General features: G+C 61.0%; 127 protein-coding genes and 1 pseudogene (1 of these 128 only partly in view). 95 read left to right on the top strand and 33 right to left on the bottom strand.

Going from position 1 to position 107,667, the window contains the following annotated elements:
* The 16 genes and pseudogenes from IAE33_RS01465 to IAE33_RS01390 form a co-directional block, all read right to left on the bottom strand.
* Window positions 1–370 carry the beginning of a hypothetical protein gene (locus IAE33_RS01465; protein ID WP_201161813.1) on the bottom strand. 383 nt of this gene lie to the left of the window's left edge, so only the first 370 of its 753 coding nucleotides appear in the window; the start codon lies at window positions 368–370; the stop codon falls past the left edge of the window.
* A gap of 86 nt (window positions 371–456) precedes the next feature.
* Window positions 457–681, bottom strand: a complete 225-nt coding sequence (locus IAE33_RS01460) for a hypothetical protein (RefSeq protein WP_201161812.1) — start codon at window positions 679–681, stop codon at window positions 457–459.
* A complete protein-coding gene (locus IAE33_RS01455) occupies window positions 678–1,229 on the bottom strand; it encodes a hypothetical protein (protein WP_201161811.1) in 552 nt (183 codons plus the stop codon). Before IAE33_RS01455 ends, IAE33_RS01460 begins: the two co-directional genes overlap by 4 nt.
* Before the next feature lie 9 nt (window positions 1,230–1,238).
* Window positions 1,239–2,745: pseudogene (locus IAE33_RS24855) on the bottom strand (DNA cytosine methyltransferase).
* A gap of 67 nt (window positions 2,746–2,812) precedes the next feature.
* Window positions 2,813–3,370: a hypothetical protein gene (locus tag IAE33_RS01445; RefSeq protein WP_201161809.1), complete on the bottom strand. Its 558-nt coding sequence runs from the start codon at window positions 3,368–3,370 to the stop codon at window positions 2,813–2,815.
* 55 nt (window positions 3,371–3,425) lie between these two features.
* On the bottom strand, window positions 3,426–4,583 hold the full coding sequence (locus IAE33_RS01440; RefSeq protein WP_201161808.1) for an RNA-directed DNA polymerase: 1,158 nt from the start codon (window positions 4,581–4,583) through the stop codon (window positions 3,426–3,428).
* A 198-nt stretch (window positions 4,584–4,781) separates the two neighbouring features.
* Entirely contained in the window at window positions 4,782–5,135 is a 354-nt protein-coding gene (locus tag IAE33_RS01435) for a four helix bundle protein (RefSeq protein WP_201161807.1), read from the bottom strand.
* Window positions 5,136–5,186: 51 nt separating this feature from the next.
* A complete protein-coding gene (locus IAE33_RS01430; protein ID WP_236405936.1) occupies window positions 5,187–5,783 on the bottom strand; it encodes a DUF1566 domain-containing protein in 597 nt (198 codons plus the stop codon).
* Between the two features lie 117 nt (window positions 5,784–5,900).
* Window positions 5,901–6,377: a hypothetical protein gene (locus IAE33_RS01425; protein ID WP_201161806.1), complete on the bottom strand. Its 477-nt coding sequence runs from the start codon at window positions 6,375–6,377 to the stop codon at window positions 5,901–5,903.
* Between the two features lie 65 nt (window positions 6,378–6,442).
* Window positions 6,443–6,631, bottom strand: a complete 189-nt coding sequence (locus tag IAE33_RS01420; RefSeq protein ID WP_201161805.1) for a hypothetical protein — start codon at window positions 6,629–6,631, stop codon at window positions 6,443–6,445.
* Window positions 6,632–6,891: 260 nt separating this feature from the next.
* On the bottom strand, window positions 6,892–7,389 hold the full coding sequence (locus IAE33_RS01415; protein ID WP_201161804.1) for a single-stranded DNA-binding protein: 498 nt from the start codon (window positions 7,387–7,389) through the stop codon (window positions 6,892–6,894).
* Window positions 7,386–7,718 carry a hypothetical protein gene (locus IAE33_RS01410; protein ID WP_201161803.1) on the bottom strand — a complete coding sequence of 111 codons (333 nt, stop codon included), beginning with the start codon at window positions 7,716–7,718 and terminating at the stop codon, window positions 7,386–7,388. Before IAE33_RS01410 ends, IAE33_RS01415 begins: the two co-directional genes overlap by 4 nt.
* A 16-nt stretch (window positions 7,719–7,734) precedes the next feature.
* Entirely contained in the window at window positions 7,735–8,118 is a 384-nt protein-coding gene (locus IAE33_RS01405) for a response regulator transcription factor (RefSeq protein WP_201161802.1), read from the bottom strand.
* Window positions 8,119–8,439: 321 nt separating this feature from the next.
* Window positions 8,440–8,664: a hypothetical protein gene (locus IAE33_RS01400; protein WP_201161801.1), complete on the bottom strand. Its 225-nt coding sequence runs from the start codon at window positions 8,662–8,664 to the stop codon at window positions 8,440–8,442.
* A gap of 64 nt (window positions 8,665–8,728) precedes the next feature.
* Entirely contained in the window at window positions 8,729–8,926 is a 198-nt protein-coding gene (locus IAE33_RS01395) for a hypothetical protein (protein ID WP_201161800.1), read from the bottom strand.
* 65 nt (window positions 8,927–8,991) lie between these two features.
* Window positions 8,992–9,201 carry a hypothetical protein gene (locus IAE33_RS01390; RefSeq protein ID WP_201161799.1) on the bottom strand — a complete coding sequence of 70 codons (210 nt, stop codon included), beginning with the start codon at window positions 9,199–9,201 and terminating at the stop codon, window positions 8,992–8,994.
* Window positions 9,202–9,440: 239 nt separating this feature from the next.
* Between IAE33_RS01390 and IAE33_RS01385 the strand changes: the two genes are divergently transcribed.
* The gene (locus tag IAE33_RS01385; RefSeq protein WP_201161798.1) at window positions 9,441–9,887 is read left to right on the top strand and encodes a hypothetical protein; all 447 of its coding nucleotides are present in this window, start codon (window positions 9,441–9,443) and stop codon (window positions 9,885–9,887) included.
* 501 nt (window positions 9,888–10,388) lie between these two features.
* Here the strand turns inward: IAE33_RS01385 and IAE33_RS01380 are convergent.
* Window positions 10,389–11,099, bottom strand: a complete 711-nt coding sequence (locus tag IAE33_RS01380; RefSeq protein WP_201161797.1) for a hypothetical protein — start codon at window positions 11,097–11,099, stop codon at window positions 10,389–10,391.
* A gap of 85 nt (window positions 11,100–11,184) precedes the next feature.
* Window positions 11,185–11,847: a S24 family peptidase gene (locus IAE33_RS01375; protein ID WP_272867587.1), complete on the bottom strand. Its 663-nt coding sequence runs from the start codon at window positions 11,845–11,847 to the stop codon at window positions 11,185–11,187.
* Window positions 11,848–11,978: 131 nt separating this feature from the next.
* Here IAE33_RS01375 and IAE33_RS01370 point away from each other — a divergent pair, with 131 nt between their 5' ends.
* From IAE33_RS01370 to IAE33_RS01175, 42 genes are all read left to right on the top strand, one after another.
* Complete coding sequence (locus tag IAE33_RS01370) at window positions 11,979–12,185, top strand: transcriptional regulator (RefSeq protein ID WP_328804761.1); 207 nt, start codon at window positions 11,979–11,981, stop codon at window positions 12,183–12,185.
* A gap of 212 nt (window positions 12,186–12,397) precedes the next feature.
* On the top strand, window positions 12,398–13,078 hold the full coding sequence (locus tag IAE33_RS01365) for a Rha family transcriptional regulator (protein ID WP_201161878.1): 681 nt from the start codon (window positions 12,398–12,400) through the stop codon (window positions 13,076–13,078).
* A 1-nt stretch (window position 13,079) separates the two neighbouring features.
* Window positions 13,080–14,045 carry a phage replication protein gene (locus IAE33_RS01360; protein WP_201161796.1) on the top strand — a complete coding sequence of 322 codons (966 nt, stop codon included), beginning with the start codon at window positions 13,080–13,082 and terminating at the stop codon, window positions 14,043–14,045.
* The gene (locus IAE33_RS01355) at window positions 14,035–14,838 is read left to right on the top strand and encodes a hypothetical protein (protein WP_201161795.1); all 804 of its coding nucleotides are present in this window, start codon (window positions 14,035–14,037) and stop codon (window positions 14,836–14,838) included. The genes IAE33_RS01360 and IAE33_RS01355 overlap by 11 nt, the downstream gene beginning before the upstream one ends.
* Window positions 14,839–14,861: 23 nt before the next feature.
* The gene (locus IAE33_RS01350) at window positions 14,862–15,344 is read left to right on the top strand and encodes a hypothetical protein (protein WP_201161794.1); all 483 of its coding nucleotides are present in this window, start codon (window positions 14,862–14,864) and stop codon (window positions 15,342–15,344) included.
* Window positions 15,344–15,655, top strand: a complete 312-nt coding sequence (locus IAE33_RS01345; protein ID WP_201161793.1) for a hypothetical protein — start codon at window positions 15,344–15,346, stop codon at window positions 15,653–15,655. The genes IAE33_RS01350 and IAE33_RS01345 overlap by 1 nt, the downstream gene beginning before the upstream one ends.
* On the top strand, window positions 15,652–15,783 hold the full coding sequence (locus tag IAE33_RS24705) for a hypothetical protein (RefSeq protein WP_256217567.1): 132 nt from the start codon (window positions 15,652–15,654) through the stop codon (window positions 15,781–15,783). The genes IAE33_RS01345 and IAE33_RS24705 overlap by 4 nt, the downstream gene beginning before the upstream one ends.
* Window positions 15,780–16,076, top strand: coding sequence for a DUF1364 domain-containing protein (locus IAE33_RS01340; protein ID WP_201161792.1), 297 nt, complete (start codon window positions 15,780–15,782; stop codon window positions 16,074–16,076). Before IAE33_RS24705 ends, IAE33_RS01340 begins: the two co-directional genes overlap by 4 nt.
* A complete protein-coding gene (locus IAE33_RS01335) occupies window positions 16,073–16,501 on the top strand; it encodes a VRR-NUC domain-containing protein (protein WP_201161791.1) in 429 nt (142 codons plus the stop codon). Before IAE33_RS01340 ends, IAE33_RS01335 begins: the two co-directional genes overlap by 4 nt.
* Complete coding sequence (locus IAE33_RS01330; protein ID WP_201161790.1) at window positions 16,498–17,796, top strand: tyrosine-type recombinase/integrase; 1,299 nt, start codon at window positions 16,498–16,500, stop codon at window positions 17,794–17,796. The genes IAE33_RS01335 and IAE33_RS01330 overlap by 4 nt, the downstream gene beginning before the upstream one ends.
* The gene (locus IAE33_RS01325; RefSeq protein WP_201161789.1) at window positions 17,793–18,083 is read left to right on the top strand and encodes a hypothetical protein; all 291 of its coding nucleotides are present in this window, start codon (window positions 17,793–17,795) and stop codon (window positions 18,081–18,083) included. Before IAE33_RS01330 ends, IAE33_RS01325 begins: the two co-directional genes overlap by 4 nt.
* The gene (locus tag IAE33_RS01320; protein ID WP_201161788.1) at window positions 18,080–18,397 is read left to right on the top strand and encodes a hypothetical protein; all 318 of its coding nucleotides are present in this window, start codon (window positions 18,080–18,082) and stop codon (window positions 18,395–18,397) included. The genes IAE33_RS01325 and IAE33_RS01320 overlap by 4 nt, the downstream gene beginning before the upstream one ends.
* Window positions 18,398–18,408: 11 nt before the next feature.
* Entirely contained in the window at window positions 18,409–18,987 is a 579-nt protein-coding gene (locus IAE33_RS01315) for a hypothetical protein (RefSeq protein ID WP_201161787.1), read from the top strand.
* Between the two features lie 262 nt (window positions 18,988–19,249).
* A complete protein-coding gene (locus tag IAE33_RS01310; protein WP_028634947.1) occupies window positions 19,250–19,621 on the top strand; it encodes a hypothetical protein in 372 nt (123 codons plus the stop codon).
* Entirely contained in the window at window positions 19,621–19,959 is a 339-nt protein-coding gene (locus IAE33_RS01305; RefSeq protein ID WP_049696621.1) for a hypothetical protein, read from the top strand. The genes IAE33_RS01310 and IAE33_RS01305 overlap by 1 nt, the downstream gene beginning before the upstream one ends.
* Window positions 19,960–20,009: 50 nt before the next feature.
* A complete protein-coding gene (locus IAE33_RS01300; protein WP_201161786.1) occupies window positions 20,010–20,255 on the top strand; it encodes a hypothetical protein in 246 nt (81 codons plus the stop codon).
* The gene (locus IAE33_RS01295; RefSeq protein WP_201161785.1) at window positions 20,224–20,454 is read left to right on the top strand and encodes a hypothetical protein; all 231 of its coding nucleotides are present in this window, start codon (window positions 20,224–20,226) and stop codon (window positions 20,452–20,454) included. Before IAE33_RS01300 ends, IAE33_RS01295 begins: the two co-directional genes overlap by 32 nt.
* A gap of 15 nt (window positions 20,455–20,469) precedes the next feature.
* A complete protein-coding gene (locus IAE33_RS24490; protein WP_236405934.1) occupies window positions 20,470–20,700 on the top strand; it encodes a hypothetical protein in 231 nt (76 codons plus the stop codon).
* 12 nt (window positions 20,701–20,712) lie between these two features.
* Entirely contained in the window at window positions 20,713–20,871 is a 159-nt protein-coding gene (locus IAE33_RS01290) for a hypothetical protein (RefSeq protein WP_181074789.1), read from the top strand.
* Window positions 20,871–21,209: an HNH endonuclease gene (locus tag IAE33_RS01285; protein WP_201161784.1), complete on the top strand. Its 339-nt coding sequence runs from the start codon at window positions 20,871–20,873 to the stop codon at window positions 21,207–21,209. Before IAE33_RS01290 ends, IAE33_RS01285 begins: the two co-directional genes overlap by 1 nt.
* A gap of 155 nt (window positions 21,210–21,364) precedes the next feature.
* Window positions 21,365–21,910, top strand: a complete 546-nt coding sequence (locus IAE33_RS01280) for a terminase small subunit (RefSeq protein WP_201161783.1) — start codon at window positions 21,365–21,367, stop codon at window positions 21,908–21,910.
* Window positions 21,910–23,595 (top strand): terminase large subunit, encoded by a 1,686-nt coding sequence (locus IAE33_RS01275; protein WP_196136530.1) that lies wholly within the window; start codon window positions 21,910–21,912, stop codon window positions 23,593–23,595. The genes IAE33_RS01280 and IAE33_RS01275 overlap by 1 nt, the downstream gene beginning before the upstream one ends.
* Window positions 23,592–23,753 (top strand): hypothetical protein, encoded by a 162-nt coding sequence (locus IAE33_RS01270; protein ID WP_177331194.1) that lies wholly within the window; start codon window positions 23,592–23,594, stop codon window positions 23,751–23,753. The genes IAE33_RS01275 and IAE33_RS01270 overlap by 4 nt, the downstream gene beginning before the upstream one ends.
* Window positions 23,746–25,047, top strand: a complete 1,302-nt coding sequence (locus tag IAE33_RS01265) for a phage portal protein (protein ID WP_201161782.1) — start codon at window positions 23,746–23,748, stop codon at window positions 25,045–25,047. Before IAE33_RS01270 ends, IAE33_RS01265 begins: the two co-directional genes overlap by 8 nt.
* A gap of 3 nt (window positions 25,048–25,050) precedes the next feature.
* The gene (locus IAE33_RS01260) at window positions 25,051–25,908 is read left to right on the top strand and encodes a head maturation protease, ClpP-related (protein ID WP_201161781.1); all 858 of its coding nucleotides are present in this window, start codon (window positions 25,051–25,053) and stop codon (window positions 25,906–25,908) included.
* A gap of 2 nt (window positions 25,909–25,910) precedes the next feature.
* On the top strand, window positions 25,911–27,101 hold the full coding sequence (locus IAE33_RS01255) for a phage major capsid protein (protein ID WP_201161780.1): 1,191 nt from the start codon (window positions 25,911–25,913) through the stop codon (window positions 27,099–27,101).
* Between the two features lie 48 nt (window positions 27,102–27,149).
* Window positions 27,150–27,638 carry a hypothetical protein gene (locus IAE33_RS01250; RefSeq protein WP_201161779.1) on the top strand — a complete coding sequence of 163 codons (489 nt, stop codon included), beginning with the start codon at window positions 27,150–27,152 and terminating at the stop codon, window positions 27,636–27,638.
* A gap of 3 nt (window positions 27,639–27,641) precedes the next feature.
* A complete protein-coding gene (locus IAE33_RS01245) occupies window positions 27,642–27,983 on the top strand; it encodes a head-tail connector protein (RefSeq protein WP_196141862.1) in 342 nt (113 codons plus the stop codon).
* Window positions 27,980–28,306 carry a phage head closure protein gene (locus IAE33_RS01240; protein WP_028634958.1) on the top strand — a complete coding sequence of 109 codons (327 nt, stop codon included), beginning with the start codon at window positions 27,980–27,982 and terminating at the stop codon, window positions 28,304–28,306. Before IAE33_RS01245 ends, IAE33_RS01240 begins: the two co-directional genes overlap by 4 nt.
* A 10-nt stretch (window positions 28,307–28,316) precedes the next feature.
* A complete protein-coding gene (locus IAE33_RS01235; protein ID WP_201161778.1) occupies window positions 28,317–28,499 on the top strand; it encodes a hypothetical protein in 183 nt (60 codons plus the stop codon).
* Window position 28,500: 1 nt separating this feature from the next.
* On the top strand, window positions 28,501–28,992 hold the full coding sequence (locus IAE33_RS01230) for an HK97-gp10 family putative phage morphogenesis protein (protein WP_201161777.1): 492 nt from the start codon (window positions 28,501–28,503) through the stop codon (window positions 28,990–28,992).
* Window position 28,993: 1 nt separating this feature from the next.
* Entirely contained in the window at window positions 28,994–29,377 is a 384-nt protein-coding gene (locus IAE33_RS01225; RefSeq protein ID WP_201161776.1) for a DUF3168 domain-containing protein, read from the top strand.
* A gap of 55 nt (window positions 29,378–29,432) precedes the next feature.
* Window positions 29,433–29,906: a phage tail tube protein gene (locus IAE33_RS01220; RefSeq protein ID WP_201161775.1), complete on the top strand. Its 474-nt coding sequence runs from the start codon at window positions 29,433–29,435 to the stop codon at window positions 29,904–29,906.
* Window positions 29,907–29,974: 68 nt separating this feature from the next.
* Window positions 29,975–30,364, top strand: coding sequence for a hypothetical protein (locus tag IAE33_RS01215; protein ID WP_042141505.1), 390 nt, complete (start codon window positions 29,975–29,977; stop codon window positions 30,362–30,364).
* A 47-nt stretch (window positions 30,365–30,411) separates the two neighbouring features.
* On the top strand, window positions 30,412–30,573 hold the full coding sequence (locus tag IAE33_RS01210) for a hypothetical protein (protein WP_328804747.1): 162 nt from the start codon (window positions 30,412–30,414) through the stop codon (window positions 30,571–30,573).
* A 37-nt stretch (window positions 30,574–30,610) separates the two neighbouring features.
* Complete coding sequence (locus tag IAE33_RS01205) at window positions 30,611–36,244, top strand: tape measure protein (protein WP_236405923.1); 5,634 nt, start codon at window positions 30,611–30,613, stop codon at window positions 36,242–36,244.
* Window positions 36,241–37,212 (top strand): hypothetical protein, encoded by a 972-nt coding sequence (locus IAE33_RS01200; RefSeq protein ID WP_201161774.1) that lies wholly within the window; start codon window positions 36,241–36,243, stop codon window positions 37,210–37,212. Before IAE33_RS01205 ends, IAE33_RS01200 begins: the two co-directional genes overlap by 4 nt.
* Window positions 37,212–37,940: a hypothetical protein gene (locus IAE33_RS01195; protein WP_201161773.1), complete on the top strand. Its 729-nt coding sequence runs from the start codon at window positions 37,212–37,214 to the stop codon at window positions 37,938–37,940. The genes IAE33_RS01200 and IAE33_RS01195 overlap by 1 nt, the downstream gene beginning before the upstream one ends.
* Complete coding sequence (locus IAE33_RS01190) at window positions 37,937–38,557, top strand: hypothetical protein (RefSeq protein WP_201161772.1); 621 nt, start codon at window positions 37,937–37,939, stop codon at window positions 38,555–38,557. The genes IAE33_RS01195 and IAE33_RS01190 overlap by 4 nt, the downstream gene beginning before the upstream one ends.
* Window positions 38,558–38,616: 59 nt before the next feature.
* Window positions 38,617–40,665: a hypothetical protein gene (locus IAE33_RS01185; protein ID WP_201161771.1), complete on the top strand. Its 2,049-nt coding sequence runs from the start codon at window positions 38,617–38,619 to the stop codon at window positions 40,663–40,665.
* A 15-nt stretch (window positions 40,666–40,680) separates the two neighbouring features.
* On the top strand, window positions 40,681–41,424 hold the full coding sequence (locus IAE33_RS01180; RefSeq protein WP_201161770.1) for a hypothetical protein: 744 nt from the start codon (window positions 40,681–40,683) through the stop codon (window positions 41,422–41,424).
* Window positions 41,425–41,444: 20 nt separating this feature from the next.
* Complete coding sequence (locus tag IAE33_RS01175) at window positions 41,445–41,924, top strand: DUF1566 domain-containing protein (protein ID WP_201161769.1); 480 nt, start codon at window positions 41,445–41,447, stop codon at window positions 41,922–41,924.
* 191 nt (window positions 41,925–42,115) lie between these two features.
* On the opposite strand, the gene IAE33_RS01170 is transcribed toward IAE33_RS01175, so the two are convergent.
* The gene (locus IAE33_RS01170; protein WP_201161768.1) at window positions 42,116–42,943 is read right to left on the bottom strand and encodes a hypothetical protein; all 828 of its coding nucleotides are present in this window, start codon (window positions 42,941–42,943) and stop codon (window positions 42,116–42,118) included.
* A 61-nt stretch (window positions 42,944–43,004) separates the two neighbouring features.
* Here IAE33_RS01170 and IAE33_RS01165 point away from each other — a divergent pair, with 61 nt between their 5' ends.
* The 6 genes from IAE33_RS01165 (at window position 43,005) to IAE33_RS24850 (ending at window position 44,932) form a co-directional block, all read left to right on the top strand.
* Window positions 43,005–43,493: a glycoside hydrolase family 24 protein gene (locus IAE33_RS01165; RefSeq protein ID WP_201161767.1), complete on the top strand. Its 489-nt coding sequence runs from the start codon at window positions 43,005–43,007 to the stop codon at window positions 43,491–43,493.
* Window positions 43,490–43,867 (top strand): hypothetical protein, encoded by a 378-nt coding sequence (locus IAE33_RS24485; RefSeq protein WP_236405921.1) that lies wholly within the window; start codon window positions 43,490–43,492, stop codon window positions 43,865–43,867. The genes IAE33_RS01165 and IAE33_RS24485 overlap by 4 nt, the downstream gene beginning before the upstream one ends.
* A gap of 26 nt (window positions 43,868–43,893) precedes the next feature.
* The gene (locus IAE33_RS24480) at window positions 43,894–44,148 is read left to right on the top strand and encodes a hypothetical protein (RefSeq protein ID WP_236405949.1); all 255 of its coding nucleotides are present in this window, start codon (window positions 43,894–43,896) and stop codon (window positions 44,146–44,148) included.
* Between the two features lie 85 nt (window positions 44,149–44,233).
* A complete protein-coding gene (locus IAE33_RS01155; protein WP_060482734.1) occupies window positions 44,234–44,422 on the top strand; it encodes a hypothetical protein in 189 nt (62 codons plus the stop codon).
* Window positions 44,423–44,491: 69 nt separating this feature from the next.
* Window positions 44,492–44,704 carry a hypothetical protein gene (locus IAE33_RS01150; RefSeq protein WP_201161766.1) on the top strand — a complete coding sequence of 71 codons (213 nt, stop codon included), beginning with the start codon at window positions 44,492–44,494 and terminating at the stop codon, window positions 44,702–44,704.
* A gap of 21 nt (window positions 44,705–44,725) precedes the next feature.
* On the top strand, window positions 44,726–44,932 hold the full coding sequence (locus IAE33_RS24850) for a hypothetical protein (RefSeq protein WP_442967327.1): 207 nt from the start codon (window positions 44,726–44,728) through the stop codon (window positions 44,930–44,932).
* Here IAE33_RS24850 and IAE33_RS01145 read toward each other — a convergent pair.
* Window positions 44,895–45,614 carry an SOS response-associated peptidase family protein gene (locus IAE33_RS01145; protein WP_201161875.1) on the bottom strand — a complete coding sequence of 240 codons (720 nt, stop codon included), beginning with the start codon at window positions 45,612–45,614 and terminating at the stop codon, window positions 44,895–44,897. The two genes, IAE33_RS24850 and IAE33_RS01145, sit on opposite strands and share 38 nt — an antisense overlap.
* A 102-nt stretch (window positions 45,615–45,716) precedes the next feature.
* Here IAE33_RS01145 and IAE33_RS01140 point away from each other — a divergent pair, with 102 nt between their 5' ends.
* From IAE33_RS01140 to IAE33_RS01120, 5 genes are all read left to right on the top strand, one after another.
* Complete coding sequence (locus IAE33_RS01140; RefSeq protein ID WP_201161765.1) at window positions 45,717–46,145, top strand: LexA family protein; 429 nt, start codon at window positions 45,717–45,719, stop codon at window positions 46,143–46,145.
* Window positions 46,135–47,409 carry a Y-family DNA polymerase gene (locus tag IAE33_RS01135; RefSeq protein ID WP_201161764.1) on the top strand — a complete coding sequence of 425 codons (1,275 nt, stop codon included), beginning with the start codon at window positions 46,135–46,137 and terminating at the stop codon, window positions 47,407–47,409. The genes IAE33_RS01140 and IAE33_RS01135 overlap by 11 nt, the downstream gene beginning before the upstream one ends.
* A gap of 8 nt (window positions 47,410–47,417) precedes the next feature.
* On the top strand, window positions 47,418–47,612 hold the full coding sequence (locus IAE33_RS01130) for a hypothetical protein (RefSeq protein WP_236405919.1): 195 nt from the start codon (window positions 47,418–47,420) through the stop codon (window positions 47,610–47,612).
* 470 nt (window positions 47,613–48,082) lie between these two features.
* Window positions 48,083–48,631, top strand: coding sequence for a DUF4760 domain-containing protein (locus IAE33_RS01125; protein ID WP_201161762.1), 549 nt, complete (start codon window positions 48,083–48,085; stop codon window positions 48,629–48,631).
* 673 nt (window positions 48,632–49,304) lie between these two features.
* Complete coding sequence (locus IAE33_RS01120) at window positions 49,305–50,951, top strand: Na+/H+ antiporter (RefSeq protein ID WP_201161761.1); 1,647 nt, start codon at window positions 49,305–49,307, stop codon at window positions 50,949–50,951.
* 9 nt (window positions 50,952–50,960) lie between these two features.
* On the opposite strand, the gene IAE33_RS01115 is transcribed toward IAE33_RS01120, so the two are convergent.
* The 5 genes from IAE33_RS01115 to map all read right to left on the bottom strand — a co-directional run bounded on the left by IAE33_RS01115 (window position 50,961) and on the right by map (window position 57,348).
* Window positions 50,961–51,518 carry a hypothetical protein gene (locus IAE33_RS01115; protein ID WP_201161760.1) on the bottom strand — a complete coding sequence of 186 codons (558 nt, stop codon included), beginning with the start codon at window positions 51,516–51,518 and terminating at the stop codon, window positions 50,961–50,963.
* 269 nt (window positions 51,519–51,787) lie between these two features.
* Window positions 51,788–52,531: a peptidase M12 gene (locus IAE33_RS01110; RefSeq protein ID WP_201161759.1), complete on the bottom strand. Its 744-nt coding sequence runs from the start codon at window positions 52,529–52,531 to the stop codon at window positions 51,788–51,790.
* Between the two features lie 76 nt (window positions 52,532–52,607).
* Entirely contained in the window at window positions 52,608–53,801 is a 1,194-nt protein-coding gene (gene dapC / locus IAE33_RS01105) for a succinyldiaminopimelate transaminase (protein WP_201161758.1), read from the bottom strand.
* A gap of 30 nt (window positions 53,802–53,831) precedes the next feature.
* A complete protein-coding gene (locus IAE33_RS01100) occupies window positions 53,832–56,531 on the bottom strand; it encodes a [protein-PII] uridylyltransferase (protein ID WP_201161757.1) in 2,700 nt (899 codons plus the stop codon).
* Between the two features lie 34 nt (window positions 56,532–56,565).
* Window positions 56,566–57,348 (bottom strand): type I methionyl aminopeptidase, encoded by a 783-nt coding sequence (gene map, locus IAE33_RS01095; protein WP_201161756.1) that lies wholly within the window; start codon window positions 57,346–57,348, stop codon window positions 56,566–56,568.
* A 299-nt stretch (window positions 57,349–57,647) separates the two neighbouring features.
* On the opposite strand from map, the gene rpsB reads away from it, so the two are divergent.
* The 23 genes from rpsB (at window position 57,648) to ispD (ending at window position 83,609) form a co-directional block, all read left to right on the top strand.
* The gene (rpsB, locus tag IAE33_RS01090) at window positions 57,648–58,385 is read left to right on the top strand and encodes a 30S ribosomal protein S2 (protein ID WP_028634979.1); all 738 of its coding nucleotides are present in this window, start codon (window positions 57,648–57,650) and stop codon (window positions 58,383–58,385) included.
* A gap of 183 nt (window positions 58,386–58,568) precedes the next feature.
* Window positions 58,569–59,432, top strand: a complete 864-nt coding sequence (gene tsf, locus IAE33_RS01085) for a translation elongation factor Ts (protein WP_028634980.1) — start codon at window positions 58,569–58,571, stop codon at window positions 59,430–59,432.
* Between the two features lie 180 nt (window positions 59,433–59,612).
* Window positions 59,613–60,356: a UMP kinase gene (pyrH, locus tag IAE33_RS01080; RefSeq protein ID WP_028634981.1), complete on the top strand. Its 744-nt coding sequence runs from the start codon at window positions 59,613–59,615 to the stop codon at window positions 60,354–60,356.
* Complete coding sequence (frr, locus tag IAE33_RS01075) at window positions 60,353–60,910, top strand: ribosome recycling factor (RefSeq protein WP_028634982.1); 558 nt, start codon at window positions 60,353–60,355, stop codon at window positions 60,908–60,910. Before pyrH ends, frr begins: the two co-directional genes overlap by 4 nt.
* A gap of 16 nt (window positions 60,911–60,926) precedes the next feature.
* Window positions 60,927–61,682 (top strand): polyprenyl diphosphate synthase, encoded by a 756-nt coding sequence (uppS, locus tag IAE33_RS01070; protein WP_201161755.1) that lies wholly within the window; start codon window positions 60,927–60,929, stop codon window positions 61,680–61,682.
* The gene (locus tag IAE33_RS01065) at window positions 61,682–62,497 is read left to right on the top strand and encodes a phosphatidate cytidylyltransferase (RefSeq protein WP_201161754.1); all 816 of its coding nucleotides are present in this window, start codon (window positions 61,682–61,684) and stop codon (window positions 62,495–62,497) included. The genes uppS and IAE33_RS01065 overlap by 1 nt, the downstream gene beginning before the upstream one ends.
* Entirely contained in the window at window positions 62,494–63,684 is a 1,191-nt protein-coding gene (ispC, locus tag IAE33_RS01060; protein ID WP_201161753.1) for a 1-deoxy-D-xylulose-5-phosphate reductoisomerase, read from the top strand. Before IAE33_RS01065 ends, ispC begins: the two co-directional genes overlap by 4 nt.
* Before the next feature lie 67 nt (window positions 63,685–63,751).
* A complete protein-coding gene (rseP, locus tag IAE33_RS01055; RefSeq protein ID WP_201161752.1) occupies window positions 63,752–65,104 on the top strand; it encodes an RIP metalloprotease RseP in 1,353 nt (450 codons plus the stop codon).
* Between the two features lie 74 nt (window positions 65,105–65,178).
* Window positions 65,179–67,524 (top strand): outer membrane protein assembly factor BamA, encoded by a 2,346-nt coding sequence (bamA, locus tag IAE33_RS01050; protein WP_201161751.1) that lies wholly within the window; start codon window positions 65,179–65,181, stop codon window positions 67,522–67,524.
* A gap of 44 nt (window positions 67,525–67,568) precedes the next feature.
* Window positions 67,569–68,072 carry an OmpH family outer membrane protein gene (locus IAE33_RS01045; protein WP_028634988.1) on the top strand — a complete coding sequence of 168 codons (504 nt, stop codon included), beginning with the start codon at window positions 67,569–67,571 and terminating at the stop codon, window positions 68,070–68,072.
* A gap of 1 nt (window position 68,073) precedes the next feature.
* Window positions 68,074–69,129 carry a UDP-3-O-(3-hydroxymyristoyl)glucosamine N-acyltransferase gene (gene lpxD, locus IAE33_RS01040; RefSeq protein WP_201161750.1) on the top strand — a complete coding sequence of 352 codons (1,056 nt, stop codon included), beginning with the start codon at window positions 68,074–68,076 and terminating at the stop codon, window positions 69,127–69,129.
* A gap of 113 nt (window positions 69,130–69,242) precedes the next feature.
* Window positions 69,243–69,683: a 3-hydroxyacyl-ACP dehydratase FabZ gene (fabZ, locus tag IAE33_RS01035; protein WP_056796416.1), complete on the top strand. Its 441-nt coding sequence runs from the start codon at window positions 69,243–69,245 to the stop codon at window positions 69,681–69,683.
* Window positions 69,680–70,456 (top strand): acyl-ACP--UDP-N-acetylglucosamine O-acyltransferase, encoded by a 777-nt coding sequence (lpxA, locus tag IAE33_RS01030; RefSeq protein ID WP_028634991.1) that lies wholly within the window; start codon window positions 69,680–69,682, stop codon window positions 70,454–70,456. Before fabZ ends, lpxA begins: the two co-directional genes overlap by 4 nt.
* Before the next feature lies 1 nt (window position 70,457).
* Window positions 70,458–71,585 carry a lipid-A-disaccharide synthase gene (lpxB, locus tag IAE33_RS01025; RefSeq protein ID WP_201161749.1) on the top strand — a complete coding sequence of 376 codons (1,128 nt, stop codon included), beginning with the start codon at window positions 70,458–70,460 and terminating at the stop codon, window positions 71,583–71,585.
* Between the two features lies 1 nt (window position 71,586).
* On the top strand, window positions 71,587–72,210 hold the full coding sequence (gene rnhB / locus IAE33_RS01020; protein WP_201161748.1) for a ribonuclease HII: 624 nt from the start codon (window positions 71,587–71,589) through the stop codon (window positions 72,208–72,210).
* Window positions 72,211–72,296: 86 nt separating this feature from the next.
* The gene (gene dnaE, locus IAE33_RS01015) at window positions 72,297–75,821 is read left to right on the top strand and encodes a DNA polymerase III subunit alpha (protein WP_201161747.1); all 3,525 of its coding nucleotides are present in this window, start codon (window positions 72,297–72,299) and stop codon (window positions 75,819–75,821) included.
* Window positions 75,822–75,926: 105 nt separating this feature from the next.
* Window positions 75,927–76,874: an acetyl-CoA carboxylase carboxyltransferase subunit alpha gene (locus IAE33_RS01010; protein WP_201161746.1), complete on the top strand. Its 948-nt coding sequence runs from the start codon at window positions 75,927–75,929 to the stop codon at window positions 76,872–76,874.
* Window positions 76,875–76,992: 118 nt separating this feature from the next.
* A complete protein-coding gene (gene tilS / locus IAE33_RS01005; protein ID WP_201161745.1) occupies window positions 76,993–78,276 on the top strand; it encodes a tRNA lysidine(34) synthetase TilS in 1,284 nt (427 codons plus the stop codon).
* A gap of 270 nt (window positions 78,277–78,546) precedes the next feature.
* Window positions 78,547–80,175, top strand: a complete 1,629-nt coding sequence (locus IAE33_RS01000) for a CTP synthase (protein WP_028634997.1) — start codon at window positions 78,547–78,549, stop codon at window positions 80,173–80,175.
* 3 nt (window positions 80,176–80,178) lie between these two features.
* Window positions 80,179–81,024 (top strand): 3-deoxy-8-phosphooctulonate synthase, encoded by an 846-nt coding sequence (kdsA, locus tag IAE33_RS00995; protein WP_028634998.1) that lies wholly within the window; start codon window positions 80,179–80,181, stop codon window positions 81,022–81,024.
* 152 nt (window positions 81,025–81,176) lie between these two features.
* Entirely contained in the window at window positions 81,177–82,466 is a 1,290-nt protein-coding gene (eno, locus tag IAE33_RS00990) for a phosphopyruvate hydratase (RefSeq protein WP_028634999.1), read from the top strand.
* 157 nt (window positions 82,467–82,623) lie between these two features.
* Window positions 82,624–82,905, top strand: a complete 282-nt coding sequence (gene ftsB / locus IAE33_RS00985; protein ID WP_028635000.1) for a cell division protein FtsB — start codon at window positions 82,624–82,626, stop codon at window positions 82,903–82,905.
* Window positions 82,902–83,609 (top strand): 2-C-methyl-D-erythritol 4-phosphate cytidylyltransferase, encoded by a 708-nt coding sequence (gene ispD / locus IAE33_RS00980; protein WP_201161744.1) that lies wholly within the window; start codon window positions 82,902–82,904, stop codon window positions 83,607–83,609. Before ftsB ends, ispD begins: the two co-directional genes overlap by 4 nt.
* A 163-nt stretch (window positions 83,610–83,772) precedes the next feature.
* Here the strand turns inward: ispD and IAE33_RS00975 are convergent, their stop codons facing one another.
* The gene (locus tag IAE33_RS00975; protein WP_060481753.1) at window positions 83,773–84,669 is read right to left on the bottom strand and encodes a LysR substrate-binding domain-containing protein; all 897 of its coding nucleotides are present in this window, start codon (window positions 84,667–84,669) and stop codon (window positions 83,773–83,775) included.
* Window positions 84,670–84,776: 107 nt separating this feature from the next.
* On the opposite strand from IAE33_RS00975, the gene IAE33_RS00970 reads away from it, so the two are divergent.
* The 8 genes from IAE33_RS00970 (at window position 84,777) to rpoS (ending at window position 91,921) form a co-directional block, all read left to right on the top strand.
* On the top strand, window positions 84,777–85,889 hold the full coding sequence (locus IAE33_RS00970; protein WP_060481752.1) for an S-(hydroxymethyl)glutathione dehydrogenase/class III alcohol dehydrogenase: 1,113 nt from the start codon (window positions 84,777–84,779) through the stop codon (window positions 85,887–85,889).
* A gap of 8 nt (window positions 85,890–85,897) precedes the next feature.
* On the top strand, window positions 85,898–86,749 hold the full coding sequence (fghA, locus tag IAE33_RS00965; protein ID WP_201161743.1) for an S-formylglutathione hydrolase: 852 nt from the start codon (window positions 85,898–85,900) through the stop codon (window positions 86,747–86,749).
* Between the two features lie 50 nt (window positions 86,750–86,799).
* The gene (ispF, locus tag IAE33_RS00960) at window positions 86,800–87,273 is read left to right on the top strand and encodes a 2-C-methyl-D-erythritol 2,4-cyclodiphosphate synthase (protein WP_060481750.1); all 474 of its coding nucleotides are present in this window, start codon (window positions 86,800–86,802) and stop codon (window positions 87,271–87,273) included.
* A complete protein-coding gene (gene truD / locus IAE33_RS00955; protein WP_201161742.1) occupies window positions 87,270–88,328 on the top strand; it encodes a tRNA pseudouridine(13) synthase TruD in 1,059 nt (352 codons plus the stop codon). Before ispF ends, truD begins: the two co-directional genes overlap by 4 nt.
* On the top strand, window positions 88,316–89,065 hold the full coding sequence (surE, locus tag IAE33_RS00950; RefSeq protein ID WP_201161741.1) for a 5'/3'-nucleotidase SurE: 750 nt from the start codon (window positions 88,316–88,318) through the stop codon (window positions 89,063–89,065). The genes truD and surE overlap by 13 nt, the downstream gene beginning before the upstream one ends.
* Window positions 89,066–89,100: 35 nt before the next feature.
* Window positions 89,101–89,739, top strand: a complete 639-nt coding sequence (locus IAE33_RS00945) for a protein-L-isoaspartate(D-aspartate) O-methyltransferase (RefSeq protein WP_161629595.1) — start codon at window positions 89,101–89,103, stop codon at window positions 89,737–89,739.
* 217 nt (window positions 89,740–89,956) lie between these two features.
* A complete protein-coding gene (locus tag IAE33_RS00940) occupies window positions 89,957–90,805 on the top strand; it encodes a peptidoglycan DD-metalloendopeptidase family protein (protein ID WP_028635009.1) in 849 nt (282 codons plus the stop codon).
* A gap of 108 nt (window positions 90,806–90,913) precedes the next feature.
* Window positions 90,914–91,921 (top strand): RNA polymerase sigma factor RpoS, encoded by a 1,008-nt coding sequence (rpoS, locus tag IAE33_RS00935; protein ID WP_028635010.1) that lies wholly within the window; start codon window positions 90,914–90,916, stop codon window positions 91,919–91,921.
* A gap of 504 nt (window positions 91,922–92,425) precedes the next feature.
* Here the strand turns inward: rpoS and fdxA are convergent.
* Both fdxA and mutS read right to left on the bottom strand, forming a co-directional pair.
* Window positions 92,426–92,749: a ferredoxin FdxA gene (gene fdxA, locus IAE33_RS00930; RefSeq protein ID WP_028635011.1), complete on the bottom strand. Its 324-nt coding sequence runs from the start codon at window positions 92,747–92,749 to the stop codon at window positions 92,426–92,428.
* 140 nt (window positions 92,750–92,889) lie between these two features.
* On the bottom strand, window positions 92,890–95,463 hold the full coding sequence (mutS, locus tag IAE33_RS00925; RefSeq protein WP_201161740.1) for a DNA mismatch repair protein MutS: 2,574 nt from the start codon (window positions 95,461–95,463) through the stop codon (window positions 92,890–92,892).
* Between the two features lie 181 nt (window positions 95,464–95,644).
* On the opposite strand from mutS, the gene IAE33_RS00920 reads away from it, so the two are divergent.
* From IAE33_RS00920 to recX, 4 genes are all read left to right on the top strand, one after another.
* Window positions 95,645–96,709 carry a hypothetical protein gene (locus IAE33_RS00920; RefSeq protein WP_201161874.1) on the top strand — a complete coding sequence of 355 codons (1,065 nt, stop codon included), beginning with the start codon at window positions 95,645–95,647 and terminating at the stop codon, window positions 96,707–96,709.
* A 57-nt stretch (window positions 96,710–96,766) separates the two neighbouring features.
* Window positions 96,767–97,249 carry a CinA family protein gene (locus tag IAE33_RS00915; RefSeq protein ID WP_201161739.1) on the top strand — a complete coding sequence of 161 codons (483 nt, stop codon included), beginning with the start codon at window positions 96,767–96,769 and terminating at the stop codon, window positions 97,247–97,249.
* A 103-nt stretch (window positions 97,250–97,352) separates the two neighbouring features.
* Complete coding sequence (gene recA, locus IAE33_RS00910; protein WP_028635015.1) at window positions 97,353–98,429, top strand: recombinase RecA; 1,077 nt, start codon at window positions 97,353–97,355, stop codon at window positions 98,427–98,429.
* A gap of 21 nt (window positions 98,430–98,450) precedes the next feature.
* Complete coding sequence (gene recX, locus IAE33_RS00905) at window positions 98,451–98,918, top strand: recombination regulator RecX (protein ID WP_201161738.1); 468 nt, start codon at window positions 98,451–98,453, stop codon at window positions 98,916–98,918.
* 4 nt (window positions 98,919–98,922) lie between these two features.
* On the opposite strand, the gene IAE33_RS00900 is transcribed toward recX, so the two are convergent.
* Both IAE33_RS00900 and IAE33_RS00895 read right to left on the bottom strand, forming a co-directional pair.
* Window positions 98,923–99,990 (bottom strand): LOG family protein, encoded by a 1,068-nt coding sequence (locus IAE33_RS00900; protein WP_201161737.1) that lies wholly within the window; start codon window positions 99,988–99,990, stop codon window positions 98,923–98,925.
* Between the two features lie 122 nt (window positions 99,991–100,112).
* Window positions 100,113–100,532 (bottom strand): quorum-sensing-regulated virulence factor family protein, encoded by a 420-nt coding sequence (locus IAE33_RS00895; RefSeq protein ID WP_201161736.1) that lies wholly within the window; start codon window positions 100,530–100,532, stop codon window positions 100,113–100,115.
* 213 nt (window positions 100,533–100,745) lie between these two features.
* On the opposite strand from IAE33_RS00895, the gene IAE33_RS00890 reads away from it, so the two are divergent.
* The 3 genes from IAE33_RS00890 (at window position 100,746) to IAE33_RS00880 (ending at window position 102,729) form a co-directional block, all read left to right on the top strand.
* On the top strand, window positions 100,746–101,456 hold the full coding sequence (locus IAE33_RS00890; RefSeq protein WP_201161735.1) for a tRNA-uridine aminocarboxypropyltransferase: 711 nt from the start codon (window positions 100,746–100,748) through the stop codon (window positions 101,454–101,456).
* Between the two features lie 180 nt (window positions 101,457–101,636).
* Window positions 101,637–102,287: a response regulator transcription factor ErdR gene (erdR, locus tag IAE33_RS00885; protein ID WP_028635019.1), complete on the top strand. Its 651-nt coding sequence runs from the start codon at window positions 101,637–101,639 to the stop codon at window positions 102,285–102,287.
* Window positions 102,288–102,360: 73 nt separating this feature from the next.
* Window positions 102,361–102,729: a diacylglycerol kinase gene (locus IAE33_RS00880; protein ID WP_201161734.1), complete on the top strand. Its 369-nt coding sequence runs from the start codon at window positions 102,361–102,363 to the stop codon at window positions 102,727–102,729.
* On the opposite strand, the gene IAE33_RS00875 is transcribed toward IAE33_RS00880, so the two are convergent.
* Window positions 102,726–103,652 carry a LysR family transcriptional regulator gene (locus IAE33_RS00875; protein WP_060481742.1) on the bottom strand — a complete coding sequence of 309 codons (927 nt, stop codon included), beginning with the start codon at window positions 103,650–103,652 and terminating at the stop codon, window positions 102,726–102,728. The genes IAE33_RS00880 and IAE33_RS00875 overlap by 4 nt on opposite strands.
* A 119-nt stretch (window positions 103,653–103,771) precedes the next feature.
* Between IAE33_RS00875 and fpr the strand changes: the two genes are divergently transcribed.
* Entirely contained in the window at window positions 103,772–104,551 is a 780-nt protein-coding gene (gene fpr, locus IAE33_RS00870; RefSeq protein WP_028635022.1) for a ferredoxin-NADP reductase, read from the top strand.
* A 96-nt stretch (window positions 104,552–104,647) separates the two neighbouring features.
* On the opposite strand, the gene IAE33_RS00865 is transcribed toward fpr, so the two are convergent.
* Together IAE33_RS00865 and IAE33_RS00860 are read right to left on the bottom strand one after the other, a co-directional pair.
* Window positions 104,648–105,169: a SprT family zinc-dependent metalloprotease gene (locus tag IAE33_RS00865; protein ID WP_268933234.1), complete on the bottom strand. Its 522-nt coding sequence runs from the start codon at window positions 105,167–105,169 to the stop codon at window positions 104,648–104,650.
* A 78-nt stretch (window positions 105,170–105,247) separates the two neighbouring features.
* Complete coding sequence (locus IAE33_RS00860; protein ID WP_201161732.1) at window positions 105,248–105,847, bottom strand: Yip1 family protein; 600 nt, start codon at window positions 105,845–105,847, stop codon at window positions 105,248–105,250.
* Window positions 105,848–106,105: 258 nt separating this feature from the next.
* Here IAE33_RS00860 and ttcA point away from each other — a divergent pair, with 258 nt between their 5' ends.
* The gene (ttcA, locus tag IAE33_RS00855; protein ID WP_028635025.1) at window positions 106,106–106,930 is read left to right on the top strand and encodes a tRNA 2-thiocytidine(32) synthetase TtcA; all 825 of its coding nucleotides are present in this window, start codon (window positions 106,106–106,108) and stop codon (window positions 106,928–106,930) included.
* Between the two features lie 4 nt (window positions 106,931–106,934).
* Window positions 106,935–107,606: a DNA-3-methyladenine glycosylase I gene (locus IAE33_RS00850; protein WP_201161731.1), complete on the top strand. Its 672-nt coding sequence runs from the start codon at window positions 106,935–106,937 to the stop codon at window positions 107,604–107,606.
* Window positions 107,607–107,667 lie beyond the last annotated feature (61 nt).

Raw genomic sequence — 107,667 nt, 5'->3', positions numbered from 1 at the left:
CAATGTGGCCTGAGTAATAGCCGCGCCCGAACCGCATTTCGCGGATAGCCTTCGCAGGGCGATCGGGCTCCCAATCGGCCGCATTTCCCTGCTGGTCGAAGTCGTGACTGATGACGCCCCATGTCTCGCGCACCCACAGTCGGTCACCTGGTCGGCCGTATGGGCACTCGCGCACCTGTTCGTACCAAGGCTCGCCCGACTGCAATGCTGGCATCCATACATGCGGCGCGCCCGCGTAGGGGAACACCTCGGTGACTGAAGACGGGAAGCCTGGCTTCACCGGGCGTCGTGTGGCTTTCTTCCGTCCTTCCAAGATGGCGCGGACCATCGGTCCGCTGAACAGGATCGGGCGTTCCTTTGCTTGAGACATAGCTTCGCCTTTGCCGCCATATCGCGGCAGTGAATAGAGGGGAGAGGGGTTACAGCGGGGTGAGGTACAGATGTGCTCTTGGGCGGTTACGCTTGAGCTCGCATGAATGCCGCCATGTTGCCCATCTGCTCGACGATGAAGCGCTCTTCATCAGCGGCGGCTGTGATGATCCTGACCTTGCGTTTCTGGCAGAGCAGGCAGTCGACTTTGGCCCAGTCGCCTGACAGCTCAGGGGATTCGCCCAGCCAGGTACCGCATGGGGCCTGTCCGATATCTTCCAGGTCGGTGAATGGCGCGAAGTGAGTTTTCACCACTTCACCTGTGGTTCTGCGCTGGCAGATAGAAACTCGTCAAGTTCCGCACGGCTCAAGCCTCTTCCAGATGCCAGCGTTTTAAGAATCCCTATCGCCTTGGATAAATCGGCATGCAGCCGCTCAACCTCGGCAGGGTCGGCGTGGGTGTAGGCCAGCTCAAGACTTGCAAAGCTGGCGGGTTGTCCGCATAGGTCAACCATGGCCTCTGGTGGCGCGCCATCTATCCATTCGGTAACGATATCGCCGAGCTCGTTTATGCCGCGCCAAGCCACCGGCTCGCCCTGGTGGTGCTGGGATGCCTTGGCCATCGCCTGAATGATACCAAGCAGATCATCCCGGCCGAGTTCATCGCAGTCGCCCAGGCACAGGCGATCGCCGATGTCGCGTGTGCACTGGGCATCGTCCTCGGTCAATTCTTCGGAGCTGCCAACCCAACCGCAACGGCGGCATTGGGCGGGGTAGTAAAGTCCAACCAGCGGCTCCAGGCCAATGTATGGCGGCACGCTTACCATCTCTGTGTTGCTGGATCGGTTTTCTGTGGGCATGGGGATACCTCAAGCGAGACGTTCAAGTTGTTGTTGGATGCGTCGGCCGATCCAGCGGACGACGAACACGGCCTTGCTGTTTCCGATCGCCTTGTAGCGCGGCCCGTCCGGGCATTCCTCGGCTGGCTTGCCGCGATAGGGGATTCGGGTGTGGTCGCCGGAGAAGCCCTGGAGCCATTCGCACTCGCGCGCGGTGAGCCTGCGAACGGCCTGGCCATGCTGTATGGAAGGCGCGCCTTGTCCTGGTTTGCCCCCCCCCTGCACTGAGTGTTCCGGCGATCGAGCCGTCTCCGGCCTCGTATCGGAGTTCCGCGCGAGAGTTTTCAGCGAACGCAGCAATCACATGGCCACCGCAGGCTCCGTCTGTTCCAGGAAACCCTCCACCCTGTGTTCTGGCGTCCAAGGTGGCAACCGTCTCAAACCCGGGACTGGGTTCGACCAGGATCGCGTTTTCTTGACCGTTGTTTCTTCCCAGAGGGTGGCTCAGGCCATTCAATACATCGGGATCTTGAGTTCCGTGCACAACCAGGTGGCCATGGCCATGATTCGCATCCTGGCCGCTGCAGCCCTGTAGTCGGCCGAAGCTCGCGTCGAGCGTGGGTGCCACGCAGAATGTCTCGCTTTCCATATCAAGGCGTGTGTCCTTGGCCGTAAGCGTAGCGGCCTGACTGACATCGCTCTGAAGGCTGTGGCCGCCGTAGGCAGGAACTCCGGCAAGCACCTCAACCGCGGGCCCTTCGTCACCCTCGCAGTTCGGGCAGCCGTACTGGCCCAGGTCTAAACCGAAGACGTATCCGCATCCGCACTGGAGCGCAGGGCCGAATGGAGCTCGTCCGGCAAGGTCTTGCCCCTCGCCTCGGCGCGGCGGAGTATCCCGGCGCAGGCCTTCGCGCTCAAAAAGTACTTCGAGGGGATCGAACCCTGCTCGAGCACTTGCGACAACGAACACACGGCGGCGTCGTTGGGCCAGGCCGAAATATTGGGCATCCAGAACCCGCCATGCGACTGTTCGCGTGGGTCCATACACACAACCAGCGTCCTTCCATTTGCCCCCTGGCGGCTTGAGCTCTGCGGATTCGCCCACCAGGGCGCCGAGGAAGCAGCCAAACGCGTTACCCTTGTCGGAGAGGACGCCGGGGACGTTTTCCCAGACACAGGCGGCCTCGGGGTCGCCGCGCTTTGTTCGAACATGGTCAATTGCATCGAGCAGCTCCACGTATTTGATGGTGAGGGCGCCGCGGGGATCGGCCAGACCTTCGCGCATGCCGGCCACACTGAAGGCCTGGCAGGGCGTGCCGCCGACAAGCACGTCGGGCACCGGGATCTTGTCGGACAGCACCAGGGCAGCCAGACGGGTCATGTCGCCGTGGTTCGGTGTGTCCGGATAGTGATGAGCCAGCACTGCGCAGGGGAATGGCTCGATCTCGGCGTACCAAGACGCTTTCCACCCGAGCGGCTCCCAGGCTACGGTCGCAGCTTCAATGCCGCTGCAGACGCTTCCATAGGTGATGGGCATGGTTGTTCCTCGCCGGGCAGGCGTTATCGTTGAATAGGGGAAGGCGCTGGCGGGCAGCGCGTAACGATCAGAGGTCGTAGTAGGCGTCGCGGTAGGCGCGAAATTCGGCTTCGCTGTCCCAGCGCCGGTATGGCTTCGGCGCCTTCTTCAGCGCTTCCTTGTAGCTGGCCTTGGCCGCCTTCACGGTCGGCGCCCAGTCGCCGGTGACGCTGGCGCGGGCAAGATGGTCGAGCGCGTGCGTCGTGCGGTACATGCGAAACTCGCGCGGCACCTGGTGGAAGCCTCCGTCACGCCATTCTCTACACCCGCCACGCATCTCAACCTCTGGCTTGATGATGCAGAGGAACTCGTGGAAGTAGCAGTCGATGTCCTCGTTCTGGAACTTGTCGTAGTTGCTGCTGCGAGCCGGCTTGGGCAGCTTCTCGACCATGTCGCCGTACTCGATTCCGTCAACTGGGTGGTAGCGGCCGGCGCGGCGCTTCGCGCTCTCGTCAAGCGTTATGCCGATGTAGTGGCCGTGGTCCTCTGTGATGGTGCCTGGCTTGCCGTAGGCGAGCACGCGACGGCCGATGCATGCCGGCACTTGGTAGTGCCGCTGTATGTAGTGGCAGGGTGTGCCGATCATGGCTATCTCCATGCATGCGCCGCCTTCCGTGGCCGGATGCGGCATAAGTGTTGATTTATCGTTTCGGATAGGTCTGCGTCAGTGCGCTATTGACCACATGCCCGCGCCTGAGCACTAGATTGGCCAGTGCCGCACGGTCTTTCTGGCTATGACTGGCTTGACCAAGCAGGCCGAAATAGCTGTTTGCCGTCTCTCGTAGGTTCTCTGCGGACGCTGCAGCGGTGCGCTTTATGGCCTGGGCGACCGACTTCTTGCGAGTGGTGCGCCTCCAAGGCTTGATCACATGCCCGACGAAGTCCAGGCCGCGATCAATCGGCTGAAGGATGGTCTTCGACGGGTTGAGCCTGACGCCCAGGCTGGGCAGGAAGTCTTCGATCTGCCGAAGCCAATCGTTCAGCTGCTGGGGCGACTCATGCAGTAGCACGAAGTCGTCGACGTATCGGATGTAATGCCTGGCCTTGAGGGTGTGCTTGCAGAACTTGTCCAGGGCGTCGAGGTAGACGTTGGCGAAGAACTGCGACGAGAGGTTGCCTATGGGCAGGCCAAGGTAAGCCGGCTGCGCGGTTAGGCGTTTGTGCTGCGGTACCCGGTTAAACAGGTGCGCCGCGCTCCGCTCGACGTAGTTCTCACGCGGGTCGTGCATGAGCACCTGCAGGGCCAGGTTTCTGAACCATAGGTCTTGGATGCGGCTGGCAAGCTGCCTGCCCAGCACGCGCTTATCGATAGACACGAAGAAGTTGGCCAGGTCGCACTTGAGGTAGAAGCCAGGCCGTGACCAGTTGTGGGTTTGGCTGCGGATCTTCGCCTCCATGCGTTTGCCGGCGTACAGCGTGCCGCGCCCGGGGATACAGGCGCAGCTGTCCGCTATGAAGCTGCGCTCGATAGCGGGGCCGATGCGGTTGTACAACAGGTGATGCACGATGCGGTCGCGGAAGTCGGCGGCCCAGACCTCGCGGGCCTTTGGCCTGGTGACCACAAAGCAGATTGAGCGGCCAGGTCGATAGATTCCGGCCTGGAGCTCGTCGAATAGGTCGAGGAGATTTGCTTCCATGTCCACTTCGAAGCGTCGGGCGCTCGCGGTGTTCCGCTTGTGCCGCCGGCAATCGTAGTAGGCCTGGGCCAATTCCTCGAAGGTGAAGCTCGCAACGGGCGAATCTGCGGACGGGGCGGACGAGACGCTCGTTGTTCTTGTCGTTGTTGTTGAGCCAGCCATCCTCAAAGTCCATGTTGTAGGCGTTGTTGGCGGAGAACTGCGACCTATCGTGCTATCTACGTCGCCAGGACGATTCCTCAGCTTGACGACTGCGCCGGACCCACCAGCACCTGCTGGCGGTATCCGTGGTGCGCATGGCGGTGATCACAGATCAGCGGCACGACCAGATTCAGCGTGCAGGCAGGAGGGCCTTAACCCTCAAGCAACGGACGCGGTTGCGGATTTCTTCCAGGCGTTTGCCTGGCGGCCAACGGAGGCCGTGAGTTTCATTGCCTTGGCATGCTGCCCTTTGCTGATGAGCCCCTTGTTGGTGAGGGCGCGCAGCAGGTAGTTCAGCATCCAGATGCTTTCGAGCAGGAGGTTCAGGTGCGGGAGCTTGTCCCGCGCCATGTTTGCGCGGCCTATCAGCACCAGAGCTTGCAGGCATTCGTCCCGGATTTTCGAGCCGACGACCTGCTTGAGGTCGCGGGGGATGTTTCGAACCAGGTCGAGCGAAAGGCTGAGTAGTTCCTCGGCCACCTTGTGGATCTCAAGCTCTGTGTGCAGGGCCATCCTGGCCTCCTAAAAGCGAGGGCGCCTGGCGCCCAGAAATGAATAAACGAATTATTGAAGGAATCTGCGGACGGGGCGGACGAGACGCTCGCCGTCCTTGCCGCCGAGGCTGAGCCAGCCATCCTCAAAGCCCATGTAGTAGGCGCTGTTGGCGGAGAACTGCGAACTCGATACGTACCAGGCCTTCTCGAACGCCTGAGGCAGGTACTGGTACCCGTGATACAGCTCGCCAGAGGCTGGCAGGTAGAAGTCGCTGTGCCCGTCGGCGGTGTAACCAGCTGCCGCGATGGCTGCTGGATGCTTGCCTTCACGTTCGAGCAGGATGGCGGTATTGGCGCGACCATCTACCTGGTTGGTGCCTTCGATCTCGGTGCCGTAGTCGCCAAAGGCATGTTTACCTACGTCAGAGGCGGCAAAGATCACGTGACACATGCCTTCGGGGTAAAGGCGCAGGCCTCCGTAGATGCCGCCTTGGCCCGGCCAGTATTCGCCAATGGCTGGTGGTGTTGGCTTGAGGCCTTCTTGAGCGGCGGGCGCTTCGTGACCGCGCTCCCTGAGCAGGGCGCCGACCAGGGCAGATGCCAGCGGACTCAAAGCAGGGGCTGAGATGTTGAAATTGAGCGTACCGATCAATGGTGCGTTTTCCATGAGGTCGTACCTGATGAAGGTGGGGGCAGGCGGCCGGCGCTTCCCGGCGCGCTTCTGGTCTGATCGCCGTCCTGACGAACCCGGAATCGCCTGCAGAGAAAGGAATGAATGGGTGAATTACTGAAGGATGAGGCTGCGGACGGGGCGGACGAGACGCTCGATGAACTTGACGTGGTTGTTGAGCCAGCCATCCTCAAAGTCCACGATGTAGGCGTAGTTGGCGGAGAACTGCGAGCTCAGCCAGTGGAATCGATCCTCGCGCAAGGTCACCAGGCCATCAGCCTTGGCCGCCATTACCAGCTGTCCCTCCAAACAGGATGGGATGAACGCTCCCAGCTCAAGTGCCTTGACGGCGATCTCGCTGCCGGCCTCGGCCATGTCGCGTGTATTGGCCTCGCCGTCGCTGTAGCTGCTGGCTCCTTTGATCTCGACGCCGTACTCGCCCCACTTGCCGCTCAGTTCGTCCGGCAGCAGCACCAGGGCACGTTCTTGGCCATTCAGCCAGTAGCGGGTGACGAAGATGCCGCCCGCCAGTGGCTGCCCCCGCTCTGGTAGGTCGGCGGCGGCGATGGATTGCAGTGCAGATTGGGTCATGACTTTCTCCAGGGTGTGAGCCGCCCTCCATGACTGGTGGCGGTTAATTTATCGTTCGGTGGGCGTTACTTCAGGATGGCCTTGGCACAGGCCTGAATTTCTATCCAGAGGGCAGAAGATGGGCGGGCTTCGTACTTGACCAAGGCTTTGGCGATTCGAAGGGCCAGATCTTCTCGGCTTCCTTCAGGTGCTGGTGGTGACTGGTGGGCAACCTGTATCGGCAGGTCGAATTGGCCAGGAAGGTCGATTCTCATGCGGTGCAACTCCTCGATCTTCGGTGAGCCCGCTTGGCGGCAGGTTCAGGTGCTGCTGGCGCCGGCGATGCTGGGTTAACTTTCGAATAGGCCTCAAGGGTTGCAGGTCTCGATTGGTGTTTTGTTTGTCGATTCCGCAGGCATCACAAGCAACAGCCGCTTGTTGCCTCGGTAAACTCCCCAGGGCTTGCCAGTAGACCTGGCCATGGCGGCCGCGTACTTCACGGCTGCCACGGCCTGGGACATGGTTGCGATCATGGCTAGGCACCAGCCAGGTAGTGGAGAGGCGCGAAAGGTATATCGTCGTCGAAGCTGTCGTTTTCCGGTGGCGCGGACTGCTGGTTTTGCTGCTGACGCGCCGGGCGCTGCTGTGGCGGCTGCCGATCGGGTGCCTGACCAGACTGCTGGCCCTGCGGTCTGCCACCGAGCAGCTGCATGGTGCCGCGCATATCGACGTGCACCTCGGTCGTGTAGCGTTTGATGCCATCCTTTTCCCACTCGCGGGTTTGCAGCTTGCCCTCGATGTAAAGCTGGGAGCCCTTACGGGCGTACTCCCCGGCGATTTCCGCCACCTTCCCGAACAGCACGACACGGTGCCATTCGGTGCGCTCTACCCTCTGGCCTGATTGCTTGTCCGTCCACTGCTCGCTGGTGGCCATGCTGAGGTTGGTCACAGCGTTGCCGTTGGGCAGATAGCGGACGTCGGGGTCTTGGCCAAGCGTGCCGACCAGGATGACCTTGTTAACGCCGCGGCTCATGACGAGAACGCTCCACCCATGACGATCAGCACCAGGGCCCACAGAGCGGTCCAGCGGGTGCGAACCTCATCCGACGGTGTGACGGTGATGACCGGTGCCGACTTGGCGTTGACTTTGCGCTCGAGGCTCTCGGCGTAGGTCACCGCGTCGAAGTAGCGCCGGCGCTGGCCATACAAGCGGTTGTCGGTGGCGCCGACCACTGCCCAGCTGTTACCGCTTGCAGGTTGGACGTAGAAGCGGGAGTTGCTGCGGAAGCGCGCGGATGCGGCCAATGCCTCCTGCTGAACCTGCTCGTACTGCTTACGGCTGTTGCGGATGGATGCGTTCATGGTGGGGCTCCTTGTTTCAGGCGTGAAGTTCCAGGCTTTCAGCCCGGCGAAGGATTCGAACTTGAGCGGTGCGGCGCTCCGGTGCACGGCGGTCGCGGCGCATGGGGTCGTTGTCGTTGAAGGTCGAGTGCATGGCGATGAGGCTGGCCAGCACGATGCAGAGCGGGCTGATGATTTTCTGATCCCAGGCTTTCATCACTGCGTCCATGCGACGCTTCGCCTTGAGTTTGTGGATGACCCTTTCGATCCCGTTGGCCACAGTCCCTGGAGTTACCTCCATTAGGCGAGCGATCTCTTTGGTCGTGAGGTCTTGTGCAACCCAAAGCAGGGCCTCTAGTTCTCTGGGCGCTAAAAGCATTCCGAGGTGGCCCCTCCATTTGCCGCGTGTGATCGTCTCCATGATTGTCCTCAGCAACCGCATTGGTCAGACGCCAGGCGCAGTGACCAAACTGGGCGTGAAAAGCCAGCCTGGCGCCTGCCAATGCGGTCGTATGTGAAGAGAAGGGGATGCTGCTAATACTCAGCTGGGAGCGCTTTACGATTTATAAGGCTTGCGTTGATGCGCTTTACGATGTGTCTGCATCGGGGTGTGATCTGCATGACGTTTGCCGCCCATTGCTCTCGCGCTGGGAGACGGTACTCAGATCACACCCCGATGCAGCCTGCGATGGGGCGCAGGGCATCGGGCAGTTAACGTCAGGGCTGACGTGGCGCTGGTTGTCTACGGAAGAGGTTTCGCAAGGGCCAGGCGATCGAAGTACTGGGCGCGATATTTGTCCCACTGCGCACGGATGCTCGGGCGATCGGCGTATCCCTTCGATAGGCCGAACAGCTCGCGCTGCTCTTGAATCCAGCTCTGAATGTTCACGCAGACGCCGCGAGCGCGACGGGAACGGAACTGCTCTGTGGTTTCACCTGGCTTGCGGAACTGGTTGATGTTGCGCATCTGTTTGCCCTCCAGGGCGGTTGTTTTCCCGTCTGGCCCTGTCGCCAAGGCCAGCCAGTGAAATCTAGGCGGGGCAGTTTTCTACGGCTGCTTTCACGATCGCGTCCAGAGCTCTGGCGACTGCCATCCCACACTCGTATTGGCGATCCACGGCCTTTGCTAGCTCTTCCTCGAGGCGGCCAACTTCGCCTGTGGCGGCGATCTGTTCTTGCTTTGCCGTTTTGAGTGCCTCAAACAGTTCGTCCTGGTTGCTCGTGGTCATTTCCGGTCATCTCCAGTGGATTCCCCCTGATGCGCCCCGCTTGAGGCGCACCGGGGAATCGTCTGCTACTTCCAGCCGTCCCGGTTGAACCAGTCTTTTGCTACCCGCAACCAGGCGTCGATGCTCCAGATCAGAAGGACAATAAACGAGCCGATCATTGAAGGAATGGCAAGGAAGAACCAAGGCCCACCGAGGAGCCACGAATACCAAGCGCAGGAGGCAACGAATACCGCCAGCGGTAGCAAAGTCTTTTTCTGTTTCGAGGTGATCATCACGGTGCAGCTCCTGTTTGATTCCACTGATGCAGCCTGTCGCCAAGCTGCATCAGTGGAATCATTCATCTCTCAGGCCCCGGTCGCTCACCCGGTATCGCGCTTCCTGCATCTGTCGAGGCATGCGCGCCGCTTGGATGCCGCTCTATTGCGGCACACCTGATCGCACCAGAGCCCTGCGGGGATGGTGGTGGCAATTTGCTGCTGGTAATCTCGGGCGATGCGATCAGGAGGCGAATGCCATGGAGCTGAAAGAGTCGAAACACCCAAAACCTCCATCGGATGAGGATCATCTGACGGTGGAACTCAGGAACGAATTCAAGCTGCTGAACAGGATCTTGGAGCTTCGCGAGATAGCCAAAGACAGCAGCAAAAAGAAGCTGAATCGTAAGGCGGTCAACGCAGCCATCAAGAAATCCAAAAAGAGCGGAAAGAAGCCGAACAGCGCACAGAATCGCGCGTCGTTGTCGGCTAGCCCTGCGGATGGACATTGGATAGAACGGGTTTGTTGGCGCTGCAGCTCGAAGTTCGCTATCCATTCAAAGTGGGATAACCCACCAAGCATGTGCAAGGCATGCGCCAAAGATTTGGATGAGACCTATCTTCAAACCGGCCCAGATCGCTCAACCCCTTTCGCGAAAGTGCACTTCGTAAGAGGAGGCGCCCCCAGCCTTGGTAAGCGCCGATGATTGCTATCTCTTTGCTCTCCGCGTGGTCCTGGAGTAGGGCCACCTGGAGAGCATCCGGCCCACACGCGGCGGACCGGTAATTCCTTCTCCTTGCACAGGCCAACGGTCGCTTTCCCGTTAGTGGCTTTCAGCACGACACGGGATCATGGTCCCAAGGCCAAACGCTTACTCGCTACCACGCAGCCTCTCCAGCTACGCCCTCCGAATGAGGTCTCCTGTGCCCAGCGCCGACATGAGGTCGAATCGCTGCGTACCGTTGCGCGGTACGTCCGCTGGCTATGCATCGGCCAGCTCGGCGTTCATCTGGTTTTTAAAGAGCTCAGGGTGGGGACCCTGTTGGATCGCTTCAGCGACTCAATAAGCTCAGTAAACAATACGTTTATAAACAAGTCAACACAAAATGTTTATAGATAGCCAGTGCCTGGCTACCCTTCGATGCTGGCCCTTTTCTTCAGGCACGAAAAAGCCCGCTCGGCGGCGGGCTTGAAGAGCGTATCGGCTTTAGTCAATGTCGTCGCACATGCTCATAGATGAGGCGCGAAGCGTCGGGTCAGATATTTTCCCGACCCTGCGCATGCACTGATCATAAGCCTGGTTTGCAGGGGCTTTCGGGGCGGGGGTAGCGGATTGCTTAGCGGGTGATGAAGGGGAAAGCGCACCGATAATCTCTTCAGAATTGACTACAGTGCTCAAAGCATCGGATCCGGCTGATATCAAATCAGCCACTGGCCCGCTGCTCTTGGCGCTCTTGGTCGCGACTTCTCGGCCGTTCTCGTCGATTACCAAACCTGAAATATCGTAATCGAATCTGACCTTCATATAGGCGTCCATTTTCCACTCCCGGACCTTCAACACCAGAAGCCTCTGGCCGGGGGCAGATCTGGATGGAGAGTATGCATCCGAGCTGCGAATAGACGCTCGATCAAAGGCTCTGCGAAGGGCTTCTTGAATGTCAGATGACAGAGGCTTCCCGGACACCGTGTTGACGTTGAAAGGGTTGTAGTAGAGACCTCTGATCCTGCCTACGAAGGTTGGACTCTTGCTTGCGCTCAGGATATATGGTCGTTCATCGATAACCGATATCTCAACGGTAGCATCCGATTTGGCGAATATGTAAGGGCTTGATTCTCGGTAGTCAATTTTTTGACCGAATGCACATCCGCCTAGGGCGGAGAGCGCAAGAAGTAGGGCAAGGGCGCGGACGACTAGCATGAGGAAAAATCCGTTTCGTTTTGGAAACCATGATTCTACGCTGCCACTAGTATGCAATCTAAAAAAAAGAGCACTACTGCTGAAGCTACCAGAGCACAGATGACCAGAAGACCTTGCCCAGAATGGTTATCTCTTGGTCTAGCATCTCTTGGGCTGTGTACTCCTCATCGCCATGCTCCTCACGGTTGAAGCTGCGCATCCGAATACCGCCACCTGGAAGGCGATAAAGCATTTTCACACGCAGCTGACCGCCATGATCTAAAGCGTACATCTTGCCGTCGACCACCGAGGTGCTCCCTTTGTTAATGCCTACGACGCTTCCGTCAGGCAAAACGGGCTCCATGCTGTTGCCGCTGACGCCGACACAGACAGCCTCACTAGGCTGCACGTTCTGCCGCCGCAGAGTCAGCTTCCCAAATCTGAGCTTTCTGTTCGGCGACTCTGCAACGATGGTGCGGCCCTGTCCTGCCGATAGCTCTACTTCCTTGAGGAACGGCACATAAACCTCATCATCATCAAGTGGTGTGCCGTCGTCCCAGGCATCGATTGGCCCCAGATATGTGGCGTTCGACTTCACACCATATTGCTCAGCATCTCGTGGCCCGGTGCCAGCGCTGAGCCACTCAGGCCTAACCTTTAGATGCTGAGCTACAGCCAGGAGCTGGCGAGAGGGGATCCCCCGGCTGAACCAGTTGTTTAGATTTTGAGTTGTCACCCCGAAGGATCGAGCGGCCTCGGTCGGGGTCATCTGGACTTCGTCCAGCAGTTTTCGCAGGCGATCGCCTGAATTCTCAGTAGTCATAAACACAAAGTTTACCGGGGTTGCACCGTTTATTAAATAAACGTATTGTTGACTTACGTTTATCTGTCGGCGTCAGAATGTTTATGGAACCTACTCCGCTCGAACGCGCGATCCAAGCAGTCGGATCCGGCAAGGCGCTAGCTCAAATTTTGGGTGTGACACCAATGTCCGTATCCCACTGGAAGGTCAGGGGCATACCGGCTCGTAAGGTTATCCAGATTGAAAGGGCAACTGGCGTTGCTCGTCACGACCTTCGCCCAGACCTCTATCCCCTCAACTCCTAGCGTGCCCATATTTTCGCCTGCATGGCGAACCGCCAGTAGATGACCGAAACACCTGCTGATCCATCCAGTACCTGAATCGCAGGCATAAAAAAACCGGGTGGCAGCCCGGCTTCTTCAACAAAACATCGAGGTCGATTATGCCCAGTGCAGTCGATACACGCAACACCCAGCCCGGCGCGTTTGGCTTCCCTTCACACGCTGTCGACCACGTGATGTCCTCGCGCGAGATCGCGCAGCTCACGGGAAGCACGCACGACAATGTTCTCAAGACGGTACGCCAGCTGGTGAAAAGGGGTGTCGTTTCATCAAACGAGACCCCCTACACCCATCATCAGAACGGCCAGCGGTACACCGAGTTCCTGCTCACCTATCGGGACACTCTGGTGGTTGTGTCGGGCTATAGCGTCGAGCTGCGCGCGAAGATCATCGACCGCTGGCAGGAGCTAGAGGCGCGCGTGATTGCCCAGGTCCAGATCCCAACCAACTTTGCGGAGGCCCTTCGCCTCGCTGCTGACAAGGCCGAAGAGAACCAACGTCTTCAGGACGCTTTGGCAAAGCAGGCTCCGAAGGTCGCAGCCATCAACCGGTTGGCCGGCGCCGGTGGGGCAATCTGCATCACCGATGCGGCGAAGCAGCTGCAGCTGGCGCCATCGATGCTGTTCGCCTGGATGGAGCAGAACCGGTGGATCTACCGGCGCGCGGGCTCGACACGCTGGGTCGCCTTTCAGCCCCGCATCACCGCGGGCCTGCTCAAGCACAAGGTCACATCGCTCAAGCCAGATCCGGAGTCAGGCGTCGACCGTGCGGCCTTCAGCGTGCTGGTAACTACCAAAGGTCTTGCTCGGTTAGCCGAAGAAGAAATCGCCAAGCCGCGTACTCAGGAGCGTACCTGACATGCAATTCACCCTGACCATCAACCAGGTCAAGGCCTTGGAATGGGGGCTGAACTCCCAGCAGGCGCTCCTGTTCGCGTTCGTCTACGGCTGCCCTAGCTGGGCCAAGGCTACGACGACCGACAACGGTGTCTTTTTCGTGCTGAGCAAGGCCAAGATCATCGAAGAGTTACCGCTGCTGACTGACAAGCCGGACACGGCTTATCGCATGCTGAAGGCGTTGCAGGACGTTGGTCTGATCGAGCTTTCGAGCACTTCGAATGTCACGCTTTTCCGGCTGACCGATAAGGCGGCGCAGTGGAACAAAAAAGAGGATGGGTCGGAAAAATATCCGACCTTGAAGGCAGTCAAAGAGGGTCGGAAAAAAATCCGATCTACCTCGGAAAAAAATCCGAGCAAGGTCGGAAATAAATCCGAGCCAGGGTCGGAAAAATCTCCGACAAATCAAGATACCAGTAATCAGGATACCAATCAGGATACCAGTCACAGTTCGCAGGGTGCCCCGGCTGCGCCGTCTCAGCCTGCGATGCTGGCGCTGGTTCCAGCCACTGTCCCACGCTGCGAAATTCCCGAGGACATGCCAGGACCAAAAGACCAGTCCTGCAAGACCTTCAAGGCTTGGGCGAACTACGCCATGGCCTACCGCAGCCGCCACGGCGCATGGCCGGTGTGGAACGCGAAGGCCGGCGGGCAGATTGGTCAGTTGATCGACCGGCTGGGTGTCGATGTTGCCCACCACGTCGCCGCGTATTTTGTCCGGATCAATGACAGCAAGCTGGTCAACCGCATGCACAGCCTGGGCGACCTGCTCCAGAACGCTGAGGCATACCACACCCAGTGGGTCACCAATCGCCAGATGACTGGCACCACTGCCCGCCAGATCGAGCAAACCCAAGCCAATTTCAGCGCCGCCGAGCAGGCGTTGCAAGCGCAGCGAGCCAAGAGGGCTGCAAGCCATGCTGAGTGAAGACCAGCAAGACCAACTGCTGCTGTCCCTGTTCGCCACCGCGGAGGTGATGGGTCAGCAACTCACCCAGGGCGCTGCGCTCCTGATGGTCGAGGACCTGCGTGATTACAGCGAGCCCGTCCTGAGCGGTGCGCTGCGCAACTGTCGCCGTGAAGGTGGTCGGCTAACCGTGGCCGCGATCCTGAAGCACGCCCAAGCGGCTGATGGCCATCCAGGCAAGGACGAGGCTTGGGCCATCGCCCTGTCGGCTAGCGATGAAAGCGAAACCGTTGTGATGACCCGGGAGATTCGCCAGGCAATGACTGCTTCTGGGCCCGTCTTGGAGGCTGGCGACAAGGTCGGCGCTCGCATGGCCTTCATGAGTGCCTACGAACGCCTAGTGGCCGCCGCAAGGGCTGAGGCGGCTCCTGCAAAGTGGGAGGTTTCTCTGGGTTATGACTCTGCACGCCGCGTTACCGCGATCGAATCCGCTGTGCGCTCGAAACTCATCAGCCAAGAGGCTGGCGCGAAGCATCTGGCTCACCTACAGATTGCACCGCCCAGCGAGGACGGATTAGCCATTGCCGGGCTGATCACTGGGCAGGTTCGGGCGAAGGCCAGCCCCGAAGTGCGGCAAAAGCTCGCCGAGGTCCGCTGCATCATCGAGGCCGCCCAGGCGAAGAAAGACCGCCAGCGCGTCAAGGATGCACAGCGCCGCCGAGTTGAAACCTATCTGCGCAAGCGGCAGACGCGTGCCGCCATCGCTCAGTTGAACATCAAGCGCGCCGGGCAGCCGGCCGGGGAGGGGGTGTGACTCCAGCCAAGAAAGAAATCCTCATGCAGGGCCAAACCGGCGTGGCCAAAAAGGTTTACGAGTGCGTGCCCATGAACGAGCCGTGGACTTCGGTCCAGGTCATGACAGCCATGCGGAACTTGACCGGCAGCACTCCGGACAACCGGATCGTTTCGGGCTGCTTGGTCAGCCTGGTTGATTCCGGGCTCATCAAGAAATCGGGTCGCGACCACTTCCAACGCACCCCTGTAGACGCCAAGCAGAAGACTCAGGAGCCAGTCATGGCCAAGCAGCAGCCGAAACTCGAAGTAGTTGCCGACCAGAAAGCCCAGGGCACCCCGCTGGAAATGCTGAGCGAGCTGGCCGGTGAAATCGCAACCATGGCCAGCAACCTGAAGCGCCTGGCCGGCCGGGTCGAGGATGTTGCGTTGGCCGTGGAGCAGGAGCGCGAATCCAGCGCCAAGTCGATGGAGAAATACCGCCAGCTCAAGACGCTGCTGCAGAGCCTGCAAGGCGAGGAGTCGTGATGGACACCAACAAGATGCGCGAAATGCGTGAAGCCTTCGAGCGCACCAACTCCCGCGATCACCGCCGCCAGCCGCCTAAGGGGAACAACTACCTCGACCCGATGGCCCAGGCCGACTGGGAATCGTTCCAGAAGGGCTGGCAGACAAGTCGCGAAGCCTTGGTGGTGGAGCTGCCGCCAGCGCCAGAGGCTCCCGAAGATCCGGAAGACGCTATCGACGATAGCCACATGGACGCCTATCACTCGGTCATTGGCATGCGCCACGCCTGCGCCCAGTTCATCAAGGCCGCAGGCCTGAAGGTGACCCCATGAAGCGCGTATGGACCGTAATCGTAGGCTCCAAGGCCTTCCAGATGGTGCTGATGGAGCAGAGCCTGGATCAAGCCGGTGCGCTGCGTGAGGCGCAGCTGATCTGGCCTATGTGCGAGGTTTTAGCGTGAGGCAATCGAAACTGACGAAAGCTGCGCGTGGCCGCGAATGCCAGGTGCGCATCCCAGGCGTGTGCAACGGCAACCCCGAGACTACCGTTTTGGCGCACTACCTCCTGGCCGGCACCTGCGGCGTTGGCAAAAAGCCGCACGACATGCAGGGCGCCTGGTGCTGCAGTGCTTGCCATGACGCTTGCGACGGGCGGAGCAAGGCCGTCGATCGTCAAACAGCTCGCCAGTATCACGCCGAGGGCGTAATGCGCACCCAGGCGCTGCTGATCAACGAGGGGGTGCTGGTCGCATGAGCGCTCCCGTCTTCCGCCCATTCAAGGCCAAATCGGCCCGCGCCAAGCCCGTCGACCGTGAGGGACAGGAGCAGGCGGCGCTCATGCAGGAGCTGCAGCTGCGCTATCCGCAAGCCTACAAACTGATCTACCACGTTCCGAACGGTGGGCACCGGGTCAAGGCCGTGGCCGCCAAGCTCAAAGAGCAGGGCGTGAAAGCCGGTGTTCCCGACCTGGTGCTGCCGATGGCGCGCGGCGGCTACTTCGGCCTCTACATCGAGTTCAAGGCCATGCCCCCGTTCGATGCGCCGGTTTCGCCAAGCCAAAACGCCTACTTGCAGGCACTGGCCGGTCAGGGGTACCTAGCTATCGTGTGTCGGGGCAATATTGACGCCGTTGAGGCCATCCGCGCCTACCTGCTACTGCCTGCAACGGTGGCTGCATGAGCGCGACCCGAGAAGTGAAGCTGAGCGAGGCCGAGGTGCGCAGGCAGGCCGCCGACAAGTCGGTGCGCGATCTGCGCGATCCGCGTCACCCGGGCCTGTACCTGCGCTTCTGGAGCAATCGTGAGCGCGGCACCTGGCACTTGGTGCGTGGCAAGAAGTGGGTACCGGTCGCCCGCTGGCCGGAACTGAGCGTTGCGGCGGTGATTGCCGAGTTGCCCTCGCTGCGTCAGCGTTTGCTGCGTGATCCAGCCACTGCGCCAGTGGTGTCGGGCATGGCCACCGTAGGCCAACTGCTGGAGTGGTACGGCGACCGCATGGCTCGCGACCGCTCACTTTCGACCAAGCGCAAGGCGGGTGCTCGCTCGGCGATCGTCCAGCACTTGAAGCCGCGCCTGGATGACTTGGCCCTGGCCCACGTGACGCCTGACACCTTGGACAAGCAGTTGATGTGGCCCTCCCAGGCCGAGGTATCGCTATCGTACCTGCGCCAGATGTTCGCCCTGCTGCTGACCGCCTTCAAGCAGGCTAAGCGCCTTGGCCTGATCGACAGCGATCCCATGGCAGGCATGCGGTTTAGCGATTTCACCAAGGCAAAGATCCTGCCCAAGGCATCGCGGCTTCGTTCTGTGCACTTGCCTGACGTTATGCAGCAGCTCGCCCAGGCCTTCGATGAGGCTCCCGCCAAGGCCATGTTGGCCATGATGATGCTGGCCCATGGCACCCGCATCGGCGAGACCCGTAAAGCGCGCTGGAGCGAGGTGTCGGTCACGGCCGGGGAGTGGTTCATCCCTGCGGCGAACGCGAAGACGCGGACTGAACACCGCCTACCGCTGACCGGCCAAGTCTGCGCGCTGCTGACCCGGTACCGGGCAATCCAGCAGGCCGATGGCTATGACGGCGTTTATTTGTTCCCCAGCCGTCGCGGCGGGTGCCTGAGCGAGGGGCAGGCCAGCACCGTGTTCACCGAACTGGGGCAGCGCGAATGGACCAGCCACGACCTGCGCAAGGTGTCGCGCAGCACCTGGACTGACCTGGGCATCGACGGGCACATCGGCGAGATGCTGCTGAACCACTCGCTGGGCAAGATCGCCAGCACCTACATCCACACCCAGGCGATGCAGCAGCGTAGGGCAGCCCTGGAAAAGTGGCATGCCTGGTTAGACGGCATTGGCTTTGGGCGCATTCACGGCCTTACAGAGGCCTTATCCGAAATCCCACAGATTCAGGCGCAAGCACCAGAGGACAAGGCCGCTAGCCCCCATCACAAATTTGTTACTAGCGAGGATTCGAAATGAGCCAGAACCTCCAATCAGGGGACCTTGCGTTGACTCTCGTGTTCGATACCGAGATCCCCCAAGGCAGCCAAGTGGAGCTGGTCGAACGCATTCAGGAAGGTCAGCTCTTGATCGGCAAGGACCGTCAAATGAAGGCGCCAACCCCTGGGTGGTACGTCACTCACCTGGGCGCGTCCGCGCGGGTCGCCTATGGGGATTCTGAGCTAATGCCGTTGCGTGGCAGCGGAGTGCCTATGCCCAATCTTGAGGCCGAGGAGATTTGTCACTTGTTCAGGGTACCGGCATGAGGAAAAGCCACGGCCCATCGTTCAAGAAGGCCTTGATCGAGCTTGCTCAATGCCCTTTGTGCCGTGGGAGAGCGGTCACGATGGGCGCGTTTTACGAACTGCCATGCGACCACTGCAACGCCTCGGGCTGGGTAGTGGCTGCAACTGGCGAGGCCATGGCCCTGGATGAGCTGGTGACCCAGCTCAGCCTGAAGCTGCAGGCCGCGAACCGGCAGATCGAACAGTTGAAGAAGCCTCGGGCCACCGGCCCGGGTGCGCATTATCAGGAAGGCAACCGGCTCGGCGCCGGGGGCAGCAACTACACCGGGGATTGAGGGGGAAGGACATGATTTACAGCAGCGTACTCGCGGCGGTCGTCTCGGCCCTGGCTGCAGAAGCGATCGACAACACCAGCAAGCAGGCCTGGCAGAAGCTATATGATCCCGGCAGCGAAGACGGCCACGACATGGCAACCCTGAGCAGGTCGGTAGAGCGCGGCGAAATCAGCCGCATGGATGCTGACTGCTGGGTGTTTGCCAGGCTGCACAGCCAGCTGAAGCCGCGTCACTGGGATGTCCTGGTGGCGAGGTTCAGCACGCACAAGGGTCGGAAGGTTCAGTCGATCAGCCGCCTGATCCCCACGGTTGCCTCCCATGCCCCGCAGCTTTTCATCACTAGCGCCGTTACGGCCTGGGCGATCCCGAAGATGAAGGGCGCCGACGGAAAGCGGTCGAGCGACATGATCGTGTTGCCGGCTCAGTTCTACGACATCAATCGTTGGGATCCGGATGCCCGGCCTGAGCGCACGCGCCGTCGCTGGAGGAAGGACATTGAGGACGTGCTGAAGCAGATGGCCGAAGAAGCACTGGAAGCTGCGGCCGGCATCCTGAGCTACGAAGGTCTTTCGATGGAAAATGCCGCTTGACATCAAATGGCCGCATGGCCGATTATTTCCCCATCCTGTCATTCCTGCGCGTTGCTGAGGAGTGGCGCTACAAAGCCCGGCCATCGCGCTGGGCTTTTTCGTTTATGCAGATGAATGCCATGGCTGAATGGCAGATTGCGGCGCTCGCTCCCACTAGGCCCGCTGAAACAGAACGAGAGGGAGTAAGCCGGGTACGCACCGGCCATCTGCACCAACTACAAGGCTCACCGCTCGGTGGGCCTTTTTTATTTCGGAGAACTTGATGGACCCGACCGATCTCGGCCCAGGCACAGCCACCTGGCTGGGCGGCACGGGCACCGTCCTGCTGGGCGGCTTCCTTTGGTTGCGCAAGTTCCTATCGAAAGACGCGGCAGATCGCGCGATGGATAACGCCGACATCGGCACGGTACGCCGCCTGAACGAATTGCTCGACTCGGAGCGCGAGGCCCGCAAGCTGGCCGAAGCTCGCGCCGATCAGTTCGCCAAGGAGCGCAACGACCTTGCCGCCACAGTTGGGCGCATGGAAGGGAAGATCGAGGCTTTGACCAGCCAGGTCGGCCAGCTCACTGAGCGTGTTTCGCTGCAAAGCGAAGAGATCGCCCGCTTGCGCACCAAGCTTGGAGGTATGTCGTGATGGACAGATGCGCACTTGAATTCATTGCTCGTCGCTGGTGGCGTCGCATTGAGGTTTGGGTAATCGCCCTGCTGCTCGTAGTGGGTGGTGGGTTCGGTGGCTACCAGCTCGCTCAATGGGCCCTTGCCCGCAGCTACCTCGAGCAGGTCGCCGAGATCCGCGCCGCTTATGACGAAGCCAGTCTGCAGCGAGACCAGCGCCTGGATGAACTAGCTAGGCAGACCGGTAGCGCAGCCGCCAAGGCATCGAAGGCCGCCACCACTGCCACGCAGGCAGCAGACAAGGCTGACCAGGCTGTTGACAGGGCAGGCGAAGCGCTCAACCGCGTGACACCCTGACCCGAGCCACAAAATCTACACGCGCCGTTTCGTGGCGCGAGGAAGAGAGCATGGGTATCCAGCTTGCTACAAGCAACGAACTGGGAACTTTGATCTGCCAGAAATTGGGGCTTGATGCTTCCCAAGTGACCGCGATGACCGTTCGAATCGAGACAGGCCAGCCAGCAGTGATTGAGGTGACTCGACATATTTGCGTCAGCGAGGCCCGCGAAATCGCTGAGCAGCTGACCCGCTACGAGCTTGTCCCCTCCAAGGATTCGATAGATGAACCGAAAGCAGATCGCGACCGCTTATAGCCTTTTCCATACCCGTGACCAGGTACAGCGGCGGCTTGACACGGCGCTGAGTGGCAAGGGCGTGTCACTGGCCATCACCGGCGACTACCAAGACGAGGGTGTCCTGCAGTCGGTTATCAAGCCGCTTGCGGATCACTTCCGGGCCCAGCTGGCTGCGATTGATGACCAGCTCAAGCTGTTGGGCTGGAACGGCGAGTAGCGCAGGGAGCAGACGATGACCAGAACGCGAGCGCCTTACACACCCTGCAAGCTCTACGTGGACGGGGCCGACGGCATCGCGGTTGGTGACTACATCACCACTGCTGCCGGTTCTGCCTACCTGGTGCAGACGCTGAGGGTGAATCGCACCAGGCCAGAGCGCAAGCACATGGACTGTCTGCGCTGGCCCATTGCTGAGTTACCGCCTGATGTACGGTGCTACCAGCTGACTTGGTACAAGAGATAAGGAACACCGGCCATGGCCAAGGTTTACGCAACGATCGTCTGCCGCCATCGCTGGTGGTTGAAGTACTACTTGGCTGGCGTGCTGCTCGCGTGTCACCTCACCGGTCGTGATCCTCACCTTGGTCGCGTGACGCGCTGGATAGAGCGCGGCATCGTGGTCGAGGTGCGTTGATGGCCAGGCTCAAGACGATCAGCCCCCGCCTACAGGAAGCCGCAAACACTAGAGTCAAGCTGGTAGACCCCAGCAGTTGGCGTAGTGGAATGACCAGCTCGCAGCGCGGATACAACTACAAGTGGCAGAAGGCGAGGGAGCGATATCTCGAAGAGCACCCGCTCTGCGCCTACTGCGCGAGGATCGGGCGAACGACCGCCGCCAGCGTTGTTGACCATGTCGTGCCGCACCGGGGTGATCGCGATCTGTTCTGGAACCAGGACAACTGGCAACCGCTCTGCAAGCCCTGCCACGACACGGTCAAGCAGGCCGAAGAGGCCGCAGGCGTAGTGGGCTGACCGCACGGCGCACCAAAGAGGTGCGGGCTGTTGCCAGAGGCACGCCAGTGACGTGCCTCAAAGGGGTAGGGGGGTCAAAAGCTAGGGATTCTCATCTAGCTAGACCGCTCCCGACCCCACGTACAGATTTTTTTCCCCCACAGGATTTTTGTTAAATGGCTTTAACATCCCGCAAGCGCGCTTTCATCGCTGCGCTGAGGGAAGGTGCGTCCAATCGGGACGCTGCTGTGGCGGCCGGCTATTCCGAGAAGACAGCGTCTGCGGCGGGCTCTCGGCTGGTCAAGGACAAGGATGTAGCGGCTGAGCTGATGAAGCTACGCGCCCTGGGGCTGATGCCCCCAGATGTTAAAGGCGATGTTAAACCGGATGTTAAAGCCAGGCCTGCCGCCAAGGCCGTCAAACAGCCAGAGCCTGGCCATGAATCGCCATCGGTACAGGAGGATAACTCCGAGCCGGAACCCGCCGGCTTCGACCTGGCCCAGGCACTCCTGCACCGCGATCCCAAGGACTTTCTCTTGTCGGTGATGAACGACATGGGCAGCGAGCCGAAACTGCGCGTTGACGCGGCAAAGGCGCTAATGCCATTCGTCCATCCACGAAAAGGCGAGAGCGGCAAAAAGGATCAGGCCCAAGCCAATGCTGAGAAAGCGGCCACCGGCAAGTTTGGCACTCGCCGCGGCCCGCTGCAGTCGGTGAAATGATGGAATGGTCAACCGCCTGCCCCGACTGGGAGCGGCGCATCGTAGCCCGCCAGAGCCTAATTCCGTTCGAGCCGCTGTTTCCGGCTGAGGCTGAAGAAGCCTTAGACGTGTTCGGTGCGTTGCGTATGGTGGACGCCACTGGCAGTCCGTTGATGTGCGAGACCGTGCGTGACTGGGTTAACCAGTTCGTGGCCGCAATTTTTGGGGCCTACGACCCAGACTCAGGCCGGCGCCTGGTCAGCGAATTCATGCTGCTAATCAGCAAGAAGAACGGCAAGTCGACCATCGCTGCCGGCATCATGCTGACCGCACTGATCCTTAACTGGCGGGCTTCAGGTGAGTTCATCATCCTCGCACCGACCAAGGAGATCGCGGACAACTCCTACCTGCCGATCAGGGACATGGTGGCGGCCGACGATGAGCTAAAAGCCTTGCTCAAGGTGCAGGACCACCTGCGCACTGTGACCCATCGTCAGACCAACGCCACGCTCAAGGTGGTGGCGGCAGACAGTGAGACGGTCTCAGGCAAGAAGGCAATCGGCGTATTCGTCGACGAGCTTTGGGTGTTCGGCAAGCGCGCCAACGCTGAGGCCATGCTGCGCGAGGCCACCGGCGGCCTGGCATCCAGACCCGAGGGGTTCATCATCTGGGCCACAACCCAGTCCGATGCGCCGCCGGCCGGGGTCTTTCGCCAGAAGCTGTTGTACGCCCGCAAGGTTCGCGACGGGGAGATCGTCGATAAGTCGTTCCTGCCGGTGCTGTACGAGTTCCCCAAGGCGATGTTGGACGCCGGCGAACACCGGGACTTCTCCAACGCGTACATCACTAACCCAAACTTGGGGCTGTCGGTCGACGAACCCTTCATCGAGCGTGGGTACGCACAGGCCCAGCTCGACGGAGAAGAGTCGTTCCGCGGCTTTTTGGCCAAGCACCTCAATGTCGAGATCGGTTTGGCGCTGCTGTCGGATCGCTGGGCGGGTGCCGATTTCTGGGAGGCGCAGACCTCCGGGCTATGTCGCACGCTGGAAGACCTGATCGAGCGCTGCGAAGTGATCGATATCGGCGTGGATGGCGGGGGGCTGGATGACTTGCTTGGCCTGGCAGCAGTCGGGCGTGAGCAAGGTACACGCCGCTGGCTGACCTGGACCCACGCCTGGGCCCATCCATCAGTACTGGAGCGGCGTAAAGCCGAAGCACCGCGCATCCGTGACTTCGCCAAGGATGGGCACCTGACCCTGGTTGAACGCATCGGTGACGACATCGAGGCGGTGGCGCAACTGGTGGCACAGGTTGAGCAAGCCGGCCTGCTCGACAAGGTCGGGCTGGATCCAGCCGGCGTCGGAGCGATTCTCGATGCGCTGGAGGCAGCAGGAATCCCGCGCGAAAAGATCGACGGCATTTCACAGGGCTGGCGCCTAGGCGGAGCCATCAAGACCGCCGAGCGCAAGCTGGCCGAGGGCACGCTGCTACACGGGGGCCAGCCGATGATGGCTTGGTGCTGCGGTAACGCCAAAGTCGAGCCGCGTGGCAACTCAATCCTCATCACCAAGCAGGCCAGCGGCTCGGCCAAGATCGACCCACTGATGGCGCTTTTCAACGCCGTGACGCTGATGGCTCTCAATCCCGAGGGCCAAGGCGGCATGGAAAACTTTATGGCCGGCATCCGGGATCCACTGATCGCATGAACGCATTTCACTACTTCATCATCTGCGCGCTGTGCGGATTCGGCCTGGGCTGCGCGGGCATCTGGATGCTGGCGGGTACAGGCTGGTCTCTGCTCGCGGGCTCGGTCAGCCTGTTCAGCATTGCAGCATTCATTCGCCGAGGGTTGAGCAGTGATTAAAACCCTCTCTCAAGCACTCGGCACTGCAGCCGCCAAACCCTCGGCAAGCATGAGCAGCTGGCTGGGCAAGAGCATTCGGTTGTCGGACGGTGGGTTCTGGAGCGCTTTCTTGGGCGCCCAGTCCAGTAGCGGCAAGGCTGTCACGGTCGACAAGGCCATGCGCCTATCGGCGGTCTGGGCTTGCGTGCGCATCATCTCTACCTCGGTTGCAGGCTTGCCGCTCAGCATCTACCGGCGCCTTCCGGACGGCGGGCGTGAGACGGCGCGAGACTTCCCGCTCTACGATGTGGTGCACAACAGCCCGAACGAGGACATGGCCGCTTTCCATTTCTGGCAGGCGGTTGTTGCTTCGATGCTGCTTTGGGGAAATGCCTACTGCGAAATTCACCGGTCCGGTGGAAGGGTCATCGCACTGGATTTCTTGATGCCGTCGCGGGTGACTCCCGAGCCGGACGACGATGGCAGGCTGCGTTACTTCTTCCAGCCACGCAAGGGCGCCCGCCGGGAGATTGCCCAGACCGACATGCTGCATATCCCAGCGTTCACCTTGGACGGGCGGATGGGCCTGTCGGCGATTCGTTACGGCGCCGATGTATTCGGCTCGGCTATGTCGGCCGACGATGCGGCCAATACCACCTTCAAGAACGGGATGATGCCCACCGTAGCCTTCTCGGTGGATAAGACGCTCAACCCTACGCAGCGTGCCGAGTTTCGAGACTACGTGAAGACAATCTCCGGCGCGCTGAACGCGGGCAAAAGCCCGGTGCTTGAGCAGGGCGTGAAGCCCGAGATGATCGGCATCAACCCGGCTGACGCTCAATTGCTCGAGTCGCGTGGGCACAGCATTGAGGAGATCTGTCGTTGGTTCGGCGTGCCGCCCTGGATGGTGATGAAGACCGACAAGGGCAGCAACTGGGGCACAGGCCTTGAGCAACAGCAGATCGCGTTTCTGACCTATTGCATCATGACGTATACGGCACCGATCGAGCAGTGCGTTAACAAGCGATGCCTGACAGCGGTGGATCGGATCAAGCACTACTCCGAGTTTTCGCTGGAAGCTTTCCTGCGTGCTGACAGCGCAGGTCGCGCTTCCTACTTCAGCACCATGGTCCAGAACGCACTGATGACACGGAACGAGGCTCGGCACAAAGAGAACATGCCCAGTATGCCCGGCGGCGACATCCTCACCGTGCAATCGAACCTGGTGCCGCTTGACCAGCTGGGCAAACAAAACGACAGCCAAGCCGCGCGCGCGGCGCTGATGAACTGGCTCAAAAGCAACTCCGGGGAGTAACCCATGAAACACAAGATCCAGTCTCGCGGCCTGCGCAGCGAGATGAGCCCGCGTGCGCTCGACAAATGGAACCCCGCCATCCAGGCCGCCGTAGAGAACACCTCGGAAACCATCACCATCTACGGCGTGATTGGCGAGGACTGGTACGGGGAGGGCGTGACCGTCAAGCGCATTGATGCGGCGCTACGCGCGATCGGCGACCGCGAGGTGACGGTGTACATCAACTCGCCCGGTGGCGACATGTTCGAAGGCATCGCCATCTACAACCGCCTGCGCGAGCACAAGCAGAAGGTCACCACCAAGGTGCTCGGCATGGCTGCCAGCGCAGCGTCCGTCATTTACTTGGCCGGCTCCGAACGCCAGGTGGCCAGCAGCGCTTTCCTGATGATCCACAACTGCTGGACTTTCCTATCCGGCAACCGCCACTACCTGCGCGACGTATCGGACGACATGGAGGAGTTCGATGCCGCGATGGCCGACCTCTACGCCGAGACCAGTGGCCAGCCCGTCCAGGATATGGCCGAGCTGATGGATGACGAGACGTTCATCCGCGGCAAGCGCGCGCTTGAGCTGGGGCTGGCTACCGGCCTGCTGGCGGCGACCGAGGTCACCGAGCGCGAGACCGAGGAAACCGGCCAGGCCAATGCTCTTAAGGCCATGGACGCAGCCCTGGCCAAGGCCGGTATGCCGCGCTCCGAGCGCCGCGAACTCTTTGCCACTTTCAAGTCTGGCATGCCTCGCGCTGCCAGCGGGAACACGCCGCGCGCTGTTCCGACCGGCACGCCAAGCGCTGTCGCGCCAGACCTCACAGCCTCGCTGAGCGCGGCAATCGATCTTCTCAACTCCCTCAAAGGAAACTGACCATGGATTTCGAATCGCAAGTCAAAGAACTGAACGCCAGCCTTAAGGGCATTGGCGATCAGATCAAAACCCAAGCCGAAGCCACTGAAAAGCAGATGAAGGCGTCTGGCGAAATGAACGCCGAGACTCGTGCCAAGGTGGATGAACTGCTGACCAAGCAGGGCGAACTGCAGGCGCGCTTGGGCGAAGCCGAGCAAAAACTGGTGAACGCAAATCGCGAGCGCAGCCAGCCAGATCGCCAGAAGTCCGCAGGCGAAATCGTTACTGCAGCCAAGGAAATGGAGGGCGTTGACTCGTCCTTCCGCGGTTCACGACGCATCTCGGTGGCACGTGCCGCAATCACTTCCGCGCCAGGGTCGGGGGCTGATACCGTTCCGGCAGAACGGCGCTACGGCATTCAGGCGATCCCCGAGCGACGCCTGACAATTCGCGATCTGATCGCGCCGGGTCAGACCGGTAGCAACTCGGTCGAGTACGTTCAGGAAGAAGGTTTCACCAACAGCGCGCGTCCAGTTGCCGAGGGGACAGCCAAGCCCTATTCGGACATCAAATTTAAACTGGAAAATGCCCCAGTACGCACACTGGCGCACCTGTTCAAGGCTAGTCGCCAGATTCTCGACGATGCACCAGCGCTGAGAAGCTTTATCGATGCCCGTGGACATTACGGGCTCAAGCTGGCTGAAGAGTCTCAACTGCTGTTCGGCAACGGCACCGGAGCGAACATCGGTGGTATCGTGCCGGCTGCCCAGCTCTATGCTCCACCTGGTGGTGTAGTGGTGCCGGGTGAGCAGCGTATCGACCGTATCCGCCTAGCGCTGCTGCAGGCGGAGCTCGCTGAGTTCCCAGCGGACGGTATCGTTCTCAACCCGATCGACTGGGCAATGATCGAGTTGCTGAAGGATGCACAGGGGCGCTACCTCATCGGTCAACCGCAGGGCGATACACAGCCAACGCTGTGGCGCCGGCCTGTTGTGTCTACTCAAGCGATGCCACTCGACGACTTTCTCGTCGGGGCATTCGGTCTGGGTGCGCAGATCTTCGACCGCATGGATGTTGAAATCCTGATCTCCACCGAGAACGACAAGGACTTCGAGAACAACATGGTTACCGTTCGCGCCGAGCAGCGTCTGGCGCTGGCCATCTACCGCGGCGAGGCCTTCGTTACCGGTGAGCTGACCGGCAGCGGTTCCTAAGCCCTCCACTTGAAAGGCGCCAGAGATGGCGCCTCCAGGAGAAACCCCATGGCTAACACTAAGAAGCAGGACAAGCCTACCCCCGCACAGGAGCAGGCTGGCGCAAATCCAACTGATCAGGCCTTGAACTCGCCGCACATCGGCAGCGACGCTAGCACTGACGACCCGACCGCGGGTGGTACGGGAACCACCACACCTATTGCCGAATCGGGCGTCAACCCCGTGCAAGATGCGGGTGGCTTGGCGACAGACGTATCAGAAGGGGTGGCGCCGGCAGTCACCTCGACCGAGTATGCTGGGGATGCAGACGTGTCGGCGAGCCAGCCAGGCCAGGCTGGTGACTCGCTGCATGTCCCCGCCGGTGCTGCAGGGCTGGACGAGGTAAACCCAGCCAAGGTCAGAGTCTATCCGCTGCGCTCGTTCATGGACGAAGGCGAATTGCGGCGACGCGGAGGGCCAGGTTACCAAGTTCCACGGCGTCACGCCGAAGAGCTTGAACTCCGCAACTTGGTATCGCGCACTCCGCTGGAGGAGTGATCCATGTCTGTGATCAGCATGGCGCTGGCCCGGGCCCACCTTCGTGATCCAGACGATGACGACGATTATCTGCAGCTGCTGATCGACTCGGCCGAGCTCTCGGCAATGAACTACCTCAACCGCCAGGTTTACGTCGATGCGCAATCAATGGCAGAGGCGATCGCAGCCGAAGTTGCGGGGGAGAAGCCCATGCTCAGCAACGCGCCGTTCAAGTCGGCCTGCCTGCTGATCCTGGGCCACCTGTACGCGAACCGCGAAGACGTCGTGATCGGCACCATAGCCACCGACCTGCCCCGGGGTTCTCAAGCGCTGCTGACACCTTACCGGGTCGGGTGGGGCATATGAGGGCCGGCCCGCTTCGCCATCGTTGCCAATTGCAGCAAGAGACGCTAACGCCGGAGCCAGGTGGCGGGAAGCGAAAGTCTTGGGAGGTGGTCAAGCCTATTTGGGCAGAGATCCAGCTGCCCACTGGGCGGGTTGATCCGGTTGCCAACCAAATCCAGAACGTTGTGTCTGCAGAAATCCGGGTGCGTTTTTCACGCGTTTTCAAAAACGGTATGCGTCTCTTCCACATAACGGCTGGCGACACGTACTTGATCGAAGCTGTGTTGCCCAGCAATGAGCGAGACATGCTGCGGCTGCTCTGCTCCAACGTCATCAATCCTTGAGAGAACCATCATGAAAGTACGAGCTCTGGCCAGTCTCTCTGGCCCCATGGGTGAAAAGGCTGTAGGTGAAGTCTTCGATGTGAAGGCAGAGGAAGGCCGCAGCCTGATCGAAAACAACCAGGCGGAAGAGGTCACCGCTGCCACCAAGGCAACCGATAAGCCCAAGGCTGAAACGGCCGCCTCGGGCGAGTAGGGTGGCCCGCCGCTCGCGCCTGACGGGCGATATCAGGCTGCGCAAAACGCTTCGGGCCATCCACCAGACTGTAGACAACGAGGTGAGAGGTGCCATGCAGGATGGGGCCGAGAAAATCCTGGCCACCATGAAGCAGTTTGTGCCAAAGGATACCGGCGCCGGCGCAGCCGCCTTGACTGCCTATGTAGCCCCAAGCGGCCTGGATGCTCAGATTGGTCTGCGCGGTAAAAAGGCGAATCGCCGCTATTTCTACCTGCGCTTCCTTGAGTACGGCACCAAGGGCAACTTCAAGGGCCAGGATAACGGCCGCCGAGCGGGGAGGGCCGCGAACAAAACCGACGGCACCCACTGGTTTGGCAAATCGCCTGACATTCCAGCAATGCCCGCCCACCCTTGGCTCAGGCCGGCGATGGACGTAAACCGCGAGGTTGTTCTCGCCGATATCAGGGCGGCAGTCGCTCGTACGCTCGACAGGGCATCCAGAGGACAGTGACATGGCAGATCCAGCATGGGCCCTGCAGGTCGCGCTGTATGACCGCTTGGCCGCGGGCCTGCCGTGCCCGGTACACGACGGCGTGCCCGATAACGCGCCGTTTCCCTACGTGACCCTCGACAGCTCGGTCAGCGATGCTGCCGACTTCCTGGCCAGCCGCAAAGACCAGCGCTTCCTGTATCTGTCGGTCTGGAGCCAATACCAGGGCCAGAAGGAGGTGCACGAGATCATGGCCAAGATCGACGCCCTTCTTCACAACCAGCCGCTGGCGCTCACAACCGGCCATGTCATCGGCATGCAGGTCACGCGCAAGCAGACCAGCCGCGAGCCTGATGGCATGACCTACCAGGGTGCGGTGACGCTGCGCGTCCTTACCCTACACTGATTTACCCCTGAATCCGCCGCGTTGCGGCATATCACCTGTCCCAGGAGGACTACCCATGCCTGTTACTACCGCAGCCGGCACGAAAATTTTCATCGGCCCGCGCCTGACCGCTGAACTGCCCAAAGACAACGCTGCCGCTCTGACCTTGCTGGCCGCCATCACCTACACCGAGATCGGCGAAGTCGAGAACATCGGCGATTACGGCGATGAGGTGGGTGACGTCACGTTCGCCTCGCTCGCCGCCTCCCGAACCCGGCACCTCAAAGGCTTGGCCGATGCCGGGTCTGTAGACCTGTCCATCGGTCTGCTGGACGACGACGCAGGCCAGCTGGCTCTCCAGGCCGCACAGAAAGACCGCAGCCGCTTCGATTACCCAGTGAAGGTGCTGTACGAAAGTGGTGTCGCTGATTACTTCGCCGCCAAGGTCATGTCTTCTCGCAAGCAGGTCGGCGGTGCCGAGGATGTTCTCAAGCGCACCGTGACTGTCGGCATCAACTCCGAGATCTACGAGGCCCAGCCGGCTCCGTAATGCCCATCTGAGGCGCCGCCGATGGCCGCGCCTCCGTTATTCACCCCTCGTAATTCAAGGAATTCGCAATGTCCAAGACCAATCATGGCACCGTCACTGTCGAAGCCGGAAGCGACAGTTTTACTCTCAAGCCCACCCTCCGGGCTGCTCGCGCTCTGGAGAACCGTTTCGGCGGCATTCTGCCCGCGATGCAGGCATTGGGCGCGGCCAACATCACTGCCACCGCATTCATCATTGCCGCCGGCGCCGGTATCGATACCAACAAGCGCAAAGAGCTCGAGGCGGTCGAGGAGGCTGTGTTCGAGGGCGGCGTGAACAAGGTCGGAACTCAGGTACTGCAGTTCGTGAAGGCACTGCTGAATCCAGGCGGCAAGACCGATGAAGAACTCGAAGAGTCGCAGGGAAACGAACCGAGCGACCTGGCAACGGCAGCTACGTCGACGAGCTCTTCGGAATAGCCACCGGTTGGCTAGGGTGGTCTCCCCGTGACGCCTGGGAAACCCCGGTGGTCGAGATCATCCTGGCTTGGGAAGCGAAAGCTGACTTCCTGAAAAAAACCAATCCGTTCGGCCAGCCGGAGACGAAGCCCTCCAAGGCGGCCGTGGCGAAAGACCTTCGGCGTGGCCTGCGGGGGGCTGCCGCAGCGCGTCCGGCGGCCAACCATTGACCCGCCCAGGCGGGTTTTTTTATCGCCTGGGGGAAACATGGCAGATAGTGACGTTCAGGGTATGTTGGTCCGGATCGAGGCCACGACCGCTCAGCTTCGGCAGGAGATTGCGCGTGGCGAATCCGCGGTCGCGTCCACCTCAAAGAAGATGGACAGCAGCCTGGCCCGGGTGGACGATGCGTTCGATCGCGTGGGCACGAGCGCCCAAACTGCAGGCGGATTGCTGAAAAACGCTTTGGCAGCCGCTGTCGGGGCGGCGTCCATTGGCACCATTCTCAAGACAGCTGACTCTTATTCGCAGATGTCGGACCGGATCGGCCTCGCGACCAAGAGCTTTGGCGAGTACAACGCCGTCCAGGATCGGCTTCTGGCCACGGCGAATCGCACTTACCGACCGCTCGAAGAAGCTCAAGAACTCTACATCCGGACAGCCGCCAGCCTTCGCTCGATGGGGCTCAGTGCTGATGAGTCCATGGATGTCATGGACAGCTTCAGCTATCTGCTGGTGACCAACTCCGCTTCGGTAGACAAAGCCAGTTCGGCCATTGATGCCTATTCGAAAGCGCTGCAAACCGGAAAGATCGACGCCGATGGCTGGCAGTCGATCCTTGCTGCCATGCCTACTGTCGTAGACACCATCGCGAAAGCCACGGGCAAGACTGCTGAGGAAATCCGCAGTCTTGGTGCCCAAGGTAAGCTCAGTCTCGATACCTTGACGGAAGGACTGCATAGGAGCGCGGAGGCAAATGGGCTGCTTGCGGACAGCATGGGTGTAGCGGTCAGAGATGCTCTTAATAAGCTGAACAATGCTTTCACCGTCTACGTGGGCCAGCTGAATGAATCCACTGATCTCACTGGAGTGCTCGCCTCCGGCATATCGGTGTTGGCCGATAATTTCGGGACTATCGCCGAAATCGCAGGCGTTGCCGCTGCTGGTGCTTTGGCTGTGTACGCCCGATCACTGGCCGCTTCTGCAGCAGGGTCTGTGCTGGCAGCAAAGGCCGCCATTGAAGACTTTTTGTCCCGACGCTCCCAGGCTGCGGCGGTGCTACTCGCCGCTCAGGCAGACCAGAAAAAGGCACAGACTGCTGTCTTTTTGGCCGAAAAAGAGTTGGCGGCGTCCAAGACGCGCGTCAGCGGTATGGCGGTTGAAAAGCAGTTGGCGCTTCAGCTCGCAGAAGCGCGAATGGCTGAGGCACGGGCCACGGCCGCAGTGTCTGCTGCTCAGGGTGGGCTCCTCAGTATCGGCCGTGGCCTGCTCGGCCTGCTCGGTGGTCCGGTAGGGATTGCGATGCTGGCCGCTGGGGCTGCAACGGCATTTCTGACCTTGCGGGACAATACTGGCTCTCTCGAGAAGAAGCTCGGCGATTTAGCTGATCCAGTGGACAAGCTCGCTGAGCGTTTCAACAAGCTCAACAGGGCCACGCAGTCCGTCACCCTGCGTGAGCTCCAGGCAACAATTGCAGACACCCAGGACAAGCTGGCCCAGATGTCTGGGGCGATGGCCGACAAGTTTGAGTCAGACCTGCGCAACATGGGTGCAGCGGGCGCAGACGGATTGATGGCCAGCCTGGTGAAGCTACCAGCCGAAGCTCAGGCTGCACTGGACTTGGTGCGTAAGGCATCAAAAGATCAGGCCGCAGGAATAACCGTTGACTGGAAGGCGGTGGCTGATCAGCTGCGGCTGATCCCAGGTGTTACGGAACAGATGGCCCGGACCCTGGAGTCCAGCCAGCAGCCCGTGGCCGAACTGAGTGCGCTGCTGCAAAATCAGAAACAAGCGTTCGCCGAGCTGACTGGCGAAACTGATGACAACACCCGGGCCGAACGGCAGAACGCGGCAGCCAAAGCAGCCGCTGCCGGAGAAGGACAGAAGTACCTGGAGCAGTTGCAGAAACAGTTAGCGACCGCCCAGGACAAAACCGCGCTTCAAGCGGCTAATCGGTACATTGCCGAAAACAAGCTGCTCACTGACGAAATGGTCGTCGCAATCCGCTCAGCGGCTGCTGCCAAGGATGCGCAGAAGGCGGCGGATGATGCAGCCACCAAGGCCACCAAAGGGGCGACTGGCGCGGCCAAGGAGGCAGCTACCCAGGCCAAAAATCAAGCCAAAGCCTTGTCCGATCTGAAGGTTCAGGCGGACATCGCTATTGCCTCGGCTGAGGGGTTGGCGGCTGCTTACCTGGCCGGCAACGATCGCTCCCGCGAGTTCACCCTCAAGCAGAAGGTGGAGGAGGCACTGCTGAAGTCCGGGGCGGGGGCGCGTGATGCGGTCACCTCCGCAATCACCAGGCAGATGGCTGCTGAGGACAAACTCGCGGTCAGCAAGCAGGCCTATGATCTGCAGCAGGAAGCAGCCGATCAGACGGCGTTAGCAAAGGCGACGCTTCAAGGGGCCGCCGCGCTGGCCTCCTACAACGCTCAGAAGGCTGTGAAGGTGGCCTTGGCCGGGAAGAGCATTTCCCAGTCCGGCGCCGAATACGATGCGCTGGTGGCGGCCACCCGAGCCCAGCTTGAGGCTATCGAAGTGGCGAAGCAGGCGTCCTCGGCAGGATCGCTCATGGAGCGCCTTTATCCTGAGCAGAAGCTGCTCAAGGACTACATCGAGGATCAAAAGGCGCTCAATGCAGCGATGGCGCTGTATCCCGAGAATGCTGCTGTATACCAAGCTGCGCTGGCCAAGCTCGGCAACGAGTATGAGGTCAACCGCAGCAAGTCCACTTTATGGGGGCAGATGACCGAGGGCGCAATCGACCGCGTGGACGAAGCTTTTGCCAACGCCTGGTCCAACATTGGTAGCGGCGCAAGCAGCCTATGGGACGACCTGGTCAAGGGGTTCAAGCAGACTCTAGGCGAGATCATCCACATGCTCACTACCAAGCCGCTGCTGGCCTCAATCAGCAGCTGGCTGACTGGTACAGATAATGGACAGGGCCTTTCCTCGGTGTGGGGCAAACTGCTCGGTAGTGGTTCGAGCGGTGGCGGCACTGGCCAGCTCAGTTCGCTGGCAAGTACCGGCAACATGCTCTACAAGGTCTACAGCGCTATCACAGGGGTGGGCTCAAGCGTTACCTCCGGCTGGGCGTCTGGCGGCCTGAGTGGGGCCATCAATGGCGGCTACAGCTATTACGCCAACCTGTTCAGCGGACTGACTAGCAGCCTCTCCAGTGGGTTCAGCAGCGTGGTCAGCTCGATCCTGGGCTCTACCAGCTCGCAGATAGCCGCGAATGCAGCCACCTCGGCCGCGTTGCAAACTGCGGTATCTCAAGGTGCCGCCTCCCTGGGCACCAGCATCGGCGTGGGTAGTGCTTACGTTGGTTACACCGGGGCTGCGGCCGCTGGCGGTGCTGCAGCCGGTGTGAGTACCGGTCTCATGGGGCAATTGGCGGCCATGGCTTCCAACCCCGTGGGGTGGGTGGTGGCGGCCATCACGGGCGCCTATCAGAGCGGCAAGCTGCACGACCAGGGGGTGAGGTTCAAGACAAGCGAGGTCACGAATCTCGACCTGATCAAATACGACCCACTCGCAAAAACCATGATGGCCAGTCTGGGCCTGACCGACAAGATTGCGTCCAAGTTGGTGGGCGGCAAGATGGCAGCCATGCTCACCGGCTCGACTCTGGCCTCTGCAGTTCTGGGTAAAGTCAGCTCCGCGCTGTTCGGCGGCAGCTGGCAGACCAAGGATGGCGGCTTTGAGCTGGGCGTGAGCGACGGAGATTTTCAGGGCTGGGAATACATCTACCAGAAGAAAAAGGGCGGGCTGTTCAGTTCCAGCAAAAAACGCACGCGCTACTCGGCGCTCAACCCTGAGTTCCAAGCAGCACTGGAGCAGACCTACGGCGAGACCCAAGACAGCGTGGTGGACCTGCTGGCACGCATCGGCGTGTCTGTGGGTGAGGGCGCCTTCTCTGGCCTGACCATTGCCCGCAAGCAGATATCCACCAAGGGTCAAACCCAGGAGCAAATCCAGGCGGCGATCAACGATCTGTTCAGCGGGTTTGCTGATCAGATGGTCGCCTATCTGGATAAAGGTGTGGGGGGCTTTGGCTACAGCTTCGCCGAGCTGGGGCAGCGTATTGCCACGTTCGAGAGCTTCAACAAGTCGCTGGACCTCATCGACGTGGCCATGCTGAAGCTATCCCCGCATTCGATGGACCTGGCGAACGCTATGGTCACCGCGGCCGGCGGCATGGAGGCCTACACCGAGAGCCTGAACGGGTACTTCGAGGCTTTCTTCAGTGAAACCGAGCGGGCGGATAAGACGCTGTCGGCGGTGCAGCAGCAGTTCAAGGACATGAACGTTACGCTCCCGGAAACCCGCGAGGCGTATCGCAAGATGGTCGAGGCCCTGGACCTCACCACCGAAGTTGGGCAGGGCATGTACCTGACCCTGATCGGTGCAGCGGGTTCGGCGGCGCAGGCCTACGACATTCTGGAGTCAAAAGCAGCTCAGGCCGCCAAAGCCGCTCAAGAGGCAGCCGACGCTGCTGCAGAGGCCACAGCAAAAGCAGCGCAGGAAGCGGCTGATGCAGCTGCCAAGGTTGCGGAGGCGCTGCAGGATGGAGTGAATGCTGCGTTCGGTTCTGTCCAGCGAGCGATCAATGCTCAGAAATCAGTGCTCACGCAAGCATACGAGGCTCAAGTTGCCTCGCTGAACGACATGTCGCAAACCGCTCAGAAGAACGTCAGCGACCTGACCTCAGCTGGGACCGCCCTTGGCAATGCGCTGAAGTCCTTGCGCGGCGATACCGACGATGCCGTCAAGATGCTCAGGGCTCAGGCGCTGGCCACGCTTGATAGCGCCATGGCAACGGTGCGAGCGGGCAAATCTCTGGCGGGCGTCAGCGGGCTTGAGGATGCGCTCAGTGTCGTCAGTCAGAACAACAGCAACGCCTACGCATCGCTCGAGGCTTACAACCGCGACCAGGGCCGCACGGCAAACATCGTTAGCCAGCTAGAAGCCGCAAACGGCAAGCAACTGACTGCAGCTGAGAAGTCGGTTCTGAGCTTGCAGACCAGGATCGAACAGGCCAAGAAGTCCTATGACCTGCAGATCGCTCAGTACGATGCCCAGCTGAGCCTGGCACAGGCGCAGATTGATGCATTGAATGGTGTGGACAACTCGGTGGTGTCGGTCGCCTCGGCTGTCGACAGTCTGAGCCACGCTATCACTGCCGCCCTGGCGGTGAAAGCTGCTGGATCTGCTCAGCAAAATAACACCGACAACAACGTGGCTCTGCTACGCGCCGTCTATCAAACCGTGCTGGGGCGGGACTTGGATGCATCTGGGCAGGCGACTTGGGCAGGAGCGCTGGCTAATGGGTCTGTGACCTACGCCAATCTCATGGACACGATTGCCCGGGCTGGCGCGGCTAATGGCGAGACTGTGCGGGTACCTGGTTACGCAAGCGGCGGCAGTTTTGGTGGAGGCTTGCGTCTGGTGGGCGAGCGCGGCCCTGAGCTAGAAGTCACAGGGCCGAGCCGGATTTATAACGCCAATCAGACAGCCGCAATGCTCACCGGTGGCCAAGGTGGCGTTACTGCAACGGAGGTCCGGGAGCTGCGCGCTGAGCTGAAGTCTGCGCTCTTTGCCATCGCTAAAAATACCCAGAAAGCCGCCAAGAACACTGATCTTCTACCGCAGAAACTGGAACAGGAGCTGTACCCGTGAGGATCATTGAGCCCGTCGACATCACCCCAAACATGGCGGTGATGGAGGCGTTTTTGGTAGAGCCCAATGCTGAGCCCTTTGCGGTTCAGATTGGGCAGGCTTTTCAGGTCGCGTCGATGCTGACTAATGTGCCGGAGGTCGACTTCCCTCTATGGGCGTCGACCAAGTCGTATTCGATCGGCGACACAGTGATGCTTGACCATCGGAACTACGAAGCTCTCGTGGCCAACAGCAACAAAAGCCCAACCGCGAAGCCTACTGATCCCCCCACCTGGCTGGATCTTGGGCCGACAAACCGGTGGCGGATGTTCGACGACAAAATCGGGACGGTCACCACCAACCCCGAAAGCATCTCGCTGACCATCGTTCCCGGGCGAGCCGTTGATTCATTGGCTTTCTTCGGGCTGGACGCTGCATCGATTTACGTCCGGGCAGTCGACCCCTACCAGGGCATTGTGTACCAGTCGAATGTGTCACCGGTCTCCACCGACGGGATTAACGATTGGTACGACTACTTTTTCTCCCCAGTGGAGGTGAACGAAGACTTCGTCCTGCTGGATGTGCCTGTGGGCAGCTACGGCTCGATCGAAATCAAGGTATCCAAGCCAGGAGGCACAGCCAAGGTCGGCGCACTCATCCTGGGGAAGGCAGCGATACTGGGCGAAGCCTTGTATGGCACTTCGGTAGGCATCACGGACTACAGTCGCAAGGAGCGCGATGATTTCGGCAACATGGTCATCGTCGAGCGTGATTACTCCAAGCGCGCTGAGTTCGACGTGATGGTGCCCACCGGCATGGTTTCACAGGTGCAGCGGTTGCTCAGTAAGTACCGGGCAAAGCCTCTGGTATGGATTGGCGAAGCTAGCTATCAGTCGACCATCCTTTATGGCTACTACAAAGAATTCAATCTGGTCATCAGTGGCCCGACAGCGTCGGACTGCTCAATTTCTGTTGAAGGACTTATCTGATGGCAACACCAACTATCACGCCGCTGCCGGATGCGCCAAGCCGCCAGAATTCTGCGGGTACCTTTGCGACCCAGGCGGACACGTTCCTCTCAGCGTTGCCGCAGCTTGGGGACCAGATCAATCGGGTGATCGACCACATCGATGATCAGGTCGATGCGGCTGCTTCAAGCGCGGAGCTTGCCGCCAGGAATGGGGCAGCCCAGGTGGAGCTGGCCAAGGATCGCGCTACGGCTGCTGGTCAAAGCGCTCAGGCCGCAGGGCAGCAGGCAAGTGCAGCCAAAGGCCATGCCGACAATGCCAAGTCGTTTCGTGATTCCGCCCAGGCGGCAGCCGCGGCCTCTCAATCTTCAGCTGGGCTGCCTGCGCTTGCTGGTAAGGGTGGCCTGCCCTTGGTAGTTAAGCCCGACGGATCAGGCGTTGAGTATTCTGGCAGCTTGCGACGCTACGATCTGGACGTTACTGCCACCACTGCCAACCTCGATCTTAGCTTGAGCCAAGTGTTCAAGGTGGAGGCCAGCCAGCCTCGGCAGCTGGTCATAACTAATCCACCCGCTGCAGGGAGGGCCATGTCTGTCGTGCTGCATGTGCTAGGTAAAGCCGAAGTAACTTGGCCTGCGGGGGTGCTTTGGAACAACAACCAGGTGCCGGTACTTGGGAGCTCGTGGACCACGGTGATTCTCATCTGGATCGGCGATGGCTGGGTGGGCTCAGTGGGGGCGAGGGCATGATTGAGGCCGCATTTATGGGTGGGGCACTGCCTGGTCCTTGGTCAAGCTGGGAGTTCGTCGGTGGGACTGAATTGCTGAGCACCGGCGTGGCGTCTGTAGAGGCCTCTTTCCCCGCAGGCGTGCAGCCTGGCGACCTGATCGTCGCTGTCATGTCACCCCGCAATGAGGGCGTCGGTACAAATATGGCCAGCGCTGGCTGGCAGCACTGGGCTCCCGGTGGGCAGGACTACCTATGTACGGCCCGATACGTGCCGGGATTGATGGCGCCTCGATGGGTGAAGGACGCATCGAACGCCCTGTTCGTCAGCGTACTGGCCTTCAGGGCGCCTGGTTGGTCCAGCATCACCCTGGAAGCGCATGTGGCGCCTGCTGTACCGGTAAGCATCACCACACGCCTGCAAAACGAATTGTTGCTGTGTATCGGCCTCACGCCCAACACCACAAGATCGTGGGGCGTGACAATGACCGGCGCTCAGCCAGCTATGCGGCTGGACCGTACGCTTTCTCCGGCTCTGCACATCAGCTCGGTGAGCGTAGAGTTTCCACAAGTGATTTCCGGAGTAGCCGTGGACGCCCTTTCTGGCGCCGAGCGAAACCTGATCTTGTCCGTGTCCTGAGTCAACACCCTATTGCCAAGCCGTCTTATGACGGTTTTTTTATGTCCGGAGAAAATTTTATGGCCTATGACAGCGCCCATACGGGCCCTGAGATCGACGCCACGGTACAGATGCTGGGCCAGGTTCAGGACGCCCGGGACGCGACCAAAAGCGACCTGGCCGAAGTCAAGTCCCTGGCAGCCAAGGTCGACGCAAATACCAGTCAAGTCCAGGCTCAAGCCGATACCGTCGCCATCAAAGCTGAGCAGGTGGCTACGAGTGCCCAAACAATCGAGCAGGCCCGTACCGATGTCGCAGCCGCCAGCGCTTCGGCCGAGGAAGCGATGGATGCAGCTTCACAGGCTGCCATGCAGGCGGGCGCGAGCCAGAAAGCGGCAACGGCCAGTCAGCAAGCCGCAGCCAGCAGCGAAATTGCGGCGGGGCTTTCCGAGCAGGTCTCGGCAGAAAACGTGGCATCTACGCAAAGCGTGCTCGTGCAGGTGAACCAAGCGGCCCAGAAAGTCACCGCGGATTACAGCTCCATTGCGGCGCTCATCAAGCCATCCCCCAGCGTGCAAATCTCCCACGAGTTTCTCGATGCCAATCGTTTCATGATTGGAGGTCTGAGAGTGGATGGCACTCTGCTCATGGATGGCGGCCTGGAAATGGCGACGGGCCAGATCAAGCCTGGCGCCGATGGATTCGAATTTCTCGACGCCAACAGGTTTGTCATGGGCCGGGTGAACGCAGGCGAAGGATTCCTCGGCGGGCTGGCGTGGAGAAACACCCCATTCCCTGGCATTGAGATTGTCGACCAATACGGCTTTGTTCTGCAGAGCTTCGACAACACGCCGCCGCTCGCCGCTGGCGGCAGCCTCACCCCACCACCGTTTCCAATGCTCAACTGCCAACTGCGCACGCAGATCATGCTCATCATTGGTTATGGCCAGTCGTTGAGCCGGGCCGTCAACTCTGTCCCGGCGATAAGCACAACGCAGCCGTATAGCAACATCATGATCGCAAGCGGCACGAAGATCAGAAATGGCGAAGCGGGGTACAACGCTGGCTCGTTCGTGCCTCTGGTGGCGAAGACCGAAGGGAGTGAAGGCGAAGATCCCGTAATTGCGCTGTGCAACGGTGTGGTCCGGCGCCTGGTGGCCGACGGTGAAGCCTATGCCGATTGGGTATTCCTTGGCACGTCGCCAGGCCGCAGCGCTCGATCTGTAGAAGAGCTTGGCCCGTCCTCTGACTCGAACGCCTTTTACAACAAAATGGTGCGCTATGTGCAGGATGCCAAGAACCTGGCTGACGCCTCTGGCAAGACTTTCAGCTGCTGGGCATATTGCTGGGACCAAGGCGAGTCGAACTACGTAGGCGCCTTTACCCGCTCCCCTTACCAATATGCCCAGCTGATGTTGGCCCTGTTCGACACCTTGACCCGACAGATCGTGGGCATCACCGGCCAGCAGTTTCAGCCCTACATCTTCAGTTATCAGGTCGCCGCCCATCGGGTCTACAGCATTGACAAAAACACGGTGGCCCTGGCGCAGTGGCGAATCAGCCGCGAGCGACCCGACTTCGTGCTAGCGGTTCCGGTGTACATCATCCCAGTAGTGGACGTCGACAAACTGCACCTGACCAACGAAGGCTCCTGGCTGCTCGGTGAATACCGCAGCCGCGCCATGTACCAAACGATGATTCGCCGCAGCGGCAAATGGCGCCCACTCGAACCAATCGCTGTTGACTGGCAGGCAGGCTATGTGGACGTCAAGTTTCATGTGCCCAGCGGCCCGCTGGTCTTGGACACGGCCCTTTGCGCCCAGACGGTGAACATGGGCTTTGACATCCGCGAGAACGATGTCGTGGCCGAGATCATCACGGGTGTGGCGGTGACTGCCAAGGATACCGTGCGGATCACCCTGTCTCGGGAGGCCAACACAAATGCCGTCCTGAGCTATGCCCGGGGCCGTAATGGTGATCCTGCGGCTTCCGGCCCAGTGCTCGGTGCGCGCGGCAACTTGCGCGACTCCCACGGCCTGCACGACACCGCCGTCTCCCCACTGGGCAATACCTTCGCTCTGCACAACCCGTGCGTCATGTTCCAGTACAGCCGCGCAACCGGCTTTTAACCGAGAGGATTTCCAATGGGTGTTCAATTTCTTGCAGATGGCGTCGATGCCGAGGCTTACGTTACCGAGTACTCGCCACCTGTGCGCCGTGCGGTAGAAGCCATTCACTTCACCAACAATAGCCTGGCCAAGGCAGTACGCAACTACGTCAAGGGCAAGGCCCAAGGCAGTGTCGTGGGCACGCCGGTTGTGTTGGCCGATCGAGTCACCTGCAACAGCTTGACCAACTTCCTGCAGCTGGGCGTCCAGGAGCCATCTCAGCTCACGCTGTTCCTAATCGCCCGCTCCGGTGATGCAAACTCCAGCGGCGCCACTCGACCCGGCTTCGTCGGCACCTATGACGGGCTGGCCGCCGACGGCGGCGCCGCCGATGGCCTGGCCATGTTCTTCAGTGGTAACGGGCAGGTCTCGGTCAACGCTGGATACGGTAATACCGCTTCGGACAAGACCTTCCCGCGGGCCAACCTGTCGGCGGCCGATGCGGCCAGCTGGGCGCTGTACAGCATCATCGTCTCCACGGCCGGCATCATCTTTACCGACCATACCAACAATCGCACCGTCACACAGAGCACCACGGGTGGTTTACCGCGCCGCCCGACCGTCAACAAGCTTCGGCTGGGCAGTTTGTTCAAGGACTACGCCGGCTCCTGTGACGTTGCTGCACTGCAGTTGCACTCGGCTGTACTGACGGCCAGCGAGCAAGCCCTAACTGTTGCCGATCTTCGGGCGTACGCGGCACGCAAGGGCATCAAGGTTTGACCCATCACGGAGACGCATCCATGAATGACACTTCCAAACTACCCATTGTCGGCGAGTATTGGCCAGGCCAGGGTGGCCTGTACGCCGGCACCATTCCGGCCCGTGGGGATAAACCCGCCTACCACCTGGTGCTCGGCCAGGCCTCGGCGACCAGCTTTGAGTGGGGCGCGTACGCAGACGATGCCGTGTCAAAGAGCATCATCGATGGGTTGGCCAACACCGACGCGCTGTTAGGCGAACAAGGTGACTACCCTGCGGCCCGCGCGGCCCGGGCCTACATCGCTGACGGCCATACGGATTTTTACCTGCCATCGTTGGCCGAGCTGTTCGAAGCCTGGGTCAACCTAGGCGACCAGCCTTGGGGCTGGCTATGGTCGAGCTCCCAGCGATCGCAGACCTTCGCGCACTACCTGAGCTTCGAAGACGGGGCGCATGGCTCGATCGACAAGGGCCATGTGTTGGGAGTACGGCCAGTGCGGCAGGTGCCCCTGAGCGATTGACAGCGACATAACACCGACCAGCTCGCCAATACGGGGATTGTCGTGTCGATAAACGTATGCACCTAGTGACGGCGAAATCGCATCTTCCATGGCATTTATCCTAATACCTACAACCCGTTTGCTGGGCGAGCTTCCATTAGCTAACCTAACCTCAGTGCTCGTTATTTGGATAAATTTACTAGAAGTGCTCATTATGGATGCGATCGGTGATATCCGACAGCTTGGTCGATCAACTGTGACCGATGCGCATCCATACCATCACCCCCACCTCGCCAAAAATTCCAACTTTTAAATTTTTTCATGTATGCGTGGCAATCTTGGGAGTTAAGCATTTCATAAAACAAGATGTTACGTTCATGTACGGTCATTTGGTTTCTGATGGCTCTCATGCAATACTCGGATTGCTCAATATTCTTATCAAGATGAACATATCTTTGGATCATAAATAATACCGTTTCGAAATAACTGCCAAGCGAAGGCCACATCTGACTTCGCCAAGGTTTGTATATTTCAATCCTCGAATTATAAAACGCTTGGTAGTCTACTGGCTCGTCTGATATTTCAGAAAAGCTCGACTTGAGGTAATTCCAGGCTCTCCCAATGGCGCGGTGGTTTTGGAAGTTTTTTCTTTTAGTTGCATCAGCTTCCAAAGGGTCATCAATATCGACGCCCCTAGCTGCCTCATGTGTAAGAGACAAGAGTTCGAAAAAACGCTGATTGTCCAGTATTTCACGATGGTTTTTATCAGCTCTTTCACCATCCTTCAGCTGCTGCCTGAAGGTCAGTGTTAAAACGAGAAAGGCTACGAACGACAGGATTGGGTTTAGAGTTCCCCCGAAATAGTCGCCAAACGTTCCCCAATCGGACTGATCATGAGATAGATAATCTCCGAATTGATTTCGATACATGTATATTACTACATAGATAGTGGTGCAGAGAGTTGCGAATACAAACGTTAGTAGTCCTCTTTTTGTACTTTCTGCATGCTTTTTCCATGTTTCGTAAATCTTTTTAACCATGGTTTTCCTTTTTTTTTGTGTTGTAAGTTGGTTTTATTTATAAATCTTCGGAGTAGATAAAATGGCAAGAATAAATCTGGAGCAGGCTGGCGGCAAGAACGTACTGACCTTTCTCGACTTGTTGGCGTGGAGTGAAGGTACATCTACCATCAAGGCAAGTGACGACGGCTACAACGTGCTTTACGGCGGTGGCCTGTTCCAGGGTTACGCCGACCACCCACGGCGCAAGCTGACATTCCCCATCAACGGCAAGCTGGTCACCAGCACTGCGGCGGGCCGGTACCAGTTCCTGGCGGGCACATGGGACGAAGTTGTTTCCAAGTATGGGTTTCACGGGCGCTTCACGCCGGAGGCTCAAGACTTGGCAGCCATCAAGAAACTGGGCGAGCGTGGTGCTCTCCAGTTAATCAAGGATGGCCGGATTTCTGAGGCGATCGCTAAGTGCTCGAAGGAGTGGGCGAGCTTCCCCGGTAACACCTATGGGCAAAACCCGCACCGTCTGGAGAAGCTGTTGGGCAAGTGGGTGGAGATGGGCGGGGCCCTGGCATGAACGCCGCGCTCTCTGCACTGAAGGCCATACCGCCCTGGCTAATACTGGCCCTGGCCGCCGCCGGCGTCATCTGGTGGCAGCACGGCCAGATCAAGGATGCTCGAGCCAATGTCACGGCCATGGCAGAGGAGGCCGCTGCTTGCCAGGCGGCCCGAGACAACCTGCTTGCCCTGACGACTGAGCAAGGCAAGGCCCTGGGCGACCTGCAGCTGGCCGGCGAGCAACGCCAGGCCGATGCCCGGCAGGCCGTAGACGCAGCCAAGGACAGGGCCCAGGCCGACTTCCAGGCCGCCAAACGCTTGCAGCAGGAGCGCACCGGTGGCGACCAGCGCCAGGCCGCGACCTCGATCATCGACAAGGAGCTTGGCCTATGACCATTGCAAGGCAATCCCTGCAAGGGATGGGGGTGCTCGCCGGGTTCCTCCTGCTTGCCGGCTGTGCAGGTAGGGTCGAGCCGGAGATCCGCACAGTGCGCGTGGAGGTGCCGGTGCAGGTTCCTTGCCGAACTCCCGATGTAGCCGTACCACCTTGGGCCGCCGCGAGCCTGCGACAGAGCGACAGCCTGGAAGTAAAGGTGCGGGCCCTCCTGGCAGAGCGCCGGCAACGTATTGGCTACGAGCGCTTACTCGAGGCTGCAGCGGGCGCTTGTCGCTAATGTTCGCCTACCGGGGCGCTGCATCATCCGGCTGAACTCTGCCCGACTCGTCCATGTCACCTTGATACGCACGGAGGGTTTGAAGATGGTTGTAAAATTACGGACGTATCGCGGGGAAGACATTCCAGAATGGTATAAGCGGGAAGACCTCGACGAGCTCTATGAGGTGGAAGATAACGAGGGGGACGTCCAGTTGCTGGAGGACGATGAAGAGGCGGTAAAGCTAGTAGTTGATCTCACATACGAGGACGAGAATCCTCCGAAACCCGATTAGTATTCCCAGGCGTTTATCCATTTTGGATGGCATCATTGGCGCGAAATGGAATGTGTCTGAGGTGGATTGATGACCAAACGCAGCTTCATAGGCACGATCAAGGCAGGTGAGTCCTTGATCCGACAAGCCATTGATGCCACTCGCCGGTGCCAAGAGGCTGAGGATGCCGGTTTGCCAAGCGAGGAAGTCCGACAGCGTCGATTGCTTGCCGATTCCCTATTCGAAGCTGTTTTAGATTTCCAGTTGATTGAGCAGGGCCGGGCACCTTCAACGGTGCACTGACGCCTAGCAGGAGGATCTCGCGTGAAGTCGAAAGCTCCGATCCTGTATCCTGACCACCCAATGTATACGGATGCCGTGGATGCTCTCCGGAGATTCCATGAGGCACAGTCAGCCGGTGAGCCGCCTCTTGAAGTGGAGCGGCTTCGTTTGATAGCTGAGGCTCAATTCCAGGCGGTGACTGACTACCAGCTCAAAGCTCTAGGGCGCCCTGGTGGTGAGCGTCATTGAGTGGTTCGATCAGATGAGCGCCTTGGTTTTTGACGCTCCCCACAGCTTTGCTAACAGCAAACCAGCGGAAATCCTCCGCTGGCCTGCAGCCTGACTCTACGATCTCCGCAGCGCGGTCCGGCGAGGTGGCCGGGTCCAGCCACTCCCTGGCCCTTTCAGCGGTGAGCACCAGGGGTTTGCGATCGTGGACGTCAATCAGCCCCTGGTCTGCAGCTGCTGTGATGATAACGAACCCGTCTCGCTCATCGGCTTCAATTCCCTGGTGCACCTCGGCCAGCGCGGCGAAGTAGAGCGGGGCGCCGTCGGCGCTGGTGATGTAGTAGGGCTGTTTCTGCTTCGGGTTTTCCGCATCAGGCACCCACTCAAACCAGCCATTTGCAGGCGCCAGGGCCCGACCTTGAGGCCATAACCCTTTGAAGAACCGTCCTGTCACCACCGTCTCGGCCCGGGCATTGATCGGGTCTGGGCGCTTGCCTTTCGCCCAAAAGGGCGACCATCCCCACCTGACCCGGTCTATGGTCAGGCCTTCCTCCACCTGGCGAATCACTTCGACGCGGGTTGACGGCGCTACGTTGTAGCGACTGATCGGCTCATGGTCGTACCCGTTTATCACCACCAGGTCCAATGCTAGCTGCTTCAAGTAGTGATCCATCGACTCATAGAGTGAGTAGCGTCCGCACATTTTCCACCTCTCGTCCGTCAGAAATTCCATTGACCAGGATTGACCGGCTGCCCAATGCCAGATTTACTGTATATGCATACAGTTTGCATTGGACCCTTTCTCATGACCGTCACAATCCTGGGTACGCCGCTAGGCGGATCTGAACCTCTACCGCTGTACTCCTTCCACGTCCCGGCCGGCTTTCCGTCGCCTGCAGCGGATCATCTGGAGGGGCATTTGTCCCTTGATGAGCTATTCGACATCCGCGCACCCCATGTGTATCTGGTAAAAGTGGAGGGGGACAGCATGCAGGGTGCCGGCATCTACTCTGGCGACCTGGTGATTGTGGATCGCGGGCGAGAGGCAGAGCACGGCGACATCGTAATTGCTGCCATCAACAGCGAGCCGATGTGCAAGCGTCTGCATCGACGGGACGGGGTGGTAATCCTCAAGTCGGAAAATAAAGCCTATCCGCCGCGGTACGTGATGGAAGGTGATGAGCTGGTGGTCTGGGGCGTGGTGCGTTATAGCGTCCGTGACCATGCGCAGTGACCAGGTATTCGCGCTGATCGACTGCAACTCATTCTATGCGAGTTGCGAGCGCGTCTTCCGGCCGGACCTTGCCAAGACTCCTATCGTGGTGTTGAGCAACAACGATGGGTGCGTAATCGCCAGGTCCTACGACGCCAAGCCTTTCGTGAAGATGGGCGAGCCCTACTTCCAGGCCAAGGAGAAGCTGCGCCGCCACGGCATAGTCGCGTTCAGCAGCAATTACGCGCTTTACGGCGACATGAGTGAGCGCGTGATGACCCTCATTGAGTCAATGGTGCCGGCCACGGAGGTCTACAGCATCGATGAGTGCTTCGCTGATCTGTCAGGCATCCAGGAAAACCTGACCCTATTCGGGCGGCGAGTGCGCTCACGGATCTTTCAGTGCACAGGCATACCGGTTGGGGTTGGCATCGCTCACACCAAAACCCTCTCAAAGCTGGCCAACCATACCGCCAAGCGGCTGTTGAGCCACACTGGCGGTGTGGTCGACATCACCGATCCGGTCAAGCGCGACTGGGTGCTGCGCAACACTGAGGTCAAGGAGGTCTGGGGCATCGGCCGCAGGATGACTGCGCACCTCGATGCGATGGGAATTCGCACGGCCATGGACCTGGCCAAGGCGGATGCCTGGACGTTGCGCCAGAAGTTCAGCGTCGTGGTGGAGAAGACCGCCCGCGAGCTGGGCGGTACCGCCTGCCTAGATCTGGATGAGGTCGAGCCGCCCAAGCAGGAGATCTGCAGTAGCCGGATGTTCGGTAAGCGACTGAGTGAGCTGGCGCCTATCAAACAGGCGGTGGCCACCTATGTTGGCCGGGCTGCTGAAAAGCTTCGGGCCCAGGGCTCCGTGTGCAAGCGCATGCGTGTGAGCATCCGCACTGGCATGTTCAACCCGGATGAAGCGCATCACGCCCAGGGTGCGCTTGTGGAGCTGCCTTACCCCACTTGCGACACGTTGTTGATGACGAGACTGGCGACGGATGCCGTTGAGCGGATCTTCCGCCCCGGGTACCGCTACAGCAAGGCCGAGGTGCTGCTGATGGATCTGCGGCAGCCTGGCGAGTTTTCTGAGGATTTGTTTGCGCTCAAGCAGTCGGTGTCTTGTGACCGGCTGATGCAGGTGATGGACGATATCAACGAGCGCTGGGGGAGAGGGACGATGCGGGCCGCCAGCGTGCCGGCCGCGCCGGACTGGGGCATGAAGCGGGAAATGATGAGCCAGTCCTTCACGACGAGGATCGATCAGCTATGGACGGTGAAAAGTTGAATCTGCCGATGGCTTGGCTGGCTGAGCTGGAAGACCAGCCGGCCCTGGTCGCTGACCCCGATGGCAGAGCTATGGTCCTCTCTGACCAGGCCATGGCAGCCTATCGGAGAGGGGATGTCGATGCCGACCAGCTGTGTGACATGCTCGATTTCGCCGAGGCAGCACGGTTGTGGGCATTAGCCGAGCATGAGGATGTGGCGTGATCCCAGGCCGGTGATTCTGGCCTGCCCGGCTGTCTAAAACTCGGTAGTGGAACCAAGCATTTACTGGCCGAAATCAGCGAAAAACCCTTACTCCGTTTTAGACAGAACCCGGGCGAGAGCCAAGTGGGGCAGGGGCTGCGGCCTCATACTTCCCATACTGCTGCAGTACAAGAATGTGCGACTCTTACCTTTCGTTACGAGCGTGCCATACGATAGATTCCGTGCAAGCAGGCCGGGCGCTGGCCTGGATCTTGATGAAAAATCTGCACCAGATAGCGCTATCCCAGGGAATTTTTTGTAGAAAACCCCTCGAAATGTAGGGAGCAACAAGCAGAGCTTTCTATCGGAACAGGAGGTTCAAGACGAGATTGGACATGCTATAGTTGCTTGGCAAACCTTAATTATCGAGAACCGTTCTCAAGGAGTGATCGATGTCCAAACTGCTACGTGATGGATGGGAAGACTATTGAATGGATCCTGCAAGCGCTCAGCCCGAGTTTAAATTCCTAGGCGAATCAATCGGGTTTTGGGTTCAAACGGCGGTGGTCCTGCTTGGCGCAGGCGCCGCCGTTTTTACGATCTATATCAATGGAAAGCTCTCCCGGGCGGCCATCGTGCACAACGAGAAGCTATCCAGGCAGCGAGCAACCATTGACTTGCTGCTTACCCAAAAATCCGATTCTAGCCTGATCGAGTCCAAGAAGGCTGTCAGTGCGATTCACAGCAACGGCGGTGATTTCACGTCTTTGGCGTCTCGCGACAAGTCCAAGGACGAGAATCGCGCTCACATGCTCGCAATCCTTAACAATTACGAGTTCATTGCGCTCGGAATCCGAGAAGGTGCCCTTGATGAGAGCATCTACAAACGTGCTGTCTACAGCCAGGCGGTTAGAGATTGGGCGGCAATGCGCGCATTCATAATAGAGCTTCGTCGTCAAAACAAAATTGACACACTTTTCCAAGAGTTCGAGCTCCTAGCTCGGCGATGGGAGAAGGTCAAGCTCAAATGCGATAGCTAACAAAACCCCGGGCGCCCCGGGGTTTTTTTATAACCCCATAGCTACAGGCCACCGCTTGAGTTGGAGGTGGTCACAAGCTTATCTGTTCGGCGTAGACGCCCAAAATAACCACCCTTTCAGCAGATGCACCAAGAGGCCGGGTGAGGGTGGGCGCAGGATCATCCCACACGGCTTTAGAAGCACTGGAGAACGAAAATCCCTCCCCAAAATGCATCCGCAAGGGCCTGATTCTATTGGGGCTGAAACGAACAAAAACGGCGCCATTGTAAGGCGCCGAAATTGGCTCAAAGCATTGATTCTATTGAAGTTACCTGACTTTACTAGCGCGTCCCAGGCTTTGATGCCATAGAGCGTGTAGGTCATTGTGCACATTGGGGTCACAGGCTACCCCAACCTCTCCGTTTATCATGTTAACCACGGGATTATGCGGGAACGGTTCTACAAGTGCCACGGGTGGGGACGTGATGGGGCTGGGCAGCGCTGGCTGCACCCGCTGTAATCCTGGGGAACGAATCGACCCTGCTGTCACCGAAGCATCATCATGTTACATATTCAATGGTCTTTTACGACCATGGTGCAGCGGTTTTGCCATTCAGGAGGCCGCTAACATATTGTTTCAAAGTCGATGTTTCGCCTTTAGTCGCCGTTACTGCTCAAAAGGAAACCCGAACGGATGCAGTCCGCTTATACCGTCCTCATTCTGCTGACACTGGTCAGTGTGTCGAAGCTGGTCGGCCGCATGGTTCCACTCCCCCTGCCACTGGTGCAGATCGCGGCCGGTGCCTTGCTGGCCTGGCCCACCCTTGGCCTGCACGTGGCGCTGGACCCAGAACTGTTTCTGTTCCTGTTCTTGCCGCCGCTGCTGTTCGCCGATGGCTGGCGCATCCCCAAGCGTGAACTGTGGCGCATGCGCGGGCCGGTGGTAGCGCTGGCCGTCGGGCTGGTGTTGTTCACCGTGGTCGGGGCGGGTTACTTCATCCACTGGCTGCTGCCGAGTATCCCGCTGGCAGTAGCGTTCGCCCTGGCGGCGGTGCTTTCGCCGACCGACGCCGTGGCTGTTTCAGCCATCACCCAGGACCGCTTGCCCACCCCGCTGATGCACATGTTGCAGGGCGAGGCGCTGATGAACGATGCCTCAGGCCTGGTGACCTTCAAATTCGCCCTGGCAGCGGCGATTACCGGTGTGTTCTCGCTGGCAGACGCCAGCTTCAGCTTCGTATTGGTGGCCCTGGGCGGGCTGGCAGTGGGGGTGGCCCTCAGCTGGCTGGTCGGCCGCTTGCGCGCCTGGATGATCGCCCGTGGCTGGGACGACCCTGCCACCCATGTGGTGTTCATGCTGCTGTTGCCTTTCGCGGCCTACGTTCTGGCAGAGCGCCTGGGGGTGTCGGGCATCCTGTCGGCTGTGGCGGCAGGCATGATGCAGAGCTGGCTGGACCTGCTGCCTCGCCAAACCACCACCCGCCTGCTCAACCGCAGTGTCTGGTCGCTGCTGGAGTTCGCCTTCAATGGACTTATTTTCCTGCTGCTGGGCCTGCAATTACCGGACATCATAAAGGCGGTGGTCAGCCACGAAGCTACCCTGTGGCCGACCCTGGCCTGGCGCTGCCTGGACGTGGTGGCGATCTTTGCCGCGCTGATTCTGCTACGGTTCATCTGGGTGCAGAGTATCTGGCGCGCGATCGGCGTTATCCGCCACTGGCGTGGCAAGCCGGCACTGGTGCTGATGCCCACCGCGCGGTCCTGCTGGCTGCTTACGGTGGGCGGCGTGCGGGGTGCGGTGACCCTGGCCGGCGTCATGTCCATCCCGCTGCTGATGGGGGCAGGCAAGGCATTCCCTGAGCGGGACCTGCTGATCTTCATTGCCGCGGGTGTCATTTTGCTGTCACTGATCAGTGCCTGCATCGCGCTGCCCCTGTTGCTGCGCGGCGTGACCAAGAGCCCGGACGAGCGTTTGCATCAAGAGGTGCAGGAGGCCTGGCGCCGCACCGCCGAGGCCGCGATCCACGCCTTGGAAGCAGAAGAGGTCATTGACAGCAGTGCACCCCAGGACGCCGCCCAGGCCACCTTGGCGACGGAGCTCAAGGCCCGGCTGATGGCCGAATACCGTGATGAACTGGACAGCTACAACGACAGCGCCGAAGCCAGGGCGTTGGCCGAGCAGATGGATCAGCTGGAGCGGCGGTTGCGCTTGCGCGCACTGCGCGCCCAGCGGCTTGAGCTGTATAGCCTGCATCGCCAGCACCTGGTAGGTGATGAGGTCGTGCGCCAGGTGCTGGGCGAGCTGGACATGAGCGAGGCGAACCTGGGGCACGTTCGCTAGCCGTACCGGTCAATGTGGGTAGGCTTCACGCATGAATGAAAGGTCCTTTTCACTCAGTTCGGCGTTGATGCCCACCCGCCAGCCGTTGGTGGTCAGGAAGGGTTCTACCGGGTAGTGCATCACCGAATGTGGATCGTAGCCAATGTTGACGAGGTCGGCGGACGGGCGTTTGTTGAACACCTGCTTGCGAACTTCTTCTTCGCTTGCCCCGCCCAACTCTCTGGCGTAGTACTGCATGGCCCGGTCATTCCATGGGATGTCCGCTTCCGGGTGCTGGTGTTCGTGGTCCAGGCCGAAGATATGGCCGAATTCGTGCAGCACCGTGAATTCGAACAGCTCTTCACCGGGTTCGAAGCACAACATCAGGTTGGGCGAGCCACTCTCGAGGATATTGGTGCCCAGGTGCGTACCGTTCAGGTAGGCCTCGGGGGCACAGCAAATCCTGATCTCGGCGCTCGGGTCGTTATCTTCGACCCGCTCCATGAGCAGGTTCGCGCCCGACAGGTCGATCCAGGAACGGCCCAGTTCGTAGATGCGGGCTTTGAGCGCCTCGCGGCCGTTACTCACGAATGACACCCTGAGCAGTCGGCCTGGCTGCCACAGTTTGCCGGTGGGGCCCATGGAGCGGGTGAGAAGGCTGCCCGACCGCAGATTCCGCGGGCTTTCTTTGAAGGCAAGAGCCCTGGACTGAGCGGGCGACAGTTGGTCCAGGCGCTGAGGGAGTCTGGAAGTGACCATGGTGGACGTCTCCTGTGAAGAAAGCACCATGGTGCGGGCCTTGAGTGGCTGTGCGGCGGTAGATAGTTAACGCTGAGCGCAGCCCGGTTACTCCATGATCAATACGGGTAGGCAAGGCGCATGAAGGTTTTGTCTTTCTCGCTCAGCTCGGTATTGAGCGGTATCTCGAACAAGCCGTCAGTGAGTGCCGGGGAAACCGGGTAGTGCATGACGGACAGGGGGTCATAGTCAGTCATCAATAAACCTGAGACCTCCAATGGGTTGAAATACTGTTCATCGACATCCTGCTCAGTCCAGCCACCTGCCCCTGTGTGCAGTTCCAGCAAGCGCTGCCTGTTCCAGGGGATTCGGGCATCCGGATGCTGGTGCTCATGCTGTGCGCCCAAGGCATGACCAAACTCATGCAAAACGGTATTGGTGAAGTATTCGCCATTATCCGGCCTGACCGTCAGCACCATTGACTCGGCAGGTCGGTCCAGCAGGCAGTCGGTGCCGATCGAACATTCGTTGATCGGCCCTCTTTCGTGGGTGGTCAGGATGGTGATATCTGCTTCAGGGGCGTTGTTCTTCATGAAGCGGAAGCGAAGGTTGCCGTAGGCCAGCCAACCGACCGCGACATCAATAATGGCTTCCCTGAGCTCGGGCGCCGGTGCGCCCAGAAACGCGATATTGAGTGTGCTGCCTGTCGGCCAAAGCTTGCCGTGTTCGGCAACCGAGCGTTTTTTACGGCGAGCGGACGAGGCGCTGGCCAAGGCGTTCAGCGGGTTGATGGCGATGGCGTTCTCATAGGAAAGCTGCGGGTCTTTATCGGTACGGCAGCGGCAAAAGGGCAGTGGAAGCATGCGAGGTTCTCCTGATCTGAGCGCTTGAGTCTCGATCATGGAGTGCCCGTGCATGCCTCAACTATGCACCGCCTTTTTACGCCGTAAGGAAAGCCCGAATCCGCTCAGCCGCCTCGATACATTCTGCCAGCGGCGCTACCAGCGCCATGCGTACACGCCCTGCGCCCGGGTTTACGCCATGTACCTCGCGGGACAGGTACGAACCCGGGACCACCGTCACATGCTGGGACGCAAACAGGTCGCGGGTGAACGCGGCATCATCACCGGGCACCTTTGCCCACAGGTAGAAGCTGCCATCGGGGCGTTGCACGTCCATCACCGGCTGAAGAATGTCCAGCACGGCGTCGTACTTGGCCCGGTACTGGTCGCGGTTGGCCCGCACATGGGCTTCGTCCTGCCAGGCGGCGATGCTGGCCATCTGGGTTTGCACCGGCATGGCGCAGCCATGGTAGGTGCGATACAGCAGGAAGGGCTTGATGATGTCGGCATCGCCCGCGACGAAACCTGAACGCAGGCCCGGCAGGTTGGAGCGTTTGGACAGGCTGTGGAACACCACACAGCGCTTGAAATCGCTGCGCCCCAGTTCGGCACAGGCGGTCAGCAACCCAGGGGGTGGCGCCTCTTCGTCGAAATACAGCTCGCTGTAACACTCGTCGGCGGCGATCACGAAGTCGTGTTCGTCAGCCAGCGCGATCAGCTTTTTCAAAGTGTCGAGGGGCACCAGGGCGCCGGTTGGGTTGCCTGGCGAGCACAGGAACAGCACCTGGCAGCGCTGCCAGACCTCTGCCGGCACGGCATCGAAATCGGGGTTGAAACCGTTATCTTCCAGGCATGGCAGGTAATGCGGGGTCGCACCGGCGAGCAGGGCGGCACCTTCGTATATTTGATAGAACGGGTTGGGGCTGACCACCAGGCCGTCATCGCTGCGGTTCACCACTGCCTGGGTGAAAGCGAACAACGCTTCGCGGGTGCCATTGACCGGCAGGATGTGGCGGTCGGCATCCAGCCAACCCGCTGGCACGCCAAAGCGTTGCTCGCACCATTGGCCGATCGCCTGGCGCAAGGCTGGCAGGCCCAGGGTGCTGGGGTACACCGCCAGCTTGTCGAGGTTGTCTGCCATCGCCTGGGCCACGAACGCCGGCGAGGTGTGCTTGGGTTCGCCGATCGACAGGGCGATTGCACGTTTGTCCGCCGCAGGTGAAACGCTGGCCAGCAGGGCGCGAAGCTTTTCGAAGGGGTAAGGCTGGAGCTGGGTCAAGGCATGGTTCATTGGCGCAAGGTCTCGTCAATCGTCTGGTCGTCAAAAAGTCACGCGTGCAGGGGGTGTGCTGGCTTGGCCGGCTTGCAACTGCTGCACGATGGCCTCCTGCAGGCGGCTGCACAGCTGTGGGTCGGACAGTGGCTGGTTGTCGGCGTCGGTGATGAAGAACACGTCTTCCACCCGTTCGCCCAAGGTGGCGATCTTGGCGTTTTGCAGCGACAGGTCGAACTCGAGGAAAATGCGCCCCAGCCGGGCCAGCAGCCCCGGGCGGTCGGGAGCGGTGATCTCAAGGATGGTGACTGGCCGCTGGGCATCGTTGAGGATGGTCACAAGGGGCGGGAAATCGAAATGCTTGAGCTGGCGCGGCACCCGGCGCTGAATGATGGTCGGGTAGTCTTCCGGGTTGCGCAGCGCCTCGGTGAGGCCATCGCGAATCTGCCGGACCCGCTGTGGGTTGTCGCCGATCGCGCCGCCGTCGTTGTCCAGCACGATATAGGTGTCGAGGGTGAACTGGCTGCTGGAGGTGATGATGCGCGCATCATGAATGTTCAGGTTCAACTGCGACATCGCCGCCACGGTCACCGCGAAGAAGTCGTGTTGGTCGGGGGCGTAGATGAAAATCTGCGTGCCACCCTCGAATTCGCGTTGAGTGGTTTCCTTGATCAGCACCAGTGGCCCGCCGTCAGCAGGCTGCTGCAGGATCGCATCGCTGTGCCAGGCAACGTCGGCTGCATTGTGCTTGAGGAAGTAGTCATCGCCCAGCTGCGACCACAGCTGCTCGACGTCGTCCGGGTCGATACCCTGGCGCACCAGGATATCCAGGGCAGCGGACTGGGTCTGGCGGATCTGCTCTTCGCGGTCCAGCGGGTTTTCCAGGCCGCGGCGCAAGGCGCGCTTGGTTTCGGTGTACAACTGGCGCAGCAAGCTGGCCCGCCACGAGTTCCACAGGCTGGGGTTGGTGGCGTTGATATCGGCCACGGTCAGCACATACAGGTAGTCCAGCCGCGTTTCGTCGCCCACGTGCAGGGCGAAATCGTGGATCACCTGCGGGTCTGACAGGTCCTTGCGCTGGGCCGTGGTGGACATGACCAGGTGGTTCTGCACCAGCCAGACGATCAGCCGGCTGTCCCAGGCGGGCAATTGATGGCGCTCGCAGAACGCCTGGGCATCCACTGCGCCCAGCTCGGAGTGGTCACCCTGGCGACCCTTGCCGATATCGTGATAAAGACCGGCCAGGTAAATAAGCTCAGGCTTGGGCAGGCGCCCCATGAGCTTGCTGGCCAGCGGGAATTTCTCGGACACCGGCGTGTACTGCAGTTTACGCAGGTGCTTGATGAGGTTGAGCGTGTGGGCGTCGACCGTATAGATGTGGAACAGGTCGTGCTGCATCTGCCCCACGATCAGGCCGAACTCCGGCAGGTAGCGCCCGAGGATGCCGTAGCGGTTCATGCGCCGCAGGTTGCGGTGGATACCGATTTCACACTTGAACAGTTCGATGAACAGGCTGGTGTTGCGGATATCGGTACGGAAACTGTCGTCGATCAGGTGCCGGTGCTCGCGCAGCAGCCGCACGGTATCTGCCCGCACGCCCTTGATGTCGGGGTGCTGGGCCATCAACACGAACATTTCCAGCATGGCGAACGGGGTACGCCGGAACACATTGGGGCGCACGGCCTCGATGTAGCCGTCATGCAGGCGGAACCGTGCATTCAGCGGCTGGGTGGTACCACTGTCGTCATCGGCCAGGATCACTTCTTCGAAGTGCTGGATGATCAGGTCACACAGCTGGCTGATGCTCATCACCACCCGGTAGTACTGCTGCATGAACTGCTCGATGGCGCGCTTCGGGTTGTCATCGCTGTAGCCCAGCAGGGCGGCGATGCTGCGCTGATGGTCAAACAGCAGGCGGTCTTCGGCGCGGCCTGCCAGCATATGCAGGGCATAGCGCACCCGCCACAGGAAGTCCTGGGACGAGGCCAGAAGCTCGTTTTCGCTTTCCAGTAGAAACCCTTCGCCGGCCAGGGCGTGCAGGTTGAGTGTGCCGTACTGGCGGCGTGCTACCCACAGCACCGTCTGGATGTCACGAAGGCCCCCGGGTGAACCCTTGACGTTGGGCTCCAGGTTGTACTCGGTGTCGTTGTACTTGTGGTGGCGCGCCTTGAGTTCGGCGCGCTTGGCCAGGAAGAACTCCCGGCTGGGCCACATGTGCGCGGTGCTGGTGACCTCGAGCATGCGCTGGCGCAAGGCCTCGGGGCCGGTGATGGTGCGGCTTTCCATCAGGTTGGTGATGACCGTGAGGTCAGCACGGGCCTGTTCGGCGCACTCATCGACGGTGCGCACGCTCTGGCCCACTTCCAGGCCTATGTCCCACAGCAGCGTGAGAAACCGCTCAATGGCATCGCGGTACTGTTCATGTTCTGCCGCGCCCAGCAGTATCAGCAGGTCGATATCCGAATGCGGGTGCAGTTCGCCGCGCCCGTAACCGCCGACGGCGACCAGTGCGATGCCGCTGTGGTCACCCCAGTCGAACTGGTTCCAGGCCTGTTGCAGCACGTTGTCCACCAGCCAGGCGCGTGCTTCGATCAGCGGGCGAATGGCGCTGCCGGCGCGAAAACGCTTGTCCAGCACCTCGCCGGCCTGGCGGATGGCCTTCTTGAAGGCAGCCACAGGGCTGGCCTTCAGGGCAAGTTCTGCCTGGAACTGGCCGCGGTCGAACAGTTCGGGGTCCACCTGTGGCATCGGGTCACGCTCCTGTGGTGTGGGCTGTGCCTGTTCAGGCCGAGATGCGCGCGATGGTGTCGTCCTTGCGCAGGGTGAAGATTTCGTAGCCTGTGGCGGTGACCACCAGGGTGTGTTCCCACTGCGCCGAAAGCTTGCGGTCCTTGGTGATGGCGGTCCAGCCGTCGCCCAGTACCTTGGTGTCGGCCTTGCCCTGGTTGATCATCGGCTCGATGGTGAAGGTCATGCCTTCTTTAAGCTCCATGCCCGTGCCGGCACGGCCGTAGTGCAGAATCTGCGGCTCTTCGTGGAACACCTTGCCGATGCCATGGCCGCAGAACTCTCGCACCACGGAAAAACCATTCTTTTCAGCGTGCTTCTGGATCACTTCGCCGATATCGCCCAGGCGGCAGCCTGGCTTCACCAGTTCGATGGCCTTGTACAGGCATTCCTGGGTGACGCGTGACAGCCGTTCGGCCCACTGCGGCACGGTACCCACATGGAACATGCGGCTGGTGTCGCCGTGGTAGCCGTCCTTGATCACGGTGATGTCGATGTTCAGTGTGTCACCGTCCTTGAGTGGTTTGTCGTTGGGGATACCATGACAGACCACGTGGTTGATGGAGGTGCAGATCGACTTGGGGTAGCCCTTGTAGTTGAGCGGCGCCGGAATGGCCTGCTGCACGTTGACGATGTAGTCGTGGCACAGGCGGTCGAGGGTTTCGGTGGTGACGCCGGGCTTGACGTGCTCTTCGATCATTTCCAGCACCTCGGCAGCCAGACGGCCGGCGATGCGCATCTTCTCGATGTCTTCTGCAGTCTTGATGGTGACGGTCATTACAGGCTCTCTTCACTGCGCCGCACGCGGCGCGCTAAAACAGGAAAGCCTTCATTCTAACAGAGCTGCGGGGTTCAGGCTGTTTCAGTCATGGCAGGGCGCCTGCAGCGCGGGGGCAGTTTTCAGGTTCCGTTTGCGCGCGCACTGTGGTATAACATGCGCCGCTTTCGGGCCCAGGCCCGTCTGCACACAAACCCACACACGTGTCGACACGATGGCCTGGGTGCCCCGAGTTGCAGAACTCGCGGGTTGGTCATTGGGATACGTGGAGGCCCAACCCGACTTATCAAGGAACTATCATGTCCCAAGTCAACATGCGCGATATGCTGAAGGCCGGTGTGCACTTCGGCCACCAGACCCGTTACTGGAACCCGAAAATGGGCAAGTACATTTTCGGCGCGCGCAACAAGATCCACATCGTCAACCTGGAAAAAACCCTGCCGATGTTCAACGACGCACTGTCGTTCGTTGAGCGCCTGGCCCAGGGCAAGAACAAGATCCTGTTCGTCGGCACCAAGCGTTCCGCCGGCAAGATCGTCGCCGAGCAAGCTGCTCGTTGCGGTTCGCCGTACGTTGACCACCGTTGGTTGGGCGGCATGCTGACCAACTACAAGACCATCCGCGCTTCGATCAAGCGTCTGCGCGACCTGGAAACCCAGGCCGATGACGGCACCTTCGCCAAGCTGACCAAGAAAGAAGCCCTTATGCGCTCCCGCGATCTGGAAAAACTGGACCGCAGCCTGGGTGGCATCAAGGACATGGGTGGTCTGCCTGACGCTCTGTTCGTCATCGACGTTGATCACGAGCGCATCGCGATCACCGAAGCCAACAAACTGGGTATCCCGGTTATCGGCGTTGTCGATACCAACAGCAGCCCGGAAGGTGTTGACTACATCATCCCAGGTAACGATGACGCCATTCGCGCTATCGAGCTGTACATGACTTCCATGGCTGACGCTGTGATCCGTGGCCGCAACAACGTTGCTGGCGGCACCGAAGTCTACGCTGAAGAAGCGGCTGCACCGGCTGCCGAGTAATAGACGCTAGCGTCGACTTGGCACGCAAAAAGGGGGCTCTGCCCCCTTTTTGCCACCTTGAAATCCTGCTGTCAGCGATGGCCCCGCATCATGGGCTGGCTGAACACAACAGCGGATTCGCAGAATTGAACGCCCGTGAGCAACGGGTGGAATGGTTGAAAAACTTTCCAAGAGGATTTTGAAATGGCAGCAATTACTGCAGCGCTGGTAAAAGAACTGCGCGAGCGTACCGGCGAAGGCATGATGGATTGCAAGAAGGCCCTGGAAAAGGCCGACGGCGACATCGAAAAAGCCATTGACGACATGCGTGCCTCCGGCGCCATCAAGGCCGCCAAGAAGGCTGGCAACGTGGCTGCTGAAGGCGCTATCGCCGTCAAGACCGACGGCAAAGCCGCCGTTCTGCTGGAAGTGAACTCGCAGACCGACTTCCTGGCTCTGCAAGACGACTTCAAGAACTTCGTGGCCGAAAGCCTGGAAGAAGCCTTCGCCCAGAAGCTGACCGACGCAGCCCCGCTGATCGCCTCGCGTGAAGCTGCCCGTGAAGCCCTGGTAGCCAAGTGCGGCGAAAACGTCAACATCCGCCGCCTGGTGCGTGTTGAAGGTGACGTGGTTGGTGCTTACCTGCACGGCAACAAGATCGGCGCCGTTGTTGTTCTGCAAGGCGGTGACGTCGAGCTGGCCAAGAACATCGCCATGCACGTTGCAGCGTCGAACCCTGAGTTCCTGGACTCGTCGGAAATCTCCGCTGAAGCCATCGAGCGTGAGAAGGGCGTGTTCCTGCAACTGAACGCCGACAAGATCGCCGGCAAGCCGGAAAACATCGTTGAGAACATGATCAACGGCCGTATTTCCAAGTTCAAGGCTGAAGCCTCGCTGAAAGAGCAGGCGTTCGTCATGGATCCAGAAGTCAAAGTGGGCGCCCTGGCTAAAAAAGCCGGTGCAGAAATCGTTTCCTTCACCTACTTCAAGGTCGGCGAAGGTATCGAGAAGCCGGTTGACGACTTCGCTGCCGAAGTGGCTGCTCAAGTAGCTGCTGCCAAGCAGTAAGACAGCCCCGTCTGTCGCCCCGAAGAGGCTGCCCGCTCACGCGCGCGGCCTCTTTGTCAAAACGGCGAGGGGTTCATCGAACCCTGCCGCCGCTGGCGCCTACCCGGTGCCACGCTACAGTTAGCAGGCTGCAAACAGCCCGCACGAATTTTCTACAGTACGCCGCAGGAGAGACTCGCAATGGCTCAGCAGGTGAGTGGTCGCCAACCTCGCTATAAACGCATTTTGCTCAAACTTAGCGGCGAGGCCCTGATGGGCTCGGAAGACTTCGGGATCGACCCGAAGGTGCTCGATCGCATGGCCCTTGAAGTGGGCCAGCTGGTTGGGATCGGTGTTCAGGTGGGCCTGGTCATCGGCGGTGGCAACCTGTTCCGCGGCGCCGCACTGAGCGCTGCCGGCATGGACCGCGTTACCGGCGACCACATGGGCATGCTGGCCACGGTGATGAACGCCCTGGCGATGCGCGATGCCCTGGAGCGTTCGAATATCCCGGCGCTGGTCATGTCGGCCATTTCCATGGTGGGTGTCACCGACCACTACGACCGCCGCAAAGCTATCCGTCACCTCAACTCCGGGGATGTGGTAATTTTCTCCGCCGGTACCGGCAACCCGTTCTTCACCACCGACTCCGCAGCCTGTCTGCGCGCCATCGAAATCGATGCCGACGTGGTGCTGAAGGCGACCAAGGTCGATGGTGTGTACACTGCTGACCCATTCAAGGACCCGCATGCCGAGAAGTTCGATCGCCTGACCTATGACGAGGTTCTGGATCGCAAGCTGGGTGTGATGGACCTGACCGCAATCTGCCTGTGCCGTGACCACAAGATGCCATTGCGGGTATTCAACATGAACAAGCCTGGCGCCCTGCTGAATATCGTGGTGGGCGGCGCTGAAGGCACTTTGATCGAGGAAGGCCAAGCATGATCAACGACATCAAGAAAGACGCTCAGGACCGCATGGGCAAGTCCCTGGAGGCCCTGGCTCGCAACCTGGCGGCCATCCGCACCGGTCGCGCCCACCCAAGCATCCTGGACAGCGTCAAGGTGCCTGCCTGGGGTAGCGAGATGCCGCTGAACCAGGTTGCTGCGATCAGCGTCGAAGACGCTCGCACCTTGAAGATCGTCGCCCATGACAAGAACCTGAGCGCGGCTATCGAGAAGGCTATCCTCACCTCGGACCTGGGCCTGAACCCGTCGAGCGCTGGCACTACCATACGCGTGCCGATGCCTGCCCTGACCGAAGAAACCCGCAAAGGCTATACCAAGCAGGCCAGTGGCGTGGCCGAGGATGCCAAGGTAGCTGTGCGTAACGTGCGCCGCGATGCCCTGGCAGACCTGAAAAAGCTGACCAAGGACAAGGAAATCAGCGAGGACGAAGAGCGTCGCGCGGCCGATGAAATCCAGAAGCTGACCGACAAGTTCGTTGCCGAGGTCGATGCTGCGTTCAAGGCCAAGGAAAAGGACCTGATGGCCGTCTGAGGCCAGGTTTTTTTTGATGGAAAAGACCAAGCCAGCGGTGCCGTGTTCGGTGCCGCGTCACGTCGCGATCATCATGGACGGCAACAACCGCTGGGCGAAACGCCGCCTGTTGCCCGGGGTTGCCGGCCACAAGGCGGGTGTGGACGCCGTTCGTGCGGTCATCGAAGTGTGCGCCGAGGCGGGTGTCGAGGTGCTCACGCTGTTCGCCTTCTCCAGTGAAAACTGGCAGCGGCCGGCCGAGGAGGTCGGTGCCCTCATGGAGCTGTTCTTCTCGGCGTTGCGCCGGGAGGCCCGGCGGCTGAACGAGAACAACATCAGCCTGCGCATCATTGGCGACCGCTCGCGGTTCCACCCTGAGCTGCAGGCCGCCATGCGCGAGGCCGAGGCACTGACTGCCGGCAACAACCGTTTCATCCTGCAGATCGCGGCCAACTATGGCGGGCAATGGGATATCGCCCAGGCGGCCCAGCGGCTTGCGCGGGAGGTGCAGGCCGGGCATCTGCGCCCTGACGACATCACTCCGGGCCTGCTGCAAACCTGCCTGTCCACGGGCGATCTGCCGTTGCCCGACTTGTGCATCCGAACGGGGGGCGAGCACCGCATCAGCAATTTCCTGCTTTGGCAGCTGGCCTACGCCGAGCTGTATTTCTCCGACCTTTTCTGGCCGGACTTCAAACACGAGGCCATGCGTAAGGCATTGGCCGATTTCGCTTCGCGCCAGCGCCGCTTTGGTAAGACCAGCGAGCAGGTCGAGGCTGGAGCTCGTGCTTAATGCTTAAACAACGCATCATTACCGCGCTGATCCTGTTGCCGATAGCGCTGGGTGGGTTCTTCCTGCTCGAAGGGGGTGACTTCGCCCTGTTCATCGGCCTGGTGGTAACGCTCGGTGCGTGGGAGTGGGCGCGCCTGGCCGGGCTGATGGCCCAGCCCCTGCGTATCGCCTATGCCTTGGTGGTTGCCGGGGCGCTGATGCTGCTCTACGTGTTGCCGGAACTGGCCCCTTGGGTGCTCGGTGCGGCGGTGATCTGGTGGGGGCTGGCTACCTGGCTGGTACTGACCTACCCGCGCACCAGTGAGCTGTGGGCCAGTGCCGCCTGCCGTTTGTTGATCGGCCTGCTGGTGCTGCTGCCAGCCTGGCAGGGCCTGGTGCTGCTCAAGCACTGGCCACTGGGCAACTGGCTGATCCTGTCGGTGATGGTACTGGTGTGGGCGGCGGATATCGGTGCCTATTTCTCTGGCCGAGCATTCGGCAAGCGCAAGCTGGCCCCGCACGTTAGCCCGGGCAAGAGCTGGGAGGGCGTTTATGGTGGCCTGGCGGTGAGCCTGGTCATCACGCTGGCCGTTGGCATCAGCCGTGAGTGGGGCGTGGGCGAGGTGCTGCTGGGCCTGGTCGGTGCTGCGCTGGTGGTGATGGCATCGGTGGTGGGCGACCTGACCGAGAGCATGTTCAAGCGCCGCTCGGGCATCAAGGACAGCAGCAACCTGCTGCCGGGCCACGGTGGTGTGCTGGACCGTATCGACAGCCTGACTGCTGCCATTCCGCTGTTCGCCGTGCTGCTGTGGGCTGCTGAATGGGGTGTGATGTGAGTGCTGTGCAGCGGATCACCGTGCTCGGTGCCACCGGCTCTATCGGCCTGAGTACGCTGGATGTGATCGCGCGGCACCCGGACCGCTACCAGGTGTTCGCGCTCACCGGGTACTCACGCATCGACGAGCTGCTTGAGCTGTGCGTGCGCCATCGCCCGGTGTTTGCGGTGGTGCCGGAGGCTGAGGCCGCCTCACGGTTGCGCAGCAGCATGGCGGCTGCCGGGTGTGCCACTGAAGTGCTCGAGGGCGAGGCAGGGCTTTGCCAGGTGGCCTCGGCTTCGGAGGTTGACGCCGTGATGGCGGCTATCGTTGGCGCCGCTGGGCTGCGCCCCACCCTGGCAGCGGTCGAGGCGGGCAAGAAGGTGTTGCTGGCCAACAAGGAAGCGCTGGTGATGTCGGGCGCCCTGTTCATGGACGCAGTCAGGCGCTCCGGCGCGGTACTGCTGCCCATCGACAGCGAGCACAACGCGATCTTCCAGTGCATGCCGGCCGATTACGCACGGGGCCTCGGCGCCGTGGGTGTTCGCCGCATCCTGCTGACCGCATCGGGTGGGCCGTTCCGTGAGACGCCCGCCGAGGCGCTGCTCGAGGTTACCCCCGAGCAGGCCTGTGCACACCCGAACTGGTCCATGGGGCGCAAGATTTCCGTAGACTCGGCCAGCATGATGAACAAGGGCCTGGAGCTGATCGAGGCGTGCTGGTTGTTCGATGCCGCGCCGGCCGACGTCGAAGTGGTGGTGCACCCGCAGAGTGTGATCCACTCGCTGGTCGACTATGTCGACGGTTCGGTGCTGGCGCAGCTGGGTAACCCGGACATGCGTACGCCCATCGCCAATGCCCTGGCCTGGCCGGAGCGGATAGCGTCAGGGGTTGCCCCGCTGGATCTGTTCAGCATCGCCCGCCTGGACTTCCAGGCGCCGGACGAGCTGCGTTTCCCCTGCCTGCGCCTGGCGCGTCAGGCTGCAGAAGCGGGCCACAGCGCCCCGGCTGTGCTCAATGCGGCCAACGAAGTGGCGGTCGAGGCATTTCTGGCCCGCCGTATCCGCTTTCCGGATATCGCGAGTATGATCGAACAGGTCCTGGACCAGGAGCCGGTCGTGCCACTGCCGTCACTGGCTGCGGTGTTTGCCGCCGACCAGCGCGCCCGCGAGCTTGCCCGCGAATGGCTGAGGCGTCACGGGCGCTGATACCAGTTTGACCAGGTAATGAGGGGCCGGTGTAGGCCGGCCCGCTGCACATCATTCGGAGATGGACATGACAGCGCTCTACATGATTATCGGCACCCTCGTTGCCCTGGGTGTACTGGTCACCTTCCACGAATTCGGCCACTTCTGGGTAGCGCGGCGCTGCGGTGTAAAAGTGCTGCGGTTTTCGGTCGGCTTCGGTATGCCGCTGGTGCGCTGGCATGACCGCCATGGCACCGAGTTCGTGATAGCGGCCATCCCGCTGGGCGGCTACGTGAAAATGCTCGACGAACGCGAGGGAGATGTGCCGCCCTCGCTGGCAGGGCAATCGTTCAACCGCAAACCGGTGGGGCAGCGCATTGCGATCGTGGCTGCCGGCCCGATTGCCAACTTCCTGTTGGCAATCCTGTTCTTCTGGATTCTGGCCATGCTGGGTAGCCAGCAGATACGCCCGGTGATCGGGGCCGTAGACGCGGGCAGCCTGGCGGCCTCTGCCGGGCTGGTTGCCGGGCAGGAAATCGTTTCCATCGACGGGAAACCGACCAACGGCTGGTCGGCGGTCAACCTCCAGCTGGTGCGCCGGCTGGGTGAAAGTGGCACGTTGCAAGTGGGTGTGCGGGACGAGGGCGCCAGCGCAGAACAGCAACGTCAGGTGAAACTCGACAGCTGGCTGAAAGGCGCTGATGAGCCCGACCCGATCCAGTCGTTGGGCTTACACCCCTGGCGGCCGGCCATCGTGCCGGTGTTGGCCGAAATCGACAGCAAGGGCCCGGCAGGGGCCGCAGGCCTGAAAACCGGTGACACCCTGCTGAGCATCGATGGCAAGCCGGTGGCTGAATGGCAGCAAGTGGTCGACAGCGTGCGTGCCCGTCCCGACGCCAAGGTGGTAGTGCGCGTGCAGCGCGACGGCGCCGTGCTTGACCTGCCGGTCACCTTGGGCCGCAAGGGCGAGGGCAGTGCGGCTGCGGGGTACCTGGGGGCTGGGGTGAAGGGTGGCGAGTGGCCAGCATCGATGCTGCGTGAGGTGCGCTACGGCCCGCTGGAGGCGGTTGGCGAGGGCTTGTCGCGCACCTGGAACATGAGCGTGCTGACGCTGCAGTCCCTGAAGAAAATGCTGTTCGGTGAGCTCTCGGTAAAAAACTTGAGTGGACCGATAACCATTGCTAAAGTGGCGGGCGCTTCAGCCCAGTCCGGCGTAGGGGATTTCCTGAATTTCCTGGCCTACCTGAGCATAAGCCTGGGGGTTCTTAACCTGCTGCCCATCCCGGTACTGGATGGGGGGCATTTGCTGTTCTACCTGGTCGAATGGGCGCGCGGTCGCCCGCTGTCGGACCGGGTACAAGGTTGGGGGGTCCAGATCGGTATCAGTTTGGTCTTGGGGGTGATGCTGCTCGCCCTGATCAACGATCTGGGTCGACTATAAAAGCTTCGCTCAATTGCGAAACCTGTCGTTCATGACGGCAGGTTGTTTATTGCCAGTTGGAATAAAAGGACTTCATGAAACGTCTGCTGCTAACTGCGGTCCTCTCCGCACTGATGATCGCTGAAGTTCACGCCGAGTCCTTCACCATCTCCGATATTCGAGTCAACGGCCTGCAGCGGGTTTCCGCCGGCAGCGTCTTTGGCGCCTTGCCGCTCAACGTGGGCGACCAGGCCGATGACCGTCGTCTGGTGGAATCTACCCGCTCGCTGTTCAAGACCGGGTTCTTCCAGGACATCGAGCTGAACCGTGATGGCAATGTTCTGATCATCAACGTGGTCGAGCGCCCGTCGGTGTCGAGCATCGAGATCGAAGGCAACAAGGCGATCAGCACCGACGACCTGATGAAAGGCCTGAAACAGTCGGGCCTGGCCGAAGGTGAAATCTTCCAGCGCGCCACCCTTGAAGGTGTGCGTAACGAGCTGCAGCGCCAATACGTGGCCCAGGGCCGCTACTCGGCCGAGGTCGATGCCGAAGTGGTGCCGCAGCCGCGCAACCGTGTGGCGCTGAAGATCAAGATCAACGAAGGCACCGTCGCTGCCATTCAGCACATCAACGTCGTTGGCAACAACGTGTTCGATGACGAAACCCTGCAGCAGCTGTTCGAACTGAAAACCACCAACTGGCTGTCGTTCTTCAAGAACGACGACAAGTATGCCCGCGAAAAACTGTCCGGTGACCTGGAGCGTCTGCGTTCCTACTACCTGGACCGCGGCTACATCAACATGGATATCGCCTCTACCCAGGTGTCCATCACGCCAGACAAGAAGCACGTCTACATCACCGTCAACATCAACGAGGGTGAGAAATACACCGTTCGTGACGTGAAGCTGTCCGGTGACCTGAAGGTGCCGGAAGACCAGGTCAAGTCGCTGCTGCTGGTGCAGCCGGGCCAGGTGTTCTCGCGCAAGGTCATGACCAGCACGTCCGAGCTGATCACCCGCCGCCTGGGTAACGAAGGCTACACCTTCGCCAACGTCAACGGCGTACCGCAGCCGAACGACCAGGACCACACGGTCGACATCATGTTCGTGGTAGACCCGGGCAAACGCGCCTACGTCAACCGCATCAACTACCGTGGCAACACCAAGACCGAAGACGAAGTGCTGCGCCGCGAGATGCGCCAGATGGAAGGCGGCTGGGCTTCGACCTACCTGATCGACCAGTCCAAGACCCGCCTTGAACGCCTGGGCTTCTTCAAGGATGTGAACGTCGAGACCCCGCCTGTGCCGGGTACCGATGACCAGGTCGACGTGAACTACAGCGTCGAAGAGCAGGCGTCCGGTTCGATCACCGCCAGCGTCGGTTTCGCCCAGAGTGCGGGCCTGATCCTGGGTGGTTCGATCAGTCAGACCAACTTCCTGGGTACAGGTAACAAGGTATCCGTTGGCCTGACCCGTTCCGAATACCAGACCCGCTACAACTTCGGCTTCGTGGACCCCTACTTCACTGCCGACGGCGTGAGCCTGGGTTACAACGCCTTCTACCGCAGCACCAACTACGATGATCTCGATGTCGACGTGGCGAGCTACGCGGTGGACAGCATGGGTGCCGGCGTCAGCCTGGGTTACCCGATCAGCGAAACGTCGCGCCTGACCTATGGTTTGAGCGTGCAGCAGGACAAGCTGAAAACCGGTAAATACACGGTTGATGAGATCTTCGATTTCATTGAAAAGGAAGGCAAAAGCTTCACCAACTTCAAAGCGTCGATCGGATGGTCTGAATCCACGCTGAACAAAGGTGTACTGGCGACCCGTGGCCATTCCCAGAGCCTGACCCTGGAGTCGACCATCCCAGGCAGCGACCTGTCGTTCTACAAACTGGACTACCGTGGCCAGCTGTTCAAGCCCCTCAGCCAGAACTATACCCTGCGTCTGCACACTGAGTTGGGCTACGGTGACGGTTTCGGGGGCACCTCTGGCCTGCCATTCTACGAGAACTACTATGCGGGTGGTTTCAACTCTGTCCGCGGCTTCAAAGACAGCAGCCTCGGCCCCCGTAGTACTCCGAGCACAGGTAAGAATGGCACTCTCACGGACCCAGACCAAGACCCGCTACCCTTCGGCGGCAACGTCCTGGTGCAGGGCGGCGTAGAACTGCTGTTCCCGATGCCGTTCATCAAGGATCAGCGTTCCCTGCGGACCTCGGTGTTCTGGGATGTGGGTAACGTGTTCGACACCAATTGCGGCAAGAAGCCCGATTGCGCCAAGGTCGGCTTCTCCGACATGGCCAGTTCGGTCGGTGTGGGTGTGACGTGGATCACCGCCCTGGGCCCGCTGAGCTTCAGCCTGGCGATGCCGATCAAGAAGCCGGACGATGCCGACACCCAGGTGTTCCAATTCTCTCTGGGCCAGACCTTCTAAGGTCGGCCCTTGCTTAACGACAACGGTTTATCCAGGAGTTCATCGTGCGCAAGTTGACCCAAATGGCCGTAGTGGCCGCGGCGCTGGTCGCCACCCCGGCTTTCGCCGAAATGAAGGTTGCCGTTCTGAACTATCAGATGGCCCTGCTTGAATCGGACGCCGCCAAGAAGTACGCCGTGGATGCCGAGAAAAAGTTCGGCCCGCAGCTGACCAAGCTCAAGAGCCTGGAAAGCAGCGCGAAGGGCATCCAGGATCGCCTGATCAAGGGCGGCGACAAGATGCAGCAGCCCGAGCGTGAGCGCCTGGAGCTTGAATTCAAGCAGAAAGCCCGTGACTTCCAGTTCCAGTCCAAGGAGCTCAACGAAGCCAAGGCCGTGGCCGACCGTGACATGCTCAAGCAACTCAAGCCCAAGCTGGACGGCGCGGTGGAAGAGGTCATCAAGAAAGGTGGCTTTGACCTGGTGCTCGAGCGCGGCGCGGTAATCGATGTCAAACCTCAGTACGACATCACCCGCCAGGTTATCGAGCGCATGAACCAAGCCCGTTGATATGACCCTGACCATGACGCTTGGCCAGTTGGCCGAGGCCCTCGGGGCCACCCTGAAGGGCCCCGGTGACCTGAACATCACCGGCCTGGCCACCTTGCAGGAGGCCGGCCCCGGCCAGCTGAGCTTTCTCGCCAACCCGCAGTACCGCAAGTACCTGGACAACTGCCAGGCGGCTGCCGTGCTGCTCAAGGCGGCGGATGCAGAAGGCTTTGCCGGCCACGCGCTGATCGTGGCGGACCCGTACCTGGCGTACGCACGCATTTCCCACCTGTTCGACCCAAAACCCAAGGCTGTGGCGGGTGTTCATCCCAGCGCCGTGGTGGCCGGTGATGCTCAGGTGGATGCCAGTGCCTGTATCGGGCCTTTTGCAGTCGTTGAAAGCGGGGCGTGCATCGGCGCCAACGTCACCATTGGTGCTCATTGCGTGGTCGGTGCTCGTTGCGTCATCGGCGAGGGCGGTTGGCTGGCCCCGCGGGTCACGTTGTACCACGACGTCACCATCGGCAAGCGGGTGGTTATCCAGTCGGGTGCGGTGATCGGCGGTGAAGGCTTCGGCTTTGCCAACGAAAAAGGCGTATGGCGCAAGATCGCCCAGATTGGCGGCGTGAGCATCGGCGATGACGTTGAAATCGGCGTCAATACGGCGGTCGACCGTGGCGCGCTGTCCGATACCGTGATTGCCGATGGGGTCAAGCTGGACAACCAGATCCAGATTGCCCACAACGTGCACGTTGGTGAGCACACGGCCATGGCTGCCTGTGTGGGTATTTCCGGCAGTACGCGCATCGGCAAGCACTGCACCATTGCCGGGGGCGTTGGCATGGTAGGCCATATCGATGTCTGTGATAACGTTTTTGTGTCTGGCATGACCATGGTCACCCGCTCCATCACCGAGCCGGGCGCCTATTCATCCGGCACTGCCATGCAGCCACTGGCTGACTGGCGCAAGAGCGCCGCGCGTATCCGCCACCTGGACGACATGGCCAAGCGCCTCCAGCAGCTGGAAAAACGCGTCGATACCGTGACCTCAGGTGGCCAGCCGACATCAGAAGGCTGATACCATTTTCTGAGCAAGAGTGAACAGTCGCTAGCTGGCTCCTCTTTGGATTGCAAAAGGAGCGTGTGGTCAGCACCTGCGCTCCCTATTCTTATTACAGGCTTCCCCCCGAAATGATGGACATCAACGAGATTCGCGAATACCTGCCTCACCGTTACCCGTTCCTGCTGGTGGACCGTGTTACGGATCTGGACTACGAGGCCCAGAGCATTCGTGCCTACAAGAATGTCAGCATCAACGAGCCGTTCTTCAACGGCCATTTTCCGGCGCACCCCATCATGCCGGGCGTTCTGATCATCGAAGCCATGGCCCAGGCGGCCGGTATCCTGGGTTTCAAGATGCTGGATGCCAAGCCGGCCGACGGCACACTGTATTACTTCGTCGGCTCCGACAAACTGCGCTTCCGCCAACCGGTGCTACCGGGTGACCAGTTGGTGCTGGAGGCGAAGTTCCTCAGCCGCAAAAGCATGATCTGGAAGTTCGAATGCCGTGCCCTGGTGGACGGCAAGCCTGTATGCTCGGCACAGATCACCTGCGCGGAACGCTCCCTATGAATTTGATTGATCCTCGGGCCATTATCGATCCATCGGCCAGGCTGGCCGATGGCGTCGAGGTCGGCCCCTGGTCGATCGTTGGCCCCGATGTCGAAATCGGGGAGGGCACGGTCATCGGCCCGCATGTTGTGCTCAAAGGCCCGACCCGCATCGGCAAGCACAACCGTATCTTTCAGTTTTCGTCGATCGGCGAAGACACCCCGGACCTGAAGTACAAGGGCGAGCCGACCCGCCTGGTGATTGGCGACCACAACGTGATCCGCGAGGGTGTGACCATTCACCGCGGCACCGTGCAGGACCGCGCCGAAACCACCGTGGGCGACCACAACCTGATCATGGCCTATGCCCACATCGGCCATGACAGCGTCATCGGCAGCCACTGCATTCTGGTCAACAACACGGCGCTGGCAGGCCATGTGCACGTGGGCGACTGGGCGATCCTGTCCGGTTTCACACTGGTGCACCAGTATTGCCACATCGGGGCCCACGCGTTTTCCGGCATGGGCACCGCCATTGGCAAAGATGTGCCGGCTTTCGTCACGGTGTTCGGCAGCCCGGCTGAAGCCCGCAGCATGAACTTCGAGGGCATGCGCCGCCGCGGTTTCAGCGACGAGGTGATCCACGTGCTGCGCCGCTGCTACAAGATCGTCTACCGCCAGGGCCTGACTGTGGAAGATGCCCTGCGCGAGTTGCAGGCACCGGCTGCGCAGTACCCTGAGGTCGAACTGTTCCGTCAGTCGATCGTGAGCTCTGCCCGCGGCATCACCCGCTGATATGGCCCAGCTTTGCATAGCCTTGGTCGCGGGTGAGGCTAGCGGCGACATTCTTGGCTCGGGCTTGATGCGCGCACTCAAGGCGCGTCACCCCGATGTGCGCTTCATCGGCGTCGGTGGCCCGCTCATGGAAGCCGAGGGCCTGCAGTCCTACTTCCCCATGGAGCGCCTTGCGGTGATGGGGCTGGTGGAAGTGCTGGGCCGTCTGCGCGAGCTGCTCAAGCGCCGCAAGCTGCTGATCCAGACCCTGATCGAGCAGAAGCCGGATGCGTTCATCGGCATCGACGCCCCTGATTTCAACCTGACGATCGAACTCAAGCTGCGCCAGGCCGGTATCAAGACCGTGCACTATGTGAGCCCGTCCGTGTGGGCCTGGCGGCAGAAGCGCGTACTGAAGATTCGCCAGGGCTGCGACCTGATGCTTACGCTGCTGCCCTTCGAGGCGCGCTTCTATGAAGAGCAGGGCGTACCGGTACGGTTCGTCGGCCACCCGCTGGCCGACACCATTCCTTTGGAGTGCGACCGCGCTGCTGCCCGTGCCGCCCTCGGCTTGGGTGACGGGCCGGTGGTTGCGCTGATGCCAGGCAGCCGTGGCGGAGAAGTGGGGCGCTTGGGGGCGTTGTTCCTGGATGCAGCCCAGCGCCTGAGCGAGCGGGTGCCGGGGGTACGCTTTGTGCTGCCTTGCGCCAATGCTAGCCGCCGCGCCCAGGTCGAGCAGATGCTGAGCGGCCGCGAGCTTGCGTTGACGCTGCTTGACGGTCAGTCGCACCAGGCCCTGGCGGCCTGTGACGCGGTGTTGATTGCTTCGGGCACCGCTACCCTGGAGGCATTGCTGTTCAAGCGTCCCATGGTGGTGGCTTATCGCCTTGCGCCGCTGACCTACTGGATACTCAAGCGCCTGGTGAAAAGCCCCTACGTGTCGTTGCCCAACCTGCTGGCCCAGCGTGAGCTGGTGCCTGAGTTGCTGCAGGACGCAGCCACCAGCGAAGCGCTGGCCGCCACGCTGGCGCCACTGGTGCGCGATGGCAGCCTGCAGACCGAGCGCTTCGACGAAATTCACCGCACCCTGCGTCGCGACGCCTCCAATCAGGCCGCCGACGCGGTGCTGGCTTTGCTGGAGAGGCGTTGAGATGCAGATAGGGCTGGACTTCAACCTGGTCGAAGACCTGGTTGCCGGTGTCGATGAAGTGGGCCGTGGCCCGTTGTGCGGTGCAGTGGTCACGGCGGCAGTGATCCTTGATCCACTGCGCCCGATCCTGGGCCTTAACGACTCGAAAAAGCTGACTGAAGCCCGCCGAGAGGCGCTGTTCGACGAAATCTGCGAAAAAGCCCTGAGCTTTTGCATTGCCCGCGCCGAAGTCGAGGAAATCGACCGCCTGAACATTCTGCACGCCACCATGCTGGCCATGCAGCGTGCAGTGGAGGGGTTGCACATCACCCCGACTATGGCCTTGATCGACGGCAACCGCTGCCCACGCCTGGCTGTACCCTGCGCACCCGTTGTGCAGGGGGATGCCAAGGTGCCGGCCATTGCCGCTGCCTCAATCCTGGCCAAGGTGAGCCGCGACCGGGAGATGGCAGCCTTCGAGCTCATTTACCCGGGCTACGGCATGGGTGGGCACAAGGGCTACCCGACGCCTGTGCACCTCGAAGCGCTCGCGCGCCTGGGGCCTACGCCCATTCATCGTCGCTCGTTTGCCCCCGTGCGTGCGGCCTGGGAAGCGCGTGACGGCGTGGTCGATTCGCTGATCTGATCAGGGGCCAGCCGCGCGGCCCAACATCCCTTCGCAACTACGCTACAATTGCGCCCTTGTCGTTCAGCACTGCTACAGGATCTTCCATGTCGGTTCCCTTCGTTCACCTGCGCGTCCACTCCGAATTCTCGCTGGTAGACGGCCTGGTGCGGATCAAACCGCTGGCCAAGGCACTGGCCGGGATGAACATGCCGGCAGTGGCCATTACCGACCAGAGCAACATGTGCTCGCTGGTCAAGTTCTACAAAACCGCCATGGGCGCAGGCATCAAGCCCATCTGCGGGGCCGACCTGTGGCTGGCCGGTGCAGACCCCGAAGCGCCGCTGTCGCGTATCTGTTTCCTGGCCATGAACCCTCAGGGTTACCGCAACCTCACTGAGCTGATTTCCCGTGGCTGGACCGACGGGCAGCGCAATGGCCTGGTGATTCTGCAACGTGAATGGATCGCCCCCGCCAGCGAAGGGCTGATTGCCCTGTCTGCCGGCCGTGAGGGTGACATCGGCATGGCGCTGCTGGCCGGTCGGCTCGATGAGGCCCAGGCCCTGCTGCAGGACTGGATGGGCATGTTCCCCGACCGGTTCTACGTTGAGCTGCAGCGTACCAACCGGCCTCGCGACGAAGAGTACGTGCATGCTGCCGTGGCCCTTGCCGACCGGCTGGGCGCGCCGCTGGTTGCCACCAACGATGTGAGGTTCATCAAGCAGTCCGACTTCGATGCCCACGAAACCCGGGTGTGTATCGGTGAAGGCTGGACCCTGGACGACCCGCGTCGTCCTCGGCTGTACAGCGACCAGCAGTACCTGAAGTCGGCCGACGAAATGGCGGCGCTGTTCAGCGACCTGCCGGACGCCATCGCCAACACCGTGGAAATCGCCAAGCGCTGCAATATCCAGGTGCAACTGGGCAAGTATTTCCTACCTGACTTCCCGACGCCCAACGGCATGGGCATCGACGATTACCTGCGCCACGTGTCCCACGAGGGCCTCGAAGAGCGCCTGGCAGTGTTGTGGCCGAAGGACACCACGCCGGACTACGAAGAGAAGCGCCAGGTCTACCTGGACCGCCTGAAGTTCGAACTGGATATCATCATCCAGATGGGCTTCCCCGGTTACTTCCTGATCGTGATGGACTTCATCAAGTGGGCCAAGAACAACGGCGTGCCTGTGGGCCCCGGCCGGGGTTCGGGTGCGGGTTCGCTGGTGGCCTACGTACTGAAGATCACCGACCTGGACCCGCTGGCCTACGACCTGCTGTTCGAGCGCTTCCTCAACCCTGAACGTATCTCCATGCCCGACTTCGACGTCGACTTCTGCATGGACGGCCGCGACCGGGTGATCGACTATGTGGCCGAAGCCTATGGCCGCAACGCGGTCAGCCAGATCATCACCTTCGGCACCATGGCGGCCAAGGCCGTGGTGCGGGATGTGGCGCGGGTGCAGGGCAAGTCTTATGGCCTGGCCGACCGCCTGTCGAAGATGATCCCGTTCGAAGTGGGCATGACCCTGGAAAAGGCTTACGAGCAGGAAGAGATCCTGCGCGATTTCCTCAAGGGGGACGAAGACGCCCGCGAAATCTGGGACATGGCGCTGAAGCTCGAAGGCGTCACCCGCGGTACCGGCAAGCACGCCGGGGGCGTGGTGATCGCGCCGACCAAGCTCACCGACTTCTCGCCCATCGCCTGTGATGAAGAAGGCGGCGGCCTGGTCACCCAGTTCGACAAGGACGACGTCGAGGCGGCCGGCCTGGTGAAGTTCGACTTCCTCGGCCTGCGTACGCTGACCATCATCAAGTGGGCGATGGAGATCATCAACCGCGAGCAGGCCAAGAAAAACCTGCCGGATCTGAACATCGACTTCATCCCGCTGGATGACCGCAAGACCTACGAGCTGCTGCAAAAAGCCGAAACCACGGCGGTGTTCCAGCTTGAGTCCCGGGGCATGAAGGAGCTGATCAAGAAGCTCAAGCCCGACTGCCTGGAAGACCTCATCGCACTGGTGGCGCTGTTCCGCCCGGGCCCGCTGCAATCGGGCATGGTGGATGACTTCATCAACCGTAAGCACGGCCGTGCCGAGCTGGCCTACCCGCACCCTGACTACCAGTACGATGGCCTGCAGCCGGTGCTGGCGCCCACCTATGGCATTATCCTGTATCAAGAGCAGGTGATGCAGATCGCCCAGGTGATGGCTGGCTATACCCTGGGCGGCGCTGACATGCTGCGCCGGGCGATGGGTAAGAAAAAACCCGAGGAGATGGCCAAGCAGCGCGGCGGGTTCATCGAGGGGTGTGCCAATAACGGCATTGATGGCGAGCTTGCGGGTAACATCTTCGACCTGGTAGAGAAATTTGCCGGTTACGGCTTCAACAAGTCTCACTCCGCCGCCTACGGGCTGGTGTCTTACCAGACTGCCTGGCTGAAAACCCACCACCCGGCTGCGTTCATGGCCGCGGTATTGTCTGCGGACATGCACAACACCGACAAGGTGGTGGTGCTGGTGGAGGAAGTGCGCAGCATGAAGCTGCGTCTGGACGCCCCGGACGTGAACTTCTCCGACTTCAAGTTCACCGTCAACAATGATGGGCGCATCGTTTATGGCCTGGGTGCGATCAAGGGGGTGGGCGAAGGGCCGGTGGAGGCAATCGTCGAGGCACGTGCCGAAGGTGGCCCGTTCAAGGACCTGTTCGATTTCTGCGAGCGCATCGACCTCAAGCGCGTCAACAAGCGCACCCTCGATGCCCTGGTGCGCAGTGGCGCCCTCGACCGGCTTGGCCCGCACTTCCACGATGAGATCAAGGCCTACCACGCCCACATCGACATCAACCGGGCAATCCTGCTGGGGGCGCTGGGCGAAGCGATCAAAGCCGCCGAGCAAACTGCCCGCACGGCAGACAGTGGTCACATCGACCTGTTCGGTGGCATGTTCGATGCGGTGGATGCCGACGTCTATGCCAACCACCGCAAGGCGCGGCCCCTCACACTCAAGGAGCGGCTCAAAGGCGAGAAGGACACCCTTGGGCTGTACCTGACCGGCCACCCGATCGACGAGTATGAAGCCGAGATCCGTCGTTTTGCGCGCCAGCGCATCATTGACCTCAAGCCTTCGCGCGATACCCAGACCATCGCGGGCATGATCATTGCCCTGCGGGTGATGAAGAACAAGAAGGGCGACAAGATGGGCTTCGTGACCCTGGATGACCGTTCCGGGCGCATCGAGGCATCCCTGTTTGCCGATGCCTACATCACCGCCCAGTCCCTGCTGCAGACCGACGCCATGGTGGTGGTGGAAGGGGAGGTCAGCAACGATGACTTCTCGGGCGGCTTGCGCCTGCGGGTGAAGCAGGTCATGACCCTGGAAGACGCCCGTACCAAACTGGCCGAGAGCCTGCGCCTGAAAGTGGCGCACGAGGCGCTCAAGGGCGACCGGCTGAAATGGCTGGGCGAGCTGATCACCCGCCACCGGGGTGCCTGCCCGATCACCCTGGAGTACACCGGCAGTGACGCCAAGGCCATGCTGCAGTTTGGCGAGCAGTGGGCAATCGACCCGGCCGATGGGCTGATTCAGACACTGCGTGACCAGTTCGGGCGTGAGAACGTCTTTCTGCAATATCGTTGAACCGACCAAATTTAATCTCGACCTGAATGCGCCTGATCCCTTAAGGTATGGCGCCAAACGGATCAACCGGCCGGCCGCCTGGCCGTAGACCCAAGACGGATGACTATGAACCCGAATTTCCTCGATTTCGAACAGCCGATTGCCGACCTGCAAGCCAAGATCGAAGGCCTGCGCCTGGTAGGCAACGACAATTCGCTGAATATCAGCGATGAAATTGCCCGTCTGCAAGACAAGAGCAATACCCTGACCGAAAGCATCTTCGGCAACCTCACCAGCTGGCAGATCGCTCGCCTGGCCCGTCACCCACGTCGTCCCTACACCCTGGACTACCTGGAACACATCTTCACCGAGTTCGAAGAACTGCACGGCGACCGCCATTTCTCCGACGATGCTGCCATCGTTGGCGGTACTGCGCGCCTGGACGGCAAACCCGTGATGGTCATCGGCCATCAGAAAGGCCGCGAAGTGCGCGAGAAGGTGCGCCGCAACTTCGGCATGCCACGCCCCGAGGGCTACCGCAAGGCCTGCCGCCTGATGGAAATGGCCGAGCGCTTCCGCATGCCGATCCTGACCTTCATCGATACCCCGGGTGCCTACCCGGGCATCGACGCCGAAGAGCGCAACCAGAGCGAAGCCATCGCCTGGAACCTGCGCGTGATGGCCCGCCTGAAAACCCCGATCATCGCCACCGTGATCGGTGAGGGTGGTTCCGGCGGCGCGCTGGCCATTGGTGTGTGCGACCAGCTGAACATGCTGCAGTACTCCACCTATTCGGTGATCTCGCCTGAAGGCTGCGCCTCCATTCTGTGGAAGACCGCTGACAAAGCGGCTGACGCGGCGGAGGCCATGGGCATCACCGCCGAGCGCCTGAAAAGCCTGAACATCGTCGACAAGGTCATCGACGAGCCGCTGGGCGGCGCCCACCGCGACCCGGCTGCCATGTCTGAAAGCATCCGTGCCGACCTGGTACAGCAGTTGGACATGCTGGGCAAGCTCGACCACGACGCGCTGCTGGCGCGTCGCTATGACCGCTTGATGAGCTACGGCGTCTGATTTTTCCGGCTGTCAGGTAATGGCACCGGCGTTGCCGGTTATCGCGGGTGAACCCGCCTCTACAGACAGGTATTGCCTGTAGGGGCGGGTTCACCCGCGAATGGTTTCAGAGGCCCTGATGATCGACCCAACCCCCTGGGTAACCGCCCCTCGCTGGTACATCGCCTTCTCGGGTGGTCTGGATTCCACCGTCCTTCTGCACTGCCTGGCGGCTTACGCCCGTCACCATTCGTGCCCACCGTTGTGCGCCGTTCACGTTCATCATGGCCTGCAGGCTGCTGCCGATGCCTGGCCTGCCCATTGCCAGCGCATCTGCGACCACCTCGGTGTAGAACTGCGCGTTATTCACGTCGACGTCGTGCGCGGCGCCAGCCTGGAACAAGCCGCCCGCGATGCCCGTTACGCTGCCTTTGAATCGCTTATGGGGCAGGGTGACATCCTGTTCACCGGGCAGCACCTGGATGACCAGGCCGAGACCGTGCTGTTTCGGCTGTTGCGCGGCGCAGGCCTGCGGGGGCTGGCGGCCATGCCCAAACAGCGCGCGCTGGGGCAGGGGGCGCTGGTCAGGCCGCTGCTGGGCTGCCCCCGGGAACAGCTGCAAGGCTATGCCCAGGCGCATGGCCTGGCCTGGGTTGAAGACCCTTCCAACAGCGATCTCCAGTACGCTCGCAACTACTTGCGTGCTGAAGTGGTACCGGTGCTTGAGCGGCGCTGGCCCCAGGCCGGCCAGAGCCTCGCCCGCGCCGCCGAGCACCTGGGCGAAGCCTTGGGCTTGCTCGAAGAGCTGGCCCGGGCCGACCTGGCATTGGCCGCGCAAGGCGCACCGGGCACCTGGCCAGGGCTGGACTCGCTGGCGCTGGCCAGCCTGGGGGCGCTGTCGCCCGCGCGGCAGCGTAACGCCTTGGAATACTGGCTCAGCAGCCGTACCCGACTGCCCGATACACGTCATTGGGCCGGGTGGGCAGATTTGCGCGACGCAGCAGCCGATGCCCAGCCCGTGTGGCGGCTTGCCGATGGGCAGGTGCTGCGCAGTCAAGGGCGTATCTGGTGGCTGAGTGGTGATTGGTTGCGACAGCCTGCAGGCGGCCTGAACTGGGCCGATGCCGGGGCGCCTCTGGCGTTGACTGGTAACGGCTGCGTGCGACTTGTTGGCGCAGCTGCGCTGGCAGGCCTGCGCATTGCCTACCGCCAAGGTGGCGAAGTGCTGGACGTGCCCGGGCGGGGGCGGCGTGACCTCAAGCGCCTGCTCAACGAGCTGCAAGTGCCGCACTTCCTGCGCGCACGCCTGCCGTTGCTGTACCAGGGCGAGCAGCTGCTGGCGGTCGCCAACCTGCCAGGCCTGGGGCGGGGCGATTGCCGGCTGCACTGGGTACTGCCGAGCAGCGCGCAAGGTTTGAGCTGATGGGTACATTCGGGTAGACTACCCTCCCTTCTTGATACAGCTTCTGTGGGTTCCGCGAAAACACAGGGGTTGCCGATTACCAAGCAGTTTTTTGCTGGGCTGATTCTGAGAAATGACGAGCGAGCTCCATGCCGGGGATACCCCTGGTCTGTACAGACGCGGCAGTTTTTCGAGATGCACTGTGATTGACGCAGGTGATCGGAGGCTTCGGCCTTCCTTCGCTTTCTCCGGCGGCGCTGGCCGCCTTAACGCAGACTTCTAGGGTTTTTCATGACGCGCTACATATTCGTCACGGGCGGTGTTGTTTCTTCATTGGGGAAAGGCATTGCCTCGGCTTCCCTGGCGGCCATCCTGGAAGCGCGGGGCCTGAAGGTCACCATGCTCAAGCTGGATCCGTACATCAACGTCGACCCAGGCACCATGAGCCCGTTCCAGCACGGTGAAGTATTCGTCACCCAGGACGGCGCCGAAACCGACCTGGACCTGGGCCACTACGAGCGGTTCATCCGCACGACCATGACCCAGAACAACAACTTCACCACGGGCCGTATCTACGAGCACGTGCTGCGCAAGGAGCGCCGTGGTGACTACCTGGGTGCCACCATTCAGGTCATTCCGCACATTACCGACGAAATCAAGCGTCGCATCATCAAGGGTGCCGGCGATGCTGACGTGGCCCTGGTGGAAATCGGCGGTACCGTGGGCGATATCGAGTCGCAACCGTTCCTTGAGGCCATCCGCCAGCTGCGCGTCGAAGTCGGCTCCAAGCGCGCCATGCTGATGCACCTTACCCTGGTGCCGTACATCGCCACCGCGGGCGAGACCAAGACCAAACCGACCCAGCACTCGGTGAAGGAACTGCGCTCCATCGGCCTGCAGCCCGATGTACTGATCTGCCGCTCCGACCACCCGGTCGATGCCTCGTCGCGCCGCAAGATCGCCCTGTTCACCAACGTTGAAGAGCGTGCGGTCATCTCGCTGGAAGACGTCGACACCATCTACAAGATCCCAGGCGTGCTGCATGCCCAGGGCCTGGACGATTTCGTCGTCGAGCGTTTCGGCCTGCAGTGCAACGGTGCCGACCTGTCCGAGTGGGACAAGGTGGTGGACGCCAAGCTCAACCCTGAGCATGAAGTCACCATCGCCATGGTCGGCAAGTACATGGAGCTGCTGGATGCGTACAAGTCGCTGATCGAAGCGATGAGCCACGCCGGCATCACCAACCGCACCAAGGTCAACCTGCGCTACATCGACTCCGAGGACATCGAGAACCAGGGCACCAGCCTGCTCGAAGGCGCCGATGCCATCCTGGTGCCGGGCGGTTTCGGCCTGCGCGGCGTGGAAGGCAAGATCACCGCGGTGCAGTACGCCCGTGAGAACAAGGTACCGTACCTGGGCATCTGCCTGGGCATGCAGGTGGCCGTGATCGAGTTCGCCCGTAATGTGATGGGTTGGAAAGACGCCAACTCCACCGAGTTCGACCGCAACAGCGGCCACCCGGTCGTGGGCCTGATCACCGAGTGGGCTGATGCCACCGGCGCGGTCGAAACCCGCAGCGAAGCGTCCGACCTGGGCGGCACCATGCGCCTGGGTGCACAGGACTGCCAACTGGCAGCCGGCTCCAACGTGCACGACTGCTACGGCAAGGACGTGATCACCGAGCGTCACCGCCACCGCTATGAAGTGAACAACAACCTGCTGCCGCAACTGGTCGATGCTGGCCTAGTGGTATCCGGCCGTTCCGAAGACGGTGCACTGGTGGAAGTGGTTGAATCCAAGGATCACCCATGGTTCGTTGCCTGCCAGTTCCATCCGGAATTCACCTCCACCCCGCGTGACGGCCACCCGCTGTTCAGTGGCTTCGTGAAGGCGGCCCTCGCCCAGAAGAACAAGGCCTGACCCATGACCCAGAAGATCATCCGCGTAGGTAACATCGAGATCGCCAACGACAAGCCGTTTGTGCTGTTTGGCGGTATGAACGTGCTGGAATCCCGCGACCTGGCCATGAAGGTGTGCGAAGAATATGTACGGGTTACCGACAAGCTCGGTATCCCCTATGTGTTCAAGGCGAGCTTCGACAAGGCCAACCGGTCCTCGGTCAGTTCTTACCGTGGGCCTGGCATGGAAGAAGGGCTGAAGATCTTCGAAGAGATCAAGCGCACCTTCAATGTGCCGGTGATTACCGATGTGCATGAGCCCTACCAGGCCGAGCCGGTGGCCCAGGTTTGCGACATCATCCAGTTGCCTGCCTTCCTGTCGCGCCAGACCGACCTGGTGGTGGCCATGGCCCGCAGTGGCGCAGTGATCAACATCAAGAAGGCCCAGTTCCTCGCGCCTCAGGAAATGAAACACATCCTGGCCAAATGCGAAGAAGCCGGTAACGATCAGTTGATCCTCTGCGAGCGTGGTTCGAGCTTCGGCTACAACAACCTGGTCGTGGACATGCTCGGCTTCGGCATCATGAAGCAGTTCCAGTACCCGGTGTTCTTCGACGTGACCCACGCCCTGCAGATGCCGGGTGGCCGCGCCGATTCCGCAGGCGGGCGCCGCGCCCAGGTCACCGACCTGGCCAAGGCCGGGATGAGCCAGGGCCTGGCGGGCCTGTTCCTCGAAGCCCACCCGGACCCGGACAACGCCAAGTGCGACGGCCCCTGTGCCCTGCGCCTGGACAAGCTGGAGCCATTCCTGGCCCAGCTCAAGCAACTGGACGACCTGGTGAAAAGTTTTCCGACGGTAGAAACCGCGTAAAGCGCGTTTCTCGGGTAAAGTAGCGCCCGACCTACCCCTGACCATTCGGTCAGGGGCTCCCTTCGCCGGGCCTGCCATCGCAAACCCTCCCGGCGAACGGCAAGAATTCCCTAAGCTGCGTTGTTTTCGTCAATTCTGGAGTGCTTACAACAATGGCAAAAATCGTCGACATCAAAGGTCGTGAAGTTCTCGATTCGCGTGGCAACCCCACCGTGGAAGCCGATGTACTGCTCGACAACGGCATCATCGGCAGCGCCTGTGCGCCGTCCGGTGCTTCCACCGGCTCGCGCGAAGCGCTGGAGCTGCGTGATGGCGACAAGAGCCGTTACCTGGGTAAAGGTGTGTTGAAGGCTGTCGCCAACATCAACGGCCCGATTCGCGAGCTGCTGCTGGGCAAGGACCCTTCCGACCAGAAGGCCCTGGACCATGCCATGATCGAACTCGACGGCACCGAGAACAAGGCCAAGCTGGGCGCCAACGCCATCCTCGCCGTGTCGCTGGCTGCCGCCAAGGCTGCCGCCCAGGACCAGGACCTGCCGCTGTACGCGCACATTGCCAACCTCAACGGCACCCCAGGCCAGTACTCCATGCCGGTGCCGATGATGAACATCATCAACGGCGGCGAGCATGCCGACAACAACGTCGACATCCAGGAGTTCATGGTCCAGCCGGTTGGCGCCAAGACCTTCTCCGACGGCCTGCGCATGGGCACCGAGATCTTCCACCACCTCAAGGCCGTGCTCAAGGCACGTGGCCTGAACACCGCCGTGGGTGATGAAGGTGGTTTCGCGCCTAACTTGGCGTCCAACGAAGATGCCTTGGGTGCCATCGCTGAAGCTGTCGAAAAAGCCGGCTACAAGCTGGGTACCGATGTGACCCTGGCCCTGGACTGTGCAGCTTCCGAATTCTACGAAGACGGCAAGTACAACCTGTCGGGCGAAGGCAAGTCGTTCGACGCCGAAGGCTTTGCCGAGTACCTCAAGGGCCTGACCGAGCGCTTCCCGATCATCTCCATCGAAGATGGCCTGGACGAATCGGACTGGGCGGGCTGGAAGATCCTCACCGACAAGATCGGCAGCAAAGTGCAGTTGGTGGGCGACGACCTGTTCGTGACCAACACCAAGATCCTCAAGGAAGGTATCGAGAAGGGTATCGGTAACTCGATCCTGATCAAGTTCAACCAGATCGGCTCGCTGACCGAGACCCTGGAAGCCATCCAGATGGCCAAGGCTGCAGGCTACACCGCAGTCATCTCGCACCGCTCCGGCGAAACCGAAGACTCCACCATCGCCGACCTGGCCGTGGGTACCGCTGCAGGTCAGATCAAGACTGGCTCGCTGTGCCGCTCCGACCGCGTCTCGAAGTACAACCAGCTGCTGCGCATCGAAGAGCAACTGGGTGCCAAGGCGGTATACCGTGGTCGTGCCGAGTTTCGCGCCTAAGCAAGAGATGGTAAAAAGGCAGCAGCCGCCGCTGCAGGCACTCGCGTACTGAATGTGCCTGTAGCCCACGGGTTTCTGTTTACGAAGCCTGGCCTCGGCCAGGCTTTGTGCTATCTGAGCCCCTGAACCGACAGGGTCTTTCAACCTGGATATCTTGATGCGCAGTCCTTATTGGTTGTTCCTGGTCCTGCTTTTGCTGCTGGGTGGCCTGCAGTACCGCTTGTGGGTGGGCAATGGCAGCCTGGCGCAGGTGGCCGAGCTCAAGCAGCAGATCGAAGAGCAGCACGCCGAAAACGAGCGCCTGCTTGAGCGTAACCGCGTGCTCGATGCCGAAGTGCTGGAACTGAAGAAGGGCATGGAGACCGTCGAAGAACGGGCTCGTCATGAATTGGGAATGGTCAAGGAGGGCGAGACCCTCTTCCAGTTGCCGCAGAAATGAACGCGCATCTACCGGCCTTCTGGGCCGTGATCCCTGCTGCCGGCGTGGGTGCCCGCATGGCTGCCGACCGCCCCAAGCAATACCTTGAGCTGGCCGGCAAGACTATTCTTGAGCACAGCCTCGACTGTTTCCTGGGCCACCCCACGTTAAGCGGGGTAGTGGTGAGTGTTGCCGAAGATGACCCCTATTGGCCCGGCCTGCCGTGTGCCAATGACGCGCGCATACGGCGCGCGGATGGCGGCCGTGAGCGTGCGGAGTCGGTGCTAAATGCTTTGTTGCTGCTGCATGCCCAGGGCGCGTGTGACGAAGATTGGGTGCTGGTGCACGATGCGGCGCGGCCTAACCTGGCGCGCAGCGACCTGGACAAGCTGTTGGCGGCACTGGCAGACGACCCGGTGGGGGGGCTGCTGGCGGTGCCGGCGCGCGACACCCTCAAGCGTGCCGACAGCAATGGCCGGGTGAGCGCTACCGTGGACCGTAGCACCATCTGGCAGGCTTACACGCCGCAGATGTTCCGCCTTGGAGCATTGCACCGGGCGTTGGCCGAGTGCCTGGTGTCTGATGTGGTAGTAACCGATGAAGCCTCGGCCATCGAGTGGTCCGGCCAGGCGCCGAGGCTGGTCGAAGGGCGCAGTGACAACATCAAGGTCACGCGCCCCGAAGACCTGGAATGGTTGCGCCAGCGCTGGGCGGGTAGGCGCTGATGGTCGCTCTCCTGTACCGGCCTCTTCGCGGGTAAATCGGATCGCCGCACCGCCGCTCCCACAGGGTCTCCACTGGGTCTGAAATCCGTGAAGTATCTGTGGGAGCGGCGGTGCGGCGATCCGATTCACCCGCGAAGAGGCCGGTATTAAGCAGCACACCCCTTCAGCCGAAACGATACTCCGGCAACCCGGTCAACCCTTGCTTCAGGTAATCCACCAACCGCCGCACCTTCGGCGACAGGTGCCGTTGCTGTGGATACAGCGCCCACACTGCCGTGTTCGGCGGCTGGTGTGCTTCCAGCAGTGACACCAGCGCCCCAGTGTTCAGGTGCTCCAGCACGTAGTAATCCGGCAACTGGCACAACCCGATCCCCTGCAGCGCAGCATCCAGCACTGCCTGCCCGCTGTTGCAGCGCCAATTGCCCTGCACCCGTTGGCTGAGCTCGCGCCCTTCCAGCTGCAGCGCCCACACGTCCGAGCTGCCGATCAGGCAGTTGTGGCGGGCGAGCTCGGACACGCTGTGTGGCCTGCCATAGCGTTCAAGGTAGGCGGGTGAGGCACACAGGTACATGCGTCGTGGCGCCAGGCGCGTGGCCACCAGGCGAGAATCGGCCAGGCGGCCCAGTCTTATCGCCAGGTCCATGCCGTGATGCACCAGGTCGAGGGTGTGGTTGCTCAGCTCCACGTCCACCCGCAACTGCGGGTACAGGGCCATGAAACGCGTCACCAGCGGCACGATGAACCGTTCGCCATACGCCACCGCGCAGGTCATGCGCAGCAGCCCTTTGGGCTCGCTGGCCAGGTCGCCCATGGCGCGCAGCGCTTCCTCGCGGCCGTCTTGCAGGCGCTGGCAATGCTGCAAAAAGGTCTGCCCCGCCTCGGTCAGCGTCACACGGCGGGTACTGCGGTACAGCAGGCGTGTTTGGACCCGCTCTTCAAGGCGGGCGATCTGGCGGCTCACGTGGGACGACGAAACCCCCAGGCGTTCGGCCGCCGCGGTGAACTGGCCAGACTCGGCCACTGCGACGAATTCGTCTATGCCTTCCCAACGGTTAAGCATCGATTGTCCCTGTGCAGCAATAATGTTTTGAGCTGGGGCTGATTATTCATCAAATCAAGGTGAATTACACTGCAGGCCATTGTTCAACACCTGTATGGAGACCTTTGATGATCAAGTCCCGCGCTGCCGTAGCCTTCGAAGCCAAGAAACCGTTGGAAATCGTCGAAGTGGACGTGGCCATGCCCAAGGCCGGGGAAGTGCTGCTGCGCGTTGTCGCCAGCGGCGTCTGCCATACCGACGCCTACACATTGTCGGGCGCCGACCCGGAAGGCATCTTCCCGTCGATTCTGGGCCATGAAGGTGGCGCAATCGTCGAAGCGGTAGGCGAGGGCGTCACCTCGGTTGCCGTTGGTGACCACGTGATCCCGCTGTACACCCCTGAATGCGGCAAGTGCAAGTTCTGCCTGTCGGGCAAGACCAACCTGTGCCAGGCCATCCGCGCCACCCAGGGCAAGGGCCTGATGCCAGACGGCACCACGCGTTTTTCGTACAAGGGCCAGCAACTGTTCCACTACATGGGCACCTCGACCTTCTCCGAGTACACCGTGCTGCCGGAAATCTCCGTGGCCAAGATCCAGAAAGAAGCCCCGCTGGAGAAGGTCTGCCTGCTGGGCTGTGGCGTTACCACCGGCATCGGCGCGGTGTTGAACACCGCCAAGGTCAAGCCGGGTGACACCGTCGCGGTCTTCGGCCTGGGCGGTATCGGCCTGTCGGCGATCATCGGCGCGGTCAAGGCCAAGGCCTCGCGCATCATCGCCATCGACATCAACCCGGCCAAGTTCGAGATCGCTCGCCAGTTGGGTGCTACCGATTGCATCAACCCGAAGGAGTACGACCGCCCGATCCAGGAAGTCATTGTCGACCTCACCGACGGCGGCGTGGACTTCTCCTTCGAGTGCATCGGTAATGTCCAGCTGATGCGTGCGGCGCTGGAGTGCTGCCACAAGGGCTGGGGGGAATCGGTGATCATCGGTGTCGCCGGCGCCGGGCAGGAAATTGCCACCCGTCCGTTCCAGCTGGTTACCGGCCGGGTATGGCGCGGTTCGGCGTTCGGTGGGGTACGCGGGCGCAGTGAGCTGCCAAGCTACGTCGAGATGTCGCAGAACGGCGAGATTCCGCTGGACACCTTCATTACCCATACCATGGGCCTGGAAGACATCAACAAGGCGTTCGACCTGATGCATGAAGGCAAGAGCATTCGCAGCGTCATTCACTTCTGAGGTTTGCCATGAGCCTGGACAACATCTCCTGCCAGAAAAGCTTCGGCGGCTGGCACAAGCGTTACCGGCATCACTCCAAGGTGCTGGGCTGCGACATGGTGTTCGCTGTGTACCTGCCGCCACAAGCGGAGCAGGGCGCCAAGCTGCCGGTGCTGTACTGGCTCAGCGGCCTGACCTGCACCGACGAGAACTTCATGCAGAAGGCCGGTGCCCAGCGCCTGGCTGCGGAGCTCGGGTTGATCATTGTGGCGCCCGATACCAGCCCGCGTGGCGAGCAGGTACCGGGCGACCCCGACGGTGCCTGGGACTTCGGCCTGGGCGCCGGGTTCTACCTGAATGCTACCCAGCAACCCTGGGCCCAGCACTACCGCATGCATGACTATGTGGTGCAGGAGTTGCCCGCGCTGATCGAGGCACACTTCCCCGCGTCGGGGGAGCGCAGCATCAGTGGCCATTCCATGGGCGGGCACGGCGCGCTGGTATGCGCCTTGCGCAACCCGGGGCGGTATCGCGCGGTATCGGCGTTTTCACCCATCAGCAACCCCATGGATTGCCCATGGGGCGAGAAGGCGTTCAGCCGCTACCTGGGTGAAGACCGCGCCCGCTGGCGCGAGTGGGACGCCAGCGTGCTGCTGGCCGAAACCCCGGCCGGGCAGTGCCCACCGTTGCTGGTGGATCAGGGCGACCGCGATGACTTCCTGGAACAGCAGCTCAAGCCTGAAGCACTTGAGCAGGCTGCGCGCAAAGGCGGTCACGACCTGACCTTGCGCCTGCAACCTGGCTATGACCACAGTTATTACTTCATTGCCAGTTTCATCGAGGACCACCTGCGCCATCACGCCGCGGCATTGGGGCGCTAGCCTGCAAATACAGGTAGAATCACGCCCTGACTCATTCAGGGCGTTTTTCTATGCGTATTGGCCACGGCTACGATGTGCACCGTTTCTGCGACGGTGATTTCATTACCCTGGGCGGGGTGCGTATCCCCCACAAATACGGCCTTCTGGCCCACTCTGATGGCGACGTGCTGCTGCACGCCGTGAGTGATGCGCTGCTCGGTGCTGCGGCCCTGGGCGATATCGGCAAGCACTTCCCCGACACTGACCCGCAGTTCAAGGGCGCGGACAGCCGTGTGCTGCTGCGCCATGTGCTGAGTGTGGTCCAGGCCAAGGGCTGGAAGGTGGGCAACGTGGATGCCACCATCGTCGCCCAGGCGCCCAAGATGGCGCCGCATATCGACACCATGCGCCAACTGCTAGCCGACGACCTGCAGGTTGGCCTCGATCAGGTCAACGTCAAGGCCACTACCACCGAAAAACTGGGCTTCGCAGGCCGCGAGGAGGGGATCGCCGTGCATTCGGTTGCCCTGCTGCTGCCAGCATGACCGAACAGGAACTGCTGGGCCCGCGCGCATCGGGCGAACCCCTGGGCAGCGCCGTACTCAAGGCGGTAGCTGAAGACTTCCAGGTGGATGAGGTACTGGATATTCCGTTGTCCGGGCAGGGCGAACACCTGTGGCTATGGGTGGAAAAGCGCGACCTCAACACCGAGGAGGCGGCTCGCCGCCTGGCCCGTGCTGCGGGTGTGCCAGCGCGTGCTATCAGCTACGCCGGGCTCAAGGACCGCCAGGCGCTGACCCGCCAGTGGTTCAGCCTGCACTTGCCTGGCAAGGCCGACCCGGACCTGTCGCGGGCCGAAGATGCCAGCCTGCGCGTGCTCAAGCAGGCGCGCCACCAGCGCAAGTTGCAGCGTGGCGCCCACTCCGCCAACGGTTTCACCTTGCGCCTCACGGCCCTCAAGGCAGATCACCAGGCCATCGATGCGCGTTTGGCGCTGCTCAAGCAGCAAGGGGTGCCCAACTACTTCGGTACCCAGCGCTTTGGCCACGGTGGTGGCAATGTGCATGATGCCCTCGAGTGGGCGGCACGCAAGGCCCTGCCCGAGCAGCGCAACGTGCGCTCGCGGTTGCTCTCGGCCGGGCGCAGCTACCTGTTCAACCAGGCGCTGGCTGCGCGCGTGGCCCAAGGCAACTGGGACCAGGCGCAGGTCGGCGATTTGCTGGCCTTCACCGACAGCCGCAGTTTCTTCCCGGCGGGTGAGGCCGAATGCAGTGACCCACGGCTGGCGGTGCTCGACCTGCACCCCACCGGCCCGTTGTGGGGCGAAGGCGCGTCACCCGCTGCTGGCGCCTGCGCAGACCTGGAAAATGCCATCGCCGCGCGTCAGCCAGCACTCTGCCACTGGTTGTCGCAGGCGGGCATGGATCACGAACGGCGCATCATGCGGCTCCCTATTGGCGGCCTGACGTGGCATTATCCCGAGCCTGATATCCTGCAACTGGAATTCGTCCTTCCGGCCGGATGCTTCGCCACCGTAGTAGTGCGCGAAGTCGTGGATCTGGTGCCGGCAGGGCAGACGGACAGCCCATGCGTATTCTGATTTCGAACGACGATGGTGTTACTGCACCCGGCATCGCCGCGCTGCACGCTGCGCTGGCGGATTACGCCGAGTGCACGGTAATCGCCCCTGACCAGGACAAGAGCGGCGCCGGCAGTTCGCTGACGCTGGACCGCCCGCTGCATCCCGTGACCCTGGCCAATGGCTTCATCAGCCTCAATGGCACGCCCACCGACTGTGTGCACCTGGGGCTCAACGGCCTGTTGCCGCAAACGCCCGACATGGTGGTGTCAGGCATCAACCTGGGCGCCAACCTGGGCGATGACGTGCTGTACTCCGGCACGGTCGCAGCGGCGCTCGAGGGGCGTTTCCTGGGTGGCACATCGCTTGCTTTCTCGCTGCTGTCTCGCCAGCCCGACAATTTGCCGGCTGCCGCGCACATCGCCCGTCGTTTGGTAGAGGCACAGTCGCGCCTGGTGTTGCCACCGCGTACCGTGCTCAACGTCAACATCCCTAACCTGCCGCTGGAGCGCATCCGCGGCATCCAGCTGACCCGTTTGGGGCACAGGGCCCGTGCGGCGGCACCCACCAAGGTGGTCAACCCGCGCGGCAAGGAAGGTTACTGGATAGCCGTGGCCGGTGACGCCGAGGATGGCGGCCCGGGTACCGACTTCCATGCGGTCATGCAGGGGTATGTGTCAATAACGCCGTTGCAGTTGGACCGCACCTTCAGTGATGCCTTCGAGCAGCTCGATGGCTGGCTGGAGGGGCTGCTTTGATGCGCGAGGACGATATGCTGCGTCGCGGTATCGGCATGACCTCCCAGCGCACCCGGGAGCGGCTTATCCAGCGCCTGTGCGAAGAGGGTGTATCGAACACCCAGGTGCTGGATGTGATCCGCCGCACGCCCCGTCACCTGTTCGTCGACGAGGCCCTGGCCCACCGGGCCTATGAAGACACCGCGCTGCCGATCGGGCACAACCAGACCATCTCGCAACCGTTCATGGTCGCGCACATGAGCGAGTTGCTGCTCGAAGCCGGGCCGTTGGACAAGGTGCTGGAGATCGGCACCGGCTCGGGTTACCAGACCGCCGTGCTGGCGCAATTGGTGGAGCGGGTTTTCTCGGTTGAGCGCATCAAGGTGCTGCAGGATCGCGCCAAGGAGCGTCTGGTTGAGTTGAGCCTGCGCAACGTGGTGTTCCGCTGGGGCGATGGCTGTGAGGGCTGGCCGGCATTGGCGCCCTACAACGGTATCATCGTGACGGCGGTGGCGCCGGAAGTGCCCCAGGCGTTGCTGGACCAGCTGGCACCCGGTGGGCGCATGGTGATCCCTGTGGGGCCTGCCGGCGAGGCTCAGCAACTGATGCTGATCGTGCGTGAAGAACATGGCTTCTCGCGCCGGGTTCTGGGCGCGGTGCGTTTCGTGCCGTTGCTGAATGGGCCTGTGGCCTGAGCCGCCGGCCTTGCCGGCGGGCTATTTTTACAACAGCAGCGAATTCTTGCCGCGTCGTCCTGTCTATCAGGCGGTACGCACAGGTTGCGCCGGGCTATGATCGGCCTTTGCAGCAGCGTGTTGCATCTGCCTGGGAATGCCGGCGAGCTTCGTTATAATTGCAATACTATTGCATTTCTTGTTCAAAGAAGATTTCGGCACCATGAGGGGAGCGCGGGTGGTTCACACAGTCTTTCGGCAGCGCAAGGACAGCTCGGCTTTCAAGCTCGTGGTGCTCGCCATGGCCCTGGGCGCGCTGCTGGTGGGGTGCTCCAGCAGCGGTAGCAACAACGCACGGGTGGTCGACCGTAACAGCGCTGCGCCCAAACGGCCTACGGTGACGTCCGGGCAATACGTGGTCAAACCGGGTGACACGCTGTTTTCCATCGCTTTCCGCTATGGCTGGGACTACAAAGAGCTGGCCGCCCGCAACGGTATCGCACCGCCCTACACCATACGCCCCGGCCAGGCCATTCGTTTCAGCACGGGTGCGTCGGGCAGCACAACGGTGGTCGCCAGCCCGTCTTCCTCCAGCCGTACCACCGTGACTCGTCGTCCGGTGGGCACCTCGCCGGCGGCCCCTGCCAGCACCACCAAAACCGTTACTACGACCACTGCCCCTGTGGTGGCTACGGTGCCCGCTGCAGAACGTGCGGTGGGTGGCTGGACATGGCCGGCCAATGGGGTGCTGATTGGAAAATTTGCTTCAAACGGTAGTTTGAATAAAGGCATTGATATCGCCGGTGATTTGGGACAGCCTGTTTTTGCTGCGTCGGGTGGTACAGTGGTCTACGCCGGGAGTGGTTTAAGGGGCTACGGCGAGTTGATCATCATCAAACACAGCGATACCTACGTCAGTGCCTACGGTCACAACCGCAGGCTGTTGGTTCGGGAGGGGCAGCAGGTCAAGGCAGGGCAGTCGATTGCTGAAATGGGGTCCACAGGCACAGATAGGGTGAAGCTGCATTTCGAGATTCGCCGCCAGGGCAAGCCCGTCGATCCTCTCCAGTTCCTGCCACGTCGTTGACCGTTGTACCGGCCTGTTTCCCGTGACGTAGAGGGGACAGGCTCCAGCGCTGCCAGGGATACAGGTGCCGCTTGAGTCTGAGTTCGAACTCAGCAAAGGACTATAACAATGGCTCTCAGTAAAGAAGCGCCGGAGTTTGACATCGACGATGACGTCCTCCTCATGGAGACGGGTATCGTTTTGGAAACGGATGTGGTGTCAGACGAACCTGCTGTATCCTCGGTTCGGACCAGGGCCAAGTCGGGCCCTTCGCTCAAACAACACAAGTACATCGATTACAGCCGGGCGCTCGATGCCACCCAGCTGTACCTCAACGAGATCGGCTTCTCGCCCCTGTTGTCGCCGGAAGAGGAGGTGCATTTTGCGCGGTTGTCGCAAAAAGGCGACCCCGCCGGCCGCAAACGCATGATCGAAAGCAACCTGCGCCTGGTTGTGAAAATTGCCCGCCGTTACGTGAACCGTGGCTTGTCGTTGCTCGATCTGATCGAGGAGGGCAACCTGGGGTTGATCCGTGCCGTTGAGAAATTCGACCCGGAGCGTGGTTTCCGCTTTTCCACCTACGCCACATGGTGGATTCGCCAGACCATCGAGCGGGCGATCATGAACCAAACCCGCACCATCCGCTTGCCCATCCACGTGGTCAAGGAGCTGAACGTTTATTTGCGTGCAGCCCGTGAGCTCACCCAGAAACTGGATCATGAGCCTTCGCCGGAAGAAATCGCTACCCTGTTGGAGAAGCCTGTTGCGGAGGTCAAGCGTATGCTCGGTCTCAACGAGCGGGTATCGTCAGTCGACGTCTCGCTAGGGCCGGACTCAGACAAGACCTTGCTCGATACGCTCACTGACGACCGCCCGACCGATCCTTTCGAACTGCTTCAGGACGATGATCTTTCCCAGAGCATCGATCAGTGGCTGGGTGAGCTGACCGATAAACAGCGCGAGGTGGTAGTGCGTCGTTTTGGCCTGCGCGGCCACGAGAGCAGCACCTTGGAGGATGTCGGGCTGGAGATCGGCCTGACCCGTGAGCGCGTTCGGCAGATCCAGGTAGAAGGGCTGAAGCGTCTGCGCGAAATCCTTGAGAAGAACGGCTTGTCCAGCGAGTCGTTGTTCCGATAAGCAGCTGCTGCCTTACCCCCTGAAACGCCCCGGCATGCCGGGGCGTTTTCGTATGTGAGGTAATCACTCGAATATTCCTCAACCCCTAACAGAGTCGCTCAACGCCTACAGGTTGCAGCTTGGCGTGTAAGTGTTTGCTTACTCGTCGCGTAAGCCATGTATGCGAGGGAGAGTAAATCATTGTCGTTTTCAGTCTGGCTTTTTTCACAAGTGACTGAAAAACATGATGTTTTTGCCTGTGAGGAAATGTATCCAGGGCAACATCGTGAGAGGTTTGCCGGTTGTCTCCCTCAGCCGAATCGCTAGTATTCGAACTGTGCACACGGACATGCACAGGCCTTCAGGAAGAAAGCCAGGGACATCGCAAGAAGCGATTTCATCAGGATGATGTTCAGGACAAGCAGGGACTACGGAAAAAAATGTGGGCGGGTCAAACCGCCCCTTTTTTTGCCCGCTAGAAAGCAAAAAAGGCCCTGCAAGGGCCTTTTTGTATTGCGCTGCTGCTTAGCGTTGCAGATCGGCAAGCTTGCCGGTCTTGCCATCCCATTCCTCTGCGTCGGGCAGGGCGTCCTTACGCTCGGTAATGTTCGGCCAGATCTCTGCCAGCTCGGCATTCAGCTCAATGAAGTTTTCCATGCCCGAAGGCACTTCGTCTTCCGAGAAGATGGCTTGCGCCGGGCATTCAGGCTCGCACAGGGCGCAATCGATGCACTCGTCCGGGTGAATGACCAGGAAGTTCGGGCCTTCGTAGAAGCAGTCCACCGGACAGACTTCCACGCAGTCGGTGTATTTGCATTTGATGCAGTTGTCGGTGACGACGAAGGTCATTTCTAATTCTCTCCTCAGGCGACGGCGGCGGCCCTTCCTCTTGGGGCCGCGCGGTTTACGGGTACATGGCTGCAGGCCAGGCTAATAACCTGCAGCACCAGCAAACCGCGGCGGATTCTACCAGCTTGTAGTGGACGCCGTTATAACAGGTTCTTTAGTTGATATAGCATTTCGATAGCTTGACGCGGGGTCATGTCATCCAGCTGCAGCTTGCCCAGCTTCTCGATGGCTGGGTGGGGCAGGCTGGCGAACAGGTCGCTCTGGTGCGGCACCTGTGGCGCGCCCTTCGGACCCGGCACAGCAGGCGGTTCATGGGGCAGGCTGTTGGTTTCCAGGCGTGCCAGGTGCTCCCGTGCGCGCTGGATGACCGCAGTTGGCACCCCGGCCAACTGCGCCACCGCCAGGCCATAACTCTGGCTGGCCGGCCCTGGCAGCACATGGTGCAGAAACACGATGCGTTCATTGTGCTCGGTGGCATTGAGGTGCACGTTGGCCACCAGCGGCTCGCTGTCGGGCAGTACCGTCAGCTCGAAGTAGTGCGTGGCGAACAACGTATAGGCACGCAGGCGCGCGAGGCGCTCGGCCGCTGCCCAGGCCAGCGACAGGCCGTCAAACGTGCTGGTACCGCGGCCGACTTCGTCCATCAGCACCAGGCTGCGGTCTGTAGCGTTATGCAGGATGTTGGCCGTTTCGCTCATCTCCACCATGAACGTGGAGCGCCCGCCCGCCAGGTCATCGCTGGAGCCGATGCGGGTGAAGATCCGGTCTACCGGCGACAGTTCGCAGCTGGCTGCCGGTACAAAGCTGCCAATGTGGGCCAGCAGCACGATCAGCGCGGTCTGGCGCATGTAGGTGGATTTACCGCCCATGTTCGGCCCGGTGATCACCAGCATGCGTGTGTTATCGTCCAGGCCCAGGTCGTTGGCCACGAACGGGGTGGTGAGCACCTGCTCGACCACCGGGTGACGGCCCTGCTCGATGCGCAGGCAAGGGTGGTCGACGAAGCGTGGGCAGTTCAGGTCCAGGTTCAACGCGCGCTCGGCCAGGTTGCTGAGCACATCCAGTTCGGCCAGGGCTGCGGCGCTGTCCTGCAGCGGCGCAAGGTGGCTGATGAGGGTTTCCAGCAGGGCATCGTAGAGCATCTTTTCGCGGGCCAGGGCCCGGCTCTTGGCCGACAGCGCCTTGTCCTCGAATGCTTTCAGCTCTGGGGTGATGAACCGTTCGGCGCCTTTCAGCGTCTGGCGGCGGATGTAGTCGCCCGGCGCCTGTTCTGCCTGCTTGGTGGGCAGCTCGATGAAATAACCGTGCACGCGGTTGTAGCCGACCTTGAGGTTGGCCAGGCCGGTACGGGCTTTTTCACGGGCTTCCAGGTCGATGAGAAACTGACCGGCGTTTTCGCTGATCGCCAGCAGGTCATCCAGCTCGTTGTCATAGCCGGCCTTGAGCACACCGCCATCACGGATGACCGCCGGTGGGTTGTCCACGATCGCCCGTTCCAACAGGCTGGCAAGCTCCGGGTAGGTGCCGGTAATGGCGGCCAGGCGCGCCAGGTGAGGGGCTTCCAGTTCGGCCATGGCGTTCTGCAGTTCGGGCAGTGCGCCCAAGGCATCACGCAGGCGGGCGAGATCGCGGGGGCGTGCGTTACGCAGGCCGATGCGCGCCAGAATACGTTCGATGTCGCCGATTTCCTTCAACTGCGGTTGCAGTTTTTCGAACCGGTAGCCCTCGAGCAGGCATCGGATCGAGTCCTGCCGGGCCTGCAGCACCTTGAGGTCGCGCAGCGGCCGGTTCAGCCAGCGGCTCAGCAGGCGGCTGGCCATGGCGGTCTGGCAACGGTCGATCACCGATTGCAGGGTATTGTCACGCCCACCCGCCAGGTTGATGTCCAGCTCCAGGTTGCGGCGGCTGGCACCGTCGAGGATCACGGTGTCGTCCAGGCGTTCATGGCGCAGGCTGCGCAGGTGCGGCAAGGCGGTCCGCTGGGTCTCCTTCGCGTAGGTCAGCAGGCAGCCAGCGGCGCCGATGGCCAGGGTCAGCTTGTCGCAGCCAAAGCCCTTGAGGTCCTTGGTTGCAAATTGCTGGCACAGCGCCTTGCGCGCGGAGTCGCGGTCGAAATCCCACGGCGCACGGCGGCGAGCCCCCGGGCGCTTTTCGGCAGGCAGGTCGCGCGGCCAGTCGTCCGGGATCAACAGCTCCACCGGGTTCAGGCGTTCCAGTTCGGCCAGCAGGTTTTCCCAGCCCTTGAGCTCCTGAACGCTGAAATTGCCACTGGTGATGTCCAGCACAGCCAGGCCGAACAGGCGGTCATCGCCCAGCAGCGCGGCAATCAGGTTGTCGCGGCGCTCGTCCAGCAGCGCTTCGTCGCTGACTGTGCCGGGCGTGATGATACGCACCACCTGGCGCTCGACCGGCCCTTTGCTGGTGGCCGGGTCGCCGATCTGCTCGCAGATCACCACTGACTCGCCCAGCTTCACCAGCTTGGCCAGGTAGCCTTCCAGCGAATGGAACGGCACGCCGCACATGGGGATGGACTGGCCGGCTGACTGACCGCGGGCGGTCAGGGTGATGTCCAGCAGGCTGGCGGCCTTTTTCGCATCTTCGTAGAAGATCTCGTAGAAGTCGCCCATGCGGTAGAACATCAGCTGGTCCGGGTGCTGGTTCTTCAGCTTCCAGTACTGCTGCATCATCGGGGTGTGTGCGGAAAGATCAGACATTCGGGGCCTTACAGCGGGTGATCTGGTTGGCGATGGTAAACCCGCAATGGTACAGCCTTTTTGCTTGCCATGCAGGCGCCCGCAAGTGGGCAAATCGGCGCAGTTGGCGCTCGGGGGTGGAGCCCGGCGACATCAGGCTTTAGAATGGCGAGCCCCGATGAAGACCCAAGCCGCTATTTGCATGAATGTCTCCACGCGCGTTTCTTTTGTAGACCAGCAACTTATCTACCTTCTGTACGGCAAGCGTCGTACCTATCAGTTAGAGGCCAAGTTCAGCATTCTCACCGCCTTGGCGCGCTGTGAACCCGGCGAGTGCCCCGTTATTCGTGTGCTTACCGACGAGCCCCAGGCATTTGCCGGGTGGCCCGTGGAAGTGGTCAGGCTGGACACGCAGACCCTTCAAGCCTGGGCGCCCGATGGCAGTTACACCCATCGGCGCAAGGCCTGCGCCATTGCCCAGGCTTGCGAATGGGCACAAAAGACTATTTTCATCGACACCGACACGGTGTTTCTGCAACCTGCGCAGCGGCTCTTCGAACAGGTGGGTGCCGGCCAATTTCTGATCGACGAAGTGGAGTCGAGCTGGGCCAAGGCCTCGCGCAAGCGTCATTACCGCGCCCTCACCCGTGGGTTGGCGGCGACAGGCCAGTTGCCACCCGATGACCTGCAGCTGTGCAACAGTGGGGTACTGGGCCTTGCGCATGAAAACGCATCCGTTGCCCAGCGGGCGATCGCCCGGATCGACGACTGGGCCGCCTACAGCCGCGAGCTGCTGACCATCGAGCAGATTGCATTCTCGTTTGAAATCCACGGCGCGCGCATCAATCAGGCGCGGGGTTTGATCAGCCATTACTACGCCATGAAACCGTACCTTCATGCCATCCAGGACGTGTTCTTCGCCCGCCATGGCGAGGGCTTCCATGCCGACATGCCGGCCTTGGCGCTGCAGGTGCCAGCGTACCGCCCGCTGCCCTCGTGGTCGATGCGCGTTGGCGTGAAGCTGAGCCTGCTGCGCGTGCCTCGTGAACTGCGTGGCGTTGCCCGCAAGCTGCTTTACGGCAGTGCGATAAGTGGTGACGAGTACCTGCAGGCCTGCAAGGTGGTGTGGTGGCGCTCGGCGATCGACGACATGCGCATGCTCGGCGGCCTTGACTGGACCAATGGCTGGCCTGCAGGGCTGCCGCGGCTCAGGCGCAGGGATGAGCGCGTCATCAGCAAGATTGCGCGGGAAAGCCTGAACGTTTGAGCGGCCAGTGGCTCTACCAGGATGGTAGGGTAGCGCCCACCCTTTCAGGAGCCTGTCATGGACCCGATCACCACGCTCGCCACCCAGCTGGGCGAACACCTGCAGCGCATTAATGCGCAGGTGAGCACTGCTGAATCCTGCACCGGTGGCGGTATCGCCGAGGCCATCACCCGCATCGCCGGCAGCTCGGCGTGGTTCGAGGCCGGTTACGTGACCTATTCCAATGCGCAGAAAACTCGGCAGTTGGGCGTGCCTGAGCAGTTGTTCGGGCAGGTCGGGGCGGTGAGCCAGGAGGTGGTCGAAGCCATGGTGCGCGGGGCGCAAGCCGCCAGTGGTGCACGTTTTGCCGTTGCGGTCAGTGGGGTGGCCGGCCCTGGCGGTGGTTCGCCGGCCAAGCCGGTGGGTACCGTATGGCTGGCCTGGGGCGATGGCAGCCGCGTGGTCAGCATACGCCGCCAGTTCGACGGCGACCGCGAGGCGGTGCGCCGGCAGACGGTGATCACCGCTTTAGAAGGCTTGTTACAGCTTGCCCCGCGGTAAATCGACGACAGGGGTTTGCGTAGGCGTTGGCCTGTGGAATAATACTGGCTACTTATACAGGTATCCCGGCCGTCAGGGCCAAGTCGAACACGTGAGGATTTCAATGGACGACAACAAGAAGCGCGCCTTGGCTGCGGCCCTGGGTCAAATCGAACGCCAATTCGGCAAGGGCGCGGTCATGCGCATGGGCGACCACGAGCGCCAGGCCATCCCCGCCATTTCCACCGGCTCCCTGGGGCTGGACATTGCGTTGGGCATCGGCGGTTTGCCAAAAGGCCGTATCGTCGAAATCTACGGCCCGGAGTCGTCGGGTAAAACCACGCTGACGCTGTCGGTCATCGCCGAAGCCCAGAAAAGCGGCGCCACGTGCGCGTTCGTCGACGCCGAGCACGCCCTGGACCCGGAGTACGCCGGCAAGCTGGGCGTCAATGTCGACGACCTGCTGGTTTCGCAGCCAGACACCGGCGAGCAGGCCCTGGAAATCACCGACATGCTGGTGCGCTCCAACGCGGTTGACGTGATCATTGTCGACTCCGTAGCTGCGCTTGTGCCGAAGGCGGAAATCGAAGGAGAAATGGGTGACATGCACGTGGGCCTGCAGGCTCGTCTGATGTCCCAGGCCTTGCGCAAGATCACCGGTAACATCAAGAACGCCAACTGCCTGGTGATCTTCATCAACCAGATCCGGATGAAGATCGGCGTCATGTTCGGCAGCCCGGAAACCACCACCGGTGGTAACGCCCTGAAGTTTTACGCATCGGTGCGCCTGGACATCCGCCGTACTGGCGCGGTCAAGGAAGGCGATGAAGTGGTGGGTAGCGAAACTCGCGTCAAAGTGGTCAAGAACAAGGTTTCGCCGCCGTTCCGTCAGGCTGAGTTCCAGATTCTTTACGGTAAGGGTATTTACCGTAACGGCGAGATCATCGATCTGGGCGTATCCCAAGGGTTGGTCGAAAAGTCGGGTGCCTGGTACAGCTATCAGGGCAATAAAATCGGTCAGGGCAAGGCCAACGCCGCCAAGTACTTGCAAGAAAACCCAGCTATCGGTAACGAGATCGAGAAGCAGGTTCGCGACAAATTGCTCACCGCAGGCGCCGCTGCCGCGGCAGCAGCTGCTGGCAAAGCTGCAGCAGCAAAAGCTGACGCCGACGACATGGCTGACGCCGACGCTGGTTATTGATCGCGCGGTCGTTGCTAAATTATGCCCGCCGTACTCGACACCCCTGTCGCCATTCGGCGGGCTGCCATGGACCTGCTCGCGCGACGTGAGCACGGTCGCGTTGAACTGACACGCAAGTTGCGCCAGCGCGGTGCGATGGATGAGCTGATCGAGCCTGAGCTTGATCGGCTTTGCGATGAAGGGCTGCTAAGCGAAGCCCGGTACCTGGAAAGCTTCATCAGGTACCGTTCCGGCTCTGGTTATGGTCCGGCGCGCATTCGCGAAGACCTCGGTCAACGTGGGTTGGCTCGAACTGATATCGACCAGGCACTGCGTGAAAGCGAAGTGGATTGGGGGGAGCGCTTGCGGGATGTCTGGCAGCGCAAGTTCGCCGGCCAGCCCCCGCAGGATCCGCGCAGTCGTGCGCAGCAAACACGCTTTCTGGCCTACCGCGGCTTCCCCCTGGATATGATCGGTCGTTTGCTCAACGGGCGCGATTTGGACGACTGACGTGTTATGTCAGCCAGTTCTCCGGCACGTTGATGAAGTTCACCAGCTCTCTTAGCCGACCCTGGTCGCGACCGGTAAAGGCGAAGGACAGGCGGGTGAGGTGCCCATAGTCGGCCGTTTCATGTTCGGCGCTGCTGTCGGGCTGCTGTTCAAATTCCCCATTCATGCACAAGTCCGCGAAGGTTTCCCGTATGTCCTGGAGTGCGGCGGCACTCAGGGCGTGTTGCATACGAATCACGAACTGGCTCTTCAACCAACGGCTTGAATGGTAATTGCGGTAGAACTGGTTGATTTCCTCCACCGCCTCATCAGCTGTATGCACCAGGCGGACCAGCTTCAGGTCGCCGGGCAGGATGTAGCGGTTTTCTTCGAGTTGATTGCGGATGAAAGCCAGGCAGTCGCGCCAGAAGGTGCCGTCGGGTGAGTCCAGCAGTACCACGGGTACCAGCGGGCTTTTGCCGGTCTGGATCAAGGTCAGCACTTCAAGCGCTTCGTCCAGTGTGCCAAAGCCGCCAGGGCAGAGCACCAGCGCATCGGCCTCCTTGACGAAGAACAGCTTGCGGATGAAAAAGAAGTGGAAAGGTAGCAATTTGTCCGTGCCATCCACCGTGGCATTGGCATGTTGCTCGAAGGGCAGGGTGATGTTGAAACCGAGGCTGTGATCGCTGCCGGCACCCTCGTGCGCTGCGGCCATGATGCCGCCACCGGCGCCAGTGATTACCATCAGGTCCGAGCGTGCAAGGGTGGCGCCCAGTTCGCGGGCGATAGCGTACATCGGGTGCTGCAGTGGCGTGCGCGCCGAGCCGAATACGGTTACCTTGCGGCGGCCCTTGTACCGCTGCAGGGCACGGAAAGACTGGTCAAGTTCACGCAGTGCCTGCGCTGTGATCTTGGCGCTCCAGCGGTCGGCATCGTCATGAGCCATGCGCAGAACGGTCAGCATCATCTCGCGGTACAGCGGCAGGTTGGGGCTGGCGGGTGCCACGAGTTGCAACTGTGCGTCGATGTGGCTGAGGTCGATGTTGTTGTCGCGGAAATGGCCGGAAAGCAGTTCGTTCGATTGATAAGGCATGCAACTTCTCCTTCTGCACCCTCTCAATCTAGCCCTTTGCGCAGCATCATGCCCAGCCGCAATGGCTGCCGGTCAGCCGGCAATGGGCGCCGCGGCGCCCAGGTAACCGGCCAATGCGGCCATTACTTCTTCTTGTTGCCTGCCACGCAGCTGGCGCTGTCGAAGGCTTGATCCATCACAGGCTGGTTGGTCTTGTACACGGTAAAGCGGTAGACCATCACGGCACCCTTGGACATCAGGTTGCGGAACCCGCTGTTGCGGCACACGCTGTCGCCCAGCTGGCTGCGAACCTGCTCGGGGTTGGATTGCATGCGCGCAGCATGCTCGCCACGCACGCTCAGGTGGTTGATCAAGGCCTTGCCTTCAACGGTGTAGCCTTGGTCGAGAATGTCTTCGTTGATGGCGCGGGGCGTGCCGACGCTGCTTTCCTTGGCGACCTTCTGCAGCATCGTGTTCAGGTCGTAGTCCTGCTTGGAAGCCGCCTGGGCTGCCAGAGGCAGAGCGAGCATCAGGCTCAGGGCGGGGGCGATGAGGCGCAGCATGAATCTCTCCTGTTCGGTGACTGGCGCTTGGACATGCATGTGTCTGCGGCGTTCCGTGAGCACCGCACGGCGCCTGTGCCTGGCATAAAGCCGCGATTATAGGGGGCGCGCCGCCCGCTGCACAGCAATGGGTGGCGCTTCTGTTAAACTGCACGCCGTTTTTGCTCGAGCTATTACCGTGCCTATTTTCAACCTGCCTGGAGGCCTGCCGGCATGAGCCACGCGGTAGCGCGTCTGCGTGCCGAACGCCTGGCCCGCAGTAACAAGCCCTTCGTTGCCCGTGGATCACGGGCGCAACGCTGCCCCGATTGCCGGGTTATTGCCACGCACTGCCTGTGTGCCTGGAAGCCCAAGGTGCAAGCCGAGTCAGGCATTTGCCTGCTGATGCATGACACCGAGCCATTGAAGCCCACCAACACTGGCTGGCTGATTGCCGACCTGATCGAGGACACTTCCGCCTTTGGCTGGCTGCGCACCTCGGTCGACGAGGGCTTGCTGGCATTGCTAGACGACCCGCATTGGCAGCCCTATATCGTTTTTCCCGGTGAATTCGTTGCTGAACAACGTGTGGTCAATGATGTGGTGCGCGAGCCCGGCAAGCGCCCGCTGTTCATCCTGCTGGATGCCACGTGGACCGAGGCGCGCAAGATGTTCCGCAAAAGCCCGTACCTGAACCGCTTTCCGGTGCTGAGCCTGCAGGCCGAGCAGATGTCACGCTACCGCTTGCGCCGTTCCCGTCGTGATGACCACTTCTGTACCGCCGAGGTTGCGGCCATGTGCCTGGACCTGGCCGGGGATGCAGTAGCCTCCCAGGCGCTGGATGCCTACCTGGATGTCTTCAGCCTGCATTACCTCAGTGGCAAGCGGCGTGTGCCGCTGGACGAGCAGGATGACACCCATCGCCGTTTGCATACCTTCCTATAGTCCAAGGGGCATGCCCCGGGCTTTGGTTCATAATGATGAGGCTGGGCAGCCAGGACAGGCGAGGCGGCAGGGCGGCTGGCTTGCCTTCCTGGGCCGCGCTCGGCATCCTTGGCGCCGATTCCCCGCCGGGCAGCCCCGTTTGAGACCGGGCGCCGGGTACAGAACAGGATCACTAGATCGATGGCCACGTACGAAATCCTGATTGCCGATGACCACCCGCTGTTCCGTGGTGCCTTGCGCCAAGCCGTAACGCTTGGTCTGGGCCCGGACGTTCGCCTGGTAGAGGTTGCCAGCATCGCCGAGCTGGAAACCCGCCTGAGCGAAAAAGCAGATTGGGACCTGGTGCTATTGGACCTCAACATGCCAGGCGCCTATGGTTTCTCCGGGCTGGTGCTGCTGCGCGGGCAGTACCCGCAGATACCTGTGGTGATGGTCTCTGCGCAGGAAGAGGCCGCCGTGGTGGTCAAGTCTCGCGAATTCGGCGCCAGCGGGTTCATCCCCAAGTCAAGTACCCTGGAGGTGATCCAGGACGCCGTGCGCAAGGTGCTGGACGGTGAAGTATGGTGGCCGCCCCAGGCGTTCGAGAAGGTGGATGTACCGGCCGAGGCCAAGGCCGCCAGTGCAGGCCTGGCGAGCCTGACGCCCCAGCAGTTCCGGGTGCTGACGATGGTGTGCGAAGGCCTGCTGAACAAGCAGATCGCTTACGAACTGAGCGTATCCGAAGCCACCATCAAGGCCCATGTCACGGCCATCTTCCGCAAGCTGGGCGTGCGTACGCGTACCCAGGCCGCGCTGTTGCTGCAACAACTTGAATCGGTTGCCAGCACCTGACTGCGCGTGGCTTCACGCTTTTTTGACCCCTGCCGGTCTAGTCTGCTGGCCTTTTCGTTGTTAAGCGACCCTCATGACTCCATCACCCTTCAAGGGCCAGACCGGCCTTAAACGTATCCTGAACGCCGCTGGCTATTCGCTGGATGGGCTGCGCGCCGCATTCAAGGGCGAAGCGGCATTTCGCCAGTTGGTGCTGCTCAACGTGCTGCTGATCCCCATCGCCTTCTGGCTGCCGGTCAGCCGTGCCGAGCGGGCGATCATGATCGCTGTCTGCTTGTTGGGCTTGATCGTGGAACTGTTCAACTCGGCGGTGGAGGCAGCCATCGACCGCATTTCACTGGAGCGTCACCCGCTGTCGAAAAATGCCAAGGACATGGGCAGCGCTGCGCAGTTCGTGTCGCTCAGCATGATGGCGCTGGTGTGGGGCGTAATCCTGCTCTAGGCGATAGGCGGCAACACGATTTCATCACTGCGGGTGACGCCGGCAGTGAAGTTGCGGCACAGCTGCAGGAACTCGCGCATGGCCGATGTCTGGTATTTCTGCTTGTGCCAGATGAAGTAGAACTGGCGCATCAGGTCCAGCTCCGGGGTTTCCACGGCAACCAGGCTACCCCGGCGGAATGCATCGCGCAGCGCCAGGCGCGAGATGCAGCCGATGCCCAGCCCAGACTCCACCGCACGCTTGATGGCCTCGGTATGCTCCAGCTCAAGGCGGATATCCAGATGGGAGCGGTGGTGTCGCATCGCCTGGTCGAACGTAAGCCGCGTGCCTGAACCCTGTTCGCGCAGGATCCAGGCCTCCCCGGCCAGCGTCTGCACATCGGCACGGCCCTGTTTGGCCAGCGGATGCTGCGGCGCGCAGAACACCACCAGCTCATCCTCCACCCAGGGCTGGACCTCAAGGTCTGGATGGTTGCAATCGCCTTCGATCAGACCCAGGTCAATTTCATGGTGAGCAACCTGTTGCACGATATGCGCGGTGTTTTGCACGTGCAGCTTCACCTGGCTTTCCGGGTGAAGTTGCATGAAGCTGCCGATCAGCAAGGTGGCCAGGTAGTTGCCAATGGTCAGCGTGGCGCCCACGGCCAGCGAGCCGAAGCCGGACTTGCCATTGAGCAGGTCCTCGATTTCCTTGGCCTGGTCAAGCAGGGCGACAGCCTGAGGCAGTAACTGGTGCCCCAGCGCATTGAGGCTCAGGCGCTTGCCCGCGCGGTCGAACAGCTGGCAGCTGCACTGGCGCTCGAGTTCGGTGATAGAGGTGCTGGCAGCAGATTGCGACAGCGCAAGCAGGCTGGCTGCTCGCGACACGCTCTGGTGCTGGGCGACGGCCACGAAGACCTGAAGTTGACGAAGTGTAAATCGCATATCGATATAACCGATAACACATATCTTGATAATTCAGTTAACAGATATTGTCGCTGCCCCTAAACTATCGCGCAACTACGCGCCCTCTGCGCCGCGTCTTTTTTCAGGAGCCCCATTAGATGAGCAACATGAACCACGAACGTGTCCTCAGTGTGCACCACTGGAACGACACCCTGTTCAGCTTCAAGTGCACCCGTGACCCGGGCCTGCGCTTCGAGAACGGTCAGTTCGTGATGATCGGCCTGCAACAAGACAGCGGCCGTCCGCTCATGCGCGCCTACTCCATCGCCTCGCCGAACTGGGAAGAGCACCTGGAATTCTTCAGCATCAAGGTGCCGGATGGTCCGCTGACTTCCCAGCTTCAGCACCTGAAGGAAGGCGATGAGATCATCATCAGCAAAAAGCCTACCGGTACGTTGGTACTCGATGACCTGAACCCGGGCAAGCACCTGTACCTGCTCAGCACCGGTACCGGCCTTGCGCCTTTCATGAGCGTCATCCAGGATCCGGAAACCTACGAGCGTTTCGAAAAGGTGATCCTGGTACACGGCGTGCGCTACGTGAACGAGGTGGCCTACCGTGAGTTCATCACCGAACACCTGCCACAGAACGAGTTCTTCGGTGAAGCGGTACGCGAAAAACTGATTTACTACCCCACCGTTACCCGCGAGCCGTTCGAGAACCAGGGCCGCCTGACCGACCTGATGCGCAGCGGCAAGCTGTTCAGCGACATCGGCCTGCCGCCGATCAACCCGCAGGACGACCGTGCCATGATCTGTGGCAGCCCCAGCATGCTCGACGAGACCAGCGAAGTGCTGGACAGCTTCGGCCTGAAGATCTCCCCACGCATGCGTGAGCCAGGTGATTACCTGATCGAGCGCGCCTTCGTCGAGAAGTAAGGCGCAGGCGGGTACAGAAAGGTGGCCTCGGTGCCACCTTTTTCGTGCCTGGGCGGCTGGCGCAATCGCTGGCATGCCAGCTAGAGCATCACCTCTCTATTCCAGCCGCGTTTCACCGCTATACACCAATATCCCCCGGCACCGCTTGCACAGGTAGCGCCGCCCCTGGCGAACCAGCCTGTGCCGCTGGGCCGTGAACGGGAAATCACTCTGCGGGCATGGGCAGCGGTAGATGTACCGGGTCGCCAGGCGGCGCTCGATTGCATAAGTGTGGCAGCGGCTGGGCGGCAGTTCGTACACGCCGCGCATGATCAACTGCCACTCCTGGCCGTGAGCCTGAATGCTGTCGCCGAACAGTTGGTGGGCCACCAGGTGCGCGACTTCGTGCGCCACCGTCTGGCGTAGAAAATCTTCTTGGTTTTCTCGATACAGCTGCAGGTTGAAGCGCAGTTTGTTCTCGTGAAGGTGGGCGACCCCTGCTTTTTGCCCGCGCAGTTTGAAGTTCACTTCCGGGCGGAGGAAGGGGCGTTTGAAGAAGGTTTCCGCTTGTTTGTAACAGGTTTCGACGCGTTGGATAAGCAGCTCGGGCATGGCGCAATGGTTCTCCTGGCCCGTCATTATGCCGCAACCGCGGGGAGGCAGCCGAGCCACCTGTCAGCGCGCCCCGGTTGGCCGGGCAGCGCGCTGACATCCGGCCTAGTTGGTGTAGACAGGCCCTACACCCAAGCCCCAGATGATGACAGTGGCCGCCATGATCGCCACCAGCACCACCAGCCCTACCGCCAGGACGGAGCTGGAAAACAGAAAGCCTTCATCCTGCGGGATGTTCATGAAGGTCGGCAGGCCCACGTACAGCAGATACACCGCGTAGCAGATAGCCGCTGTGCCTACCAGCATGCCCAGCCACAGGTGAGGGTAGAGCGCCGCCAAGCCGGCAATGAACAGTGGGGTGGCGGTGTAGGTGGCAAAGGCCGTGCACTGGGCCATGGACGGATTGGCATCGTAGGTACGTGCCATCCAGTGGATAAAGGCCGCCATTACCGCCACCCCGGCGAGCATGGCGACATAGGACATGATGCTCATCCAGAGTGCGCTTTGCAGGGTCAGCATTACCGCTGGCCGGTCGCCGATCACCCAGCCGACCTGGGTAGTGCCAATGAATGCCGAAAGGGCGGGTATCGCCGCCAGTATCAAGGTATGGGTCAGGTACATGTGGCTGATGGTTTCGTCTTCGCCACGGATTTCCCGCCATTCCCGGTCGGGGTGGGTAAACAGCCCAACGACGTGATGAATCATGCCGGTCACTCCTCTGAATGTTGCCAGTCGCCCCCTATGGAGCGCAGCGGCCCGAGGCCTGGACACCGAGCGAGCGGTATGTTGGCCCTATCACGCAGTATAGGAAGCGGTGACCCCATCAAGGCAGCACCTTTAGAGCAAATCGCACTCGCACACCTGCTGCTGATTACCGTGAAGTCTTTGTCGGAATGCCTACAGTGCTGGCGCATTTGTGCGTAAAATAGCCGGCTTTTGTCACACCTCGCGGATTCAAGCGCTATGGGCACCCTCTCGGTCAACCAGAACAAACTGCAAAAACGCCTGCGTCGTCTTGCCGGCGAAGCCATCACCGACTACAACATGATCGAAGATGGCGACAAGGTCATGGTCTGCCTGTCCGGCGGCAAGGACAGCTACACCATGCTCGACGTTCTGTTGCACCTGCAGAAGGTGGCGCCGATCCAGTTCGAGATCGTCGCGGTGAACATGGACCAGAAGCAGCCAGGCTTCCCTGAGCACGTGTTGCCTGCGTACCTGAAGGCGCTGGGCGTCGAGTACCACATCGTCGAGAAGGATACGTACTCGGTGGTGAAGGAGCTGGTGCCGGAGGGCAAAACCACCTGTTCGCTGTGCTCGCGCCTGCGCCGTGGCACCCTGTACACCTTCGCCGATGAAATCGGCGCAACCAAGATGGCGCTCGGTCACCACCGCGACGACATCGTCGAGACATTTTTCCTCAACATGTTCTTCAACGGCGCCCTCAAGGGCATGCCGCCGAAGCTGCGCGCCGATGACGGCCGCAATGTGGTCATCCGCCCGCTGGCCTACTGCAGCGAGAAGGATATCCAGGCCTACTCCGACATGAAGGAATTCCCGATCATCCCGTGCAACCTGTGCGGTTCGCAGGAGAACCTGCAGCGCCAGGTGGTCAAGGACATGCTGGTGGAGTGGGAGCGCAAGCACCCAGGCCGTACCGAGAGCATCTTCCGTGCGATGCAGAACGTGGCGCCGTCGCAGTTGGCCGACCGCAACCTGTTCGACTTCACCAGCCTCAAGATCGACGAAACCGCTGCGCCACGTTTTCTTGATGTGGTGAACATCTGAACCTATGCGCGATTACCAGTGGTTGCACGAGTTCTGCCTGAATCGCTTTGGCTCCGCCCAGGCCCTGGAGGCTTTTCTGCCGCAGCCGCGTACACCTGCGCAGTTGCGTGAAATAACCGACGACCGTTATCTGTCCACGCTGGCGCTGCGTGTGTTCCGCGCCGGGCTCAAGCACAGCCTCGTGGATGCCAAGTGGCCAGCATTCGAGCAAGTGTTCTTCGGTTTCGATCCGGAGAAGGTCGTGCTGATGGGGGCCGAGCACCTGGAGCGGCTGATGCAGGACACGCGCATCATCCGCCACCTGGGCAAGCTCAAAAGTGTGCCGCGCAATGCGCAGATGGTGTTGGACGTGGCGAAGGAGAACGGCAGCTTTGGTGCGTTCATCGCCGACTGGCCGGCTAACGACATCGTCGGGCTATGGAAGTACCTGGCCAAGCAGGGCAACCAGCTGGGCGGGCTGTCGGCGCCGCGGTTTCTGCGCATGGTGGGCAAGGATACCTTTGTGCCCACCGACGACATGGCGGCGGCGCTGATCGCGCAGAAAGTGATCGACAAGCCGCCGACCAGCCAGCGCGACCTGGCCTTGGTCCAGCAGGTATTCAACCAGTGGCAGGCCGAGAGCGGGCGGCCGCTGTGCCAGTTGTCAGTGATGCTGGCGCATACTGTCAACCATTGAGACCGCCGGGGCTGCACCGCCGCCCCCCGGCCGGGTGCCCCGTGCCCCGCCAGGGGCCGCG

Origin of the sequence: Pseudomonas sp. S60 (assembly GCF_016647865.1) — a bacterium.
GTDB lineage: Bacteria > Pseudomonadota > Gammaproteobacteria > Pseudomonadales > Pseudomonadaceae > Aquipseudomonas > Aquipseudomonas parafulva.
This window is presented reverse-complemented; position numbering and strand designations above follow the sequence as displayed.

Excerpts from the sequence above, each read along its gene's own strand:
- IAE33_RS01310 (WP_028634947.1), top strand. The coding sequence starts at position 19,250 with ATGGACCCGACCGATCTCGGCCCAGGCACAGCCACCTGGCTGGGCGGC.
- IAE33_RS01425 (WP_201161806.1), bottom strand. The coding sequence starts at position 6,377 with ATGACCCAATCTGCACTGCAATCCATCGCCGCCGCCGACCTACCAGAG.
- IAE33_RS01365 (WP_201161878.1), top strand. The coding sequence starts at position 12,398 with ATGTCCTCGCGCGAGATCGCGCAGCTCACGGGAAGCACGCACGACAAT.
- IAE33_RS01140 (WP_201161765.1), top strand. The coding sequence starts at position 45,717 with ATGACCGTCACAATCCTGGGTACGCCGCTAGGCGGATCTGAACCTCTA.
- IAE33_RS01195 (WP_201161773.1), top strand. The coding sequence starts at position 37,212 with ATGGCAACACCAACTATCACGCCGCTGCCGGATGCGCCAAGCCGCCAG.
- IAE33_RS00875 (WP_060481742.1), bottom strand. The coding sequence starts at position 103,652 with ATGCGATTTACACTTCGTCAACTTCAGGTCTTCGTGGCCGTCGCCCAG.
- IAE33_RS01290 (WP_181074789.1), top strand. The coding sequence starts at position 20,713 with ATGGCCAAGGTTTACGCAACGATCGTCTGCCGCCATCGCTGGTGGTTG.
- IAE33_RS01215 (WP_042141505.1), top strand. The coding sequence starts at position 29,975 with ATGTCCAAGACCAATCATGGCACCGTCACTGTCGAAGCCGGAAGCGAC.
- fdxA (WP_028635011.1), bottom strand. The coding sequence starts at position 92,749 with ATGACCTTCGTCGTCACCGACAACTGCATCAAATGCAAATACACCGAC.
- IAE33_RS01345 (WP_201161793.1), top strand. The coding sequence starts at position 15,344 with ATGGACACCAACAAGATGCGCGAAATGCGTGAAGCCTTCGAGCGCACC.
- IAE33_RS01435 (WP_201161807.1), bottom strand. The coding sequence starts at position 5,135 with ATGGCCCTGCACACAGAGCTTGAGATCCACAAGGTGGCCGAGGAACTA.
- IAE33_RS01275 (WP_196136530.1), top strand. The coding sequence starts at position 21,910 with ATGGAATGGTCAACCGCCTGCCCCGACTGGGAGCGGCGCATCGTAGCC.
- ispD (WP_201161744.1), top strand. The coding sequence starts at position 82,902 with ATGAACGCGCATCTACCGGCCTTCTGGGCCGTGATCCCTGCTGCCGGC.
- IAE33_RS01250 (WP_201161779.1), top strand. The coding sequence starts at position 27,150 with ATGGCTAACACTAAGAAGCAGGACAAGCCTACCCCCGCACAGGAGCAG.
- IAE33_RS01410 (WP_201161803.1), bottom strand. The coding sequence starts at position 7,718 with ATGAACGCATCCATCCGCAACAGCCGTAAGCAGTACGAGCAGGTTCAG.
- IAE33_RS01220 (WP_201161775.1), top strand. The coding sequence starts at position 29,433 with ATGCCTGTTACTACCGCAGCCGGCACGAAAATTTTCATCGGCCCGCGC.
- IAE33_RS01375 (WP_272867587.1), bottom strand. The coding sequence starts at position 11,847 with ATGACCCCGACCGAGGCCGCTCGATCCTTCGGGGTGACAACTCAAAAT.
- IAE33_RS01065 (WP_201161754.1), top strand. The coding sequence starts at position 61,682 with ATGCTTAAACAACGCATCATTACCGCGCTGATCCTGTTGCCGATAGCG.
- IAE33_RS01420 (WP_201161805.1), bottom strand. The coding sequence starts at position 6,631 with ATGAGAATCGACCTTCCTGGCCAATTCGACCTGCCGATACAGGTTGCC.
- IAE33_RS00920 (WP_201161874.1), top strand. The coding sequence starts at position 95,645 with ATGAATGTCTCCACGCGCGTTTCTTTTGTAGACCAGCAACTTATCTAC.
- ispF (WP_060481750.1), top strand. The coding sequence starts at position 86,800 with ATGCGTATTGGCCACGGCTACGATGTGCACCGTTTCTGCGACGGTGAT.
- IAE33_RS00895 (WP_201161736.1), bottom strand. The coding sequence starts at position 100,532 with ATGCTGCGCCTCATCGCCCCCGCCCTGAGCCTGATGCTCGCTCTGCCT.
- IAE33_RS01135 (WP_201161764.1), top strand. The coding sequence starts at position 46,135 with ATGCGCAGTGACCAGGTATTCGCGCTGATCGACTGCAACTCATTCTAT.
- IAE33_RS00975 (WP_060481753.1), bottom strand. The coding sequence starts at position 84,669 with ATGCTTAACCGTTGGGAAGGCATAGACGAATTCGTCGCAGTGGCCGAG.
- IAE33_RS01120 (WP_201161761.1), top strand. The coding sequence starts at position 49,305 with ATGCAGTCCGCTTATACCGTCCTCATTCTGCTGACACTGGTCAGTGTG.
- IAE33_RS01280 (WP_201161783.1), top strand. The coding sequence starts at position 21,365 with ATGGCTTTAACATCCCGCAAGCGCGCTTTCATCGCTGCGCTGAGGGAA.
- ftsB (WP_028635000.1), top strand. The coding sequence starts at position 82,624 with ATGCGCAGTCCTTATTGGTTGTTCCTGGTCCTGCTTTTGCTGCTGGGT.
- frr (WP_028634982.1), top strand. The coding sequence starts at position 60,353 with ATGATCAACGACATCAAGAAAGACGCTCAGGACCGCATGGGCAAGTCC.
- IAE33_RS01320 (WP_201161788.1), top strand. The coding sequence starts at position 18,080 with ATGAGGAAAAGCCACGGCCCATCGTTCAAGAAGGCCTTGATCGAGCTT.
- IAE33_RS01155 (WP_060482734.1), top strand. The coding sequence starts at position 44,234 with ATGGTTGTAAAATTACGGACGTATCGCGGGGAAGACATTCCAGAATGG.
- IAE33_RS01010 (WP_201161746.1), top strand. The coding sequence starts at position 75,927 with ATGAACCCGAATTTCCTCGATTTCGAACAGCCGATTGCCGACCTGCAA.
- IAE33_RS01110 (WP_201161759.1), bottom strand. The coding sequence starts at position 52,531 with ATGCTTCCACTGCCCTTTTGCCGCTGCCGTACCGATAAAGACCCGCAG.
- fpr (WP_028635022.1), top strand. The coding sequence starts at position 103,772 with ATGAGCAACATGAACCACGAACGTGTCCTCAGTGTGCACCACTGGAAC.
- IAE33_RS01285 (WP_201161784.1), top strand. The coding sequence starts at position 20,871 with ATGGCCAGGCTCAAGACGATCAGCCCCCGCCTACAGGAAGCCGCAAAC.
- IAE33_RS00880 (WP_201161734.1), top strand. The coding sequence starts at position 102,361 with ATGACTCCATCACCCTTCAAGGGCCAGACCGGCCTTAAACGTATCCTG.
- IAE33_RS01455 (WP_201161811.1), bottom strand. The coding sequence starts at position 1,229 with ATGCCCACAGAAAACCGATCCAGCAACACAGAGATGGTAAGCGTGCCG.
- dnaE (WP_201161747.1), top strand. The coding sequence starts at position 72,297 with ATGTCGGTTCCCTTCGTTCACCTGCGCGTCCACTCCGAATTCTCGCTG.
- surE (WP_201161741.1), top strand. The coding sequence starts at position 88,316 with ATGCGTATTCTGATTTCGAACGACGATGGTGTTACTGCACCCGGCATC.
- recX (WP_201161738.1), top strand. The coding sequence starts at position 98,451 with ATGCCCGCCGTACTCGACACCCCTGTCGCCATTCGGCGGGCTGCCATG.
- rnhB (WP_201161748.1), top strand. The coding sequence starts at position 71,587 with ATGCAGATAGGGCTGGACTTCAACCTGGTCGAAGACCTGGTTGCCGGT.
- lpxD (WP_201161750.1), top strand. The coding sequence starts at position 68,074 with ATGACCCTGACCATGACGCTTGGCCAGTTGGCCGAGGCCCTCGGGGCC.
- IAE33_RS01400 (WP_201161801.1), bottom strand. The coding sequence starts at position 8,664 with ATGCGCAACATCAACCAGTTCCGCAAGCCAGGTGAAACCACAGAGCAG.
- tilS (WP_201161745.1), top strand. The coding sequence starts at position 76,993 with ATGATCGACCCAACCCCCTGGGTAACCGCCCCTCGCTGGTACATCGCC.
- bamA (WP_201161751.1), top strand. The coding sequence starts at position 65,179 with ATGAAACGTCTGCTGCTAACTGCGGTCCTCTCCGCACTGATGATCGCT.
- IAE33_RS01350 (WP_201161794.1), top strand. The coding sequence starts at position 14,862 with ATGCAGGGCCAAACCGGCGTGGCCAAAAAGGTTTACGAGTGCGTGCCC.
- IAE33_RS01295 (WP_201161785.1), top strand. The coding sequence starts at position 20,224 with ATGAACCGAAAGCAGATCGCGACCGCTTATAGCCTTTTCCATACCCGT.
- IAE33_RS01305 (WP_049696621.1), top strand. The coding sequence starts at position 19,621 with ATGGACAGATGCGCACTTGAATTCATTGCTCGTCGCTGGTGGCGTCGC.
- IAE33_RS01170 (WP_201161768.1), bottom strand. The coding sequence starts at position 42,943 with ATGGTTAAAAAGATTTACGAAACATGGAAAAAGCATGCAGAAAGTACA.
- IAE33_RS01430 (WP_236405936.1), bottom strand. The coding sequence starts at position 5,783 with ATGGAAAACGCACCATTGATCGGTACGCTCAATTTCAACATCTCAGCC.
- lpxA (WP_028634991.1), top strand. The coding sequence starts at position 69,680 with ATGAATTTGATTGATCCTCGGGCCATTATCGATCCATCGGCCAGGCTG.
- IAE33_RS00865 (WP_268933234.1), bottom strand. The coding sequence starts at position 105,169 with ATGACGGGCCAGGAGAACCATTGCGCCATGCCCGAGCTGCTTATCCAA.
- erdR (WP_028635019.1), top strand. The coding sequence starts at position 101,637 with ATGGCCACGTACGAAATCCTGATTGCCGATGACCACCCGCTGTTCCGT.
- IAE33_RS01205 (WP_236405923.1), top strand. The coding sequence starts at position 30,611 with ATGGCAGATAGTGACGTTCAGGGTATGTTGGTCCGGATCGAGGCCACG.
- IAE33_RS01190 (WP_201161772.1), top strand. The coding sequence starts at position 37,937 with ATGATTGAGGCCGCATTTATGGGTGGGGCACTGCCTGGTCCTTGGTCA.
- uppS (WP_201161755.1), top strand. The coding sequence starts at position 60,927 with ATGGAAAAGACCAAGCCAGCGGTGCCGTGTTCGGTGCCGCGTCACGTC.
- eno (WP_028634999.1), top strand. The coding sequence starts at position 81,177 with ATGGCAAAAATCGTCGACATCAAAGGTCGTGAAGTTCTCGATTCGCGT.
- IAE33_RS01440 (WP_201161808.1), bottom strand. The coding sequence starts at position 4,583 with ATGGCTGGCTCAACAACAACGACAAGAACAACGAGCGTCTCGTCCGCC.
- IAE33_RS01370 (WP_328804761.1), top strand. The coding sequence starts at position 11,979 with ATGTTTATGGAACCTACTCCGCTCGAACGCGCGATCCAAGCAGTCGGA.
- IAE33_RS01150 (WP_201161766.1), top strand. The coding sequence starts at position 44,492 with ATGACCAAACGCAGCTTCATAGGCACGATCAAGGCAGGTGAGTCCTTG.
- ttcA (WP_028635025.1), top strand. The coding sequence starts at position 106,106 with ATGGGCACCCTCTCGGTCAACCAGAACAAACTGCAAAAACGCCTGCGT.
- IAE33_RS00890 (WP_201161735.1), top strand. The coding sequence starts at position 100,746 with ATGAGCCACGCGGTAGCGCGTCTGCGTGCCGAACGCCTGGCCCGCAGT.
- IAE33_RS01225 (WP_201161776.1), top strand. The coding sequence starts at position 28,994 with ATGGCAGATCCAGCATGGGCCCTGCAGGTCGCGCTGTATGACCGCTTG.
- IAE33_RS01185 (WP_201161771.1), top strand. The coding sequence starts at position 38,617 with ATGGCCTATGACAGCGCCCATACGGGCCCTGAGATCGACGCCACGGTA.
- IAE33_RS01380 (WP_201161797.1), bottom strand. The coding sequence starts at position 11,099 with ATGCTAGTCGTCCGCGCCCTTGCCCTACTTCTTGCGCTCTCCGCCCTA.
- dapC (WP_201161758.1), bottom strand. The coding sequence starts at position 53,801 with ATGAACCATGCCTTGACCCAGCTCCAGCCTTACCCCTTCGAAAAGCTT.
- IAE33_RS01240 (WP_028634958.1), top strand. The coding sequence starts at position 27,980 with ATGAGGGCCGGCCCGCTTCGCCATCGTTGCCAATTGCAGCAAGAGACG.
- IAE33_RS01330 (WP_201161790.1), top strand. The coding sequence starts at position 16,498 with ATGAGCGCGACCCGAGAAGTGAAGCTGAGCGAGGCCGAGGTGCGCAGG.
- rpsB (WP_028634979.1), top strand. The coding sequence starts at position 57,648 with ATGTCCCAAGTCAACATGCGCGATATGCTGAAGGCCGGTGTGCACTTC.
- truD (WP_201161742.1), top strand. The coding sequence starts at position 87,270 with ATGACCGAACAGGAACTGCTGGGCCCGCGCGCATCGGGCGAACCCCTG.
- IAE33_RS00850 (WP_201161731.1), top strand. The coding sequence starts at position 106,935 with ATGCGCGATTACCAGTGGTTGCACGAGTTCTGCCTGAATCGCTTTGGC.
- IAE33_RS01235 (WP_201161778.1), top strand. The coding sequence starts at position 28,317 with ATGAAAGTACGAGCTCTGGCCAGTCTCTCTGGCCCCATGGGTGAAAAG.
- IAE33_RS01315 (WP_201161787.1), top strand. The coding sequence starts at position 18,409 with ATGATTTACAGCAGCGTACTCGCGGCGGTCGTCTCGGCCCTGGCTGCA.
- IAE33_RS01260 (WP_201161781.1), top strand. The coding sequence starts at position 25,051 with ATGAAACACAAGATCCAGTCTCGCGGCCTGCGCAGCGAGATGAGCCCG.
- IAE33_RS24480 (WP_236405949.1), top strand. The coding sequence starts at position 43,894 with ATGGGGGTGCTCGCCGGGTTCCTCCTGCTTGCCGGCTGTGCAGGTAGG.
- rpoS (WP_028635010.1), top strand. The coding sequence starts at position 90,914 with ATGGCTCTCAGTAAAGAAGCGCCGGAGTTTGACATCGACGATGACGTC.
- IAE33_RS01270 (WP_177331194.1), top strand. The coding sequence starts at position 23,592 with ATGAACGCATTTCACTACTTCATCATCTGCGCGCTGTGCGGATTCGGC.
- tsf (WP_028634980.1), top strand. The coding sequence starts at position 58,569 with ATGGCAGCAATTACTGCAGCGCTGGTAAAAGAACTGCGCGAGCGTACC.
- IAE33_RS01255 (WP_201161780.1), top strand. The coding sequence starts at position 25,911 with ATGGATTTCGAATCGCAAGTCAAAGAACTGAACGCCAGCCTTAAGGGC.
- IAE33_RS01355 (WP_201161795.1), top strand. The coding sequence starts at position 14,035 with ATGCTGAGTGAAGACCAGCAAGACCAACTGCTGCTGTCCCTGTTCGCC.
- IAE33_RS01245 (WP_196141862.1), top strand. The coding sequence starts at position 27,642 with ATGTCTGTGATCAGCATGGCGCTGGCCCGGGCCCACCTTCGTGATCCA.
- IAE33_RS24485 (WP_236405921.1), top strand. The coding sequence starts at position 43,490 with ATGAACGCCGCGCTCTCTGCACTGAAGGCCATACCGCCCTGGCTAATA.
- IAE33_RS01145 (WP_201161875.1), bottom strand. The coding sequence starts at position 45,614 with ATGTGCGGACGCTACTCACTCTATGAGTCGATGGATCACTACTTGAAG.
- IAE33_RS24490 (WP_236405934.1), top strand. The coding sequence starts at position 20,470 with ATGACCAGAACGCGAGCGCCTTACACACCCTGCAAGCTCTACGTGGAC.
- IAE33_RS00860 (WP_201161732.1), bottom strand. The coding sequence starts at position 105,847 with ATGATTCATCACGTCGTTGGGCTGTTTACCCACCCCGACCGGGAATGG.
- IAE33_RS24705 (WP_256217567.1), top strand. The coding sequence starts at position 15,652 with ATGAAGCGCGTATGGACCGTAATCGTAGGCTCCAAGGCCTTCCAGATG.
- IAE33_RS01445 (WP_201161809.1), bottom strand. The coding sequence starts at position 3,370 with ATGATCGGCACACCCTGCCACTACATACAGCGGCACTACCAAGTGCCG.
- IAE33_RS01325 (WP_201161789.1), top strand. The coding sequence starts at position 17,793 with ATGAGCCAGAACCTCCAATCAGGGGACCTTGCGTTGACTCTCGTGTTC.
- lpxB (WP_201161749.1), top strand. The coding sequence starts at position 70,458 with ATGGCCCAGCTTTGCATAGCCTTGGTCGCGGGTGAGGCTAGCGGCGAC.
- mutS (WP_201161740.1), bottom strand. The coding sequence starts at position 95,463 with ATGTCTGATCTTTCCGCACACACCCCGATGATGCAGCAGTACTGGAAG.
- IAE33_RS01405 (WP_201161802.1), bottom strand. The coding sequence starts at position 8,118 with ATGGAGACGATCACACGCGGCAAATGGAGGGGCCACCTCGGAATGCTT.
- IAE33_RS00945 (WP_161629595.1), top strand. The coding sequence starts at position 89,101 with ATGACCTCCCAGCGCACCCGGGAGCGGCTTATCCAGCGCCTGTGCGAA.
- recA (WP_028635015.1), top strand. The coding sequence starts at position 97,353 with ATGGACGACAACAAGAAGCGCGCCTTGGCTGCGGCCCTGGGTCAAATC.
- IAE33_RS01100 (WP_201161757.1), bottom strand. The coding sequence starts at position 56,531 with ATGCCACAGGTGGACCCCGAACTGTTCGACCGCGGCCAGTTCCAGGCA.
- IAE33_RS01415 (WP_201161804.1), bottom strand. The coding sequence starts at position 7,389 with ATGAGCCGCGGCGTTAACAAGGTCATCCTGGTCGGCACGCTTGGCCAA.
- IAE33_RS01385 (WP_201161798.1), top strand. The coding sequence starts at position 9,441 with ATGGAGCTGAAAGAGTCGAAACACCCAAAACCTCCATCGGATGAGGAT.
- IAE33_RS01335 (WP_201161791.1), top strand. The coding sequence starts at position 16,073 with ATGAGCGCTCCCGTCTTCCGCCCATTCAAGGCCAAATCGGCCCGCGCC.
- fabZ (WP_056796416.1), top strand. The coding sequence starts at position 69,243 with ATGATGGACATCAACGAGATTCGCGAATACCTGCCTCACCGTTACCCG.
- IAE33_RS01000 (WP_028634997.1), top strand. The coding sequence starts at position 78,547 with ATGACGCGCTACATATTCGTCACGGGCGGTGTTGTTTCTTCATTGGGG.
- IAE33_RS00900 (WP_201161737.1), bottom strand. The coding sequence starts at position 99,990 with ATGCCTTATCAATCGAACGAACTGCTTTCCGGCCATTTCCGCGACAAC.
- map (WP_201161756.1), bottom strand. The coding sequence starts at position 57,348 with ATGACCGTCACCATCAAGACTGCAGAAGACATCGAGAAGATGCGCATC.
- IAE33_RS01130 (WP_236405919.1), top strand. The coding sequence starts at position 47,418 with ATGGCTTGGCTGGCTGAGCTGGAAGACCAGCCGGCCCTGGTCGCTGAC.
- rseP (WP_201161752.1), top strand. The coding sequence starts at position 63,752 with ATGACAGCGCTCTACATGATTATCGGCACCCTCGTTGCCCTGGGTGTA.
- IAE33_RS01395 (WP_201161800.1), bottom strand. The coding sequence starts at position 8,926 with ATGACCACGAGCAACCAGGACGAACTGTTTGAGGCACTCAAAACGGCA.
- IAE33_RS01300 (WP_201161786.1), top strand. The coding sequence starts at position 20,010 with ATGGGTATCCAGCTTGCTACAAGCAACGAACTGGGAACTTTGATCTGC.
- pyrH (WP_028634981.1), top strand. The coding sequence starts at position 59,613 with ATGGCTCAGCAGGTGAGTGGTCGCCAACCTCGCTATAAACGCATTTTG.
- IAE33_RS01165 (WP_201161767.1), top strand. The coding sequence starts at position 43,005 with ATGGCAAGAATAAATCTGGAGCAGGCTGGCGGCAAGAACGTACTGACC.
- IAE33_RS00915 (WP_201161739.1), top strand. The coding sequence starts at position 96,767 with ATGGACCCGATCACCACGCTCGCCACCCAGCTGGGCGAACACCTGCAG.
- IAE33_RS01175 (WP_201161769.1), top strand. The coding sequence starts at position 41,445 with ATGAATGACACTTCCAAACTACCCATTGTCGGCGAGTATTGGCCAGGC.
- fghA (WP_201161743.1), top strand. The coding sequence starts at position 85,898 with ATGAGCCTGGACAACATCTCCTGCCAGAAAAGCTTCGGCGGCTGGCAC.
- IAE33_RS01360 (WP_201161796.1), top strand. The coding sequence starts at position 13,080 with ATGCAATTCACCCTGACCATCAACCAGGTCAAGGCCTTGGAATGGGGG.
- kdsA (WP_028634998.1), top strand. The coding sequence starts at position 80,179 with ATGACCCAGAAGATCATCCGCGTAGGTAACATCGAGATCGCCAACGAC.
- IAE33_RS01180 (WP_201161770.1), top strand. The coding sequence starts at position 40,681 with ATGGGTGTTCAATTTCTTGCAGATGGCGTCGATGCCGAGGCTTACGTT.
- IAE33_RS00970 (WP_060481752.1), top strand. The coding sequence starts at position 84,777 with ATGATCAAGTCCCGCGCTGCCGTAGCCTTCGAAGCCAAGAAACCGTTG.
- IAE33_RS01125 (WP_201161762.1), top strand. The coding sequence starts at position 48,083 with ATGGATCCTGCAAGCGCTCAGCCCGAGTTTAAATTCCTAGGCGAATCA.